General features: G+C 65.4%; 92 protein-coding genes. 56 read left to right on the top strand and 36 right to left on the bottom strand.

The features are described 5' to 3' along the window. Nucleotides 1–71: 71 nt before the first annotated feature. From AAGA11_04485 to AAGA11_04495, 3 genes are all read right to left on the bottom strand, one after another. Nucleotides 72–2,090, bottom strand: coding sequence for a tandem-95 repeat protein (locus AAGA11_04485; GenBank protein MEM9602094.1), 2,019 nt, complete (start codon nucleotides 2,088–2,090; stop codon nucleotides 72–74). A gap of 196 nt (nucleotides 2,091–2,286) precedes the next feature. Next, nucleotides 2,287–2,604 (bottom strand): hypothetical protein, encoded by a 318-nt coding sequence (locus AAGA11_04490; protein ID MEM9602095.1) that lies wholly within the window; start codon nucleotides 2,602–2,604, stop codon nucleotides 2,287–2,289. After that, entirely contained in the window at nucleotides 2,601–3,164 is a 564-nt protein-coding gene (locus AAGA11_04495) for an EndoU domain-containing protein (GenBank protein ID MEM9602096.1), read from the bottom strand. The genes AAGA11_04490 and AAGA11_04495 overlap by 4 nt, the downstream gene beginning before the upstream one ends. Before the next feature lie 111 nt (nucleotides 3,165–3,275). Here AAGA11_04495 and AAGA11_04500 point away from each other — a divergent pair, with 111 nt between their 5' ends. Beyond that, entirely contained in the window at nucleotides 3,276–4,457 is a 1,182-nt protein-coding gene (locus AAGA11_04500; GenBank protein ID MEM9602097.1) for an MFS transporter, read from the top strand. Between the two features lie 103 nt (nucleotides 4,458–4,560). Continuing rightward, nucleotides 4,561–4,902, top strand: coding sequence for a hypothetical protein (locus AAGA11_04505; GenBank protein ID MEM9602098.1), 342 nt, complete (start codon nucleotides 4,561–4,563; stop codon nucleotides 4,900–4,902). Nucleotides 4,903–4,914: 12 nt separating this feature from the next. Here the strand turns inward: AAGA11_04505 and AAGA11_04510 are convergent, their stop codons facing one another. Continuing rightward, nucleotides 4,915–6,003, bottom strand: coding sequence for a PA0069 family radical SAM protein (locus tag AAGA11_04510; GenBank protein ID MEM9602099.1), 1,089 nt, complete (start codon nucleotides 6,001–6,003; stop codon nucleotides 4,915–4,917). A 59-nt stretch (nucleotides 6,004–6,062) separates the two neighbouring features. Between AAGA11_04510 and AAGA11_04515 the strand changes: the two genes are divergently transcribed. Then, nucleotides 6,063–6,371 (top strand): DnaJ family domain-containing protein, encoded by a 309-nt coding sequence (locus AAGA11_04515; GenBank protein MEM9602100.1) that lies wholly within the window; start codon nucleotides 6,063–6,065, stop codon nucleotides 6,369–6,371. Between the two features lie 232 nt (nucleotides 6,372–6,603). After that, a complete protein-coding gene (locus tag AAGA11_04520) occupies nucleotides 6,604–7,242 on the top strand; it encodes a hypothetical protein (protein MEM9602101.1) in 639 nt (212 codons plus the stop codon). 21 nt (nucleotides 7,243–7,263) lie between these two features. Here AAGA11_04520 and AAGA11_04525 read toward each other — a convergent pair whose 3' ends face one another. Beyond that, a complete protein-coding gene (locus tag AAGA11_04525) occupies nucleotides 7,264–7,455 on the bottom strand; it encodes a Trm112 family protein (GenBank protein ID MEM9602102.1) in 192 nt (63 codons plus the stop codon). 273 nt (nucleotides 7,456–7,728) lie between these two features. On the opposite strand from AAGA11_04525, the gene AAGA11_04530 reads away from it, so the two are divergent. From AAGA11_04530 to AAGA11_04545, 4 genes are all read left to right on the top strand, one after another. Continuing rightward, nucleotides 7,729–8,592, top strand: coding sequence for a 5-bromo-4-chloroindolyl phosphate hydrolysis family protein (locus AAGA11_04530; GenBank protein ID MEM9602103.1), 864 nt, complete (start codon nucleotides 7,729–7,731; stop codon nucleotides 8,590–8,592). A gap of 94 nt (nucleotides 8,593–8,686) precedes the next feature. Continuing rightward, nucleotides 8,687–9,865, top strand: coding sequence for a toxic anion resistance protein (locus tag AAGA11_04535; protein MEM9602104.1), 1,179 nt, complete (start codon nucleotides 8,687–8,689; stop codon nucleotides 9,863–9,865). After that, nucleotides 9,862–10,941 (top strand): SPFH domain-containing protein, encoded by a 1,080-nt coding sequence (locus AAGA11_04540; protein MEM9602105.1) that lies wholly within the window; start codon nucleotides 9,862–9,864, stop codon nucleotides 10,939–10,941. The genes AAGA11_04535 and AAGA11_04540 overlap by 4 nt, the downstream gene beginning before the upstream one ends. A 10-nt stretch (nucleotides 10,942–10,951) precedes the next feature. Beyond that, nucleotides 10,952–12,103 carry a primosomal protein N' (replication factor Y) - superfamily II helicase gene (locus tag AAGA11_04545; protein ID MEM9602106.1) on the top strand — a complete coding sequence of 384 codons (1,152 nt, stop codon included), beginning with the start codon at nucleotides 10,952–10,954 and terminating at the stop codon, nucleotides 12,101–12,103. Here the strand turns inward: AAGA11_04545 and AAGA11_04550 are convergent. Next, nucleotides 12,085–12,801 carry a TetR/AcrR family transcriptional regulator gene (locus tag AAGA11_04550; GenBank protein MEM9602107.1) on the bottom strand — a complete coding sequence of 239 codons (717 nt, stop codon included), beginning with the start codon at nucleotides 12,799–12,801 and terminating at the stop codon, nucleotides 12,085–12,087. The genes AAGA11_04545 and AAGA11_04550 overlap by 19 nt on opposite strands. Nucleotides 12,802–13,077: 276 nt before the next feature. On the opposite strand from AAGA11_04550, the gene AAGA11_04555 reads away from it, so the two are divergent. Beyond that, on the top strand, nucleotides 13,078–14,637 hold the full coding sequence (locus AAGA11_04555) for a trimethylamine methyltransferase family protein (GenBank protein MEM9602108.1): 1,560 nt from the start codon (nucleotides 13,078–13,080) through the stop codon (nucleotides 14,635–14,637). A gap of 166 nt (nucleotides 14,638–14,803) precedes the next feature. Further along, nucleotides 14,804–15,814 carry a GlxA family transcriptional regulator gene (locus tag AAGA11_04560; GenBank protein MEM9602109.1) on the top strand — a complete coding sequence of 337 codons (1,011 nt, stop codon included), beginning with the start codon at nucleotides 14,804–14,806 and terminating at the stop codon, nucleotides 15,812–15,814. A 12-nt stretch (nucleotides 15,815–15,826) separates the two neighbouring features. On the opposite strand, the gene AAGA11_04565 is transcribed toward AAGA11_04560, so the two are convergent. Next, a complete protein-coding gene (locus AAGA11_04565; protein ID MEM9602110.1) occupies nucleotides 15,827–16,711 on the bottom strand; it encodes a LysR family transcriptional regulator in 885 nt (294 codons plus the stop codon). Between the two features lie 96 nt (nucleotides 16,712–16,807). Here AAGA11_04565 and leuC point away from each other — a divergent pair, with 96 nt between their 5' ends. From leuC to AAGA11_04615, 10 genes are all read left to right on the top strand, one after another. Beyond that, nucleotides 16,808–18,208: a 3-isopropylmalate dehydratase large subunit gene (gene leuC / locus AAGA11_04570; GenBank protein ID MEM9602111.1), complete on the top strand. Its 1,401-nt coding sequence runs from the start codon at nucleotides 16,808–16,810 to the stop codon at nucleotides 18,206–18,208. A gap of 19 nt (nucleotides 18,209–18,227) precedes the next feature. Beyond that, complete coding sequence (leuD, locus tag AAGA11_04575) at nucleotides 18,228–18,869, top strand: 3-isopropylmalate dehydratase small subunit (GenBank protein ID MEM9602112.1); 642 nt, start codon at nucleotides 18,228–18,230, stop codon at nucleotides 18,867–18,869. 53 nt (nucleotides 18,870–18,922) lie between these two features. Beyond that, on the top strand, nucleotides 18,923–19,582 hold the full coding sequence (locus AAGA11_04580; protein MEM9602113.1) for a glutathione S-transferase N-terminal domain-containing protein: 660 nt from the start codon (nucleotides 18,923–18,925) through the stop codon (nucleotides 19,580–19,582). Between the two features lie 64 nt (nucleotides 19,583–19,646). Next, a complete protein-coding gene (locus tag AAGA11_04585; GenBank protein ID MEM9602114.1) occupies nucleotides 19,647–20,336 on the top strand; it encodes a fumarylacetoacetate hydrolase family protein in 690 nt (229 codons plus the stop codon). Nucleotides 20,337–20,460: 124 nt separating this feature from the next. Next, entirely contained in the window at nucleotides 20,461–20,775 is a 315-nt protein-coding gene (locus tag AAGA11_04590) for a YbjQ family protein (protein MEM9602115.1), read from the top strand. Nucleotides 20,776–20,778: 3 nt separating this feature from the next. Next, complete coding sequence (locus tag AAGA11_04595; GenBank protein ID MEM9602116.1) at nucleotides 20,779–21,228, top strand: heavy metal-binding domain-containing protein; 450 nt, start codon at nucleotides 20,779–20,781, stop codon at nucleotides 21,226–21,228. Continuing rightward, nucleotides 21,229–22,059, top strand: a complete 831-nt coding sequence (locus tag AAGA11_04600) for a M48 family metallopeptidase (protein MEM9602117.1) — start codon at nucleotides 21,229–21,231, stop codon at nucleotides 22,057–22,059. A gap of 28 nt (nucleotides 22,060–22,087) precedes the next feature. Continuing rightward, nucleotides 22,088–23,872: an acyl-CoA dehydrogenase gene (locus AAGA11_04605; GenBank protein ID MEM9602118.1), complete on the top strand. Its 1,785-nt coding sequence runs from the start codon at nucleotides 22,088–22,090 to the stop codon at nucleotides 23,870–23,872. A 42-nt stretch (nucleotides 23,873–23,914) separates the two neighbouring features. Continuing rightward, on the top strand, nucleotides 23,915–24,910 hold the full coding sequence (locus AAGA11_04610; protein MEM9602119.1) for a hypothetical protein: 996 nt from the start codon (nucleotides 23,915–23,917) through the stop codon (nucleotides 24,908–24,910). A 115-nt stretch (nucleotides 24,911–25,025) separates the two neighbouring features. Then, the gene (locus tag AAGA11_04615) at nucleotides 25,026–25,505 is read left to right on the top strand and encodes a D-Ala-D-Ala carboxypeptidase family metallohydrolase (protein ID MEM9602120.1); all 480 of its coding nucleotides are present in this window, start codon (nucleotides 25,026–25,028) and stop codon (nucleotides 25,503–25,505) included. A 115-nt stretch (nucleotides 25,506–25,620) separates the two neighbouring features. Here AAGA11_04615 and AAGA11_04620 read toward each other — a convergent pair whose 3' ends face one another. Together AAGA11_04620 and AAGA11_04625 are read right to left on the bottom strand one after the other, a co-directional pair. Further along, nucleotides 25,621–26,790: a M20 family metallopeptidase gene (locus tag AAGA11_04620; protein MEM9602121.1), complete on the bottom strand. Its 1,170-nt coding sequence runs from the start codon at nucleotides 26,788–26,790 to the stop codon at nucleotides 25,621–25,623. A gap of 39 nt (nucleotides 26,791–26,829) precedes the next feature. After that, complete coding sequence (locus tag AAGA11_04625) at nucleotides 26,830–27,552, bottom strand: DUF4344 domain-containing metallopeptidase (GenBank protein MEM9602122.1); 723 nt, start codon at nucleotides 27,550–27,552, stop codon at nucleotides 26,830–26,832. A gap of 165 nt (nucleotides 27,553–27,717) precedes the next feature. Between AAGA11_04625 and AAGA11_04630 the strand changes: the two genes are divergently transcribed. Both AAGA11_04630 and AAGA11_04635 read left to right on the top strand, forming a co-directional pair. Continuing rightward, entirely contained in the window at nucleotides 27,718–29,106 is a 1,389-nt protein-coding gene (locus AAGA11_04630) for a dipeptidase (GenBank protein MEM9602123.1), read from the top strand. Nucleotides 29,107–29,128: 22 nt separating this feature from the next. Continuing rightward, nucleotides 29,129–30,079: a hypothetical protein gene (locus AAGA11_04635; GenBank protein MEM9602124.1), complete on the top strand. Its 951-nt coding sequence runs from the start codon at nucleotides 29,129–29,131 to the stop codon at nucleotides 30,077–30,079. Between the two features lie 29 nt (nucleotides 30,080–30,108). Here the strand turns inward: AAGA11_04635 and AAGA11_04640 are convergent, their stop codons facing one another. Then, complete coding sequence (locus AAGA11_04640) at nucleotides 30,109–30,477, bottom strand: H-NS histone family protein (protein ID MEM9602125.1); 369 nt, start codon at nucleotides 30,475–30,477, stop codon at nucleotides 30,109–30,111. A 283-nt stretch (nucleotides 30,478–30,760) separates the two neighbouring features. On the opposite strand from AAGA11_04640, the gene AAGA11_04645 reads away from it, so the two are divergent. Next, a complete protein-coding gene (locus AAGA11_04645) occupies nucleotides 30,761–32,392 on the top strand; it encodes a 3-(methylthio)propionyl-CoA ligase (protein MEM9602126.1) in 1,632 nt (543 codons plus the stop codon). Between the two features lie 21 nt (nucleotides 32,393–32,413). Here AAGA11_04645 and AAGA11_04650 read toward each other — a convergent pair whose 3' ends face one another. After that, nucleotides 32,414–33,706: an FAD-binding oxidoreductase gene (locus AAGA11_04650; protein ID MEM9602127.1), complete on the bottom strand. Its 1,293-nt coding sequence runs from the start codon at nucleotides 33,704–33,706 to the stop codon at nucleotides 32,414–32,416. Between the two features lie 131 nt (nucleotides 33,707–33,837). On the opposite strand from AAGA11_04650, the gene AAGA11_04655 reads away from it, so the two are divergent. Continuing rightward, entirely contained in the window at nucleotides 33,838–34,929 is a 1,092-nt protein-coding gene (locus tag AAGA11_04655; protein ID MEM9602128.1) for a molybdopterin-dependent oxidoreductase, read from the top strand. Nucleotides 34,930–35,049: 120 nt separating this feature from the next. Then, nucleotides 35,050–36,267, top strand: a complete 1,218-nt coding sequence (locus AAGA11_04660; protein MEM9602129.1) for an MFS transporter — start codon at nucleotides 35,050–35,052, stop codon at nucleotides 36,265–36,267. A gap of 31 nt (nucleotides 36,268–36,298) precedes the next feature. On the opposite strand, the gene AAGA11_04665 is transcribed toward AAGA11_04660, so the two are convergent. Then, nucleotides 36,299–37,333, bottom strand: a complete 1,035-nt coding sequence (locus AAGA11_04665) for an NADP-dependent oxidoreductase (protein ID MEM9602130.1) — start codon at nucleotides 37,331–37,333, stop codon at nucleotides 36,299–36,301. Between the two features lie 18 nt (nucleotides 37,334–37,351). Continuing rightward, nucleotides 37,352–37,798, bottom strand: a complete 447-nt coding sequence (locus AAGA11_04670) for a MarR family transcriptional regulator (GenBank protein ID MEM9602131.1) — start codon at nucleotides 37,796–37,798, stop codon at nucleotides 37,352–37,354. Nucleotides 37,799–37,861: 63 nt separating this feature from the next. Here AAGA11_04670 and AAGA11_04675 point away from each other — a divergent pair, with 63 nt between their 5' ends. Beyond that, on the top strand, nucleotides 37,862–38,986 hold the full coding sequence (locus AAGA11_04675) for a PLP-dependent aminotransferase family protein (GenBank protein MEM9602132.1): 1,125 nt from the start codon (nucleotides 37,862–37,864) through the stop codon (nucleotides 38,984–38,986). A gap of 50 nt (nucleotides 38,987–39,036) precedes the next feature. On the opposite strand, the gene AAGA11_04680 is transcribed toward AAGA11_04675, so the two are convergent. The 3 genes from AAGA11_04680 to AAGA11_04690 form a co-directional block, all read right to left on the bottom strand. Next, nucleotides 39,037–39,279: a hypothetical protein gene (locus AAGA11_04680; GenBank protein ID MEM9602133.1), complete on the bottom strand. Its 243-nt coding sequence runs from the start codon at nucleotides 39,277–39,279 to the stop codon at nucleotides 39,037–39,039. 161 nt (nucleotides 39,280–39,440) lie between these two features. Further along, the gene (locus AAGA11_04685; protein ID MEM9602134.1) at nucleotides 39,441–40,379 is read right to left on the bottom strand and encodes an FAD-binding protein; all 939 of its coding nucleotides are present in this window, start codon (nucleotides 40,377–40,379) and stop codon (nucleotides 39,441–39,443) included. A 10-nt stretch (nucleotides 40,380–40,389) separates the two neighbouring features. Beyond that, a complete protein-coding gene (locus AAGA11_04690) occupies nucleotides 40,390–41,139 on the bottom strand; it encodes an electron transfer flavoprotein subunit beta/FixA family protein (GenBank protein ID MEM9602135.1) in 750 nt (249 codons plus the stop codon). A gap of 366 nt (nucleotides 41,140–41,505) precedes the next feature. Here AAGA11_04690 and AAGA11_04695 point away from each other — a divergent pair, with 366 nt between their 5' ends. The 4 genes from AAGA11_04695 (at nucleotide 41,506) to AAGA11_04710 (ending at nucleotide 44,693) form a co-directional block, all read left to right on the top strand. Next, the gene (locus tag AAGA11_04695) at nucleotides 41,506–42,009 is read left to right on the top strand and encodes a GNAT family N-acetyltransferase (protein MEM9602136.1); all 504 of its coding nucleotides are present in this window, start codon (nucleotides 41,506–41,508) and stop codon (nucleotides 42,007–42,009) included. 114 nt (nucleotides 42,010–42,123) lie between these two features. After that, nucleotides 42,124–43,182: a glycine betaine ABC transporter substrate-binding protein gene (locus tag AAGA11_04700; protein ID MEM9602137.1), complete on the top strand. Its 1,059-nt coding sequence runs from the start codon at nucleotides 42,124–42,126 to the stop codon at nucleotides 43,180–43,182. Between the two features lie 39 nt (nucleotides 43,183–43,221). Further along, nucleotides 43,222–43,992, top strand: a complete 771-nt coding sequence (locus tag AAGA11_04705) for an SDR family oxidoreductase (GenBank protein ID MEM9602138.1) — start codon at nucleotides 43,222–43,224, stop codon at nucleotides 43,990–43,992. A 50-nt stretch (nucleotides 43,993–44,042) separates the two neighbouring features. Continuing rightward, complete coding sequence (locus AAGA11_04710) at nucleotides 44,043–44,693, top strand: hypothetical protein (GenBank protein ID MEM9602139.1); 651 nt, start codon at nucleotides 44,043–44,045, stop codon at nucleotides 44,691–44,693. Here AAGA11_04710 and argG read toward each other — a convergent pair. The 7 genes from argG to AAGA11_04745 all read right to left on the bottom strand — a co-directional run bounded on the left by argG (nucleotide 44,679) and on the right by AAGA11_04745 (nucleotide 51,256). Beyond that, entirely contained in the window at nucleotides 44,679–46,010 is a 1,332-nt protein-coding gene (argG, locus tag AAGA11_04715) for an argininosuccinate synthase (protein ID MEM9602140.1), read from the bottom strand. The genes AAGA11_04710 and argG overlap by 15 nt on opposite strands. A gap of 144 nt (nucleotides 46,011–46,154) precedes the next feature. Then, the gene (locus AAGA11_04720; protein MEM9602141.1) at nucleotides 46,155–46,835 is read right to left on the bottom strand and encodes a CheB methylesterase domain-containing protein; all 681 of its coding nucleotides are present in this window, start codon (nucleotides 46,833–46,835) and stop codon (nucleotides 46,155–46,157) included. Nucleotides 46,836–46,860: 25 nt separating this feature from the next. Beyond that, nucleotides 46,861–47,445 carry a chemoreceptor glutamine deamidase CheD gene (locus AAGA11_04725; GenBank protein MEM9602142.1) on the bottom strand — a complete coding sequence of 195 codons (585 nt, stop codon included), beginning with the start codon at nucleotides 47,443–47,445 and terminating at the stop codon, nucleotides 46,861–46,863. Continuing rightward, nucleotides 47,442–48,284, bottom strand: coding sequence for a protein-glutamate O-methyltransferase CheR (locus AAGA11_04730; GenBank protein MEM9602143.1), 843 nt, complete (start codon nucleotides 48,282–48,284; stop codon nucleotides 47,442–47,444). Before AAGA11_04730 ends, AAGA11_04725 begins: the two co-directional genes overlap by 4 nt. A 115-nt stretch (nucleotides 48,285–48,399) precedes the next feature. Further along, on the bottom strand, nucleotides 48,400–48,675 hold the full coding sequence (locus AAGA11_04735) for an STAS domain-containing protein (GenBank protein ID MEM9602144.1): 276 nt from the start codon (nucleotides 48,673–48,675) through the stop codon (nucleotides 48,400–48,402). Continuing rightward, nucleotides 48,672–49,187: a chemotaxis protein CheW gene (locus tag AAGA11_04740; protein ID MEM9602145.1), complete on the bottom strand. Its 516-nt coding sequence runs from the start codon at nucleotides 49,185–49,187 to the stop codon at nucleotides 48,672–48,674. The genes AAGA11_04735 and AAGA11_04740 overlap by 4 nt, the downstream gene beginning before the upstream one ends. Before the next feature lie 23 nt (nucleotides 49,188–49,210). Further along, nucleotides 49,211–51,256, bottom strand: a complete 2,046-nt coding sequence (locus AAGA11_04745; protein MEM9602146.1) for a chemotaxis protein CheA — start codon at nucleotides 51,254–51,256, stop codon at nucleotides 49,211–49,213. 453 nt (nucleotides 51,257–51,709) lie between these two features. Between AAGA11_04745 and AAGA11_04750 the strand changes: the two genes are divergently transcribed. Then, nucleotides 51,710–52,561: an HDOD domain-containing protein gene (locus tag AAGA11_04750; protein MEM9602147.1), complete on the top strand. Its 852-nt coding sequence runs from the start codon at nucleotides 51,710–51,712 to the stop codon at nucleotides 52,559–52,561. Nucleotides 52,562–52,662: 101 nt separating this feature from the next. Here the strand turns inward: AAGA11_04750 and AAGA11_04755 are convergent, their stop codons facing one another. Both AAGA11_04755 and AAGA11_04760 read right to left on the bottom strand, forming a co-directional pair. Next, nucleotides 52,663–53,127, bottom strand: a complete 465-nt coding sequence (locus AAGA11_04755; GenBank protein ID MEM9602148.1) for a hypothetical protein — start codon at nucleotides 53,125–53,127, stop codon at nucleotides 52,663–52,665. A gap of 6 nt (nucleotides 53,128–53,133) precedes the next feature. Continuing rightward, the gene (locus tag AAGA11_04760) at nucleotides 53,134–53,496 is read right to left on the bottom strand and encodes a response regulator (GenBank protein MEM9602149.1); all 363 of its coding nucleotides are present in this window, start codon (nucleotides 53,494–53,496) and stop codon (nucleotides 53,134–53,136) included. Nucleotides 53,497–53,752: 256 nt separating this feature from the next. Between AAGA11_04760 and AAGA11_04765 the strand changes: the two genes are divergently transcribed. Further along, nucleotides 53,753–56,116, top strand: coding sequence for a methyl-accepting chemotaxis protein (locus tag AAGA11_04765; GenBank protein ID MEM9602150.1), 2,364 nt, complete (start codon nucleotides 53,753–53,755; stop codon nucleotides 56,114–56,116). 59 nt (nucleotides 56,117–56,175) lie between these two features. On the opposite strand, the gene AAGA11_04770 is transcribed toward AAGA11_04765, so the two are convergent. Then, nucleotides 56,176–56,871, bottom strand: a complete 696-nt coding sequence (locus AAGA11_04770) for a FadR/GntR family transcriptional regulator (protein MEM9602151.1) — start codon at nucleotides 56,869–56,871, stop codon at nucleotides 56,176–56,178. 235 nt (nucleotides 56,872–57,106) lie between these two features. On the opposite strand from AAGA11_04770, the gene AAGA11_04775 reads away from it, so the two are divergent. The 14 genes from AAGA11_04775 to AAGA11_04840 all read left to right on the top strand — a co-directional run bounded on the left by AAGA11_04775 (nucleotide 57,107) and on the right by AAGA11_04840 (nucleotide 73,238). After that, nucleotides 57,107–58,585 (top strand): glutamine synthetase family protein, encoded by a 1,479-nt coding sequence (locus AAGA11_04775; GenBank protein MEM9602152.1) that lies wholly within the window; start codon nucleotides 57,107–57,109, stop codon nucleotides 58,583–58,585. A 120-nt stretch (nucleotides 58,586–58,705) separates the two neighbouring features. Further along, on the top strand, nucleotides 58,706–59,641 hold the full coding sequence (locus tag AAGA11_04780) for a glutamine amidotransferase (protein MEM9602153.1): 936 nt from the start codon (nucleotides 58,706–58,708) through the stop codon (nucleotides 59,639–59,641). Next, nucleotides 59,629–60,498 (top strand): GXGXG motif-containing protein, encoded by an 870-nt coding sequence (locus AAGA11_04785; GenBank protein MEM9602154.1) that lies wholly within the window; start codon nucleotides 59,629–59,631, stop codon nucleotides 60,496–60,498. Before AAGA11_04780 ends, AAGA11_04785 begins: the two co-directional genes overlap by 13 nt. Nucleotides 60,499–60,552: 54 nt before the next feature. Beyond that, nucleotides 60,553–61,920, top strand: a complete 1,368-nt coding sequence (locus tag AAGA11_04790) for an FMN-binding glutamate synthase family protein (GenBank protein MEM9602155.1) — start codon at nucleotides 60,553–60,555, stop codon at nucleotides 61,918–61,920. A 45-nt stretch (nucleotides 61,921–61,965) separates the two neighbouring features. Then, complete coding sequence (locus AAGA11_04795) at nucleotides 61,966–62,376, top strand: hypothetical protein (protein ID MEM9602156.1); 411 nt, start codon at nucleotides 61,966–61,968, stop codon at nucleotides 62,374–62,376. An 8-nt stretch (nucleotides 62,377–62,384) separates the two neighbouring features. Continuing rightward, entirely contained in the window at nucleotides 62,385–63,224 is an 840-nt protein-coding gene (locus AAGA11_04800; GenBank protein MEM9602157.1) for a carbon-nitrogen hydrolase family protein, read from the top strand. After that, the gene (locus AAGA11_04805; GenBank protein MEM9602158.1) at nucleotides 63,221–63,823 is read left to right on the top strand and encodes a hypothetical protein; all 603 of its coding nucleotides are present in this window, start codon (nucleotides 63,221–63,223) and stop codon (nucleotides 63,821–63,823) included. The genes AAGA11_04800 and AAGA11_04805 overlap by 4 nt, the downstream gene beginning before the upstream one ends. Before the next feature lie 129 nt (nucleotides 63,824–63,952). Next, nucleotides 63,953–64,891: an ABC transporter substrate-binding protein gene (locus tag AAGA11_04810; protein MEM9602159.1), complete on the top strand. Its 939-nt coding sequence runs from the start codon at nucleotides 63,953–63,955 to the stop codon at nucleotides 64,889–64,891. Nucleotides 64,892–65,091: 200 nt separating this feature from the next. Next, entirely contained in the window at nucleotides 65,092–66,126 is a 1,035-nt protein-coding gene (locus tag AAGA11_04815) for a betaine/proline/choline family ABC transporter ATP-binding protein (GenBank protein ID MEM9602160.1), read from the top strand. Beyond that, on the top strand, nucleotides 66,126–68,087 hold the full coding sequence (locus AAGA11_04820; GenBank protein ID MEM9602161.1) for an ABC transporter permease subunit: 1,962 nt from the start codon (nucleotides 66,126–66,128) through the stop codon (nucleotides 68,085–68,087). The genes AAGA11_04815 and AAGA11_04820 overlap by 1 nt, the downstream gene beginning before the upstream one ends. Nucleotides 68,088–68,095: 8 nt before the next feature. Further along, nucleotides 68,096–70,483 (top strand): DUF1989 domain-containing protein, encoded by a 2,388-nt coding sequence (locus tag AAGA11_04825; GenBank protein ID MEM9602162.1) that lies wholly within the window; start codon nucleotides 68,096–68,098, stop codon nucleotides 70,481–70,483. Between the two features lie 306 nt (nucleotides 70,484–70,789). Continuing rightward, on the top strand, nucleotides 70,790–71,518 hold the full coding sequence (locus tag AAGA11_04830; GenBank protein ID MEM9602163.1) for a type 1 glutamine amidotransferase: 729 nt from the start codon (nucleotides 70,790–70,792) through the stop codon (nucleotides 71,516–71,518). Nucleotides 71,519–71,669: 151 nt separating this feature from the next. Continuing rightward, the gene (locus tag AAGA11_04835) at nucleotides 71,670–73,043 is read left to right on the top strand and encodes an ammonium transporter (GenBank protein ID MEM9602164.1); all 1,374 of its coding nucleotides are present in this window, start codon (nucleotides 71,670–71,672) and stop codon (nucleotides 73,041–73,043) included. A 24-nt stretch (nucleotides 73,044–73,067) separates the two neighbouring features. Then, a complete protein-coding gene (locus tag AAGA11_04840; GenBank protein ID MEM9602165.1) occupies nucleotides 73,068–73,238 on the top strand; it encodes a hypothetical protein in 171 nt (56 codons plus the stop codon). 106 nt (nucleotides 73,239–73,344) lie between these two features. Here AAGA11_04840 and AAGA11_04845 read toward each other — a convergent pair whose 3' ends face one another. Next, complete coding sequence (locus AAGA11_04845) at nucleotides 73,345–74,685, bottom strand: NAD(P)/FAD-dependent oxidoreductase (protein MEM9602166.1); 1,341 nt, start codon at nucleotides 74,683–74,685, stop codon at nucleotides 73,345–73,347. Nucleotides 74,686–74,901: 216 nt separating this feature from the next. Here AAGA11_04845 and AAGA11_04850 point away from each other — a divergent pair, with 216 nt between their 5' ends. The 5 genes from AAGA11_04850 (at nucleotide 74,902) to glnT (ending at nucleotide 79,907) form a co-directional block, all read left to right on the top strand. Further along, nucleotides 74,902–75,516: a cupin domain-containing protein gene (locus tag AAGA11_04850; GenBank protein ID MEM9602167.1), complete on the top strand. Its 615-nt coding sequence runs from the start codon at nucleotides 74,902–74,904 to the stop codon at nucleotides 75,514–75,516. A 95-nt stretch (nucleotides 75,517–75,611) separates the two neighbouring features. Continuing rightward, entirely contained in the window at nucleotides 75,612–76,499 is an 888-nt protein-coding gene (locus AAGA11_04855; GenBank protein MEM9602168.1) for a glutamine amidotransferase family protein, read from the top strand. After that, entirely contained in the window at nucleotides 76,496–77,167 is a 672-nt protein-coding gene (locus AAGA11_04860; GenBank protein ID MEM9602169.1) for a protein glxC, read from the top strand. The genes AAGA11_04855 and AAGA11_04860 overlap by 4 nt, the downstream gene beginning before the upstream one ends. Before the next feature lie 10 nt (nucleotides 77,168–77,177). Then, nucleotides 77,178–78,494, top strand: a complete 1,317-nt coding sequence (locus tag AAGA11_04865) for an FMN-binding glutamate synthase family protein (GenBank protein MEM9602170.1) — start codon at nucleotides 77,178–77,180, stop codon at nucleotides 78,492–78,494. Between the two features lie 99 nt (nucleotides 78,495–78,593). Beyond that, on the top strand, nucleotides 78,594–79,907 hold the full coding sequence (glnT, locus tag AAGA11_04870) for a type III glutamate--ammonia ligase (protein ID MEM9602171.1): 1,314 nt from the start codon (nucleotides 78,594–78,596) through the stop codon (nucleotides 79,905–79,907). A gap of 63 nt (nucleotides 79,908–79,970) precedes the next feature. Here glnT and AAGA11_04875 read toward each other — a convergent pair whose 3' ends face one another. From AAGA11_04875 to AAGA11_04900, 6 genes are all read right to left on the bottom strand, one after another. Beyond that, the gene (locus AAGA11_04875; protein MEM9602172.1) at nucleotides 79,971–80,444 is read right to left on the bottom strand and encodes a hypothetical protein; all 474 of its coding nucleotides are present in this window, start codon (nucleotides 80,442–80,444) and stop codon (nucleotides 79,971–79,973) included. Between the two features lie 136 nt (nucleotides 80,445–80,580). Then, nucleotides 80,581–81,489: an ABC transporter permease gene (locus tag AAGA11_04880; protein MEM9602173.1), complete on the bottom strand. Its 909-nt coding sequence runs from the start codon at nucleotides 81,487–81,489 to the stop codon at nucleotides 80,581–80,583. Between the two features lie 3 nt (nucleotides 81,490–81,492). After that, on the bottom strand, nucleotides 81,493–82,746 hold the full coding sequence (locus tag AAGA11_04885; protein ID MEM9602174.1) for an ABC transporter permease: 1,254 nt from the start codon (nucleotides 82,744–82,746) through the stop codon (nucleotides 81,493–81,495). A gap of 64 nt (nucleotides 82,747–82,810) precedes the next feature. Beyond that, a complete protein-coding gene (locus AAGA11_04890; protein MEM9602175.1) occupies nucleotides 82,811–83,887 on the bottom strand; it encodes an ABC transporter substrate-binding protein in 1,077 nt (358 codons plus the stop codon). A gap of 88 nt (nucleotides 83,888–83,975) precedes the next feature. Next, nucleotides 83,976–85,070 carry an ABC transporter ATP-binding protein gene (locus AAGA11_04895; GenBank protein ID MEM9602176.1) on the bottom strand — a complete coding sequence of 365 codons (1,095 nt, stop codon included), beginning with the start codon at nucleotides 85,068–85,070 and terminating at the stop codon, nucleotides 83,976–83,978. A 97-nt stretch (nucleotides 85,071–85,167) separates the two neighbouring features. Next, nucleotides 85,168–87,069, bottom strand: coding sequence for an ATP-binding cassette domain-containing protein (locus AAGA11_04900; GenBank protein MEM9602177.1), 1,902 nt, complete (start codon nucleotides 87,067–87,069; stop codon nucleotides 85,168–85,170). A 69-nt stretch (nucleotides 87,070–87,138) separates the two neighbouring features. Between AAGA11_04900 and tsaA the strand changes: the two genes are divergently transcribed. The 4 genes from tsaA (at nucleotide 87,139) to AAGA11_04920 (ending at nucleotide 90,746) form a co-directional block, all read left to right on the top strand. Next, nucleotides 87,139–87,873 (top strand): tRNA (N6-threonylcarbamoyladenosine(37)-N6)-methyltransferase TrmO, encoded by a 735-nt coding sequence (tsaA, locus tag AAGA11_04905; GenBank protein ID MEM9602178.1) that lies wholly within the window; start codon nucleotides 87,139–87,141, stop codon nucleotides 87,871–87,873. Between the two features lie 119 nt (nucleotides 87,874–87,992). Next, nucleotides 87,993–88,649 carry a DUF2959 family protein gene (locus AAGA11_04910; GenBank protein MEM9602179.1) on the top strand — a complete coding sequence of 219 codons (657 nt, stop codon included), beginning with the start codon at nucleotides 87,993–87,995 and terminating at the stop codon, nucleotides 88,647–88,649. A gap of 12 nt (nucleotides 88,650–88,661) precedes the next feature. Continuing rightward, complete coding sequence (gene djlA, locus AAGA11_04915; protein MEM9602180.1) at nucleotides 88,662–89,510, top strand: co-chaperone DjlA; 849 nt, start codon at nucleotides 88,662–88,664, stop codon at nucleotides 89,508–89,510. Nucleotides 89,511–89,561: 51 nt separating this feature from the next. Next, nucleotides 89,562–90,746, top strand: a complete 1,185-nt coding sequence (locus tag AAGA11_04920; GenBank protein MEM9602181.1) for an AAA family ATPase — start codon at nucleotides 89,562–89,564, stop codon at nucleotides 90,744–90,746. Between the two features lie 31 nt (nucleotides 90,747–90,777). Here the strand turns inward: AAGA11_04920 and AAGA11_04925 are convergent, their stop codons facing one another. Further along, the gene (locus AAGA11_04925; GenBank protein ID MEM9602182.1) at nucleotides 90,778–91,599 is read right to left on the bottom strand and encodes an alpha/beta hydrolase; all 822 of its coding nucleotides are present in this window, start codon (nucleotides 91,597–91,599) and stop codon (nucleotides 90,778–90,780) included. Between the two features lie 95 nt (nucleotides 91,600–91,694). On the opposite strand from AAGA11_04925, the gene AAGA11_04930 reads away from it, so the two are divergent. After that, nucleotides 91,695–92,789 carry an AI-2E family transporter gene (locus tag AAGA11_04930; GenBank protein MEM9602183.1) on the top strand — a complete coding sequence of 365 codons (1,095 nt, stop codon included), beginning with the start codon at nucleotides 91,695–91,697 and terminating at the stop codon, nucleotides 92,787–92,789. A gap of 2 nt (nucleotides 92,790–92,791) precedes the next feature. Here AAGA11_04930 and AAGA11_04935 read toward each other — a convergent pair whose 3' ends face one another. Together AAGA11_04935 and cysZ are read right to left on the bottom strand one after the other, a co-directional pair. Continuing rightward, on the bottom strand, nucleotides 92,792–93,619 hold the full coding sequence (locus AAGA11_04935; GenBank protein ID MEM9602184.1) for a peptidoglycan DD-metalloendopeptidase family protein: 828 nt from the start codon (nucleotides 93,617–93,619) through the stop codon (nucleotides 92,792–92,794). Further along, nucleotides 93,616–94,434 carry a sulfate transporter CysZ gene (gene cysZ / locus AAGA11_04940; protein MEM9602185.1) on the bottom strand — a complete coding sequence of 273 codons (819 nt, stop codon included), beginning with the start codon at nucleotides 94,432–94,434 and terminating at the stop codon, nucleotides 93,616–93,618. The genes AAGA11_04935 and cysZ overlap by 4 nt, the downstream gene beginning before the upstream one ends. Nucleotides 94,435–94,536 lie beyond the last annotated feature (102 nt).

Consider the following 94,536-nt stretch of genomic DNA (forward strand, 5'->3'; position numbering starts at 1 on the left):
ATGAGTTTTGTGGCGCGCAGGCCGCGGTTTGACCAATTGCACGCGAACGGACCCGGCGCGCGCAAGCGCGATCAGGGCGGCGGCGGGTTGACGGTGACGACCACGGTGGCTGCTGCGGTGCCGCCGCGGCCGTCGTCGACGCTGTAGCCGACGTTGAAGGTGCTGAGCACGGCGACGGTCGGTGCGGTGACGCTGACGAGTCCGGCGGCGTTGACCGTGGCGCTCGGCAGGCCGCCGGCGCTGGTGATCGTGTAGCTGAGCGTGTCGCCGTCGGGGTCGGTCGCGTTGTCGGCGACGCTGACCGCGCCGCTGGCACCGCTGGCGAGCGTGATGGCGTCGTCAGTGGCGGTGGGCGGCTGGTTCGGCGGCGGGTTCACCGTGATCACCACGGTGGCCGTGTCCGTGCCACCGCGGCCATCGGACACCTCGTACACCAGCGTCGAAGCGCCGACCCGCCCGACACCGGAACTGAAGACGACCGCGTTGCCCTCGACGCGGGCGCTGCCAAAGGTCGGTCCGGAGACGATGCGGTTTACAAGCAGGCTGTCGCCGTCGGGATCGTCGTCATTCGCGAGCACATCGAGTGACGTCGACTGGCCGGTCACCACGTCGAAACGGTCGTCAACGGCCACCGGGACCCGGTTGATGCCGTCGATGCGCACGGTGAACTCGACGCGGGTCGACTGTGCGGGCAAGGCACCGCTCAGCGCCTGGTCCGTCACTGTCACCGACAGGGTCACCGTGCCGTCGCGGACCGGCTGAATCAGCAGACCCAGTTGCCCGGCCGCGGTGATGCCGCCCCCGACGCGGACCGTGGCGACTGAACTGTCGCTGCTCGACACGCGCGCTTGCAAGGCGCTGGCCGGCGTTTCCTGATCCGAAACTGTCAGTGTCAGCTCGCGCACCGGCACGCTCGTCGGGTTGCCGCTGTAGGTGAACCGTTGCCCTCCCGGGTTGGACGCCGTCGGTGCGTCGTTGACTTCGGCGACGTCGACGCGCACCTCTGTGCTGGCCGTTTCGCCAGCGGGATCCGAGATGGTGACGATGAAACTGTCGCTGCCGATGAAATCGAGGTTGGGCGTGTAGCGCAGCGTGCCGTCGTTGTTGGTGACGACGGTGCCGTTGGCCGGGTCGGTCACGGAGCGGATCGACAGTGAGTCCGATTCGTCGGTCGCGCGCGACAGCACGTCGATGCCCACCGCGGTGTTCTCACGCCCCTGCACCGTGATCACCGCGGGCAAGCTCGGCGGGTTGTTTTGGCCGGTGACGAGGATGCTCACGGTCGTCACCGCGGACGTCAGTTCGCCGTCGGTGGCCCGGTAGCTGAAGGTGTGGCGCCCGCCTGGACCGACGGTGCCGTCTGAGCGGAAGCTGAAGCCGCCCAAGGGGTTCAAGGCGAACCCCGGATAGGGTGTTTCGACGAGTTCGGCGTGCAGGCAATCGGGCCCAGTGTTGCTGGCGCTGCCAGCGTCGAAATCGTCGGTGTCGTTAGCGAGCACGCCGTCGCCGGAAACCACGTTGCAGGCCTCGTCGTAGCGTTGGTCGGTGCGTTCGAGCGTGCCGTTGTAGACCACTTGGTAGGCCGTGTCAGCTTGTGCGATCGGCGCGGTGTTGACCGCCACCATGCACAGGTCGACTTCGCGCACGTCTTCGGCGCCGGTCTGGTCCTGGACTTCAATGAGGTAGCGCTGCGCCACGGACCGCGTGAGTGCCGGGATCGAGGCGACGAACTCGTTCGGGTTGGTGGCGTCCTGCGCGAAGGCAACGGAGCATTGCTCGGCCGTGATGTAACCGACGCAGGCTGCCGCAAGGTCGGCGGCGCTCTCGGCCGGCAGGAACTGTTCGGCGCAGGCGCCCGCGACGGACGGCCCCGATCCGGTCAGGGTGAAGCGGGCTGACACCGTGTCGTCGTCGCTGACCGGGATACGGGCGGTGTCGCCTTCGGTGTACACGCGCACGGGTTGATCCAGCTGGATCTCGGGCGTGGTGTTGGTCTGCTTGCCGGTGCCGTCGACCCACGAGCAGGCCTGGAGCGTGACGGTGAGCAACAGCACCGTCCACGTGCGCGGGTCCACCAACCGTTCAATCATGCGCTCTCCCCCGGAGCTTGCCAGCACCCCGGCTGTGCGCTGAGCAGCCGTCCAGCCCGGGCGTGACCAGTGTAAACCGTCACGCACGCGCAGGGGATACCGTGGCGTTGCGGCATACAGATGTGTAACGCAAGGCGATTCAAACGGCGAACTCCGCCGTGCCGGGTTGCTTCAGTTGCGCCACACTGGCGCGTTGTCACGGCGGCGCTGCAGTGAAATCGCGCCAGCGGCGCAGCGCGCGCGCCAGGGTGGCGGTAGAGAGCTGCCGCACAGCGGCGTCCTCGTGTGCCAGCGGGGTGATCGTCGCCCGCGCGCCGCTGAGCTGAAGTTCGTGGGCGTTTCCGGTGAACACGGCATCCCGGCCCGTGTCCAGTGCGGCGAGGATCGCGTCAGTGTGGTGCTCGCTGCCCTGGCAGTCGGTTTCCAGGAACGTGGCGAGTGCCGTGTCGGCACCGCCCGCACGCGGCTGGCCGGTTGCGTCACGGTAGAACGTGATGGCGTTGCGTTCGGTCACCGCTGATACACCGGAAAGGCGGTGTTGATATCACCGTCGCGCAAGGTGTAGCCCTGGACATCGAAGCCGAGGCCCGAGGGACCTCGCCAGGGTTGCGCCCGCGGATTCTCGCTGTTTTCGAAAGCGTGCAGGATGATCGACACGACCTCCTGTCGGCTCAGGTCGTCGGGGAAAAAGCTCGAGAACTTTTCCTTCCACCGGTCGCCGTCGCGCACCGCGATGGTCGCGGTGTAGACGCCGTGCCGGTTGGGGCCGTCGCGCACCGAGACCACGCGCGCACCCGCGGGGTCGCTGCCGCCCGGACGCGCGTGGTAACCGGTCGGCTTGCCGCTGCGGTTGATCTCGCCGTCGAACACGTGGTGCAGGTTGATCGCGGGTGCGGTGTCGGACCACTTCGACCCGGAGACGACGCTCGACGTGAGCGCCGGGCCGGTGGCTTGCACCTGTGTCTGCGTGCCCGAGTCGAGCAGCCTCACCAGCTTTTGCGCCTGGTCGGGGTTGACGCCGAGCGCCACCAGCACGAGCGCGCCGAGGCCGAGGGCCAGTTTCTTCAGTTGCATGGGACACGTCGCAAAGCGGAAGAGGGCGATGGTACCACCGCTGATTTGGACAGTGCGGTGCGGCGAGCGGTTACACTTTCGACACGCCCGCGTGTGCGAAGAGAGAGAGCCATGGCCCGTGCGCTGACCCGCACCGTGTTTACCTTGTCCGTCTGTCAGGGACTGATGACCAGCACCAACGCGCTGGTGGTGGCCTGTGCGGCCCTGGTGGGCGTGGCGCTGGCAGATGACCCCATGCTCGCCACCCTGCCGGCCGCGCTCAAGCACATTGCCACGATGGCGTGCGCTGCACCGGCGTCGTTCTTCATGGCGCGCTGGGGGCGCAAGCGTGGCTTTCTGCTCGCGGCGGTGCTGGGTGTGCTCGGCGGTGTGATTGCCTACATCGGCATTGTCGACCGGCATTTCTGGCTGTTCTGTCTCGGCACGGCGCTGTTCGGATTGCACAACGGTTTCGGCAATTTCTACCGGTTTGCGGCGGTCGAGTCCGTGGTCGCCGATGCCCGCAACCGCGCCATTTCCTATGTGTTGGCCGGCGGCATAGTGGCGGCTTTTCTCGGTCCGAATATCGCAGCCCTGACCCGAGAGTCCATCGCCGGCGCCGAGTTTGCAGGCAGCTTTCTGGTTGTCACCGTCACCTATTTGCTGATCGGACTGGCCGTGTCGACACTTGGACACGGCGGTCGTGCCAGCACCGAGAGCAGCCGGGGGGGGCGTCGATTCGCCGAACTCTGGCAAGCACCGGCGATGCGGCTGGCCGTGCTGTCGGCAACGGTGGGTTTTGCCATGATGGTTCTGCTCATGACCGCGACGCCGCTCGCCATGAAGGCGGCCGGGTTCGCGTTCACCGAGATTGCGTGGGTGATTCAGGCGCACGTCGTGGCGATGTTTCTGCCGTCGTTTTTCACCGGCCGGTTGACGGATCGATTCGGCGTGCACCGCGTGATCGCCGCGGGTGCCCTCATCGGCCTCGGCGGTGTGGTGACCGCGCTGACCGGGGAGGGCTTCTGGCAGTACTGGCTCGCGCTGGTGCTGCTCGGTGTCAGCTGGAACTTTCTGTACGTCGGCGGCACCAGCCTCCTGACCACCTGTTATGCACCGGAAGAGAAGGCCACCGTGCAGGGGGTCAATGACCTGATCGTGTTCAGTTCGGTCGCGTGTTGTGCGCTTGCGGCCGGTGCCTTGCACGTGTTGCTCGGCTGGCAAAGCATGCTCTGGCTCGCTGTGCCGGCCTACGTTTGCGTGCTCTGGGTGCTGTCACGCGCACAACCGGCCGCACGCCTGCAACCGTCCTGATCGTGCGCGCGCTGCAGCCGGTTGCCTCGCTGTACGGTTTTTGCTGCAAACGCGGCGTCAGGCCGCTAGAATTTGCGGGTTATAACCGGTGTTTGAGGACAACATGACCGCCGAAACTGACCAGGCCCTGTACCAGTCCGTGCAGCGGAACTACCTGTGGTTCACCTTGGGTTTCTTCATGCCGCTGTTCACCTTGTGGGGCGTCTACCTGTTGTTCACCACGCGCGCGGCTGCGAACGGCACCTGGCTGCAGTCGCACACCGACTTTCAGGTTCGGTTCATCACCGTGGTGACCGGCCTGCTGGCGCTCGGGTTGATCATGCACAGCTGGCAGGCGATCGGCCTGCTGGTCTTCATCGCGTTCTGGGCCTGGTACCTGTTTCGCCTGGCCCGTGGCTGGAGTGCCCTGGGCTACGGCGAGGAAGCCGACGCCGGCTGGATCTGATCCACCGGATTCTCAGCTGCCGAACAACGCGAGCTGCCGCATCGACTGCGGCGCGGTGAAGGCACGGCAGTTGAGCGCGGGCATCCGGCTGTTGTGCGCGATACCCGCCCGTTTGCAGGCGGCGTCGAAGCGGTCCTGAATCAACTGTGCACGCGGGCCTTCTCCGGTCTGGCGGTGGCCGAAGCGGGCGTCGTTCAGGCCGGTTTCACTGCTCGGCCGCACGGACCGAATCGCCTTGAGCACGCGCTCGGCGCGCAGCGGGTAGTGAGCGCGAAGCCATTCGGGGAACAGCGCGCGCAATTCGTGTGGCAGTCTCAGCAGGCCGTAGTGTGCGGCCATCGCCCCGGCGCGGGCGGCGCGCATCACGATCGACTCGATTTCCGATTCGTTGAGCGCCGGAATGACCGGCGACAGGCTCAATCGGGTGGGTATGCCGGCGTCGGCCAAGGTGGCCAGTGTGCGAAACCGCCGTGCCGGACTTGCGGTTCTTGGCTCCATGCGGCGCGAGAGCTCGGTGTCCTCCGTGGTGATGCTGATGGCGGCAGAGACCAGATTGTCGCGAGCGAGGTCCTGCAGCAGGTCGATATCGCGCTCGATCAGCGACGATTTGGTGATCAGGTAGACCGGGTGTCGCGTCTCCACCAACACGTGGAGAATCTGGCGGGTGACCTTGAGTGTGCGCTCGAGCGGTTGGTAGGCGTCGGTGTTCACGCCGAGGGCGAGCGGTGCCACCTGGTAGCGCGGGTTGGCCAGTTCGCGCTCGAGCACGCTCGCGGCATTGCGCTTGGCGTACAGCAGTTGCTCGAAGTCGAGCCCGGGGGAATGGCCGAGAAACGCGTGTGTTGGCCGCGCAAAGCAGTAGACGCAACCGTGCTCGCACCCCCGGTAAGGGTTGACCGAGCGGTCGAAATGGACATCAGGCGAGGCGTTGCGTGAGATGATGCGGCGGGCAGTCTCGTCGCGCCACCGGGTGGCGGTGGGGCGTGAGCGGTCGGTGAACCAGCCATCGTCGACGGCGTGGTGCGTGCGCGTCTCGTAACGCCCGTCGGGGTTGGAGAGTGCGCCCCGACCGGTGATGGGCTGGGAAGTGGCTCTGGACACGGTGGCGCTCCCAAATACTGTATGGATATCCAGTTTATCAGGTGGGGTCGGGCGACGGGATGTTTTTTCTGACGGAGCTTGCCGAACGCAAGATCGCGGAGGCCATCGAACGCGGCGACCCGGCAACCCTCGTCAACACCGGCTCGCCGCTCGATCTGGACACCGATCGGCACGTGCCGAGCGAGGTGCGGGCCCTCTACCGCGTGCTGAAACACGCCGGTGCGGTGCCCGCCGACGTCGCACGGCTGCGCGAGTTGGCCAGGTTGCGCCGTGTGCCGCCCGACGGTCTGCCCCCCGAGCAGCGGCGAGGACACCGGGCGCGCATCGCGGCCCTCATTGTCGCGCTGGACCGGCACCACAACCGCTGAGCAAAACGCCAGTGGTTGTGGCTCGCTGTCAGCCTACCGACACGTCCGGGATCTTCGCGGCCTGCGGCGTAACACCCACTTCACAACGGCACCGGCGAATGCGCTGCGGTTCGCACTGTGCCGCCGAACTGTGATCCGGCGCACACTATGATGTCTCCTCCCAATACTACTGTCGCGGCCACGGCAACTGGCGCGCACCGACGCGGCACACGCGTATTCAGCGGAGATCAACATGACACGGTTCCACAGCCTCGGATTGGCCAGCCTCTTACTCGCAAGCGCGGCAACGGCGGGCGAGCTGAACGTGAAGGTGGTGGACCGTCTCACCGGCTTTCCGGTCGAAGGGGCCTCAGTCTGTCTCGGCACGCAGCAGGACACGGCGCTGTTTGCCGGCGCGCGCACGGACGCTGACGGCGTGGCGCGCCTGCAGGCACCGGTGTGGGCGCACCGGCTGAGCATCTCGCGCGGCGGCTACGCGAACGTCGACATCGAGCAACCGGCTCGCCGCTTCGACCTGCAGCTGGAGCTCGACATGCAGCCCGGCCGCGCCGCGCCGACCTGTCTCGTGAACCCCAGCGCGCTCGCGCCGAGGGCCGGCATCGAGATCACCGGGGTGGACGTCCTGTTGTCCGACAGGGAGAGCGGTCGTGTGGAGATTCAGACGTACACGAGCGGCTACGCACCGACGCACGTGCGTGTGGCCAGCCGGGACGATTTCGCAGGCTCGAGCTGGCAGGTGATCACCAACGGGCGCTCGGTGCACTACGTGCGAAACCTCGATGAAGCCGTCTACGTTCAGGCGCGCCGTCGTGTCGGCGACGACCAGAACCACATCGAGAGTGTCTCGACCATCGTCAACGAAGCGCTCTGACGCGCGCGGTGCACCGGGCGCTCAGGTGTCCGGCAACTGGTCGATCTCGTCCAGGCTGAGGCTGCGCGCCTCGTTCGCGAGCAGTACCGGAATGCCGTCGCGCACCGGGTAGGCGAGGCCGCTTTGTCGGCACCACAGCTCCATCTCGTGCAACACCAGCGGCGCGCGTGACACCGGGCAGCGCAGGATCCCGAGAAGGCGTTTGTCGATCACGGCGAGGCACCGCAGTGTGGGGGCGGCTCAGTATGCCAGAGCGGCCCTGCAGGTGCCTTGCCGGTGCGCCCGGCGGCACTACGGTTCAGTAACGCCGACCGAAAGGGTGGGGTGGTATGATCTCGGCATTATCCTGAAGTGTGCCGAGCGGACCCGGCTTGGCACTGCCGGTGTGTCCATGCCAAACGCCTTGAAAGGCTTCGTCGGTCTGTTGCTGTTGTTCCTGACCTTCATGTTGGTGTCCTGTCCCGCGTTCATCTCCCCGGGTGGCGCGTGAGCCGAGCGCGACGCATCGGCGGCGCGGGACCGGCGGCGGCTCGCGGTAGACGGGTGGGCGCGAAGGGCCTGCTGCTCTACGCGTTGCCGGTGCCGTTGTTGTTTGCTGGCATGATCGCGCTCGCTCGCGGGCTGATCGTGCCGGCCGTTGCGCTCGGTACGGGGTTCGGCCTCTGCATGCTTGCTGCCAACCTGACCCGGCGCGGCATCCAGATCGAGTTGGCCGCCCAGCGACGGAAGATTGTCCGTCGCGCGAGCGTCGTGCCCTACAAGGCGTTCGGCGCGGCGGTGCTGTCGGCAGGGGTTTTCGGTGCTGCCTGGTGGGGCACGGGGTTCGGTGTCGTGCAGTCGCTGTTGTTTGCCGGCGTGGCGGCCATCGGGCACACCCTCCGCTACGGCGCTGACCCGCGTCGGAAGCTGTCCGATGCACCGGCTGTCGGCGTGACGGCAGAGGAAGTGCTGGATGTGATCGACGAGGCTGAAGCGCGCATCGAGTCGATCGAGAGCGTGGCGGCGTCGTTTCGCAACACCGATTTGCGTGAGCGGTTGCACCGTATTGCCGACGGCGCCCGCACGGTCCTCGACATCATCGAGGAAGACCCGCGCGATCTCCGACGGGCGCGCAAGTTTCTCAAGGTCTACCTCGACGGTGCACAACAGGTGACCGCCGGCTACGCCCGCGCGCAAGCCCTCGCGGCCGGCTCGGAGCTGGCGCTGTCGGACAACTTCCGACGTGTGCTGGAAACGATCGAGTCGGTGCTCGAGGAGCAGCGCAGCAAGCTGTTGGAGAACGACCTGCACGACCTCGACGTGAAAATTGAAGTGTTGCAGCTGCAACTGGAAAAAGAGGGCATCGCCTGACGCGCGCGCAGCGCGGCACGGTGCCGAAGCGAGCGGTGTGCCGTCCGCACCCCCCTCGACAACCCACGAACGCACAACAGGATGGAGTCATCTCATGGCTGAGCTCTCGACGGAAACCCAGGGCGCATTGGAACGCGCGTTGAAATCCACGGCTGCAACGGGACTGGACGTCCTCAACGAGCAGCCGATCAGCCTGTCGAATGCCAACGACGAACAACGTGCCGCCATCGACGCGCTGCGCCGCGAGATCGACATGGCCGACAGCAATTCGGTGTTGTTCTTCGGCAGCAAGGCGCAGGAGCAGCTGACCACGGTGTCGGACAGCATGCTCGAGGGCGTGCGCAACAAGGACCTCGGGGCAGCGGGGGATTCGCTCAACGACATGGTCGCCGTGCTGCGGGGTTTCGACGTGGACGGGCTCAAGCCGGACGCGTCGCCGGGGCTGATCGGTCGGTTCATCAACTGGATCCTCGGGCGCGGCAAGCCGATGGCGAAGTTCATCCAGCAGTACGAGACCGTGCGGCCGCAGATCGAGACCATCACGGATACGCTCGAATCACACAAGACGATGTTGTTGACGGACATTGCCTCGCTCGACCGTCTGTACGACGCAAACCTCGATTACTTCCACACGCTCGAGCTCTACATCGCCGCCGGCGAAGCCGAAATCGCCGAGTGTGACGAGGTGACCCTGCCGGCACTCAAGGCCGAGGTCGAGGCCAGTGCCGACGACGTGCTCAAGGCCCAGGAGCTGCGCGACTTGCACGCCCGGCGCGACGATCTCGAGCGGCGTGTGCACGACCTGAAGCTGACGCGCCAGGTTGCGATGCAGGCCCTGCCCAGCATTCGCATGGTGCAGGAGAACGACAAGGGCTTGATCACCAAGATCAATTCGACTCTGGTCAACACCGTGCCCTTGTGGCGCAATCAGCTCGCTCAGGCGGTCGCAATCTTCCGGTCGCAGAAGGTCACACGGGACGTCAAGGCCGCCACCGACCTGACCAACGACCTGCTCGAGAAAAACGCGGAGAACCTGCGCACTGGCAACCGCGAAGTGCGTGAGCAGATGGAACGCGGGGTGTTCGACATGGCGTCGGTCAAGAAGGCGCACGCTGACCTGCTCGCGAGCATCGAGGAGAGCCTGCAGATTGCCGACGAGGGCAAGCGCCGTCGTGCGGAGGCTGAAGTGGAGCTGGGTCGCCTCGAGTCAGAGTTGCGTGATGCCCTGACCAAGGCATCCTCAACGCCGGCGACCGCGGAGCCCGTGGCGTGAGTCTGTTCGACCGACTGTTCGGCGAGTTCGTCGATGTCATCGATTGGATCGATGACAGTCGGGACACCATGGTGTGGCGGTTCCCTCGGCACGGCAACGAGATCAAGTTCGGCGCCAAGCTCACGGTCCGGGAGGGGCAGACAGCGGTGTTCGTGAACGAGGGCCAGGTGGCGGATGTGCTCGGTCCGGGCATGTACGAGCTCGACACCAAGAACCTTCCGCTGCTCTCGACGCTGCAAGCCTGGCCGCACGGCTTCGAGAGCCCGTTCAAGGCCGAGGTGTACTTCTGCAACACGCGCCGGTTTACCGACCTCAAATGGGGAACGCGCAATCCCCTGATGATGCGTGACGCGGAGTTTGGCCCCGTGCGCCTGCGGGCCTTTGGCACGTACACCGTCCGCATCTCCGAACCGAGCCGGTTCCTGCGGGAAATCGTCGGCACCGACGGGGTCTTTTCCGTAGATGAAATCAGCGATCAGTTGCGCAACCTGATCGCCAGCGGCTTTGCCAGCGTGATCGCCTCCTCGGGCGTTCCAGCGCTGGATCTCGCCGCGCATTACCCGGAACTCGGTGGCTACCTGGGCGAGTCGCTCGCGGGGATGTTCGATGAGTACGGGCTTGACGTGCCGCACTTGACGGTCGAGAACATCTCGTTGCCGAGTGCGGTCGAGGCGGCGCTGGACAAACGCACCAGCATGGGCGTGGTGGGCGATCTGGGCCGTTACTTCGATTTTCAGTCGGCGACCGCGCTGGAGGCCGCTGCTGAAAACCCCGGTGGCGCGGCCGGCGCGGGCGTGGGCATCGGTGCCGGTATCGCCATGGGCAGACAACTCGTCGGCCACGGGCCCGCGGCCGTGCCGCCTCCGCTGCCGCGCGCCGCGTTCCACGTGGCGCGCGACGGACAGGCCACGGGACCCTTCGCGCTGGACAGCCTCAAGGCCATGGCCGACGCGGGCGAGCTCGACGCAGCGACCCTCGTGTGGTGCGACGGCATGCCCGCGTGGAAAGCGGCGGCCGACGTGCCTGCGGTGTCGGCGCTTGTTTCCTCGTCGAGTCCTCCACCGCTGCCGCAGTGACCGCAACCCGATGACCGCCAACCGGCAGGCCAGTGCACCTGCGGTCGTCGATGCGCCTGATCGGGGTACACGGTTTCCCTGTGAACAGTGTGGGGCGGTCTTGCGTTACGCTATCGGTACGCGCGCACTGGCGTGCGACTACTGCGGCTTCGAGAACGCGATCGCCACACCGGCACGGCCGATACTCGAGCACGATCTCGCCGATGCACTGCGCGAGCTCGATGTGCCCGTGGTCACCGACCGCAGTGCGACACACGTGCGCTGCGAGAGCTGTGGCGCACGCTTCGACCTCGCTCTCGACACGCATGCAGGCGAGTGTGTGTTCTGTGGGGAACCGGTGGTGCTCGACACCGCATCGGACCGCGCGTTCCAGCCCGAGTCGGTGCTGCCGATGACGGTGGACGAGGCGGCTGCGAAGCGGGCGTGCCAGGCCTGGCTTGGTGGGCTGTGGTTTGCTCCCTCGGCCTTGCAGCGCCTCGCCGAGACCGACCAGCGTTTCAGCGCCGTGTTCCTGCCGTACTGGACCTACGACAGCGAGACATCGACAGCGTACCGCGGGCAGCGCGGGGTGGCCTACACCGAGCGGCGGACGGTCTGGGTGACACGCAAGGGCCGTCGGGTTCGCCAGGTGCGCCGGGTGACCAAGGTCAAGTGGTACCCGGCCAGCGGTCAGGTGCGACGGCATTTCGATGACGTGCTGGTTGGCGCGAGCCGGACGCTGCCGCGCCAGATCACCGACCGCCTTGCGCCCTGGGACCTCGCTGCGCTGGTGCCCTACCAGCCGCACTGGCTCAGTGGATCGCAGAGTGAGGTCTACCAGGTTGCGCTCGACGAGGGTTTCGACATTGCCCAGCGCGTGATGCGCGGCGTTATCGAGGGTGACGTCAAGCGCGACATCGGCGGCGATTTTCAGCGGATCACCTCGCTGCAGACACGCCACAAGGGCGCCACTTTCAAACACCTGTTGTTGCCGGTCTGGATGGCGTCGTATCAGTTTGGCGGGTCGCGCTACCGCTTCTTGGTGAACGCGACCACGGCCAAGGTTGCCGGCGAGCGCCCGTGGAGTGTTGTGAAAATCGGCCTGGCCGTTGCGGTCGGGTGTGCGGCGGCGGCGGGTGGGGCGTGGTTAGCGTACGCCGAGGGCTACTGGCAGCTGGTCTGAGCGGGTGCCGCGCACGCTGCGCGCGTCCGCTGCTCCACGCGTGCACAGCGTTCGAGCAGGCTGGCTTTCAGGCCAGGCGCCGCCAGGCTGTGGATCAGGTGCCAGAACAGCAGCCGCGTGTCTGCGGTACCGGGCCCGGTGTCGACGTCCGCGTCAGCGTGGTCTGCGACCGACAACAAGGCCACCATCGCACGCCCGATCTGCCGACTGTCGCTCTGCACCTCGTCGAGCTCCCCGAGCAATCGGGCGTCGTCCACCCACTCGCAGAACCGACGTGTCAGTCGTTCACGCAAACGGCAATAGGTGTTTGCCGTGGCCGCACCCGGCTCACCGACCGCCCGGATGTGGGGCAGGTACCGGGCGGCGTGCCACAGCACCGAACGCGGTTCCGCCTCGCGCCACAGGCAGGCGGCTTCGAAGGCCGAAATCAGGCGGTCGGTGGGCGAGGTGTGGGGGCGGGTGGCGGTGCGCAGCACGTCGAGCAACCCGCTCAACTCACGGTTCGCCAGCGCCACGATCACGTGTTCGCGGCTTGGAAAGTGGCAGTACAGGGTGCCCTTGGCGCAGTCTGCGGCACGCGCCAGTCGCTCCATCTGGAAGCCCTCGACGCCTACGGCGTTGAGCAGGGAGGTGGCGTGCTCGAGAATCGCGTCGGCGCGCCGTGTGCGCTCGCGTTGCCTTCGATCAGTGGATGTCATCGGTTTCGCACGGTCCGTGTGCGGCTTGGGACCCCGCCCATGGTAGCAGCGTCCTCGGGACGCCTCGCCGTGGCGGGTCACGCGCCCTGCGGTCGCCGCGGCGAGTCCGGCCAACTGGCCGGTTCCGACCCGGCGACGGGGTGCCGGGTTCGGTCGTCGGAGCACACCTCGGGTTGTCTCTTTGCGACGCGCTTCGGCAGTGGCCAGTCGCAGACAGGCAACTCCGACCCGAACCGGCTCCGCATACTTCGCGGGTTCACCATCTGGAGCCAACACATGGCTGGGGATTCACCGCGTCGACGCCGTGGGGCGGGCCGGGCAGAGCGCAAGGCGCGTGCAAGTGCACAGGGGACGGCCACGGCACCGTACATCGTGCGCAAGGTGCCCGCGTACGAGGTGCTCGGCGAAGACGGGCTTGCACAGATCGAAGCCAACGCGGACGCGATCCTCGACGAAGTGGGCATCGAGTTTCGCGAATTTCCCGAGGCGCTCGAGCTGTTTCGCGCCGCGGGCGCACGGGTCGACGGCGAGCGCGTGCACTGCCCGCCCGGCTTGTGCCGGGAGATCATTCAGCGTTCGGCGCCGCGCACTTTCACCCAGTTTGCCCGTAACTCGGCGCGCAGTGTCCAGATCGGGGGTGACGCCACCGTCCTCGTCCCGGCCTACGGGCCACCGTTCGTGTCGGACCTCGACGGCGGTCGGCGGTACGGCACCATCGAGGACTTCCGCAACTTCGTCAAGCTCGCTTACATGGCACCGTCGCTCCACCACTCGGGTGGCACCGTGTGCGAACCGGTCGACCTGCCGGTCAACAAGCGGCACTTCGACATGCTGTACAGCCACATCCGCTACAGCGACAAGCCGTTCATGGGCTCGGTCACGGCACCCGAGCGCGCGCAGGACTCGGTCGACATGGCGAAAATCGCATTCGGCGACGCCTTCCTGGACCCCGACACCGCCGAGCCACGCTGTGTGCTGATCAACCTGATCAACGCGAACTCCCCGATGGTGTTTGACAACACCATGCTCGGCGCGGCCAAGGTGTACGCCGAGAATGGCCAGGCTTGCGTGGTGTCGCCGTTTATCCTGGCGGGCGCCATGTCTCCGGTGACCGTGGCCGGCACGGCCGCGCAGATCCTCGCCGAAGCACTCGCGGGCATGGCGTTCGTGCAGTTGGTCAAGCCCGGCGCACCCACCGTGTTCGGCACCTTTGCGAGTTCGATCAGCATGCAATCGGGTGCGCCGACCTTCGGCTCGCCGGAACCGTCGTTGGTGATGTACGTCGCCGCCGCGTTGGCCCGCCGGCTCGGCGTGCCGTTTCGCTCGGGCGGCGGTCTCTGTGCATCCAAGCTGCCAGATGCCCAGGCGGCCTACGAAGCCGCCAACACCCTGCAAACCGCGATGCTGGCCGGCGTCAATTTCATGCTGCACACCGCCGGCTGGCTCGAGGGTGGACTGGTCATGAGCTACGAAAAGTTCATGATGGACGCAGACCAGGCCGGCATGATTCAGAAGTTCCAGGCCGGCGTTGACCTCAGCGACAACGGCCAGGCCCTGGACGCCATCCGCGAAGTCGGCCCGGGCCAGCACTTTCTCGGCTGTGCCCACACTCAGGCCAATTTTCAGGCCGCGTTCTACAACTCGTCCATCGCCGACAACAACAGCTTCGAGCAGTGGCAGAGCGACGGCAGCCTCGACGCGGCGCAGCGGGCCAACGCCCGTTGGAAAGCCGCGCTCGCGGCCTACGAGCCGCCGCCGATCGACCCGGCCGTGGACGAGGCCCTGCTCGCCTTCATCGCGGAGCGAAAAGCCGCCTTCCCCGACGCGAACTACTGAGCTCGAGTCGCAATTGCAGGCGGTGCTGTTGCCTCGAGCCCGTCGGCGTGTAGCGGGCGCCGAAGTGTTGCTACACTCCGGCGAACGCCCGACACGCGCCCAGTTTGGTTTCAGCCGGTTCTGGCCAGCTGATCGCGTCGGTATCCGGTAACCGGAGCCTTTGCCTGTGTCCACAGAAACACTGCCCGCGCCGCGACGGTACGGCTTCCTGCTGGTGCCCAACTACACGTTGATGCCGTATGCCGTCGCGATCGACGCGTTGCGGGCGGCGAACCGGTGCGCAGCCAAGCCGCACTACCAGTGGCGCACCTTCGGGCTCACCTCGGCAGCTGTTGTCAGCAGCAGCGGGGTGACGGTGCAGCCCGACCAGGCCGCCGACCAGCCCTTCGATGTCGACGTGTTGCTGGTCTGTGGCGGTATGGAGGTGCAGCGGCAGAGCACGCCTGCGGTGCTTGCCCTGTTGCGTCGGTTTGCCGAGCGCAAGATGATCCTCGGTGGCGTGTGCACGGGTGCGTACCTGCTGGCAAAGGCCGGTCTGCTCGACGGTTACCGGTGCACCATCCACTGGGAGAACCTCGCCGGTTTGCGCGAGGAGTTCCCGAACCTGATCGCCTCGCCGAAAATCTTCGAGATCGATCGGGATCGCCAGTCCTGCGCCGGTGGCACCTCTTCCTTCGACATGGTGCTGCACGACATCCGCGAGCGGCACGGAGCCAAGCTTGCAAACGAAGTCTCGGAATTGCTGATCTGCGAGCGTGTTCGGCAGGACGAGGACCGCCAGCGCATGCCGCTCAAACACCGGATCGGCTCGGCTCAACCCAAGTTGACCGAAGCGGTTTCCCTGATGGAAGCCAACATCGAGGAGCCGATGACCCTGAGCGAGTTGTCGCACCACATCGGTCTGTCGCGTCGGCAACTTGAGCGCCTGTTCAAGAAGTACCTCGACGTCGTGCCGACACGGTACTACCTCGAATTGCGGCTCGAACGCGCACGCCAGCTGCTGTTGCAAACCAGCCTGCCGATCGTCGAAGTGGCGCTCGCGTGCGGCTTCATTTCCGCCCCCCATTTTTCGAAGTGCTACCGCGACGTGTACGGTATCCCGCCGCGCGACGAGCGTCGCCGTGCAGCCGGTCTCGGAGCCATCAGTCTGGGCAAGGTGGACGGCAACGCCGGCTGAAGGTGCCGTGGCTCAGTGGGTATTCTCGCTTCTCGATCTGCGCAGGAGTGCTGCGAAGTGCTCGGCTGCGCTGCCCAGTGTGCGGTGTTGGTGCACCACGAAACCCAGTGTGCGACTGGCCGTGAGCTGCGGTATGTCCAGGGTGCAGAGTTGTTCGTCGACCATGCTTTCGGGTACGAGTGTCCAGCCGAGGCCGGCCGCGGCGAGGACCTTGTTGGTCTCGAGGTAGTTGGTTTCCATGACGTGGGCGGCGCGCAGCGATTGGTCAGAGAGAATGCGGTCTGCGATGTGCCGTGTGACGGTGGTGCGCGCCGGGAGGATGGCCGTGTAGGCAGCGAGGTGCTCGGGCTGCGGTTGACTGACGTTTGCCAGCGGATGGTCCAGTGCGACCACGACGCGGAGTTGGTCTACCCACACGGGCTCGGTCACCACACCGGCAGGCGGCACCAGCGGCAGCGTCACGACAGCGAGTTCGATCGTGTTGTCGGCGACACGCGTCACCGCGTCTTCGGAATCCATCAGTTGCAGGTTCATGTCAACCGCAGGGTGGTCGGCGATGAATCGTCGCAACAGCGCGGGCAATCGGCGCAATCCGATATGGTGACTTGTGGCAATGTGCAAGTGGCCGGCAACCGTCTGGTTGAGGCTGTCGAGGTGGCTCTGGCAGCTTTCGAGCTCTGCCAGCACGGTCCGCGCGGTGGGCAGCAGGGTCCGCCCTGCGGGCGTGAGCAACGCACGTCGGTGAATCCGGTCAAACAGCTTGTGGCCTGTCGTGGCCTCGAGGGCACCGATGCGTTTGCTCACGGCCGGCTGGCTGACAAACAACTGTGCCGCAGCCGCGGAGAACGACCCGGTCTCCACGACGGCAATGAACGCACGTAGGTTTGCAATGTCCATCTATTACCAATAGCTATGCTTGAAATAAAAAAGATGAATTTGAATTATTGCAGAACCGGGCACAAAATGGGGTGATGACACCCGAGGAGACGATCGGTGGCGGGCAAAACACTGTATGACAAGGTCTGGGAGAGCCATGTGGTGCGCGAGGCCGATGGCACCGCGCTGCTCTACATTGACCGCCACCTGGTCCACGAGGTCACGTCGCCCCAGGCCTTTGAGGGCCTCAAGCTGGCGGGACGCCCGGTCTGGCGGAAGCGCTCGATACTCGCCGTGGTCGACCACAACGTCCCGACCACGGACCGCAACAATGGCATATCGGATCCGACCGCGCGCTTGCAGGTCGAGACCCTCGACGACAACGCGGCCGAGCAAGATCTCACGTATTTCGGTATTGGCGACGTGCGTCAGGGCATCGTGCACGTGATCGGCCCGGAGCAGGGTGCGACCCTGCCGGGCATGACCGTGGTGTGTGGCGATTCGCACACCTCGACGCACGGCGCCTTTGGCGCGCTCGCCTTCGGCATCGGCACGTCGGAGGTCGAGCACGTGCTTGCAACGCAGTGCCTGCCGCAACAGAAGTCCAAATCGCTGTTGGTGCGGGTCGATGGTGAGACCGCGCCGGGCGTGACCGCCAAAGACATCGTGCTGCACATCATCGGTGCGATCGGCACCGCCGGCGGCACGGGGTATACAATCGAGTTCGGCGGCAGTGCAATCCGTGCCCTTTCGATGGAGGGCCGCATGACGGTCTGCAACATGTCGATCGAGGCCGGCGCCCGTGCGGGCATGATCGCGGTTGACGACACCACCATCGACTACGTCATGGGCCGGCCCTTTGCGCCCAAGGGGGAGGTTGCCGAGCGTGCCATCGCAGCCTGGCGCGACCTGCGCTCCGACGACGACGCCGTGCACGACAAGGTGGTTGACATCCGGGCGGAAGACATCCAGCCGCAAGTCAGTTGGGGCACCTCGCCCGAGATGGTCGCGCCAGTCGACGGTCACGTGCCCGATCCGGCGGCCGAGTCGGACGAAACCCGTGCGGCGGGCATGCGCAAAGCGCTGGCGTACATGGACCTTGCGCCCGGCACCGCGATCACCGACATCCCCGTCGACCGCGTGTTCATTGGCTCCTGTACCAACTCCCGCATCGAGGACCTGCGTGCGGCTGCCAGCGTCATCAAGGGCCGCAAGGTGGCCCGGAGCGTCACCCAGGCGATGGTGGTGCCCGGGTCCGGTCTCGTGCGGGAGCAGGCCGAGGCCGAAGGGCTCCACCACATCTTCACCGCTGCGGGTTTCGAGTGGCGCCTGCCCGGTTGCTCCATGTGTCTGGCCATGAACCCGGACCGCCTTGAACCCGGTGAGCGGTGCGCGAGCACGTCCAATCGGAACTTCGAAGGCCGTCAGGGGGCGGGTGGGCGGACCCACCTGGTCAGCCCCGCGATGGCCGCCGCGGCCGCCATCGCCGGCCATTTCGTCGACGCGCGACAGTACTAGTCCTCACTGGGAGCACACCATGCGAGCTTTCACGACACTGAATGGGTTGGTCGCGCCGATAGACCTTCCCAACATCGACACCGATGCGATCATCCCGAAGCAATACCTGAAATCGATCAAGCGGTCGGGCTTCGGGCCGAACCTCTTCGACAATTGGCGCTACCTGGATGAAGGCGGGCCAGAGATCGACAACGACTCGCGTCGGCCCGACCCGGACTTTGTGCTCAACCGGACACGGTACCACGGGGCGGAAGTGTTGCTGGCGCGTGAGAACTTCGGCTGCGGCTCGTCGCGTGAGCACGCGGTCTGGGCGCTTGACCAGTACGGTTTCCGTGTGGTGATCGCGCCGAGTTTTGCCGACATCTTCTTCAACAACGCCTACAAAAGCGGCCTGTTGCCTGTGATCCTGGCGGAGGAAACCGTCGACCAGCTGTTCGCCGAGGTTGCAGCGGCCGAGGGCTACCGCCTCACCGTGGACCTCGAGGCCGAGCAGGTGACGACACCGGGCGGTGAGGTGTTCGGCTTCGAGACCGACCCGACGCGACGCGACAAACTGCTGCAGGGCCTCGATGAAATCGGTTTGACGCTGCAGCACGCAGACGAGATCCGTGCGTACGAGGCCACGCGTGCGCAGTCCGCGCCCTGGTTGTTCACCGGTTGAGGTGCCGGGCCGGTGCCTGACGCGCACCCGCTGCCGGCGTTGGAGGTCACAAGGTGTTGGAATTGCTGCACGGCAACAAACGCTACTCGTCGTGGTCCATGCGGGGCTACCTGGCACTCACCCACGCCGGGGTGACGTTCAGCGAGACCCCGGTCTGGCTCGACACCCCGGAGGGCGATGCCTTGCTTGCATCACGGTGTCCGAACGGCACAGTGCCGGCCTTGGTTGACGACGGTGTCACGGTTGCCGACAGCCTGGCGATCATCTCGTGGCTCGAGACGCGCTACGGCGCAACCTTCTGGCCCACGGATCCGGACGCGTATGCCCACGCCCTGAACGGTGTCATGGCGATGCACAGCGGGTACACGGCGCTGCGAGAGGCGATGGTGTGCAACCTCGGTCGTCGGTTGACGAACTTTGCCGTTCCCCCGGCGGCCGAGGCGGACCTCGAGCGCATCTTCGCCTGGATGTCGCACGGGTTGGCGACCTGTGCATCGCGCCACGCGTCGCCCTGGCTGTGCGGCGTCTATGGGGCAGCCGACATCTTCTACGCGCCGGTGCTCAGTCGCTGTCGCACCTACGGTGTGCGCCTGCCGGCAGACATCGATCCGTGGGCGCGTGCCATGGAGGCGCGCGACGATCTGCAAGCCTGGACACGAGACGCCCTGGCAGAGACCCAGCGGGTCGCGGCCAGCGAGCGCGTGTGTGACTGATGGACTACGCCTTGCGTCGGCACGCGTGTGACCGGATCGACGCGGGCTTTACCTGGAGCGCAGCATGAATTTCGTTATCCCGACACCCGAGGTTGCGCGGCTGCCCGTCGCCGGTTCCAAGGCTTTCTTTCCGATTCGACGCGTGTTCTGTATCGGCAAGAACTACACCGAGCATGTCCGCGAGATGGGCGGTGACCCGGCACGGGAAGAACCGCTGTTCTTCACCAAGCCGGCCGACGCGGTGGTCGGCCCCGGCGCATCAGTGCCCTACCCACCGGGTACCTCGGACTTGCATTACGAGGTCGAGCTGGTGGCGGCCCTCGGCGACAGCGTGCCCCCCGGTGCGTCCGAGACCGGTGTGCTCGCGTCGGTGTTGGCCTACGGCGTTGGCATCGATCTCACGCGGCGAGACCTGCAGGCCGAGGCCAAGAAACGCGGTCGTCCCTGGGACATGTCCAAAGCCTTTGATGCCAGCGCCTTGTGTTCCGAGTTGCACCTCGCCTCCGAGATCGGCCACCCCGGCCGGGGTGAGATCGGTTTGAGCTGCGACGGCGAAGTCTGCCAGCGTGATGACATAGCCAACATGGTCTGGTCGCTGCCGGATATGCTGCGCGAATTGGCCAAGCTCATCGAACTCAAGGCCGGTGACCTCGTCTACACCGGAACCCCCTCGGGCGTCGGCCCGGTCGAGCGCGGGCAGCGCCTTGAGGTGTGGGTGGACGGTGTCGATCGCGCCGGTTGGACCCTGAGCTGACGGCGGCCGCGGCGACGCGTCGGCCGCGCGGCCGCGCGCGCACTATCCTTGCTTTGCACCTGTGCGCTGGGCTGCCGTTGAGCGGGCCTGGCTAATACGTCTGCAAACAACAAGGACAACGCGCGTGATCATGACCAACATCGAGACCGTGCCCGGCAAGGCCGTGACCACCTGCTTCGGCGTGGTGTCCGGCAGCACCGTGCGGACCAAGCACGCTGGCCGCGACATCATGGCCGGACTCAAGAACATCTTCGGCGGCGAGTTGCGCGGCTACACCGAATTGCTGGGCGAGTCGCGCGACGAAGCGATCCGTCGCATGCAGCACCAAGCGGCGCAGCTTGGTGCGAACGCCATTGTCAACGTCCGTTTCTCCACCAGCTCGGTCGCGGCCGGTGCCGCGGAGATCTACGTCTACGGCACCGCCGTGACCGTGGAGTAGGGCATGACGCAGCTGATCATTTTCGTGGTGCTGATGGCGCTCGGTTTCGGCTTTGGGCGCTACGCCGAATCGCGCCATTACCGCTCGATCGCCGAGCGCGAGCGTCTGCTGGCAAGGCTGCCGACCGTCAGCGGTGACACGCCAGGCGTGCCGTTCGGGTCGGTCGAGCGAACCCAGTTGGTCGCTGGCAGCGTGGTCATCTCGGTCGACTACTTCAAGCGTGTCGTCGCCACCTTGCGTGCCCTGTTTGGTGGCACGGTGCAATCCTACGAGTCGCTGGTTGACCGCGCACGACGCGAGGCCGTCTTGCGCTTGAAGGAGCAGTGCCCGGGTGCCTCGCAAATCGTCAACCTGCGGATCGAGACGTCGTCTATCCACACCGGCCGTGGCAACGGGATCGGCTCGGTCGAGGTGCTGGCCTACGGCACGGCGATCTACGCGGAAGGCGTCTGAATGGCCTACCGTGGCGGTCGTGAGCCGATTGGTGAGGACAACGTCAACGTCAGTCACCAGTCGCCGCTGCAGGAGTTCGTCGTGCTGCTCGGTGCGGCGCTGCTGTTTCTCGCGGTGGCCTACGGCATCCTCGGTCTGTTGATCGATCGCGCAGTGGATTGGGTCGAGCCCGAAACGGAACGCAGCCTGTTTGCGCATTTTGGTGAGGCCTTCTCGAACGAGACGGCGTCAGAGGCCGAGCGCGTCTTGCAGTCGCTCGTCAATGATTTGCAAGCGTGTCTCGACCCGGGGTACCGCATCGACGTGACCCTCTCCGACAACCCGATGGCCAACGCCTTCGCGTTGCCGGGTGGGCGCATGATTGTCACGCGTGGCCTGCTTGAGCAGGTGGCATCGGAGAACGGTCTCGCGTTTGTCCTGGCGCATGAACTCGGGCACTTTGCGAACCGTGACCACCTGCGTGGCCTTGGACGCGGCATTGTGTTGACCGTGATGAGCTCCGTGGTCCTCGGCTCGGACTCCTCGCTCAACGCGGTGTTTTCACCGGCCTCGATGGCGGGGCAGGCGCGGTTTTCCCGGGCGCGAGAAAGCGCTGCTGACGCCTCGGCGCTCGCGGCCGTCCACTGCCACTACGGCCACGTCGGTGGGGCGCTCGAGTTCTTCGAAACCCTGCGCGATGCCGCGCCGAGCGAGCGCAACTTTCTCGAGCCGATGCACTATTTTGCCAGTCACCCGGACGTCGCCACGCGCATCGACGACGCCAATGCGCTGATTGCGGACCGCGCGCGTCCGCTCGGACCGGTGACGCCACTGCCATTGCCGTTACAATAGCGCGCATTGTTCCTGGAGAGACGCATCAATGACCTACCGTGCACCGCTTGACACCATTCGCTGGGCACTCGCGACGGCGGGCTTCGCCGAGGTTCAGCAGCAGAGCCCCTTTGCTGAGACGACGGATGACCTGGTCGACGCCGTGCTCGATGAGGCAGCCAAGTTCGCCGAGGGCGTGCTGGCGCCAATCAACCATGCCGGCGACAAGCAGGGTGCGCGCTGGGATGACGGCTCGGTCACCACGCCCGATGGCTGGAAAGAGGCCTACACGCAATTCTACGAGTCCGGGTGGATGCAGCTCTCTGCGAGTCCGGAGTTCGGAGGGCAGGGCTTGCCATATGCGGTTGGCGCCTGTGTGAACGAAATGTGGAAATCGGCGAACATGGCCTTCAGTCTGTGTCCGCTGCTGAGCCACGGTGCCATCGAGGCGCTCGAGCAACACGGATCCGCTGCACTCAAGGCGCAGTTTCTCGAAAAGATGATCGAGGGCCGGTGGACCGGCACGATGAACCTGACCGAACCGCAGGCGGGTACCGACCTCGCGGCGCTCCGCAGCCGCGCCGTGCCGGAAGGCGATCACTACCGCATTTCCGGTCAGAAGATCTTCATCACGTACGGTGAACACGACCTCGTCGAGAACATCTGCCACCTGGTGCTTGCGCGCCTCCCTGACGCCCCTGACGGGGTCCGAGGCATCTCGTTGTTTCTGGTGCCGAAGTTCTTGCTTGATGCGGACGGCAACCCGGGTGAGCGCAACGACCTGCGCTGCGTGTCGATCGAGCACAAGCTCGGTATCCACGGCAGCCCCACCTGCGTGATGAGCTACGGCGACAACGACGGCGCCGTGGGCTACCTCATCGGTCGCGAGAACGAGGGCCTGGCGTGCATGTTCACGATGATGAACGCTGCACGGCACGCGGTGGGCATGGAGGGTTATTCGCTGTCCGAGCGCGCCTACCAGCACGCACTGGTCTATGCGCGCGACCGCGTGCAGGGCAAGGCGATGCTCGCGGGCGCTGAGGGCTCGCGCGGCATCATCAACCACCCCGACGTACGCAGGATGCTCATGGACATGCGCTCGCGCACGGAGGCGATGCGGATGCTGGGGCTCGAGGCGGCTTGTGCCTACGACCTCGCCCGCCACGCGGATGCCCCTGAGGTGCGCGCGGCCTCGGACACCCGCGGTGCGTTGCTGACTCCGGTGGTCAAGGGGTGGTGTACCGAGACAGCGCAGCGGGTGACCTACGACGGTGTGCAGATCCACGGCGGCATGGGGTTCATCGAGGAGACCGGCGCAGCGCAGTTCTACCGCGACGCGCGCATCACCACAATCTACGAAGGCACCACCGGTATTCAGGCGAACGACCTGATTGGCCGGAAGTTTACCCGCGACGGCGGCGCCGCCTACCTGGCGCTGCTCGACGAAGTCGAGGCGCAGTCGGTTGCCCTCACGAGTGCGTCTGACACCGAGCTGGCGCAGCTTGGCCAGCAGCTCCGGGAAGCCTGTGACGAGGTGTCTGACTTGGCAAAATGGATGCTGTCCGAGGACCGGGCGATGCACCACGCCCCCGCAGCCGCGGTGCCTTTCATGATGGCCACCGGCGTGTTGCTCGGGGGTTGGATGCACGCACGGTCTGCCGAGCGCGCCACGGCGGCTCTCGGCGAGCCCGGTGCTGACACCGCGTTCCTCTCGACACGCATTGCGCTGGCACGCTACTACGGCGCCGCCGTGCTGTCCGACGTTTTCGGCCTGGTGCAAACCGCTCGAGGCGCGGGCGAATCCGTCGCGCTGCTAGACGAGGCTGCGATGTAGGCGCGCTGGCGCCCCGCACGCGGTCGACGCCAACACCGGACCATGAAGTTCAGTCGACGGGCGCAGGCCGCTGCGCGGTGCGTGCGCTACGCGTGTTACCTCGGGGCGTTGGCGGTGGGCCTGATTGCGTTTGCCCCGCGTGTGGGTGTCTTCTCGCAGAGCCGAGTCGATGCCACTGAAAACGGCTACATCCGGTCAGGCTGGCTGAACCAATGGCAACTTGATGAGACCAGTGGGCTGGTCGGGTCGCTGATCGAGCCGGGCCGCTTCTGGTTCATCAACGACGACGGTGTGCCACGGGTGTACGCCAAGGACGCAACCGGGCAATCACAGGGCGCAGTGTTGTTGTCGGGGTCGTGGAACCGGGATTGGGAGTCGCTTGCGGCAGCGCGTTGGCAGGGCGAGCCCTGGCTGATTGTGGCCGACGTCGGCGACAACTACGGTCGATACCCCAGCCTGTGGCTGTACCTCGTGCGCGAGCCTCGGCTGGCCGATCCGGGGGGGCGGCCGACGGATGTGGTGGCGACGCCCCGCGTTGTCGAGGTTGTGCTCGACGATGGGCCTCGCGACATCGAAGCGGTTGCGGTCGATGCCGACCACGCCCAGGTGCTCCTGATCAGCAAGCGTGACCCCACACCGCATGTTTACGGCGTGCCCCTGTCTTCGGTGTTCGACGCGTCGGCCGGGTCCCCGACCACGGTGCGTGCCAGCCGACTTGGGACATTGTATCTGCCGACGCGACGCGATTCGCTGTGGGATTGGTTCGATTTCAAACTGCGTGTTCACGGACGTGGGCCCACCGGTTTCGACGTCAGCCCCGATGGCCGACACGCCGCGGTGCTCAGTCACCGCGCGGCGTGGCTGTACACGCGTGTGGATGGCGAAGACTGGGTGTCAGCCTTGGCAAGGCCGCCCCAGCCACTTGGCGAGCATGGACTGTTGCAGTCGGAATCGATCGGATTCACCCACGATGGCAAAGCCATCCTGCTGACGTCAGAAGGGCGATACGCTCCCCTGTTGCGGCGTTCGCTGAAGTGACACTGGCGGCCTGTCAGGCCCGCTGTACAGGTCCGACATGCCCGATTTGAATCAAGACGCAACTTGGACTTTTCTGGCAAAATGTCGGTGCTCGGTTCGACAAGGACGCTGCACTGTGCAACTCAGTGAACACTTCATCCTGGAAGAATTCGAATTCAGCCAAGTTGCGGTTCGGCGTGGATTCGACAACCGGATTCCGGATATCAAACTGCCCAACCTGCGCCACCTCGTCCACTCGGTGTTGCAGCCGCTTCGAGACCGCATCGGCAGGCCTGTGGTCGTGACCAGCGGGTACCGCAGCCCGCGGCTCAACCGCGAGGTGGCCGGATCGCGAAATTCCGCACACATCCAGGGCCTGGCGGCGGATATCTGGGTGTGCAGCATGGGTCCCTATGAGCTCACCGACTGCATCGCCAGGTCGGATTTGCCGTTCGACGTGGTGGTGCACGAGTTCGGGCGGTGGACGCACGTGCAGGCGCCCCGGCCCGGCGACGTCCCCAAACGGCATGTCATGACCTCGCACAAGCTCGGCAACAACCACACCCGCCTGACGGACGGCAACCTGCCGGTGGGGGAGAGTCGGCAGCTCGCCTGAAACGCGGTCACGCGATCGGACACCCACAGGGCATGGGCCGATGTTTTGGTACTTTTTTACCAAACTGTGGCGGCCCGGGCCCCGCTGCTTGCGCCAGCCAAACCGCAGCCAATCCTCAGTCGTATTCGCCGCGTACGAAGCGCATGGCCGTTTCAGCAAGCACGGCACTGCCAACCGGCAGCGCGTCTTCGTTGACGTCGAATTCCGGATGGTGGTGGTAGCGGGTCACGCCGTCTGCGGTCTTCGTCCCGAGGATCATCATCGCGCCTCGGCTCGCCCGGGTCATGTAGGCGAAATCCTCCGCGCCCATCATGAGCTTGCCCGTTTCGACACGGTTGGCGCCGAGCTCGTCGGTTGCCGCCCGGCGCAACCAGTCGACGACCGTCGGGTCGTTCCAGAGGCTCGGGTAGCCGCGCTCGATGCGAAGGTCGTAATCGCCACCGAGGGTTTTGGCCACCGACAAAGCCTGTTCGACTTCCGTCAGGAGCTGTTCGCGCACGTCGTCGTCGACGCTGCGCAAGGTGATGTCGAGTTCAATTGCGTCGGGTATCACGTTGGACGCACTGCCGCCCGCCACGCGGCCGACCGTGACAACCGCCGGGCGAGTGGGGTCGACCCACCGCGAGACGATGCCGTGCAGCGCCGTGAGCACCGGCGCGAGCAGGAAGACCGGATCGCGCGCGTAGTGAGGTGCGGCGCCGTGACCGCCGGTGCCGCGGACGGTCGCGTACGCCGTATCGACGTTGGCGAGCATGAAGCCTTCGGTCAATGACACCGTGCCGGCATCGAGCGTGCTGTCCACGTGCAAGGCGATGACCGCATCGAGGTCGTCGACTGCACCGTCTTCGATCATGCGCGGTGCCCCGCTCACGCCGTCGTCGTCGGCGGCCTCTTCAGAGGGCTGGAAAAGGAGACGAATTTCACCGGGGACGGTTTTTTCTGCCAACAGCTCGGCGACGCCGAGCAGCATGGCGGTGTGGGCATCGTGCCCGCACGCGTGCATTTTGCCGTCCACCTGGGAACGGTACGGTGTGTCGCGCGCCTCCAGAATCGGCAGCGCGTCCATGTCCGCGCGAATGCCGATGCGCGGCCCGTTGCCGCGGCCGATGCGGGCGACGATGCCGGTGCGTCCAACGCCGGTCTGGTGCTCGATGCCGAGTGCCGTGAGCCGTTCGGAGACAAGCGCCGCCGTCTTGTGCTCCTGAAAGCTCAGTTCCGGCTGTTGGTGGATTTGCCGGCGAAGGGCTGTGAGCTGGTCGCCGATGGCGCGCGCTTCTTCAAGCATGGGTACCGTGCCTCGAGTCGGGAGTGGGAAGGTGTGCGTTCAGTCTGAACGGTACTGCGCATCCAGTGCTTGCCAGGCTTCGACACAGCCTTGTGCTGCGTCCGGGGCCTCGGTCAGCCCCGGGTACAGGTTGGCAAAGTGCGCTATGTTGCTGCCGAACACCAGGCAGTTGAGTTGTTTCTCGCGTGTGCGAAACAACGCGTGCCGGTGCCAGTAGTCGCTCAAAGGGCCGTCCAGCTTTTGCGAGGCCCGGCCGAACGCGTGCACGTTCTCGAGCCACTGCTCGCCGCCGTTCGGGAACGACGTGACCATCAACCAGGTGGAGAACGCCTCGGCGATGTCGTCGTTGTCGACATCGTAATCCCCGGTGATGGCGTGGCCCAGCAGGTGATACAGGGTGTACTCGACAACGTCGAAGCCGCGCTTCAGGGCATCGGAGCGCTCTACTTCGAATTCGGCTTGCGCTCTGACAGCGGCGGCCAGGTAGTCTGCGGGCAACTCGATCGACCGCGCCTCGACATCGTAGCGGGGCAGGCCGTCGCCGCCGACCCGAATGCGGAGAGCCTCCGGCCACGCGGCTGGCGTGTCGGTTGCCGAGGCGGCGTCCTGCACGATGCCGCTCTGCTTCAGCGCGTCGAGCAGCAGCGTGTGTTCGGCGTCGTCGGGCGGCAACCAGATCACCGGCACGGCGGCCAGTGCACTGGCGATCGGAAGGGCGAGGGCGAGCAGCAGGGTGGTCAGGTATCGGGCCGGTCGTGTCATGGGCGCAGCGAGTGGACGGGTTTGTCCCATGGTAACAACCGGCCCGCGCCGCGGCGACACCGCGGGCCTGCGCCGGTGCGGACACGCCCGTGGGGCCGCAGCACAACGCCCGGTTGGGGCTATTATGTTGGAGAGTAGCCAATCACCGTGCCCGGGGAAACGCGCGTGTCCCACATCGACCCAGTTCTGGACCACATCGATGCCGAGTTGCCTGTGGCGCTCGAGCGACTCAAGGCGCTGCTGCGGATCAAGAGCATCTCGACCGACTCGGCCTTTCGGGACGACTGCCGTGCTGCGGCCGACTGGTTGGTGGCGTCGCTCAACGAGATGGGTTTCGAGGCGAGTCGCCGCGACACGCCCGGGCACCCGATGGTCGTCGCGCACCGGCATGGCGCCAACGAGAACGTGCCGCACCTCCTGTTCTACGGCCACTACGATGTGCAACCTGTCGACCCGCTCGACCTGTGGCACTCGGACCCCTTCGATCCACAGATCGAGCAGACCGCCGGCGGCAGTGTGATTCGGGCGCGTGGCGCTGCGGACGACAAAGGGCAGTTGATGACCTTTGTCGAAGCCTGTCGGGCCTACCTCGCGGTGCACGGCGAACTGCCGGTGCGACTGACCGTGTTCTTCGAGGGTGAGGAGGAGAGCGGCTCGCCGTCCCTGGTGCCGTTTCTCGAGGCCAACAAGGACGAACTCACGGCCGACCTCGCGTTGGTGTGCGACACCGGCATGTGGGACGCGGACACACCCGCGGTGACAACCATGTTGCGTGGCATGGTCAGCGCCGAGATCACCGTGAACGCCGCGGACATCGACCTGCACTCTGGCATGTTCGGCGGCCCCGCGGCGAACCCCATCAAGCTCCTCAGCAAAGCGATTGCGGCGTTGCACGACGACACGGGGCGCGTCACCTTGCCAGGGTTCTACGACGGCGTGGCCGACATCGACCCCGACATCGCGGCTCAGTGGCGGGCCTTGAACCACGACGAAGCCGCCTTCCTTGGCGCAGTGGGCCTCGCTGAGCCGGCCGGCGAGCGCGGTTACTCGGCACTCGAGCAGATCTGGGCGCGGCCCACGCTCGAGGTGAACGGGATCTGGGGCGGCTACACAGGTGAGGGCTTCAAGACCGTGCTGCCGGCGCAAGCGCACGCCAAGGTCAGCTGCCGGCTGGTCGGTCTTCAGGATCCAGCGAAGATCGCCGAAGCGTTGTCGGCACACTTTCGCGCGGCGGTGCCTGGCGATTGCTCGGTCGATATCGTGCGCCACTCGGGCGCGGGCGCCACCGTCATGCCGGTCACCTCGGACGCGTTCACCCGTGCTCGCGACGCCCTGACAGCCGAGTGGCCGAACCCGGCGGTGTTCGCCGGCTGTGGTGGGTCTATCCCGGTGGTCGGCCACTTTCGCAGCGTGCTCGGCATGGACAGTCTGTTGACCGGATTCGGGCTGGACGACGATGCCATCCACTCGCCCAACGAGAAATACAGCGTCACCAGTTTCCACAAGGGCGCCCGCAGTTGGGCGCGCATCCTGTGTGCACTCGCGCCCGACTGACCGGCTAGCGTGGGCCGCGGTGATGGAGCACCGGTGGTTGCTGGCAGGTGTCATGTGGGTGACCGCAGTCGGGTTGTCGTGGGCTGAGCCGGGGAGTTGTCTGCCCGGCAAGGGCTGCCGAGACGAGCCCAACTGGCTCGACCGCAGCCACTCCGCGCTCAGCGACCGAACGGAGCGCCTGGCGGTTTCACTCGACCGCTTCTTCGGCCTGGATGACAGCGCAGAGGAGGCGGCGCGCAGCTTCGTGCGCCTGCGCGGCAGTGTGGGCTACGACCACCTCGACGGCGGCGACGCGAAGCTGTCGGTGAAGGGGCAGTGGCACCTGCCGCGCACCGACGAACGCATCGGCCTGGTGTTCTCGGATGGCGAGGAGGGCGATGAGCTCGACGCCCGCACCGACACCGACCGTGCTGTCGGTCTGCAGTTCGAGCAACGTCGCGACCGGCGCCTCGGCCGGTTCGGTCTGCGTTTGACCCTGCGCTCGCGCGCCAAGCTGCGCACCGAGCTCCGTTACCGCATCAGCTCCCTGCCAGCACCCAACGCGGTGCGCCTCGGTGGTCTGGCCTCGCTGTGGTGGCAGGACGGGCGGGGCGTGGGCGTCACCTTCGGTGGCACGGTGGAGAAGTCGCTCAACAGCCGAAATCTGGTGCGCTACAGTGCCCGCGTCGAACGCGCCGAAGATTTCGAGGGCGTGCAATGGGAGCAGACGGTCGCGCTGAGCTCGCAACTGTCGCTGCGCGACGCCTCTGTCGCCTTCCTGCGGTTCACCGGCGAAACCGAACCCGTGGCGTTTACGCGCTCGGTCGCGCTCGGCCTGCTCTACCGCCGGCAGGTGTTCAGGCAGTGGATGTTCATGGAGATCGAACCGGTGTTCGACTGGCGCCGCCCGGACCACGATGAGCCCCGGGAGTTGGCCCCGAGTATCGTGCTTCGCATCGAGTGGCAGCTCGGCGACCCACCGGTGCTCTGGTAGGTCGACCCCGCGTCGCCTGGGCGAGGCCGTCAGGCTTTCTTGATCGCGATCTTTTCGATCTTGCCGCCGGCCTTGAGATAGGCCTCCACCCACTTCGGCTTGCGCCCGCGTCCGGTCCAGGTTTCGTCGGCGTTTTTCGGGTTGCGGTATTTCGGCGCCACCTTGGCGCGTGTGGCGGTTTTCTTCGTGGCGGCCTTGCGGCCGCGTTTGGGTTTCGCCGCGCCGCCGACCACGTCGCTGAAGTCGATGCCCTGGGCTTTCGCCATAGCTTGCAATTTGGCGACCGCCTTGGCGCGCTTCTTGTCGTCCTTGGCGCGCTTGGTCAACTGTGCATCGATGTCCTTGAGGTAGGCCTCGAGGACGTCTGTCGAGAGTTTGCTGAAATTCGGTTTTCTCATGAAAAGCACCTGGCAGAGGGTGTCGCATCGGGACGGGAGTACCCGGCCTGGCACCGGGTTTCACCGCGTGAATTGTATCGCAAGCGATGCACACTGTGGTCGGGTGCGTCGCCAGGGTGCGGTCTGTGCCTGCGGGCACCTGCGGTGGTTTCGCCGCCGGTTTGCCCGCGTCGATCCGCGCCGTTGGCAGCCGTGTTCGGCCGCCCGGCGTTTCGGTGCAGTTCAGGGCGAGGGTTGGTAGGATTGCGGCCCGAGACCTTCCCCACGGCGCCGGAGACGAGAGATGACAATCGGAATGATGCAGGACCACCCGCTGATCGTGTCGTCCATCCTGGATTTCGCCGAGCGGTGGTACCCCGATGTCGAGATCGTGTCCCGCACGGTCGCAGGCGACATGCACCGCTACACCTACCGTGACGCCGCGCGTCGATCCCGCACGCTCGCCAACGCGCTCGCGGCACTGGGCATCGGGTCCGGCGACAAGGTCGGCACATTGGCTTGGAACGGCTACCGGCACCTCGAGTGCTACTACGCGATCGCAGGCATGGGCGCCGTTCTGCACACGGTGAACCCGCGCCTGTTCCCCGAGCAGGTGGTGTACATCGTCAACCACGGCGAGGACAAGGCGCTGTTCCTCGACACGAGCTTTCTGCCGCTGGTCGAGTCGATCCGCGATCAACTCACCACGGTGGAGCACATCGTGCTGATGTGCACGCGTGCGGAGATGCCGGACACCGTGCTCGATGGCGTGCTCTGCTACGAGGACCTGCTCGACGCAGCCGACGACGACTTCGCCTGGCCGGACCTTGACGAACGCACCGCCTCGGCCCTGTGTTACACCTCGGGCACGACGGGCAACCCCAAGGGGGTGTTGTATTCGCACCGGTCGATGGTGCTGCACGCGCTGGCCGAGGTGTCGCCAAACTCCATCGGCTTCGGCGCGACCGACACCGCGCTGATCGTGGTGCCGCAGTTCCACGTGTTTGCCTGGGGTACCACCTTCGCGGCGCTCATGAGCGGCACCAAGATCGTCTACCCCGGGCCACACATGGATGGCGAGTCGGTCACCCGTCTGCTCAACGACGAGGCCTGCACGGTGTCGTTGGCTGTGCCGACGATCTGGATGATGCTGATGGCTGCGCTCAAGGCGTCCGGCGAGAAACTGCCGCACCTCCAGCGCGTGGTCATCGGCGGCTCCGCGTGTCCGGAAGCGATGATTCGCACCTTCGAAGACGACTACGGCGTGACTGTGCTGCACGCCTGGGGCATGACCGAAACCGGGCCGCTCGGCAGCCTCTGCCATCTCGAGCCCAAGCACGGCGAACTCGACGCAACAGCGCAAATGGCCATTCGGTGCAAGCAGGGCAAACCTGTCTACGGCATCGACCTGCGCATCGTCGACGAGTCCGGCGCGCCACTGCCGCACGACGGTGAGGCCTTCGGTCAACTGCAGGTGCGGGGCCACTGGGTCACGTCGGGCTACTACATGCGCGACGACGACGATTCGGTGACCGCAGACGGGTGGTTCAACACGGGCGACGTTGCAACCATCGACCCGGACGGCTACATGCAGATCACCGACCGCACCAAGGACGTGATCAAATCCGGTGGCGAATGGATCAGCTCGATTGATCTCGAGAACATTGCGGTCGGGCACGCCGGCATCGCCGAGGCTGCGGTGATTGCCGTGCCCCACCCGAAATGGGACGAGCGCCCCCTCGTTGTCGCGGTGCGCAAACCCGGCGTCGAGGTCAGCCGTGACGAGTTGCTCGCGCACATCGGTGGCGCTGTCGCGCGCTGGCAGATTCCGGACGACGTGGTGTTCGTCGACGCCTTGCCCCACGGTGCCACGGGCAAGCTGAACAAACTCGCCCTGCGTGAGCAGTTCCAGTCCTACACCTTGCCTACTGCGTAGTGGCAGCGGGGCTGATGAGCCTCAGCGGCCGCGGCGCGCCCGGTCCCAGACATCGCGCACGCGAAACCACGCGTCCGCAGCCGGCATGAACCAGGGCGACCCGCGGTGCCAGGGCCGGCCGGCGAAGCGCGTGTGTGAAAACGCCGTGTCACCGTCGGGGTCGCCGAGGATTTGCAAGGCGGCCTTGTGCCCGAGGTAGGGCGCCATGGTGTTGCCGTTCCCCGAGTAGCCCATCGCGAGGTGCAGGCCGTTCTCCTGCCCGACGTGCGGCAGCTGCGCGAAACTGAAGCCGGTGAAACCGCGCCAGCTGTGGGTCAGCGGGGTGTTCGCCAGTTCCGGGAACACGTCCGCGATCAGGCGGCTCAACTGCGATTGCGCGAGGGCCTCGGAGACCGGGAACAGCGCCGCCCGACCGCCGAACACGAGCCGTTGACCGTCGGGTGATGGTCGAAAATAGCAGTGCCGGACGCGCGACTCGACGTACACCCGCTGCGCCGGCATCAGCGCACGCACACGGTTCTCGCCGAGCACGTCCGTCGCGACGATGAAGCTCGGCACCGGCACGATTCGGCGGCGCAGGTCGGGGGTGGCGGGCCCGGTGTAGCCGTTTGTTGCGATCAACACGGCACCGCACGTCACCGTACCTCGGGCGGTGTGCACACGGTTGACGGGGCCGGTTGCGATGCCCTGAACCTCGGTGTCACCGACGATGGTCGCGCCGGCGCGGCGTGCCGCCTCGAGCAGGGCGCGCGTGTACTTCGCCGGGTTGATGGCGCCGTGGGTCGGGAAGACCGTGCCGCCGCTGTACAGCTCCGAGCCGATTTCGGTGTGTTGCTGGTCACGCGGCACCGTGTAGGCCGCCAGTGGGATGCGTTTGCGCAGCGCGTCGAGGTCGCGTGCGCCTCGGTCGTACTCTGCGGCCGTCCAGTTGCCGCGAAATCGACCGCAGGCGACCCAGTCGCAGTTGATGTCCTCCGATTCGATCAACCGGGTGAAGAAATCCATGGAGTCGATGTGGGCTTCGTGCAGCAGCCGCGTGGCAAGGTCACGCCCGTACTGCGCGTCGAGTTCTGACGGGTGCAGGCGGTGACCGCCGCCCACCTGCCCACCGTTGCGCGAACTCGCGCCGATTCCCGGTGCACCGCGGTCGAGCACCAGCACCGACCGTCCGGCGCGGGCCAGCGTTCGGGCGGCACTCAGTCCCGTGAGGCCGGCGCCGACAACGACGACATCCGCCTCGTCGGGCACGGCCGGTTGATCGGGCGGGGTGGTGGGGGTGCCGGCGTCCTCCCACCAGAGCGGGGTGTGCTGCATGGCCGTGTTCGTGCTCGTGCGCGTGGCGACGCGGACACTCTAGCCGAGATGCGGTGTGCGTGCCGGCGCGTTGTGACCGGACCCCTGCTGTGTGACCATGCGGTCCGTCAGCTCCACCGCGGTGCCCGTCCATGCACGATCCCTTCAACCCGCCGTCTCGATCGCATCAGCACGGTGACTTCTCGCGCATGGAGACCCGCCTCGCACACCGCAACCACGGTTTGTTGCTCGAGCTGCTCGCGCACGACGTGACGCCGGTGGGTGCGCACTACTTGCTGACCCACTTCGACGTGCCCTATGTTGCCTCGGCTGACGACTGGCGACTGCACATCGAGGGCCTGGTGTCGCGTCCGGCGGCCTTCGACCTCGCCGCACTGCAGGCGCGACCGTACTGCGAGGAGGTGGTTACCCTCGAGTGTGCGGGCAACGGCCGCGCGCACATCGAACCTCGCTGGCAAAGCCAACCCTGGCACGATGAGGCCGTGGGCACGGGCCGCTGGGGGGGCACCCTGCTCGCGCCGATGCTCGACGAGCTCGGCCTGCACGACAGTGTGCAGGAGGTGGTTTTCGAGGGCGTCGACTGGGGTGTCGACGGGGGTGTGGAGCACGTGTTTGCGCGAAGCCTCACGCCCGCACAGATTCGCGACAGCCAGGCGATGCTCGCCTGGCAGATGAACGGGCAGCCACTGCTGCCACAACACGGTTTTCCGCTGCGCCTGGTGGTGCCGGGCTGGTACGGCATGGCCTCGGTCAAGTGGTTGAGCCGCATCCGCTGCATCGATTCGGGTTTCGAGGGCTACCAACAACGCCAGACCTACCGATACCGACACGCCGCCGGCGACCCCGGCGAACCGGTTCAGATGTTACGGGTGCGCTCGCTCATGGTGCCGCCGGGTCGACCGGACTGGTACAGCCGCGAACGCGTGGCACGGGCCGGCGAGCACCGGCTTCAAGGACGTGCGTGGTCCGGAGCGGGTGTGCCCATTGAACGGGTTGAAGTGGCGGTCGACGGTGTTTGGCAGGATGCGGAAATCGGCAAACCGGTCGGCCGCTTTGCCTGGTCAGGCTGGCACGCGCACTGGCGGGCCGTGCCCGGGCAGACCACGCTCGTGTGCCGGGCCACCGATGCCGAAGGCCGGTGCCAGCCGCTCGAGCCGGTCTGGGACGCGGCCGGTTTCGGCAATAACGCCTGCCAACGGGTGTCGGTCTGGGTGCGCGAGTGACCGGACTGCGGCACACCCCACGGTTTTTTTGAGGTTTGTGCCACGCTTGGCATAAAAGGCCGATAATCCTGTTTATACTCTCTGGCACCTTGAGTCTGTCGGCGCGCGCCGGCGTTTGTCATGCAACTCCCGGTGTCCTTCTTCGCCCTGATGGTCTCGGTTGCCCTGTTGCAGCTGAGCTCCGGTGGCATCTCACCCCTCGACGCCCTCAGTGGTCTGCAGTCCGGTTTTTCGTCCACGCAGGTCGGGTTGCTCGGTTCGGCGCATTTCATCGGCTTCTTTGCAGGCTGCTGGTGGGCGCCACGCCTGATGGGCGCGGTCGGCCACGCGCGGGCCTTCGCGACGTGCGCGGCCTGCGGGGCGATTGGCGCAATTGCCCACCCGTTGTGGATCGACCCGGCGTTCTGGGCGGTCCTGCGCGTCATGACCGGCTTGTGCATTGCCGGTTGCTACACCGTCATCGAGGCCTGGTTGCACGCCTCGGTGGACAACGAGACACGCGGCCGGGCTCTGGGCAGCTACCGCTTTGTCGACCTCACCATGTCGATGCTGGCGCAGTTGCTGATTGGTGTGCTGCCGGCGGCGAGCTACGTGTCCTACAACCTGCTCGCGATCCTTTGCTGCGCGGCATTGTTCCCGCTGATGGTCTCGCGCGCACGCGCACCGGCCACGCCCGAGGCGCCACGCCTGCGGCCGCTGGCCGCGTTCCGGTTGTCACCGCTCGGCGTCGCCGGTGTGGTCGTGGCCGGTGTGACCACGGCGTCGTTTCGCATGGTCGGTCCGGTGTACGGACAGCAGGTCGGGCTGGGTGCCGGGGAGACGGGTCTCTTTCTCGCCGCCTTCGTGTTGGGTGGCGCGGCGGCGCAGTTTCCGGTGGGCTGGCTTGCCGACCTCTACGACCGCCGCTGGGTGTTGATCTGGCTGTCGGTGGCCGCGCTTGTGGCCTGTGCGCTGACGGTGGTGTTCGGCACGCGCAACGTGGTGTGGGTGTTCGGCACGGCCGCGTTTTTCGGCTTGGTGACCTTCCCGATCTTCTCTGTCGCCAGCGCCCACGCCAACGACTTCGCGGCGGCCGAATCGTTGATCGAGCTCAGCGCGTCGCTGATGTTCTGGTACGGCATCGGTGCGATCGCGAGTCCGTTGATCGCCTCGGTGCTGATCGACAGCTACGGGCCGTCGGCGCTCTTTGCGTTCATCAGCGTGGCCCACATCGGGCTCGCACTCTACGGCCTGAAACGCATGTTGGCGCGGCCGACCGCCCCGGAGCGCACGCCCTACCGCTACCTGCCGCGCACCAGTTTCACACTGGGTCGGTTGTTCAAACGCCGTTCACCGTGACCGTGCAACCGGGCCCCGACAGGGCCGGGGTTCACTCGGCGATCCGCACGAGTTGCTTGCCGAAATTTGCGCCGCCGAGCAAACCGATGAAGGCCTCGGGCGCCGACGCCAGGCCCTCTGAGACGCTCTCGCGGTAGACGATGTCGCCGCTGCCGACGGCCGGCCCGACGTCGCGCAGGAAGTCACCGAAGCGGGCGTAGTGATCGGTGATGATGAACCCGCGCACGCTCAGTCGGTTGACCAGAACCGTGCGCCAAAGCTGTGGCACGGAGAAACTGTCCAACATGGGGTCGCCAGTCTCGCCGACACGGCCGTTGTACCAGCTGATCATGCCGCAGACCGGAATGCGGGCACCGACGTTCAGACGCGGCAGGACCGCGCGCAAGCTTTTGCCGCCGACGTTCTCATAGTAGATGTCAACGCCGTCCGGGCAGGCGCCCTTGAGCGCCTCGCTGAGTGAGCGGGTGTCAGTGAGTGCACGGTGGTCGACGCAGGCGTCGAAACCGAGCGTGTCGACAGCGTAGGCGCACTTGTCGGTGCCGCCGGCGATGCCTACCACGCGCAGCCCGGCACGCTTGCCGAGTTGTCCGACCAGCGCCCCGACGGCCCCCGTGGCCGCCGACACCACCAGCGTCTGGCCTGGCTCAGGCTGGCCGTGTTCGAGTAGCCCGATCCACGCGGTGAAGCCCGGCATGCCGAGGACACCCAGCGCCGTTTGGGGTGGCGCGAGCGCGGGGTCGAGCTTGCGAATGGCTTGCTCGCTGGCTGTGCCGTGGGTCTGCCAACCGAGCCTGCCTTCGACGATGTCGCCGGCCTCGAAGCGGGACGAGCGCGACTCGATCACCCGTGCCACGGTGCCACCCTCCATTACACCGCCCAGGGGTACCGGATCGGCGTAGGACTTTGCGTCGTCCATACGGCCCCGCATGTACGGGTCGAGCGACAGCCACATCACTTCACAGAGAACGTGCCCGTCCTCGAGCGTGGGCGCCGGAGCGTCCTCGAGCCGGAAGTCGGTCGGGGTTGGACGGCCTTCGGGTCGAGAGGCGAGAACGATTCGCTGCATCGGGGTCTTCCGTTGGGGTCAGGGTGTCGCCGCGCCGGTGTCTTGCGCAGCCAGCGCCAGTGTGGTGTCCAGCCACGCGGCGGCGGCGTCGTGGCCGACCAGCGCGAAAGCGCGCTGAAGCATAGCACTCTGTACCGCGCTCAGATCTGCCGCCAAGGCAGCACCGGTCGGGGTCAGGCTGAGCTTTCGAATCCGCTTGTCGTCGGCGTCAGGTTCGGAGTGCACCAGCCCGTCCTGCACAAGCCGCCGCAGCGGGCCAGCCAGGGCCTGCTTCGAGATGCTCAGGGTGTCGAGCAAACCGCCGACGGTGATGCCGGGTTGCCTGCCGACAAAATGGACGATCCGGTGGTGTGCACGCCCGAGCCCGCGTGCCGCGAGCACGCGATCGGGTTCGGCCGTGAATGCACGGTAGGCAAAGTAGAGCGCTTCGATCGACTCGGTGTGTGTTGAATTCGGGTCAATCATATTGACATTTCCAGGCGGCTAGGCCACTGTTTACGTCAATGCAATTGACATAAATATAATGCCATGCCACTCGCCGCTCGCTTGAACAGGTTGGTGTCGTCTCCGGTGCGCGACCTGCTCGCCCGGACGGCCCGGTCCGACATGGTGTCGTTCGCCGGTGGGCTCCCGGCACCCGACAGTTTTCCGGACGTTGGATCGCTGTCAGTGCCGTTGACCGCGCTGCAGTATGGGCCCTCGGAAGGGGATTGGCCATTGCGCGAGCAGGTGGCCACACTGGTGACAGCGCGGGGGCTTGCGTGTGCGCCCGAGCAGGTGCTGATTCTGTCGGGGTCGCAGCAGGGCATTGATCTCGTCGCCAAGGCCACCGTCGAGGTGGGCAGCCGGGTCGGCGTGGAGTCTCCCACCTACCTTGCCGCCTTGCAGGTGTTTTCGCTGTTTGGTGCGGACTACCGACCCTTTCCGGTCGGCGGTGAGCCGCCAGAATGCGACCTTCTCTACATCAACCCGACCTTCCAGAACCCGACCGGGCATTGCTACAGCACGGCCGAGCGCGCGCGGGTGCGCGCGGCGGCTGAGCGGCACGGCGCCGTGTTGTTCGAGGACGATCCTTACCACGATCTCTGCTTCGACCCGGTCGACCAGTGCCCGATTGCGGCGGGTTTCAACGGCAGCTGGGTCTACCAGGGCACTTTCTCCAAGTCGCTTGCGCCGGGTTTGCGCCTGGGGTACCTCGTTGCGTCTCCCGATCTTGCCGCGCCACTTGTTCAACTCAAACAGGCGGCGGACTTGCACACCAACCGGGTTGCTCAGCACTGGGTGCTGTCCTTGCTGCAGGCACCGGACGCCGACGCGCGACTCGCGGCGTTGCGCGCGCGCTACCGCCAACGCCGTGACCACTTCCACGCGGTGCTGTCAGAGCACTTCAGTGACCTCGCGTCCTGGGGTGTGCCGTCGGGTGGGCTGTTTTTCTGGCTGCGCTTGCACGCCGAGGGCCTGGACCTCGGCGACGTGCTGTCCGAGGCGTTGGCTGAGGGCGTCGCCTTCATGCCGGGCGTGCACTTCTACACGGCGGAGGACGGCACGGCGGCATCGCCCACCCTGCGGTTGAATTTCTCGAACGCGTCAGAGAGCGAGGTCACTGTCGGGCTTCGCACGCTGGCGAACCTGTTGCGGCGGTCGCGTGAGTGAGGTCAGTGTGCCGGGCGCGGGTGGTGGGGGGGTTGTTTGGCGCGGGTGTGTCAGGCGATCAGCCGATTGTCGTTCACGCTCGCGAGCAAGACCCGTCGCGCGGCTGACTTCTGCCGGGCACCGTGTCGGTAACAGCCGAGCCCGGCAATGCCCAGCAGGGCGCAGAGTTCCGGGTAGGCGCCAGTGAACAGGCCATAAGCGGCGACGTGGACGGCGACAAAGCCGATCGCCACGAGGCAGCGACCGTGGTTGAGTTCGCGCAGCGCGTCGAGTTGTACCGGCGTGTTGTCCATGGCCGGAGGGTATGGCGATCGCCGCCAGCCGCCTGTGACCCAGTGCACAGTTCGACGCGTTTTTTCTACCTGCGCAAAAAAAACGCCGGCGAATGCCGGCGTTTTGCGTGTCGCCGCAGCATCGGCTGCCGCAGCAACGGCTGCCGCAGCGACGGCTGCGGTCAGCCCTTGTCGAGCTCGGCGGACAGCTGCGGGACAGCGTCGAACAGGTCCATGACCAGGCCGTAGTCCGAGACCTGGAAGATCGGCGCTTCCTCGTCGTTGTTGATCGCAACGATCGTCTTGGAGTCCTTCATGCCCGCGAGGTGCTGTATGGCACCTGAGATACCGATTGCAATATACAGGTCCGGCGCAACCACCTTGCCGGTCTGACCGACCTGGTAATCGTTGGGGACAAAGCCGGCGTCCACGGCCGCTCGCGAGGCGCCGACGGCGGCGTTGAGCTTGCCCGCGAGTTCGTCCAGCATCGCGAAGTTGTCGCCGTTCTGCATGCCGCGTCCGCCGGACACGATCACTTTCGCCGAGGTCAGCTCCGGGCGGTCGGACTGGGTGAGGTCCTGGCCCTCGAAACTCGCGAGGCCTGCGTCGCCGGTGGCGGCAACCGCGTCGACCGGCGCCGAGCCACCGGATTCGTCGCAAGCGGCGAACTTGGTGGTGCGGACGGTGATCACCTTGGTGGCGTCGTTGCTCTTGATCACGCTCAGCACGTTGCCGGCGTAGATCGGGCGCTCGAAGGTGTCGGCATCGACCACATCGGAGATGTCCGAGATCGCCATCACGTCGAGCTGTGCGGCGACCCGCGGCATGAGGTTCTTGCCGTTGGTGGTGGCCGGCGCAACGATGTGACTGTAGTCGCCGGCGAGCGAGGTCACCAGCGGCGAGACATTCTCGGCGATCTGGTTCGCGTACTCTGCGCTGTCGGCGAGTTTCACGCTGCGCACCCCGGGCAGGGCGGCAGCCGCGTCGGCCACGGCGCTGCAACCGGTGCCGGCGACCAGGATGTCGATCTCACCGCCGATCTTCTGCGCCGCGGTCAGGGTGTTGAGGGTGGCGCCTTTGAGTTCGGCGTTGTCGTGTTCTGCAATGATAAGCGTGCTCATCGGGAGTCCCTCAAATGACCTGGGCTTCGTTTTTCAGTTTGTCGACCAGTTCGGCGACCGAGGCGACCTTGACGCCGGCGGCGCGCGGCGGCGGCTCGCTCACCGATACCAGGGTCTGGCGGGGCGCGGTGTCGACACCGAGGTCGGCCAGCGGCTTCTTGTCGAGCGGCTTCTTCTTCGCCTTCATGATGTTCGGCAGCGACGCGTAGCGCGGCTCGTTCAGGCGCAGGTCCGACGTCAGCACGCAGGGCATCTTGAGCGTGAGGCGCTCGAGGCCGCCGTCGATCTCCCGGGTGATGTTCGCCTGCTCGCCGTCGATCTCGACCTTAGACACGTTGGTGCCCTGAGCCCAGCCGAGGACCGCGGAAAGCATTTGACCAGCCTGGTTGCTGTCACCGTCGATCGCCTGCTTGCCCATGATCACGAGGCCGGGCTGCTCCTCGTCCACGAGGTGCTTGAGCACCTTCGCCACGCCCAGTGGCTCGATGTCGTCGTCGGTCACCACGTGAACGGCACGGTCGGCGCCCATGGCCAACGCGGTGCGGAGGGTTTCCTCGCACTTTGCCGCCCCGATCGAGACCGCGACGATCTCCTCGGCCTTGCCGGCCTCGCGCAGGCGGATGGCTTCTTCCACCGCAATCTCGTCAAACGGGTTCATCGCCATCTTCACGTTGTCGAGATTGACGCCGGTGCCGTCGGCTTTCACGCGCGCCTTGACGTAGGGATCGAGCACGCGTTTGCACGTGACGAGTATTTTCATGTTGGTTTACCTCAGGCCGCTCTGACGCGGAGCTGTGACGGATGATGCGCGGAGTCGGGCCCGATACCCGACCAGCGGAAACCCCCAATTATAACGACACGGACGTGGTCGAGGCACGTGTGAGCGGCACCTTCTGCCCCCAATTCGTCGTGTCGCGCGTGCGCTGTGTGAAATTTCGTGCACAGCGTGTGCGACCCGGTGAATGTGGTTGCATGGCGGGTGGCCTGCGCGGCCCGCACACGACGTCGACGGGCGGCCGGCGGGACGGCCGCTCGCACTGGCCAAAACCGTGTGATTTCGGTAGTTTATGTGCACGAGGCGCGTACCATCGCGCACCGGCAACCCCACCGCAACAGCGAGACCCCCGTGAGCACCGCCACCAAAACCCGGGCCAAAGTGACCTTGCGCAAAGCGTCGCCAGACGACCTCATGTTCATCAACGGTATCATCGAGACCGCCGTGATGAGCTGGCAACTGCCCGAGCGCGTCAAACGGCTCACCTTGCCCAACTACCGGTACGCGGCCGAGCATTTCGATGCGATGACGCTGTTCCTCGCCACCGGCAAGGACAGCGCCGATGTACTGGGGGTGCTCGCGATCTGCCCCGCGGTCGAAGCCGAGGTGCCCGGCGGCCGGCCAGCCACCCGCATCCACGGCGTGTACGTGGATCCGATCAATCACCGCGAAGGCATCGGCAAGAAACTCGTCGCTCACGCGGTGAAGGCGGCCAGGAAGGCCGGGGTTGACGGTGTGGTCGTGACGGCCCAACCCGACGCCTTCGCCTTCTTCGAGGCGGTGGGCTTCGAGCGCTGCGAGGCACCACCGAGCGAAGACGCGGACTTTCGCAACGCCTACTGGAAAGCCCTCTAGGCCCTGAGCGCGCCACCGCGCACGCTCGAACACCCTTGTTGAACGCTGGCACCGGGCGCCCGGTTTCGGCACAGAGTCCGCATGGTGGGCAACAGGTGTCGACAAGGATGTCACGTGCTCAAGGAACGACTGCGCGCAGCGGGCCCCTGGTTGCTATGCGCGCTGTGGGTCGGCGGTGCGATCGCCGCTGCGGTGCACCACACGCTGCCCGAGCGCTCCGGCTGGAGCAACGACCCCGCCGTGGTGGCTGGGCCGGGCGCCGGCGGCGACTTCGTGTTGGTGCTGAACAACTGGTCGAGTCAGGCGGTGTTCACCCACGTGGTGGGTCAGTTGCTGGAGCGCCGTGGACAGCCGGTCGAATTCATCGAATCCGATGCGGTGCTGCAGTTCGATCTGCTGGCGGACGGCGACGCGCATTTTCAGGTTGAGGTCTGGCACAACCGCATGGCGTCGGACCTCGAGCGAGCGATGGACCGGGGCGTGATTGACGCCGGTGCGCACCAACTGCGTTTCCGCGACGGGTGGTGGGTGTCCGACGCGACCCTGGCGCGTTGCCCGGACGCCGGGGACTGGGCCGGGTTGTCAGCCTGCATGCGGGGCGACACGGCCTCGGGTGCAGCGGGTTTGGGCGAGTTCGTTGCCCCGCCGGAGGCCTTTGGTCGCGACTACCGCACGCTTATTTCGGTGCTGGGAATGCCGGTGGTGCAGACCGCTGCCGCCGACATGGCCAGCCTCAAGGCGACCTGGGCGGCCTTTGATACCCCGGCTGTCGAGTCGGAAACTGACGCCGCAACCGAACCCGACGCGGTCCGCGCGGTGTACAACTGGTCGCCCAACACCGAGGGCGGTCCGATCAACGGGCGTTTCGTGGCCTTCCCACCGCCCGAGATGGCGTGTTTTCGCGACCCGGATTGGGGCCCAAACCCGAACGTCACCGGGGACTGCGGTGACCCGCCCTTTTACGCCGTGAGCAAGGCGGCCTGGTCCGGCGTGCTCGACGCCTTTCCCGACATCTGGCCCGTGCTCCAGGCGGTCCGCTTTGACACGACCGACTACCGCCAGGTGGTCGCCTGGATGGCGGCCCCGGGAGCGGTTCCGGCCGAGGTTGCCACGCGCTGGCTCGAGGTGAACGCCGATCGGGCCGAACGCTGGCTCGGTCAACCGTTATCATGAGCGCTCTGTCTCTGGACGCACCGAAGCGGGAATGCACTTATGGCCTCCACAGCCTCCAAAATCGCGCTGGTTACCGGCGCCGGCACCGGCATCGGTGCGGCGACGGCACTGGCCCTGGCGGGTGCCGGGTACACCGTGTTCGGGGTGGGGCGCCGTCCCGAGCCGCTTGAGCGCACGGTCGCCGACGGCGTGGCCGCCGGCATCGACCCGGCGCGCTTGTGCGCTGTGCCGACGGACGTTGGCGACGAAGCGGCCGTCGACGCATTGTTCGAACAGATTGAATCCCGGTGTGGCCGCCTGGATGTGTTGTTCAACAACGCCGGCGTCGGTGCGCCGCCTGTTTCGATCGACGAACTGTCGGTGGCGGACTGGCGCCGGGTTGTGGACGTCAACCTGACCGGCGTGTTCCTGTGCGCGCGCGCGGCCTTCGCGTTGATGAAACGGCAATCACCCGGCGGTGGTCGGATCATCAACAACGGGTCGATTTCGGCCACAGCGCCGCGGCCCTTTTCGGCGCCGTACACGGCGACCAAACACGCGGTGACCGGCTTGACCAAGAGTCTGGCCCTGGATGGCCGTCCGCACCGGATTGCCTGCGGCCAGCTCGACATCGGCAACGCCGCCAGTGAGATGACCGAACCGATGCTGACCGGCGTGCTGCAGGCGCACGGTGAAGTGGCCGCCGAGCCCCGCATGGACGTGCAGCACGTGGCGGATGCCGTGGTCCAGATGGCCGGCTTGCCGCTGGAGTCCAACGTGCTGTTCATGACCCTGATGGCGACCAACATGCCCTTCGTGGGCCGCGGCTGATCTGTCCCGGCGCTGCTACGCTCAGGGTCCGGGAACCGAGTCTGCAGCGCATGGACCGATCACAGAACCGAGGTGCCGCGGGGTGCGTGCTGGGCGCCATGCTGTTGTTGACCGGTTGTGCGACCAGCCCGCCCAGCCGGGTTGACGACCTGTGTCGGATTTTTCACGAGAAACCCGATTGGCACGCGGCGGCGGTGGCAGCGCAACGCGCGCACGGTGCCCCGGTCGCGTTGCAGATGGCCGTGATCCAGCAGGAGAGCAATTTCCGGCACGACGTGCGGGCGCCGCGCAAACGCGTGTTTTTCGGGTTGCTGCCGGGGCGTCGGATCAGCTCTGCGTTTGGCTATTCGCAGGCGCTTGATGGTACCTGGCTCGCCTACGTCGACGACACTGGCGTTCGGGGCGCGCGGCGCGACCATTTCGACGACGCGGTCGATTTCGTCTCCTGGTACCTCGATCAGTCACGCCGTCGCAACGGGGTGCCGTTTTCCGACACTGTCGGCCACTACTTCAACTACCACGAAGGCTGGGGTGGCTACGCACGCAAGACCTACAACGACAAGGCCTGGCTGAAGCGCGTGGCGCAGAAGGTGGCCAATCGCCGCGCGCAGTACGCGCGGCAACTGGCCCAGTGCGAGCTGCCGCCCCCCGGGTTCTGGCAACGGCTGTTCAGCGGTGGGTCGCGATCAGTCCTGGGTTAGCCAGGGTGTTGCACGGTCGCCCTGCGTGAGGGTGCCCGCAGCGCGGTAGATGGCAAGCTTGTCACGGCTGTCGCCGATGTCGAGGTTGCGCATCGTCAGCTGGCCGATTCGGTCGCGCGGCGTGAAGGCCCCGTCCTCATTGCGTTCCATGGTCAGTCGCTCGGCGGCGTAGCTGAGGTTAGGGCTCTCGGTGTTCAGCAAGCTGAAGTCGTTGCCGCGGCGCAGTTCGAGGGTGACTTTGCCGGTGATGGCCGACGCCACCCAGCGTGTGCCCGCCTCGCGCAACATCATCGCCTGCGAATCGAACCACCGGCCCTGGTACAACAGGCGGCCGAGCCGCAAGCCGTTGATCCGGTACTGCTCGATGGTGTCTTCGTTGTGGATCCCGCTCAGCAGGCGCTCGTAGGCGATGTGCAGCAGCGCCATGCCCGGCGCCTCGTAAATGCCGCGGCTCTTGGCCTCGATGATGCGGTTCTCGATCTGATCGGACATGCCGAGCCCGTGCCGACCGCCGATGCGATTGGCTTCCTCCATCAGGGCAACCACGTCGGTGAACGCCTGGCCGTTCAGGGCGGTGGGCACGCCGGCGTCGAACTCGACCGACACGGTTTCGGGCGCGATCTCGCAGTCTGCGCGCCAGAACGGTACGCCCATGATCGGGTCGACGGTGCTGATGCCGTTCTCGAGGAACTCGAGGTCTTTGGCTTCGTGCGTTGCGCCGAGCAGATTGGAATCCGTGGAGTACGCCTTCTCCTGCGACATCCGGTAGGGGAAACCGTGTTCGCTCATGTACGCGGACATTTCCGCGCGACCGCCCAACTGCGCGATGAACGCGTCGTCGAGCCAGGGCTTGTACACACGCAGGGCCGGGTTCACCAGCAGGCCGTAGCGGTAGAAACGCTCGATGTCATTGCCCTTGTAGGTGCTGCCATCGCCCCAGATGTTGACGCCGTCGTCGCGCATGGCCTGCACCAGCATCGTGCCGGTGACGGCGCGGCCGATGGGCGTGGTGTTGAAGTAGGTCAAGCCGCCAGTGGTCACGTGGAACGCGCCGCACTGGATTGCCGCGATGCCCTCGTTGACAAGTTGCGGGCGGCAGTCGACGAGCCGGGCGATTTCGGCGCCGTACGCGGACGCCTTGGCCGGGATCGCGTCGTAGTCGTCCTCGTCGGGTTGGCCGAGGTGGGCCGTGTAGCAGCAGGGCTGGGCACCGTGACCGCGCATCCAGTGGACTGCAGCGCTGGTGTCCAGGCCGCCCGAAAACGCCACGCCGACGCGCTCGCCGACGGGCAGTGACTGGAGGATGGTCTGCGACATGGTGGAAATCCGAAAACCTCGAATATTATCACCGCGGCGAGAACGTCGTCTGGTTCCCACCGGGCAAACGCCGTTTGGCTGGTGTGCCGCGGAGCCGGACACGTCGATCACCTGCAGCCAGCAGGGCGAACGTGTGAAGGCGGTTCAGCGGCGAGCGGCGGGTGTGAGCAAGGCGGCCAGTGCGCGGCCGAGGGTGTCCAACGGCAGCACCGCGTGCGGGGCGCCGAGTTCGACCGCTGCGCCGGGCATGCCCCAGACCACACTGCTGTGCCGGTCCTGCGCGAGGCAGAGGCCGCCGGCGTTGCGCGCCGCGAGCAGACCGGCTGCGCCGTCTCGGCCCATGCCGGTCATCAGCACCGAGACGGTGCGCACCCGGCCGAGTTGTGCGACCGACTGGAACATGACGTTGACCGAGGGGCGGTGCCCGTTGACCGGTTCACTGTCGTGCGTCGTGGCGACCAGGCGCCCGGCGACCAGACCCGCGCGCAGGTGCCGGTCACCGGGGGCGAGGTAACAGTGTCCGGGTTCGATCGGCTGATCGCGATCGGCAATGCGGACCTCCATATCGAGCCGCGTGTTCAGCCGCTTGACGAGGCGCGCGAGAAAGCGCGCGGGCATGTGTTGGGAGATCAACACCGCATGGTGTTCGACGCGCACCTGCGACAGCAGCGACAAGAGGGCCTCCGGCCCGCCTGTGGAGGCGCCGATGGCCACCAGTGTCGACACCGTGTCAGAGCACGATCGCAGCGCTTGCAGTTGCGCGCGCAAGGTGTCCGGTATCGGCTGCTCGGCCAACTGCGCGGCCAGCGACGGTCGCGCGATCACGTCACTGCGTTCGCGTCTCGCTCGCTCAGTCATCAAGTGAGCCGTGCTTTGTCGCCATCTCACGGTACATCGGTGCCACCCGTTTGACCCGTGCAATGCCGGAAACGGGCTGGTAAACCACTTTGCGCGGGCACTGCAGACCGAGGTCCGACGCGAGCACGTGGAGCCCTGCGGCCTGGCAGTAGCCCTCGGCGAAGGCGATGTTGCGCTCGCCAACCCCGTCACCGATGCCCTGGTCCTGCATGTTGCCGCCACCGAACAACTTGACCTCCATGCGGTCTCGCTCGGCGCCGCACTGCTCGAGGTAGTGAATCAGCGTGTCCATCGCAACCTGGCCGTAGCGGTGGTCACCTCGCGGGTTGAAGCCCGATGCGCACCCCGCGGGCAGCATGAAGTGGTTCATGCCGCCGATGCCGGCGACCGGGTCACGGATGCACGCCGCGACACAGGAGCCGAGCAGCGTCACGATCTGGATCGGTTCGGCTGTGCCGAAGAGTTGCCCCGGGAACACCTTGGCGATCTTCTCCTGCGTCGACGGGTGGCGGTAGAGGTGGGCCTGGCCAAATTCGCGTGGGCTGTTCTCGGCCGGCAACTCGAATGCGGCGTTCATGGCACGCGTCTGAACACGGTGTTGTCGACCCGCTCGTAGTACTCTCGGGTGCAGGGCACCACCTCGGAGTGGCCGAGGTAGAGAAAACCGCCAGGCTGCTGCACGCTGGCGAACCGTCGTATGAGCTGGCCCTGCAACTCACGGCTGAAGTAGATCAGCGCGTTGCGACAGAAGATGACATCCACGGGCCCGGCGAAGGGCCAGTGGCCGAAGAGGTTGAGTGTGCTGCACAACAGCAGTTTGCGCAGCTCGGGGGCGGCGACAAAGCCGTCCGCGGATTCCGTGAACCACTTGTACCGCAGCACGTCAGTGAGGCCGCGGGAATCGGTCATGCTGAAGGCGCCGGCTCGGGTCAGCTCGACCATGTCGGAGTTGATGTCGGTGCTCAACACGCGCAGATTGGCGATCTGGTCGAGTTTCTTTTCCGCCAGGGCGGTGGCGATGGAGTAGGGTTCCTGACCAGAGGAACACGCTGACGACCAGATGCGGATCTTCTTCTGCGGCTTGTCGGGGTTGTATAACGCCGGAATGGCGTGCGTCACCAGGTGGTCGAAGTGGTGTGGCTCACGGAAGAAGTAGGTCAGGTTGGTCGTAACCTTATTGACGAAGAAGACGCGCTCGTAGCGCTCGTTGGCACGCGCGTAGTCAGCGTAGGCCTCGAAGCAGGGCATGTTCAGTTCGCGCACGCGCCGACAGAAGCGCGAGTAGAGCATGGCGCGCTGTTGCTCTTCGAGGTTGATGCCGGCCCAGTCGTGTGCCAGCCGTTTGAACTGCGCAAACTCGGCGTTTGTCAGTTCGGCTGGCAGGTTGGGCGCAATGAGGCGTGCTGATGCGTTCACGTATCCTTACATCGGTTGAGCGGTGGCAATCGCCGGCGGCGCCGTGGGTGCCAACGGCCGTGTCTCACGGGTTGGTGCGAGACACGGTAAACACACCGTGTCGCGGCACGAGGTGTCAGGCCGCCGGCAAGCCGAGCACGTCGCTCGCGCCCATGCACTGCGCGGATTCGAGCAACACCGGGCTGGTCGCCGACCAACTGAACTCACGGTCCTCCTGACGCAGGTGGTGTGCGAGCACCACGAGTGCCTGCATGCCCGCAGTGTCGACCTTCTTGATCTCGGATCCGTCGAACTCCATGGCATCGGCGCTCTGGTAATAGGCGTCGAGCTCGGGCAGGAAATCGTCCATTTCCTTGGCGCGCACTTCGGCGGGGAATTTGTGAGCACTCATGCTGCAACTCCGTTTTGCGTGTCGTCCTCCCAGAGGCAGGTGGCGACCACCTTCTCCAGTTCGATGATGATGACCATCTTGTCTTCGGCCTTGCCCAGACCGCTGATGAGGTCTGCGGACACACTGCCGACCACGTCATCGCCGTTCTGGATGTCGACCGCGCGCAGGTTGTGCACATCGGCCACTTCGTCGACCAGCAGACCGACGAAGCGGTCCACGCCGTGGTTGTGGCTGTTGACGATGATCACGGCAGTGGTGTCATCCTGGTCACGGCCGTCGACGTAAAAGCGCATGCGCGCGTCGATGACCGGCACGATCGAGCCGCGCAAGTTGATCACGCCCAGCACTGTGGTCGTCGTGCTCGGGATGGGCGTCACCGCGCTCCAGCTCTTGATCTCCTTGACCTTCAGGATGTCGATGCCGTATTCGACGCCATCGAGCAGGAAAGTCAGGTACTGGTCCGTGATGCTTTCCGGTGACTTTTCGACCGGATCCATGGGTTCGAGTGACATGATTTTGTCCTGTTGAGTCAGCGTCAGGCGGCTTCAGACCGAATGGCGTTTTGCGAAAGGGCAGGGGGATCGAGGATCAACGCGACGGAGCCGTCGTTCATGATCGTGGCACCGGCAAAACCGGGGACCGAATGGAAGTTCTCCTCGAGTGCCTTGATCACCACCTGTTGCTGTCCGACCACGTGGTCGATCACCAACCCCAACATCTCACCGAGCGACTCGACGATCACCACGAGCTTGTTCTTGTGCGTGGTGGTGGGCGGCAGGTTGAATTTTTTCTGCAGGTTGATCAAGGGCAGGTAGTCGCCCCGGAACTTCACAACCTCTTCGCCACCGGGCAACCGCTTGACCTCGTCGTCGCTGAGTTCGAGCGTCTCGACGATGCTGAGGATCGGCAACACGTAGATCTGGTCGGACACGCGGACAAGTTGGCCGTCGAGGATCGCGAGCGTCAGCGGCAGGTGGATGGTGACCACCGTGCCCTCGCCAGGGTTGGAGGCGATGGTGACGTGCCCGCCGAGGTCGGCGATGTTGCGTTTCACCACGTCCATGCCGACACCGCGACCGGAGACGTCGCTCACGGCAGCCGCGGTCGAGAAGCCGGGCGCGAAGATCAGCATGTCGATCTGCTCGTCCGTGAGCTCGTCGGTTTCGGCGACGATGCCGCGCTCGAGTGCCTTGCGGTACACCACGTCGCGGTTGATGCCGCGGCCGTCGTCGCCGATGGAGATCACCACGTTGCCACCCTGGTGACGGGCTTCGAGGGTCAGTGTGCCGGTCGGGTCCTTGCCTGCGTCCTTGCGGTCCTCGGGCGACTCCAGACCGTGGTCGAGTGAGTTGCGAACAAGGTGCACCAACGGGTCCATGATGCCTTCAAGCACGGTCTTGTCGAGCTCGGTGTTGGCACCGTTGATCTGCAGGTCGACCGCCTTGTTCAGTTTCTTGGACAGGTCGCGGATCAGGCGCGGCAAGCGGTTGAAGCCGTACGACACCGGCAGCATGCGCACGCGCATCACGCTCTCCTGCAGCTCGCGGATGTTGCGCTCCTGCTGCGCAAACTGCTCGGCGAGCTGCTCGTAGTCGTCGACGCTGGGTTCGCTGGTGATGCGGCGGAGCATGGACTGCGTGATCACGAGCTCGCCGACCATGTTCATGATCTGATCGATTTTCTCGGTTGCGATGCGAATCGTCTGCGATTCGGCGTTGGCTTTTTGTGCCGGCTTGTCCTGCTCCTTCTTCTTCGCGGGTTCGGGCTTGGCAGCGGCCTCGGGCTTGGCCGCCGCGGCGGTGGGCTCAGGCGTCGGTTCGGGTGAGGCCTCCGCTTGCGGCGGTTCGGCCTCGGCCTGTGTGCGGTCCTCCACGGTGACCGTGCAATCGAGGGACGCCCACTCAAAGATCTGTTCGATGTCGTCGGCAGTCGCGGTCGACTCGAGCTCGACCTCCCACTTGAGGTAGCACAGGGTCGGTTCCTCGAGCGGCCAGCTCGGGATCTCGTCGGTCAGCAGGGTGACCTTGGCCTCACCGAGGCGCAGCAGTTCCTTGAGCAGGAACAGCGGCTCGTTGCCGCGCTGCATGATCTCGGCTTTCGGCGCAAATTCGACGAACCAGCTGCGCATCGCGGGCTCCGCGCTGCTTTCTGCGTCGGCGTCGGGCTTGGCCTCGGCGCCGCCGCCACCGCCGTTGATTTGTTCGACTCGGTGTTCGAGTTGGGCCTTGAGCCGCTCGAAGTTCTCCGACGTGCTGCCCTCGCCGTCGCCCTGCAGCAGGTCGTTCAGGCAGTCTTGCGCGTTGAGCAGGATATCGACGTCTTCGTCGTTGACGGCGAGCTTGCCGTCGCGCATGAAGTCGAGCAGGGTCTCCATGTGGTGTGTGAGCTCGGCGAGCGCCGTGAACCCGAGCGTGGCGCCACCGCCCTTGATCGAGTGGGCTGCGCGGAACACCTCGTTGACCAGGTCCGGGTCGTCTTCGCCGTTGCCCATCCGGAGCAGCCCGTTCTCCAAGAGTTCGAGGTTCTCACGGCACTCGTCAAGAAAAATGCTCTTGAGGTTTTCAAGATCCAGATCGTCCACGAAAATTCCTTCCTGTTGAACGAGAGGGCGCTGACGTCAACCCTGTTTAGCGATTGCAGCCCCACGGCACTTGGCGTCCTGCCAACCGCCATGTGTGGGCCTGCTCTTACCCGAAATCTAGCGACCGAAACGCGGTGCGATTGAGCGTGCGAGCGGGCTGTGATCGATTCCTGAACCGGTGAACACAGCGACGTGCTGCGGTGACGGTCTCGGCGGACGCGTCAACGGATTTCCGGCACTGACACGGCTGCTGCGGACGCTGAAACGCGCCCCGTGTCCGGGCTGGACCCGGCCTTGCAGTCGCGGGGGAATCCGCTGTGGTGCTGACGGCTCGTGACACAGAATCGGTGCGGGTGGCAACCCCACTCGGCAAGAAAGTTGATGCTTCCCTGACAGGCCCAACACCCTTGTCGTGCCGCTTTGCAGTCGCTCTCCATCCCAACCGGCCCCGTCGTGACAGAACGCCTCGCGTTTGATGAGGTGGTTGCGCTCGCCGACCGCACCCTGCGGGTACCCGCTGTCCTCAACGCAGTGTTCAACCGGTCGGCTGCAGACGATTGCGAGCTGGACGAGCTCATCGCCTTGCTCGGCGCCGACCCGGTGTTTGCAGCGCAGGTGCTCAGGCTCGCCAACTGCCCCCTCTACTACCGCGGCAGCACGCTGACCGCCATCGACCAGGCGGTGGTGCGTCTGGGCCGCCGCGTGATCCACGACATGGCGGCAGCGCTGATCTGTGTGAACGCAGTCGAGAAAATGCCCTCCGACACGGTGCGCATGGCGGACTTCCTTTTCCAGTCATTGCACGCCGCGCACACCGCCGCGAATCTCTCAGACCACGGCATCTGCGAGCCGTCGCCGGCTTACACGGCCGCGCTGTTTTCGGGCATCGGCACCATGGTGCTCGTGCACGCTCGCCCCGCGGACATGCGGGCGGTGCTGAACTGGAGTCTGGAAGTGGACGTGCCGTTGTCGGACACCGTCGACACCGCCTTCGGTTTCGGGCTGTACGATCTCAGCGCCGCGATTGGCCGGCTGTGGGAGCTGCCGGAGCCGGTCGTGGAGGCGATGACCCACGCGGGTGACCGCGACGGTGCCACGGGCCGTGGCGGTGTCGCCGAGTGTGTCAACGCTGCGACGCGGCTGGTTGAAGCCTGCGGGGGTGAGTCGGTTGCCGAGGACGTGATCCCGTTGATCCTGGACATCCTCGCTGGCAGCACGTTGAGCCGCATCCAGTCGGACGATGTGATCACCGAACTCGATGCCGCCAAGCAGAGCGCACACGCGGTGTTGCGGGGCTTGATGTGAGGCGGGGAGAGGGCAGCCACGCCGTGTGCCTGGCTGCGGGTGAGAGCGTTGCGGCGCCCGCACCTTGCCGGTCTGCCGACTGAGACAGGCTGCCGTGCGATTCAGGTTGCGGAGATGAAGTGCACCAGGCCCGAGCCGTAACGGCCCACGTCGATGGTGTAGGTGGTGCTCTTGCTGTCACTCAACTCTGCGTAGGACGGATCGTTCGCCGGCTTGACCTCCGTCAGGCGCAGGTGGTCCGTGTCGTCGTCCATGTACAACGCCGAGAAAATGTTCATTACCTCGTAGAGGTTGGCGGTAGCAGCCTCGGTCAGCTCCTTCTCCGCGACCATGTCCTCGGCTGCGCCCGGTGGCACCATCGACAGCGCGGCACCCAGCGCAGCGGCCACCGGCAAGTCACACAGCGCGTAGGCGACTGTTTCATCCTGGCGGTTCACGAACACCGCGAAGTGGCTGGCGCCGGCGAGGTCCAGCGACCCTTCTTCCTTGGCGCTGACGCCGTTGCCCACGATCATGTCGAGCGTTTCGTTGAGGCGCGGGGAGGCGGGCAGGTTGTAATTCGGCATGGTCCGTTATCCAAATACAGGGCGGAGCGCTTTCTCGAACGACTCCACGTTGAAAGGCTTACTGATGAGAAACTGTGCACCCGCCTCGCGGGCAATCTCGCGCATCTCGGCAGTCGATTCGGTGGTGATGAAACCGAATTTCGTTGTCACGCCCGATTCGCGTACCTTCTTGAGAAACTCGAGGCCGTTCATCACGGGCATGTTCCAGTCCGACAAAATGAGATCGGGTTTCGCCGATTCCACCTTCTCGAAAGCAATTTGGCCGTTCTCTGCCTCCGTGATATCGAGGCCATCAAAACCGGCTTGTTTCAGAGTTCGCTTGATCAGCATCCTCATAGAGGTGCTGTCGTCAACTACAAGCACTAACACGTCGAGTCTCCATGACAAACATGAGTTACGTGTCGGCAAGAATCCGGCCGTCTTTAGGGTGTGAACGTGCACCACGTCGATGCCACCAGCGTGCAGACGTCTACGCGTCATGTGAATTCAATGGCTTGATGCAGGCGCGCTGAATCGGGACGCCAGGACAGTGAGTCGCCAGAGGCGAGATTACCTAAAGGACAGGTGCGTGGTGGACGCTACACGCCACTGTACTTGTGACATTTCAGGGAATGAGACTCTCGCCATGAAGATGAATATGCGCAGGCTGTTGATGGTGTCGATGTTGGGAGCGGGATTGCTTCCGCTGCTGGCGACAACCGCCTTTATCAAGAGCGAAACACGGTCCGAAATCACACGGCAGTCGTTCAGCAGCCTCGAGGGCATGCTGGCGGGGCGCGCTGCGCACCTCAAGGCCTTGTTCGAGAAAGTGACCGACCACGCCGTGGTGCTGGCGGACGACGGCACCGTCATGAACGCAACCGCGCTGCTCACGCAGCAGTGGGACGGTTTTGCCAACCCTGACCAGTACAGTGACGCCGAGTTTGCCGAGATGCAGACCGAGCTGCAGAAGTACTACACCGAGCAGTTCGCGGCCGAGTACGAGACGCGCAACGGCGAGGCGACACAGCTCAGCATTCCCGAAGACCCGCAGACGGTCATTGCGCAATACCAGTTCATTGCCAACAACCCGAACCCGCTCGGCGAAAAGCACCTGATGGGCAAACCGAACATCAGCGGCTACTTTGCGAACTCGCATGCCTTCATCCACGGCAAGTTGGCGGACTTTCTCGACCGCTTCGGCTACTACGATATTTTCATCGTCGAGCCCGAGAACGGCCGGGTGGTTTACTCGGTTTACAAGGAGCTCGACTACGCAACCAAGCTCTTCAACGGGCCCTACCGCGACACCGGACTCGCCGAGGCGGCGCGTCGCGCATTGACCTTGCAACAGGGTGAGGTGGCCTGGACCGACTTCGGCACCTATTACCCGTCCTACGACGCGCCCGCCATGTTTGTCGGCTCCCCGATTTACAACCCCGCCAAGAAGTTGATCGGTGCGCTGGTCTTTCAGATGCCGGTCGAGCCGATCAACGCGATCCTCGCCGCACCGACCGGTCTCGGCGAAGGTGGCCGGATCCTCGCGGTGGGCCCGGACAACCTGATGCGTTCCCAGGACCGCCTGGTCGAGGACAACACCATCATTGCGAGCAAGTTGAAGTCCGACGGCGTCGACCTTGCGATCGACGGCAACGAGGGTTCGTTCATCGAAGAGGTCGACGGCGAATCGGCGCTGCTGGCTTACATGCCGGCCTCGGTGCCGCAGTTGGATTGGGCGCTGCTGGCAAAGATGCCGTATGCGGAGGCGTTTGCCGTCATGGACCGGTTGCTCTACGAAACCGTCGCGGCCATGGTACTTGCTGCCCTGTTCGTTGGTTTCTGGGCCTTCATGATCGGCCGCGTGATCTACCAACGCCTCGGTGGCGATCCAGTGGAGATCCTGAGCTTTGCCCAGGCGCTCAGCGCCGGGGACCTGCGCTCGCGGCCGCAGGACCAGGACCGTATCGGGGCCTATTCCGAGCTCGTCGCGATGCGCGAGAAGATGAGCGACATCATCAGCGACGCCAAGTCGATCACGGTTGACGTCAACCAGGGCATGGGCAGCTTGCGCGAAGGCAACCGCGGGCTCTCGTCCCGCACCGAACAGCAGGCTGCAAACCTCGAGCAGACTGCAGCCAGTACCGAGGAAATCACCAGCGCAGTGCGGCAGAACGCCGAGAACGCCAAGGCGGCGAACGAGTTGGCGATGTCGACGCGCGAGCGTGCCAGCGCGGGTGGCAAGATCGCCGAACGTGCGGTCGGTGCCATGCACGAGATCAGCAAGTCGAGCGAGCAGATCGCCGCGATCATCGGCGTGATCGACGAGATCGCCTTCCAGACCAACCTGCTCGCGCTCAACGCGGCCGTCGAGGCGGCCCGTGCGGGCGAGCAGGGCCGCGGCTTCGCGGTGGTCGCGAGCGAGGTGCGCCAACTCGCGGGCCGCAGTGCCTCGGCCGCACGCGAGATCAAGGACCTGATCGAGAGCAGCGTCGCGAAAGTCAAGGACGGCACCGACCTCGTTGAAACCTCGGGCAAGGAATTGACCGACATCGTCGACCTCGTTGCCGAGCTCACCAGCGTCATGGGACAGATCACGCAGGCCAGTGAAGAACAGGCGCTCGGCATCGATCAGATCAACGACGCGCTGATCCACATGGACTCCAGTACCCAGCAGAACGCGGCGCTGGTCGAACAGGCCGCCGTGACCGCGGAATCCATGAACGGCAAGGCCGGCGAGCTCAAGGAGACGGTGGATTTCTTCAAGGTTGACCAGCGTCACAACGTGATTCGGGCCAAAGCCAACGCCCGCAGCTTTGCGGGTAGCTCGGGCTCGAAGGTGGTCGGAGCGGGCAGCGTCCCGTTGGCCGTGAGCGGCGGCGTCGAATCCAGCGAAGCCAAGCCGGTGGCGGCCGTGCCTGCCAAGTTGCCGGCGCCCGCGACGGCAAAGCCGCGGGGCGGGGACGACGACCTGGGCGACGCCGCCGAGGATGCGGTCTGGGAGCAGTTCTAGCGCGCAACCCGCCGGGACGCAGACAAGAAGGGGCCAAACCGGCCCCTTTTTTGTGCGTGTCAGACGCCGGCGATCGAGAGCAGCGAGTCTCGTGCTGAGCTGATGTGGTCGCGCATCCGACGTGTGGCGGTATCGGGGTCGCGCTTGCGAATCGCGTTGACGATCGCTCGGTGCTGGATGTTGTAGGTGCGGATCTGTTCGGGGTTCAGGGTCAGGGTCAACACCTGGGACCAGCCCTGTTGGGTGCGCGCCTCGGAGAGAAAGCGCGTCATCCACGAGAACAAGCGGTTACCCGCGATCTCGGCGAGTGCGAGGTGGAAAGCGCCGTCGACGCGACCGAAGGCCGTGGGGTCGCGCTCGAGTTGCTCCATCGCGCTGAGCATGGTGTCCAGGCGCTGCAGGTCCTCGTCGTTCGCGTGCAGCACCGCGAGGCGGCAGATGTGCGGCTCCATGGCGATGCGTGCCTCGACCATCTCCATCGGGCGCAGCGTGGAGATCAGCTCCATGGAGTCCTGGTTCTTGCGAAACACCACGTAGGTGCCGCTGCCTTGGCGCCGTTCGACGTAACCGGCCGTTTCGAGGTCGCGCAGTCCCTCGCGCAGGGTGCCGCGCGCCACACCGAACTGGTCGGACAGCGAGCGCTCTGCCGGCAGGCGCTCACCGACAGCGAATTCGCCGGCGTCGATACGGTCGCGCAGGGCGAGATAGACGTCGGTCTTGGTCGAGATGGTTTTGCGGCTCGCGCTGGTGTCCATGGTCGTGGCCCGTCGGCGTGTCGGCGCACTATAGCCCAAAACTGTACCAAACAAGAGAAACTGGTTGCGATTGGACTATCTGGTTATTTACTCTCCGGTCGGAGCCTTGCACCATAGTGCAGGCTGCGAGACCGGCATTCCCAAGGCGGTCAGTGCGGTGCGGTTCGGCCCACTCCCCCGTTGATAGCGTGTTCTGCCGGCGAGTCTTTTTCGATTTCCACGCAGGAGAGTCTACATGGCGACTGATTTGGAAGGCTTTGTCTCGGCAGATGGCCGCGACGAATTGGTTCGTGAGGTCCGGGCGAAGATCGATGCCCTGGGCATCGAGTACCTGTATCTGCAGTTTGTTTCCGTCACCGGGCGCATTTGCGGCAAGGGCATTCCGGCGGACCACTGGGAGTCAGTGGCCCAGAAAGGTTTCCAATTGGTCTACGGTGCAACCGTCAACCTGTTCACCAACCGAGGCGGCGACTACCTCGGCTACGGCCCCGAAGCCGCCGAGCTCGTCGGCATCCCCGAACCCGAGACCTTCTGTCAGCTGCCCTGGGACAAGCGCGTCGCGCGACTCTACTGCACGCTGTTCCGCAACCGTGAGGAGAAGGAGAACCCGGGCGGTTTCCTGACGTCCGACTGCCGCGGCAACCTGCGTCGTATCCACGACCAGTTCCAGGCGGACCACAACGGCCTGGCGCTGCGCTGCGGCACCGAGCCCGAGATGATGTGGCTCAAAAAGGGCGAGGACGGCAAGCCGAACGGTGGCTTCTCGAACCCGTTCTGCTACCACATCGATCAGTTCGAGAGCCTGCGCCCGGTCTACATGAAGGTCATGGAGTACGCGCGCTTCATGGGCCTCGACATGATCCAGGGCGACCACGAGGACGCACCCGGCCAGCTCGAGCTCAACTGGCAGTTCGACGACGTGCTGCGCAACGCCGACCGGCTGACCACCTACCGACAGATCTGTGCCCAGGTGGCGCGCGAGTTCAACCTGATCGCGTGTTTCATGACCAAGCCCTTCATGGGTGTCTCGGCGTCGGGCTGTCACCACAACATCTCGCTCTGGTTCGGCGGCGAGGACCGACTGCACAAGACCGGCAACGACCCGGACAACCTGCCGGGCATGGCCAACAACTACCTGTACCGGCACGGTGGCGACAACACGTTCATGCCGGACACCGATGACCCGCAGATGCCGGGCAAGCTCGGGCTGCAGGCCATCGGCGGTATCGTGGCCCACCTCGGCGCGTTGACGTCGATCGGTTCGTCCACGGTCAACTCCTACCGGCGTCTCTGGGACACCGGCTTCTGGGCGCCGATCTTCGCCGACTGGGGTTTTCAGAACCGCACCACCGGCTTGCGTGTATCGGCACCGGGTCGCTTCGAGTACCGGTCGGTCGATTCGATGGTCAACCCGTACCTCATGGGCGCAGGCATCCTCAAGGCGTGCGATGACGGGCTTGTCAATCAACTCGACCCGGGTCAGCCTGAAGAGCGCAACATCTACGAGGCGATGGAAGCCGGCAAGGACGTCAAGAAGCTGCCGATGAGCCTCGGCGATGCGCTTCAGGAGCTGCGCAACGACCCGGTGATTCAGTCGGCGATGCCGGGTGAAATGTTCCGTTTGTACGACGAGTACAAGCAGGACGAGTGGGAGCGCTTCATGCACACCGTGACCGATTGGGACCAGGAAACCTACATGGATTGCCTGCCTTGATCCGCCGGGCCGCCGGGTTCGGCGGCCCCCCGAATGCAGCCAACAGACGCCACCCGCGGCGTGGGTGGCACACGTGCGGCTTGTCTGGACCGACCGGCCGCGCGCCAACGAGGAAAGAGTATGTGTGGGATTGCTGGCCTCATCCACCGAGGCAAAAGCTCCAACGTCGGTGGGGAGATGACCTCCATGTTGCAGGCGTTGAAGCACCGCGGACCGGACTCGACCGGCTTTGCGGTGTACGGGGAATCGACCCCGGGCGACTACGTGATGCGGTTCAAGGTGGCCGAGGCCGAAGACATGGCGTCGGGCTACGAGATCAGCGGCCTGATCGCCGACCGCATCGCGCAGGTCGAAGGGCGCTTGGCCGAGCACGGTGCGAGCATCAAGTCGCGCGAGACCGCCACGCCCTACGCGATGCGCTATGTCATTTCCCACTCCGGTGACACCGAGGCGCTGGCGCGCTACATCGAGGACGTCGACGGCGCGGAGATCCTGTCGCTCGGCAACTCGCTCGAGCTGATCAAGGACCTCGGCGACGCGACGGTCGTCTCGGATCAATACAAGCTTGGCGATTTTGCGGGTACCCACAGCATCGGGCACACCCGCATGGCGACCGAATCGGACGTCGACATCCGTTCGGCACACCCGTACTGGGCGTTTCCGTACAACGACGTCTCGGTGGTGCACAACGGGCAGATCACCAACTACTGGCTCAAGCGCCGTGAGATGGAGCGCAAGGGCCACCGGTTCATGTCCAACTGCGACAGCGAACTGCTCGCGGTCTACACGGCGGACAACCTGGCCAACGGTGTCAGCCTGGAAGACAGCCTGCGCACGTCGATCGAGGAAATCGACGGGGTGTTCACCTACCTCGTGGCGACCTCGGATGCGCTCGGCATGGCCAAGGACACCATGGCGGCCAAGCCGCTGGTGCTGTACGAGTCAGACGACATGATCGCGATGGCGTCCGAGGAGGTGGCAATCCGCGCCATTCTGCCTCAGGAAATCGACACCTACGACCCCTACGACGAGGAGGTGCGGGTATGGCAGGCATGAACGAGACGGAACTGCGCGCCCTGAGCCAGGAAGAGCGCGCCGAAGCGCTGGGCATGATGTCCGAGCAACTGACCGGGCGTTCGATGCAGGCGTTTTTCGAGCCCGCGGAGGACGAGAATTTTCTCTACCCCTGGGCGCCGGTGGTCGACACGGCGAAGCGGGCCGAGATCGACGCTGACGGGCTGAGTGCAACCGAGGTCAATCTCAAGATTCGCGAGCTGATGCAGGACGGCGTCGGCACGGTCCGGATCACCAACCCACGCGGCATGCACAGCCTCGGGGTTGGCATCCTGAGCAAGCTCAACCTCGAGTTCGAAGGCTCGCTTGGCTACTTCGCCGTCGGTTTGATCGACGGGCCGAACGTGCGGATCACGGGCCGGGTCGGCTGGTCCTGTGGCGAGAACATGATGGCCGGCACCGTGGTCATCGAGAAAAACGCCGGTTCCACCTTTGGCGCGGCCATCCGCGGCGGCGACCTCGTCTGCCGCGGCTCGGTCGGCTCGCGCACGGGCATAGATCAGAAGGGCGGCACCATCATCGTCGGTGGTGACACCGGGGCACTCACCGGTTTCATGATGCAGCGCGGCCGCATGGTGTTCTGTGGCAACGCCGGCAAGAACCTCGGTGACTCCATGTACGACGGCACGATTTTCGTCGGCGGCACGATTCAAAGCCTCGGCGTGGACGCGGTTGAGGAGCCGCTGACGGACCTCGACAAGGCGTGGTTGACCCGCAAGTTGGGTCAGTACGATCTGTTGCCCGGCGAGGGTGTGGAGCACTTCAAGAAGATTGTCGCCGGTCGTCAGTTGTGGAACTACGACAACCTCGAACCGAGCGAAAAGAAACTCATTCTCTAGGGAGAACACACTGTGGAATCACCCGAGTACTACGAAGATTCGGATGCGCCGGAAATCACGCGGGCGAAAGAGCGGGCGCCGAAGGCCAAGCTCGAGCGCGATGTCAACCGCCTCGGCGAGAGCTTTGTTTTTCCGCCGCGCGTCATAGACGACATCCACATCAAGTCCGAACTGGGCCGGTACCGCATGCGCGGTTTCTCCCTGTTCAAGAAGATCCCGCACTGGGACGACCTGACTTTCCTGCCCGGCACGCTCACGCGGTTCGTGATCGAGGGCTACCGCGAGAAGTGCCTGACCAAGACCGTGATCGGGCCGCGCGCGAAGCGCCCGCTGGAGCTCGACATCCCGATCTACATTACCGGCATGAGCTTCGGCGCGCTGAGCTTTGAAGCCAAGACCGCGCTTGCTCGCGGTGCCAGCATGGCCGGCACCGCGACCTGTTCGGGCGAGGGCGGCATGATCCCCGACGAGCGGCGTTATTCGACCAAGTGGTTCTACCAGTGCATCCAGTCGCGCTACGGCTTCAACCCGAACCACCTCGTGCTGGCCGACGGCTGCGAGTTCTTCATCGGCCAAGGGTGCAAGGTCGGTCTTGGCGGGCACCTGATGGGGCAAAAAGTCACCGATCAGGTGGCCGAGATGCGGTCCTTGCCCGCAGGCATCGACCAGCGCTCGCCTGCGCGGCACCCCGACTGGCTCGGGCCTGACGACCTCGCGCTGAAGATCCAGGAGATCCGTGAGGCAACGGACTGGCAAATCCCGATACAGCTCAAGCTCGGTGCGGCGCGGGTCTACGACGACGTGCGCATGGCCGCCAAATGCGACCCGGATTCGATCTACATCGACGGCATGGAGGGCGGCACCGGTGCCGGCCCGCACCTCGCCACCGAAGACACGGGTGTGCCTGGCATGGCGGCGATCCGCCAGGCGCGCAAGGCGATCGACGACATCGGCAAGCGCGGTGAGATCTCGCTGGTCTACGCCGGTGGCATCCGCAACGGTGCCGACGTCGCCAAGGCGATTGCGCTCGGTGCTGACGCCATTGCCATCGGCCACTCGGCGATGATGGCCTTGAACTGCAACAAGGACATCCCCGAGGCCAACTTCCAGGAAGAGATGGGCGTGGAGCCCGGCTACTGTTACCACTGCCATTCGGGCCGCTGCCCGGTCGGCGTGGCGACGCAGGACCCGACTCTGCGCAAGCGCCTCAACCCGGACGAGGCTGCGGAGCGGGTGTACAACTTCCTGCACACGCTCACCATCGAGGCGCAGCTGTTCGCGCGGGCGTGCGGCAAGACCAACATCCATTCGCTCGAGCCTGAAGACCTCGCGGCACTGACCATGGAGGCGTCGGCCATTGCGGGCGTGCCCCTGGCCGGCACCAACCACACCGTGGGTGTCGAGGACTACCACCACCTTTAATCGACCGGCGAGGCCCGCCCGGGCCTCGTTCTGGCGGAGACAGCAATGGCTGGAACAAGTTACAAGGGCTCGGAAATCACCGACGTCGACCAGTTCATCAAGGGCGATGGTCTCGAGAGTGCGCGCGAGCAGGAGATCGGCCAACACATCGGTTACCGGTACGATGTCAACCTCGTGCCGGACTACGACCGGCTGACACCTTTCCTCGCGAAGTACATGGAGGTCATGGGTTGGGACGACCTGAACTGGCTCGAAGACGTGCACATGGGCTACGAGGACGGCCACCCGGCGGTGTTCGACCGGAACATCAACGGCTGGGTCAGGGTGCCGGACAAGATCAATCTGCCCGACAACCAACAGGACAGAGACATGATCGCGCGTGAACTCCTGATCAAGTTCCAGATGTCCGAACGCCACCCGCTCACGCAGCTTCGTCTGGCCTACACCAAGTTTTGAGTGTTCCCGTGACGCGTGTAGCGTGCTTGCAAGTCGCGCCGCAGCCGACCTTCGAGTCGGCGACCCAGGCGGCGCTGGCGCGGTTCGAAGAGGCGGTCGGCCAGGGTGCCGAGGCGCTTTTCCTGCCCGAGTACGCGGCGGGGTTCCGGGTGGATGCGGGGCGCTTCGCACCGCCGTCGGCCGAGGAGGGCACCAACCCCTACGTCGCTGCGATGCGAAGCGCAGCGCGTGAACACGGTGTGTGGGCGCACGCCGGGTCATTCGCGACGCCGGCACCGTCCGGCAAGGTCCGCAACCGCTCCGTGGTGATCGACCCGGAGGGTGAGATCGTCGCGCGGTACGACAAGGTCCACCTGTTTGATATCCAGTTGTCCGAACGCGAGGTGTACCGCGAATCGGATGTCGTCGCCGCCGGTGACGCGGCCTGCGTGGTCGACGCGGGCTGGTGCACGCTCGGGTGTTCAATCTGCTATGACGTGCGCTTTCCGGGCCTGTACGAGGCGATGGCGGTTGACGGCGCTACGGTGATGGCGATCCCGGCGGCCTTCACGCGTGCCACCGGTGCCGTGCACTGGCACGCGCTGTGTCGCGCCCGTGCGATCGAGAACGGTGCCTGGGTGATCGCAGCGTGTTCGGTCGGCGACATCGACGGGGGGGGCGGGTGCTACGGTCACTCGCTGATCATCGACCCGTGGGGAACAATCGTCGCTGATGGCGGCGACTCGCCAGGTGTGATCACCGCTGACATCGATATGGCGGCCGCGGTCGAAGCGCGAAACCGTATTCCGAGGCTCACACACGTTCGGCCGTTCCGGGTACAGCACCACAAGACGGGGTCGGTGGTATGACCCTGACGAAGGTGCACGACCGTGACCCCGCGCAGCGGGCGCCTTCTGCGCTCGGCTTCCTGCGCTGGCAGTGCCGCGTGCGCCAGATGCGCATGCGCGACCACGGCGGCAAACCGGACGACAGCATGATGCCGGTGTTGTCGGTGCGCGCGGACGACGGCTCACTCGACGCCCTGGGTCAGGTGATGACGGTGTTGAACCGCTTGCCTGAGCACTCGATGGTGCCGGAGATGCAACACATCAGCCGCAAAACCTTCGACCCCGCCAAACGCCGGGAAGATGCGCTGCGGTTGCTGTGTTCGACCTACTACCAGAAGGCCCAACAGTTTTCCGACATGGTCACAGCGAGCTTCGGGCCGGAGTCGGAGGGGGCCGTGCGCATCCAGCGTGCCCGCTTCGTCACGCTGACGTTCGACAAGTACGCGCAGCGGGTCGATCTGCGTTGCAAGGTCTGGCGACTCACGCAGCGCAACTACTACTGGCAGGCGACCTACTGGCACAACGGGCTGTTCAACCCCGGTGCGCCCTCGGACGCCATCGTGCTCGGCTTCGAGCCGGATTGGTCGAGCAGTGTCGCGGAGCCACCGTTCCATGTTTAACGTCACGTTGCGTGTGTGCCCGGTGTACACGCGTCGCGTACACAACCCCGGTGGGTGCACGTCCCGTGTACACGCCGGACCCGAGCGGGTTGCAAGATCAGCCCCTCAACCATCCCCGGAGGAAAGAGAATGAAACTCAGACCACTGATGCTTGCCGCCGCGCTGACGGCGTCGCCCATGGCCATGCAGGCCATGGAGTCATCTGACCCGATCATCATCCCGACCCACAACTGGTCCAGCCAGATCGTGATGAGCCACGTCGTCGGCCAGATCTACGAGTCGATGGGGTACAACGTCGAGTTCGTGTCCACCGACAGCCAGGCTGTTTACGAGTCGGTGCGCCTCGGTGACGTGACGCTGGAGCTGGAAGTCTGGGAGGGCGCCTTCGGTGTGTCCTTCAACGAGGCGCTGGCCAAGGGCGGCATCGAAGACGCCGGTGACCACAACGCGGTGACCCGTGAGGACTGGTGGTACCCGATGTGGACCAAGGACCACTGCCCGGGTCTGCCGTCGTGGGAAGCGTTGAACGCGTGTGCGGAGAAGTTCGCGACACCGGAAACCGGTGACAAGGGCCGTTTCCTCGGCGGGCCGGTCGACTGGCTCAAGCACGATGCTGAGCGCGTCGAAGCCCTCGGCATGAACTTTGTCGTGGTGAACGCCGGTTCGGCATCCGCACTTTGGGCCGAGGTCGCTGCGGCCGAGAAGCGCAACGCGCCGGTCGTGATCTTCAACTGGACGCCGAACTTCGTTGAAGCTGTGTGGCCGGGTGAGTTCGTCGAGTTCCCGACCTACTTCGAAGGCTGCAAGGAAGACCCGTCGCTCGGGCCCAACCCCAACGCGACCTACGATTGCGGCAACCCGCCCAACGGCTACCTGAAGAAGGCGGCCTGGAGCGGCATGGCGGAGAAGTGGCCTAAAGCGCGTGCCGTGCTTGGTAAAATTGACTTCACCAACCCGCAGATCGCCGAGATGGCGAAGCTCGTTGACGTCGACGAAATGGAGCCTGAAGACGCGGCTACCGCGTGGCTTGAAGCCAACGAAGACACCTGGAAGTCCTGGACGGAGTGATGCTCTGCCAGACGGGCTGATCCACCGGCGTGCGTGCGCGGTGCCACTGGCGACCGCGCGGGTGTGCCTCGGCCCGGGCCTGTGCGCCGTGCGCACGTCGACTCCGGCGTGGCACGGCGATAGGCTGGTGTCGCGGACCGGCTCGTCGGCCACCCGCGATGCACGCGAATGACACCGCCTGAAGCGCCGCCCGAGGGGCCCTGAACATGTCTGAAACCGTGATTTCCTGCAGCAATGTCTGGAAGCTTTACGGGCCCCAGCCAGCTGCCTACCTCGCGAGCCTTGACGGCGGCGACCCGGGGTTCGAGGTGGTTCGGGACAACGGCTACATCTCGGCGGTGCGGAACGTCTCAGTCGACATTCAGAAAGGTGAGATGCTCGTCATCATGGGCCTTTCCGGGTCGGGCAAGTCCACCCTGGTGCGGTGTTTATCGCGGCTTGTCGACATCACCGGCGGGCACATCGAGGTCGAGGGTGCGGACCTCATGGCGCTGAGTGAATCCGAGCTGATCGACCTGCGCCGAAACGCGATGGGTATGGTGTTCCAGAGCTTCGGCCTGTTGCCCCACCGAACCGTGCTGGACAACGTCGCCTTCCCGCTCGAAATGCGCGGGCAGGACAGGCACGCGCGCCGTGCACGCGCGCTCGAGGTGATCGAGCTGGTGGGCCTGCAGGGCCGCGAGGACTATTTCCCCCGCGAGCTCTCGGGCGGCCAACAGCAGCGCGTTGGTATCGCGCGCAGCCTGGCCATCGAACCCGATATCTGGTTTCTCGACGAACCCTTTTCCGCGCTCGATCCGCTGATCCGGCGTGAAATGCAGGACGAGTTCCTGCGCCTGCAGGACATGCTCGGCAAGACGATCGTGTTTATCACCCACGACTTCGACGAAGCGCTGCGTCTGGCCGACCGCATCGCAATCATGAAGGACGGGGCGATCGAGCAGATCGACAAGCCGGGCAACATCGTCATGAACCCGGCCACCGAATACGTGGCCAAGTTCACTGAAGACATCGACAAGGCCCGCGTGGTGCACGCCGGCGATCTGATGCGCAGCGTGGCCGACGGTCCGGTGCCTGACGGCGACGGCATCGCCGCGTCAGCGACGGTGCACGCGCTCGCGCGTCGGCTGGTCGACGACCCGCGCGCCGAGTTGCCGGTGGTCGACGCGTCCGGCACCTGTGTCGGGGTGATGCAGCGCGAGGACGCGCTGAACGTGTTGCTCGGGGCGCGCTGATGACCGCGCCGGTCGAGCCGTCTCCGCCCGATCGATCGCAGCCGAACCGGGTGTGGTGGGGTATTGCCGCGCTGGCGCTCGCGCTGGTGCTGGCGAAACCGCTCGCGCCGGACTGGCTGATCCGCCCGCCAGAGTGGCTGGTGTGGCCCTTCGCCGACTGGATCAACGCCGTGTTCGCCTTCGTGCGCGACGACCTCGGCTTGATCCACGTGACCCGCGCCTTTGCCGACGGCGTCCAGTGGTTGCTCGACGTCACGGCAAACCTGCTGTACGGCAAACGGCGCTGGCCGCGCCTTGAGGATCCGATCCCGTGGACGGTGGTCGCGGCAACGGCCTTCATGGTCGGCTACGCGCTGCGGGGGTGGGCACTCGGCCTGTTGAGCGGCGGCACCTTTGTCTGGATTGCGCTGCTCGGCCAGTGGAAGTGGGCGATGGAGACCTTGTCTGTGATCATCGTCGCCGCACCCATCGCGGTGTTGTTCGGCCTCGTGCTCGGCGTTCTGGCCTGGCGCAGCCGGCGGTTCGAGACCGTGCTGAACCCGATCCTCAACGTCACTCAATCGCTGCCGCACTTCGCGTACATGATTCCCGTCGTGGTGTTCATCGGCGTCGGCCCAAAGGCCGGCGCGATCGTGACCATCATATTCGCCATGCCGCCGATGATCCGGATGACCCTGCTCGGGTTGAAAAAAGTGCCGCCCGAGATTGTCGAGAGCGGGCACATGTGCGGTGCGACCCGGTGGCAGTTGCTGCGGCATGTGCGGATTCCGTCGGCGCGCACTGACATCCTCGTCGGCGTGAACCAGGTGATCATGCAGAGCCTCGCGATGGTTGTCCTCGCGAGTTTCATCGGCATGCCGGGGCTCGGCCAGAAACTCCTGCAACTGCTGCAGGCGTTGAAAATGGGTCGGTCGGTCGAGATTGGCATCACCATCGTGCTGTTGGCCGTGGTGCTTGACCGGTGCTCGAAAGCCTGGGCCGAACGGCAACCCGTGCATTTCGAAAAGGGCACCCCCTGGGCGGCGCGCAACACGTTCGTGCTTGTCTGGGCGGGACTCGTCGCAGCGTGCTGGGTGCTGGCGGAGTTCTGGCCGTTGGCGCAGGAAGTCAAGCGCACGCAGGCGTTCACCATCTCAAAGCAGCTGGACCTCGTGCTCGACGGTTTCATTCGCCTCGTTGACCCAGTCACGCTGGCCATCCGCGCCTTCCTGATCAAGGATGTCCTGATCCCCATGCGGGACGCCTACCTCTGGCTTCCGTTCACCGCGGTGATTGCCTTTGTTGCAGCCATGGGATGGCGCATCGGCGGCCGCGCCAGCGCTGTGTTGGTGTCGGCCTTTGTCGTTTTCATCGCGATGAGTGGTTGGTGGGACCGTGCCATGATCACCGCCTACATGGTGAGCTTCGCGGTACTGCTGGCCGCACTGCTCGGGTTGCCGCTCGGCATGTGGGCCGCCGGCAACGAACGACGCGCCGCGGTTGGCCTGTTGATATGCGACACCGCACAAACCTTTCCGAGTTTCATCTACCTGATTCCGGTGGTGATGCTGTTCGGGGTCAACGATGTCGCCGCGATCGGGGCCGTGGTGGTGTTTGCGATGGTGCCGCTGGCGCGCTACACCATCGAGGGCTTGCGCGGTGTGCCCGACACCCTGATCGAAGCGGCAGACATGTCTGGCGCGAACAAACGGCAAACACTGTGGAAGGTACGCTTGCCGATGGCGCTGCCGACCATGATGGTTGGCATCAATCAGAGCATCATGTTTTCGCTCTTCATGGTCATCATCGCCGCGTTCATTGGCACTCAGGATCTCGGCCAGGAGATGCAGCGTGCGTTGTCGTCCACCGACGTTGGCAAGGGCCTGGTGTTGGGCCTCTGCGTGGCGTTCATGGGCCTGGCGGCGGACCACTTGGCCATGCGCTGGGCGGCCGACAAGCGGCGTGCCCTGGGCCTGGAGTGAGGTAGGTCATGCGACTGGAACAACCGCGAGAACACAGCGGCGTCCGCGAGCCCGGGCTGCTGGTGTTGCCGACCGGGGTGGAGCGCCACCCGGTACCCGGTGGTGGAACCCGTGCGGTGCAGCTCGAAGCCGGTGATGTGATCACGCTGGTCGACACCGAGGGTTTGCAGCCGATTGAATTCAGCTTCTTCAGTCCGGATGGGCGCTCCGACATCGGCATGCTGGGCGCCGCCAGTGCAGGCGTGCCGAACGGGATTCAGCGGGCGCTGGCTGCTGGCGACGCCAGCGGCGCACGGGTGCGACGAGCGCTCGAACGGGCGGGTTTCGACCTGGCCAACGCCGACGCCGCGCGGGTGTTTGGCGAAGGCTCGCGGGCCGGTGACGTTGCCGAGTTCACGGCGGGTTGCGATGGCCTGTTGATCGTGTGCGCGGTGGGGGATGCCATGTTGCCACACGAGCAAACCCCCCCGACCGACGTCGTGCTCTACGTCACTCGCAGTCGCGTGCGACAGTACAAGGGCGGGGAGGATGGCGAACCCCTGACGGCGCCGACGCCACTGGCCGATCCGTTGCACGATGCGAACATTCAGCCTGGCCAGGCGCACGCCTACGAAGTGCGTGCGGGTCAGTACTTCCAGATACTCGATGTGCAGGGGCGTGAGTGCTCTGATTTCCAGGCCTTCGCCCTGCGGGACCTCGACCGCGGGCTCGAACGTGAGATCGACCCGACGGCCACGCGGTCTTTCAGCGGCCTGGGGTACCCCGCGCCGGGCTTGTACTCAAAGTACTGGACAGTCGATCAGACCCAACTCGTCGAGCTCGTCGCTGACACCTGCGGCCGACACGACACCTTCGGCCTGGCGTGCACGTCGCGCTACTACGACGACCTCGGGTACCCGGGGCACATCAACTGCACCGACAACATGAACCGCGAGTTGGCTGCCTGGCAGATCCGACCGCGCGGGGGCTGGCCGGCGATCAATTTTTTCTTCAACACGATGCTCGACGACGCCAACGCGCTCGGCATGGACGACCCCTGGTCACGACCAGGCGAATACGTGTTGCTGCGGGCGGTGACCGATCTGCTGTGCGTTTCCACTGCGTGTCCGTGCGACATCGATCCGGCGAACGGCTGGAACCCCACGGATATTCAGGTGCGGGTGTACAGCAAGAACGAGGACTTCAAACGCTCGATCGCTTTCAGAAAGAGCGCAGAGGCAGATATGGAAGAGACCCGCGAGACCGGTTTTCACGCGAGCTTTGCCGCGTACACGCGTGACTTCACCGAATACAACGGCTTTTGGCTGGCCAACCAGATGTCCAACGCCGGTGCGATCGCGGAGTACTGGGCCTGCCGCGAGAAAGCGGTTGTGATGGACCTGTCTCCGCTTCGCAAATACGAAGTGACTGGCCCGGATGCCGAGGCATTAATGCAACTGTGTGTCACCCGTAACATGAAAAAGCTGAGCGTTGGCCAAGTCGTTTACACAGCCATGTGTTACGAGCACGGTGGCATGATCGATGACGGCACGGTGTTTCGCCTCGCGGACACCAACTTCCGTTGGATCGGGGGTTGCGACAGTTCCGGTGAGTGGTTGCGCGAGCAAGCGGCGAAGCACCAGCTCGACGTCTGGGTGCGCAACTCGACGAACCAGTTGGCGAACATTGCCGTGCAAGGTCCGTTGTCGCGGGACATCCTCGCCGAGGTGTTCTGGACGCCGCCTGCGCAATCCACCGTGGAGGAACTCGCGTGGTTCCGCTTCACCATAGCGCGCGTGGGCGACATGCACGGGGTGCCCGTGGTGGTGAGCCGCACGGGGTACACCGGCGAGTTGGGATACGAGGTGTTCTGCCATCCGCGCGACGCGGCGGCCGTGTTCGAGGCGATTCGCAAGGTCGGTGAGCCCCGTGGCATGCTGCCCTGCGGCCTCGCGGCGCTCGATATGCTGCGCATCGAAGCGGGGCTGATCTTCGCCAACTACGAGTTTTCGGACCAGACCGATCCGTTTGAAGCGGGTATCGGGTTCACGGTGCCGTTGAAATCCAAGGGAGACCCCTTCATCGGTCGCGAGGCTCTCGAGCGACGCAAGACGAACCCGCAAAAGGTGCTTGTCGGTCTGGAGATTGACAGCGGCACGGTGCCTGCCAATGGCGATTGCGTGCGGTTGGGGCGAGCGCAGGTGGGCGAAATCACCTCAGCGATGAGGTCACCGATCCTCGGCAAGACCATCGCCATGGCGCGGGTCGATGTCACGCACGCGGCGCCCGGTACAGCGCTTGAAGTCGGTCAACTCGACGGGTTGCAAAAACGGCTCGGTTGCCGCGTCGTGCGGCTCTCGCACTTCGATCCCGAAAAGCAACGCGTTCGGGGCCACTACACAGCCGAGAGCGCCTGAGTTCTGACACCGGGATGTTGTAACGACGGAATGGTAATACAGGCCAGGGTCATTTTTGCGCAGTCTCAACCGAGACTCGGTGTCATCGTGCCATGCGCCGCGACACGGTGACACAGCCGTGCTGAGCCATGCTTGTATGGTACGTGGTCCAATACTGCACCAAAAAAGGGAAGCGTATTGCCTGTGTTTGGGGGCAGTTGTATTGTTTTGGCGTTGCGGTGCAAACAGCTGAGCAGTTGCGATGCCATGCCTGTCATCCCACCGAAACCGTGAACGTCCCGAGGGACTGCCACTCAGTGAGCGTCGATGGACATAGTGTGTTTTCAACACCACGACGATGAACACGCCGGGTACTTTCGTACCCTGCTGGCGAGAGACGGTCACAAGCTCGACACCGTGATGCTGCACCGCGGCGAACGCATCCCCGAGGTCGCGGCCTTCGACGCCCTGTGGGTGCTCGGCGGGCCGATGGATGTGTGGCAAACCGATCAACACCCTTGGCTGAGGGCCGAAGTCGACGCGATCCAACGTGCCGTTGTTGACCGCGGCATGCCGTACCTCGGGCTGTGCCTCGGCCACCAGTTGCTGGCGCTTGCGTTGGGCGGCAAGGTGGGACCGGGCACGCCCGAAATCGGTGTGCTACCGGTCGAGCTCACGCCCGCTGGGCGCGGCGATGCGTTCACCGCGGGGTCGCCAGCGCACTTTCACGCGCTGCAATGGCACAGCGCCGAGGTGACGGTGGCACCGTCTGGCGTGTCGATTCTCGCCGTGAGCCCGGTTTGCGCGGTGCAGGCGATGCAGTTCGGCAACACCGCGTTTTCCTGCCAGTTCCACCTTGAAGCCGAAGCGGACACCGTCGCAACCTGGGCCGCGGTACCGGCGTACCGTGACGCCTTGCACGCGGCGCTCGGTGCCGACGGTGCAGGGCAGCTGGCCGCGTCGTGCGATGCGCACCTCGCCGACATGAACACCTTGTGCGAGCAGTTGTACGCCAACTGGCTCGCGTGCGCCGAGCGCGCGGTGGCGCGGGCGTGAACCGCCTGATGCGCGGCAGCGATGTGCCAGACCACGCCGTGACGACAGGCGGCGTTTGCGCACACGGCCGATCGCCTTCAGCCACACCGATTCACCCCACTTGGACAGCCGACGTGCTGCCAACATCACCAACAACAACGAGGAGTGCTTAATGGAAGAGGAAATTGCCAAACTCGCGGCGGAGGTCGCGGCCCTGCAGTCGAGCAGCGGGGGGACAAACACCGCGCTCGCAGAGACCTACTACTACCTCTCGATCCCGCTGATGGTGCTCATCCACGTGGGCTTTCTCGCCTACGAAATGGGAGCGTCACGGACCAAGAACGTGTTGGCGTCCGGCATCAAGAACATCCTGGCCTTCGCCTTTCTCGTGCCGACCTTCTTCCTGTTCGGCTTCTGGGTGTACTGGGCCTTCCCGACCGGATTCAGCCTCACGGCGGGCGGCATGGAAATCAGCGGCTCGGAATACGCAGCGTACTTCCTGCCGTGGTCGGAGGGCATGGGCCCGAACACAGCCGACGATTCCAGCGGTGTGTTCTGGGGTGCATTCACGCTGTTTGCTGCGACCACCGCCTCGATAATGTCGGGCGCGGTCATCGAACGGATCAAACTGGTGGGCTTCATCATCCTGGCCATTGTGCTTGGCGCGTTTGCCTGGGTGTTGGCGGCGGCCTGGGGCTGGCATTCCGACGGTTGGCTGGTCACCGAATTCGGCTACCACGACTTCGGCGCGGCCGGTGTGGTGCACATGGTGGCGGGTTTCTTTGCGCTCGGTGTGCTGATCAACCTCGGGCCCCGCATCGGCAAGTTCACCAACGGCCAGGCGAATCACATCGCGGGCCACAGCATGCCGCTGACCCTGATCGGCCTGATGACGATCATCGTCGGCTTCTGGGGCTTCCTGATGGCCTGCGCCATCTTTCCGGGTGAGGCCTGGTCGTGGGATTCGGTGGCGTTCGGCACCATCTACGGCACACCGGTCACGCTGTCTGCGCTCGCCTTCAACATCCTCATGGGCTTCGCGGGCGGCATCATCGGCGCCTGGGTGGTCACGCGCGACCCGTTCTGGATGATGTCAGGCGCGCTCGGCGGCATCATCTCCTGTGCAGCGGGCCTCGACCTCTGGTGGCCGCCAATGGCGTTTGCAATCGGTTTTGTCGGCGCGTGCTTCATGCCGGCGTCGGCGCGCTTCTTCGAGAAGATGGGCCTCGATGACGCGGTTGGCGCGGTCACTGTCCACGGCACGTTGGGCGCCTGGGGCGTGCTGGCGGTTGGCATCTTTGCGTCCGGCTACCCGGCGCTGCCCGGTGAGGGTGTCGCCCTGACGTCGTTGACCGGCCAGATCGTCGGCCTGATCGTCATGTTTGCCTGCGGCTTCATTCCGGGTTACGTGCTCTCGCTGCTGCTCAACATGTTCGGCATGTTGCGCGTGCCTGAACACGCCGAGATCGATGGCCTCGACATCACCAAGGTGCCGGCAGTCGCTTACCCGGAAGGGCCGAGCGCGACGTCTGCCGGCAACAGCTGATTCACGAACAGAAGGAGATAACCCATGGGTTCACCTGTTGAAGCAACCTGGACCGGCTTTGAAGGCGCCATGTACACCGGTGCCGGCTCGGGCATGGAAGGGGTCTGGGCGTTCATCGCGCTCGGGCTGTGCGTGCTTGCGATCGTGCTCGGTGCCGCGCACGAGTCCAGTTCCTACCACAACGGCAAGGGCTGAACGCAGACGGTCTGAGCGCCGTCATCAAAAAAGGGCCTGAACACGCGGTTCAGGCCCTTTTGTTTTTCAGACACCCGGGCGCACCGCGGTGCGCCTGCGAGTCCACTCAGTTTTCGAGGTAACTTTCCATTGAGTCGTCCAGCGCATCCTTCCACGGGGTGTGGTGGAGCGGCGCCACGGTGCCGGTGATCACCGATTTGTAGGCGTTGTTTCGGAAGGTCATGATGTCTTCCTTCTTGTGCTTCTTCCACTGGAAGAACGCTTCGTTTGCGCCGTCGACATCGAAACTCGGGTAGTCGGTGTCGGCAATCAGTTCCTTGACGTAGTCGCCTTGGTAGACGATGCAACCGTAGTCGTCTTCGAGCGCGTCTTCGGCCGCGACACGGTCGACCACGTCCTGTTCACGCGCTGCCGCATCCGGGACCTCGATGCGGTCCATGATGATGTCACGTGCGTACCAGGCCTGTGCATCGAACATGTTGAAGGTGTACCACTGGTCCTGCATGCCGAGGTAGAAGAGTTTCGGGTTCGGGTTGAACACCACGCCCTTGTAGAGATCCGCCGACGCGAGACGGTTGGCGGTCTTGAGGGTGAGCTCAGGGTCCATGAAGGGAAAGTGGTGCAGGTAACCCGTGCAGAGGATGATCGCGTCAACCTCGGCTGTGCTGCCGTCCTTGAAGGCGCAGGTGTTGCCCGAGACCGAGGTCAACAGCGGGACCTCGGTCCAGTTGTCTGGCCATTTGTACCCCATCGGTGCCGTACGGTGACTGACCGTGACAGACTTGCATCCGTACTTCCAGCACTGCGAGCCGATGTCTTCGGCCGAGTAGCTGGTGCCGATGATCAGAAGATCCTTGTTCTTGAACTCGACCGCGTCGCGAAAATCGTGGGCGTGCAACACGCGGCCGTTGAACCGGTCGAGGCCATCGAAATCCGGCACATTGGGCGTGGAGAAATGCCCACTGGCCACGACGACATTGTCGAAGGTCTCGGTGTACTCGTTGTCGTTGACGAGGTCGTGCGCGCGGACGGAGAACCGACCACTGGCGTTGTCGTAGGTGACCTGGCGTACCGGCGTGCGAAAGCGGATCCAGTCGCGCACGTTGGCCTGCTGCACGCGGCCCTGAATGTAGTCAAAGAGGACGGCGCGTGGCGGGTAGCTGGCGATCTGCTTGCCGAAATGCGCCTCGAAGCTGTAGTCGGCAAACTCCAGGCCTTCCTTTGGGCCGTTTGACCACAGGTAGCGGTACATCGAGCCGTGCACCGGCTCACCGTACTCGTCGAGGCCCGTGCGCCAGGTGTAGTTCCAGAGGCCACCCCAGTCCGACTGCTTCTCGAAGCACACAACCTCGGGGATCTCTGCACCGGCTGCCGCGGCGGATTGAAACGCTCTGAGTTGGGCCAAACCGGAGGGTCCGGCGCCAATCACTGCCACTCGTTTGCCCATCTACTCACTCTCCTTCAGGGTTGGTTGGAATGACACACTTGTATCGCAACTTATCGGCATCGTGACACGTAGAGCACGGGTCGCCGTATCGCACAATCGCCTCCTTTTGCAGCGACGCCGCACCGCGCGACGATCGCGGCGCGGCGTCCGCCGGTGTGGCGGCCGTCGGTCGCGCGGTGTAGGTTGTGCACTCGTCTGGAGGACGGTAGGCGCAACATGCAGTCGCAAAACGAGGACGCAGCCGGTGACAAGGACGCGGTCTCGCCACTCGAGAAAGCCATCGGCAAACAGGTACACGAGTACCGTTCCGCGCTCGGCATGACACTGGCAGCGCTCTCGCGCACCACCGGGTTGTCGACCGGGATGCTCTCGAAGATCGAAAACGGCCAGACATCGCCGTCGCTTGCGACCTTGCGCGCCTTGGCAGCAGCGTTGAACGTGCCGGTTACCGCGCTGTTCAGGCGCTTCGAAGAACAACGCGACGCAAGCTACGTGCGTGCGGGCGAGGGCTTGCCGATCGAGCGACGCGGTACGCGCGCCGGGCACGAGTACCGCCTGCTTGGCCACAGTGTGGGTGACAAGACCTTGGTCGAGCCGTTTCTGATCACCCTGCGCGAAGGCAGCGAGGTCTTCCCGTTGTTTCAGCACGCCGGGCAGGAGTTCATCTACATGCTCAGTGGCGAAGTGGTCTACCGCTACGGCGAGAAGCTCTACCACCTTCGCCCGGGTGACTCGCTCTTCTTCGACGCTGACGCACCGCACGGCCCCGAGACGCTGATTGCCCTGCCGGCGGAGTTTCTGGCGTTCATCGTGCGAGATGACGGTAACTGATTTTCCTCGTATGAAAAATCATCCACTCACGGTTGACGCTGTCCTGGCCCGGACGTACCCTTTCATGCTGATGTAGCTGCAGATACGAGAACCACATGTGCGGGATAGTCGGGCTGTACGCCAAGCGTGACACCATATCGGAGCGCCTCGGTACCTTGCTGGCAGAGATGCTGGTGCAGATGGGTGACCGCGGACCGGACAGCGCGGGTGTCGCGCTCTACCGCGGTGCCGGGCAGGGCAAAAAACTGTCGGCTCGCGTCGCCGATGACGCGCAACGCGCTGCGCTGGTCGAGACTGCGCGTGAGCAGATCGGCTGCTCGGCGCAGGTGCTCGGCGCACACGTGCTGCTGACCGGCGAGGTCGGCCCGCAGACCGTGGCGTGGCTTGCACAGCACTGCCCGCAGGCCGATGTCATGAGCGTCGGCGAGCGCATCGAAATCTACAAGGAGGCGATGCACCCGGACGACTTCGTCTCGCGCTACGACCTGGGCGCCGTGCGCGGCAGCCACGCGTTGGGCCACACCCGCATGGCCACCGAAAGCGCGGTCACCACCCAGGGATCTCATCCGTTTTCCACCGGGCAGGACCTGTGTTTGGTGCACAACGGCTCGCTGTCGAACCACAACCGCTTGCGGGCCCAGCTCGAACGAGCAGGGTTGCAGTTCAAGACCGAGAACGATTCCGAAGTGGCTGCGGGTTACCTCGCCCACCGCCTGAGTGAGGGCGATTCCCTGGCCGATGCGCTGTCGGCTGCGCTCGAAGACCTCGACGGCTTCTACACCTTTGCCATTGGTACACGCGAGGGCTTCGCGGTGCTGCGTGACCCCATAGCCTGCAAGCCGGCGGTGCTCGCCGAGACCGATGACTGGGTTGCGATGGCGTCCGAGTACCGGGCCATTGCCCGTTTGCCCGGGGCAACGGAGGCGCGTGTCTGGGAACCCGAACCCGGCCAGATCTACACCTGGGAGCGAGAAGCGGCATGACCACATTCGATCTCAACGACGGTGTGCGTGCACTCAATGCGCACTTGCATGGCGAGGTGACCGGTGAGCTCAGCGCAGTCAACCCGGCTGGTCGCCACGCCGTCGCGGTTGGTGCGACCGGGGCTCACTCGGTGTCGATCGACGGCAACGTCGGCTATTACTGCGGTGGCATGAACCAGCTCGCCGACATCGAAGTGCGCGGTAACGCGGGGCCCGGGCTGGCGGAAAACATCATGTCCGGTCGGGTGCACGTGCGCGGCGACGCCTCACAGTACTGTGCCGCCACCGGCCACGGCGGGCTGGTGGTGGTCGACGGCAACGCGTCTTCGCGCTGCGGTATCTCGATGAAGGGCGTCAACGTCGTGGTGCGTGGCAACGTTGGCCACATGAGCGCATTCATGGCGCAGAAGGGATGTCTTGTGGTGTGTGGCGATGCCGGGGACGCGCTTGGTGACTCGCTCTACGAGGCGCGCCTCTACGTGCGCGGCAGCGTGGCGAGCCTCGGCGCCGATTGCGTGCAGAAGCCCATGGAGGCAGAGCACCTCGACGAGCTTGGTGCCTTGCTGCACGAGGCGGGTGTGACCGGTGTCGATCCTGCCGAATTCACGCGCTACGGCTCGGCGCGCAAGCTCTACCACTTCGACATCGACAACGCGTCGGACTACTGAGGAAGCAGGCATGGTGGACCACAGTTGGATGCGCGAGTCGGCGACCTTCAGTCGCCCGGTGATCGCCGAGATCGAGCGCGCCGCACGCACCGGCATCTACGACATCCGCGGTTTTGGCGCCAAGCGCCGGGTGCCCTGTTTCGACGACCTGGTGTTCCTCGGTGCCAGCATGTCGCGCTACCCGCTCGAAGGCTATCGTGAACGCTGCGACACGCGTGTCACCCTCGGGGACCGTTTCGCGTCGAAGCCCATTACCCTCGACATTCCGATCACGATCGCCGGCATGAGTTTCGGTGCGCTCTCGGCTCAGGCCAAGGAAGCGCTTGGCCGGGGTGCCTCGCTCATGGGCACCAGCACCACCACCGGCGATGGCGGTATGACACCGGAAGAGCGGGGGCAAAGCAAATACCTGGTGTACCAGTACCTGCCGTCCCGCTATGGCATGAACCCGGAGGATCTGCGCAAGGCCGACGCCATCGAGATCGTCGTCGGTCAGGGGGCCAAGCCGGGTGGCGGCGGCATGCTTCTCGGACAGAAGATCTCGGATCGGGTCGCAGGCATGCGGGACCTGCCTGCGGGAATTGACCAGCGCAGTGCCTGTCGGCACCCGGACTGGACCGGCCCCGACGACCTCGAGATCAAGATCCAGGAGCTGCGCGAGATCACCGATTGGCAAACGCCGATCTACGTCAAGGTCGGCGCAGCGCGCACCTTTTACGATGTCACGCTGGCGGTCAAATCCGGCGCCGATGTGGTTGTCGTCGACGGCATGCAGGGCGGCACGGCGGCCACGCAAGACGTGTTTATCGAGCACGTCGGTGTTCCGACCCTGCCAGCGGTGCGTCAGGCCGTCGAGGCGCTCGATGCACTCGGCATGCACCGCAAGGTCCAGCTTATCGTCTCCGGGGGCATTCGCAGCGGAGCTGACGTCGCCAAGGCCTTGGCGATGGGCGCGGACGCCGTTTCCATTGGCACCGCCGCGCTGATTGCACTGGGTGACAACAACGCGCAGTATGAAGCCGAATACAACAAGCTCGGCACCAGCGCCGGTTTCTACGACGATTACCAGGATGGGCGCGACCCTGCCGGCATTTGCACCCAGGACCCGGAACTTGCAGCGCGCCTGGACCCGGAAGTCGCTGGCAGGCGATTGGCCAACTACCTGAACGTGTTGAATCTCGAGGCGCAGACCATTGCGCGTGCGTGCGGCAAGTCGCATGTGCACAACCTCGAGCGCGAAGACCTGGCGGCGCTGAGCATCGAGGCGGCAGCGATGGCGGGTGTGCCCCTCGCCGGCACCGACTGGGTGCCGGGTTCACGCTTGTGAAAAAATTCGAGATGTCGGCGGTGTTGTACCGACGGTGTCGCGTCTGTCAACCCCGGGTGCTGCAAGGCAAACGCACACCCCCATTGCGAGGATGACCCCATGGCAACCGATCTCAGCAAAGAAGCCAAAAGCCGCGGTATTCAGTACTTCCTGATCAGCTTCGTCGACCTGTTCGGCAACCTCCGCGCCAAGCTCGTGCCCGCCCGTGCCATTGGCGACATGCAAAAGGAGGGGGCCGGGTTTGCCGGCTTTGCCGCGTGGTTGGACATGACACCTGCGCACCCCGATATGTTCGGCGTGCCCGACCCGGACAGCCTCATCCAGTTGCCCTGGCAACCGGAAATCGGCTGGTTGGCGAGCGACCTCTACATGAACGGCGAACCGGTCGCGGCGTCCCCGCGTGTTGCGCTCAAAGCGCAACTCGAGGCCGCGAAGAAACAGGGTCTGCGCATGAAGACCGGCGTCGAGTGCGAGTACTTTCTGGTCTCGCCCGACGGCACGGCACTCTCGGACCCCGACGACACACAAAGCAAGCCGTGTTACGACCAGCAGGCCTTGATGCGCCGCTACCCGGTTATCCGGGAAATCTGCGACGCGATGATCGCGCTCGGTTGGGGTCCGTACCAGAACGACCACGAGGACGCGAACGGGCAGTTCGAGATGAACTGGGACTACGACGATGCGCTGCGCACTGCTGACCGGCATGTCTTCTTCAAGTACATGGTCAAGACCCTGGCCGAAAACCACGGTCTGCGCGCCACCTTCATGCCTAAGCCTTTTGCCGATCTGACCGGCAACGGCTGCCACGCCCACGTGTCACTGTGGGATAAGGGTGGAAAAAAGAACCTCTTTCTCGACAAGAAGGACGCGCGCGGCCTGGGGCTGTCGAAGACCGCCTACGCGTTTCTCGGCGGCATCGTGCAGAACGCCGAGGCGCTCTGTGCGCTGTTCAACCCGACCGTCAACAGCTACAAGCGCATCAACGGGGCGGTGACGCGCTCGGGCGCCACCTGGTCGCCCAACACCGTGACCTATTCCGGCAACAACCGCACCCACATGATCCGCGTGCCGGATGACGGCCGTTTCGAGTTGCGCCTGATGGACGGTGCCGCCAACCCCTACCTCATGCAGGCGGGCTTTCTGGCCGCTGGTCTCGACGGTCTTGCCAACGAGCTTAACCCAGGCGAGCCGCAGCAAAACGACATGTACGCCGAACCGCAGAAGGCGCGGGGTGCCAAGCGCTTGCCGTTGAACCTGCTCGACGCGTTGCGGGCGCTCGACAAGAGCAAACGGCTGCGCGCGGGCCTCGGCGACGAGTTGGTCGACGCCTTCGTCAAGCTCAAGATGCAGGAATGGCACGCCTACTGTGCGCACCTCAGTGACTGGGAGCGGGCCAACACGCTCGACTGCTGATCGGCCGCCCGCGCCGCCGCAGACCGTGCCGCCCTGACTGGGCGGCGTGGCCTGCCGCAACCGTTAGCGGATACGCAGTTCCAACGAGCCCGATTCCGACAGGCTCAGGATGCGGTAGTGGGGGTCCTGCACGGCGTCGAGTGGCCACACTTCGGCGATCAGGTGACTGGCGTCAGCCGGCACCGTGATGTTCAGCGACTCGCTGAGCGCGACCTGGGTGCGCTGGACCGGGCACTGTGTGTAGTCGATGCGGTAGGGTGATTCGGCGTTGGTGGTGTGGTCGAAGCGGTGACACAACGAGTAGAAGACCGGCACGCCTGGCGACGCCAGCGTCACACGCAGGTGCACAGGCTGCCCGTGCACGAGGGCACTGGCGGCGGGCACGGTCGCGGCCCCGCCGGTGGACAGCGCAAAGTCGAGGTCGTTGCGATCGGACTTCGGTAACCACACGGCGCCGATCAGCACAGCCACCGTGGCGACGGTCAGCAGCACATCGCGGGGCGGGGTATGCGCGGCTTGGGAAGCAAACAGGTTCACACGGCTCCTTCCTGGACAGGTGTGCCAACTGCATCCATGCAGTTGTTGCCAAGCACGACGCAGGAAACGCGCCACGCACACCGCAGCGTCGCGCCCGGGTGAGACGGGCGACGCCGAGGGTGCGGTTGATGTGGATCTAGCTGGCTGAGAGGCCGCGCAAGCGTTCCGAGCGACGGCGCAACAGCTCGAGTGTGGCGAGCAGCGCGACCGAGATGATCACCAGTACCGTCGCCACCGCGAGGATGGTTGGGCTGATCTGTTCGCGGATGCCGGAGAACATCTGGCGCGGAATGGTCCGTTGTTCGGCAGCGGCCATCTGGATGACCACGACCACCTCGTCGAAACTTGTGATGAACGCGAACAGTGCGCCGGAGATCACCCCCGGCAGAATCAACGGCATCTGCACCTTGAAGAAGGTCGTCACCGGGTTGGCGCCCATGCTCTGCGCGGCACGCACGAGGCTCTGATCGAAACCCACCAGGGTCGCCGTGACCGTGATGATGACAAAGGGAATGCCGAGCACCGCGTGGGCGAGAATGAGCCCGGTGTAGGTGTAGGCAAGGTTGAACTGGCTGAACGCGTAGAAGGCGCCTGCCGCGGTGATCACCAGGGGCACGATCATCGGCGAGATCAGCAGCGCCATGATGCCGTTCTTGAACGGCATCTCGGACCGGCTCAGGCCGACCGCGGCCAGCGTGCCGAGGGCGGTCGAGATCAGCGTCGACAGGGTGCCGATGTAGAAGCTGTTCTTCATTGAGCGCACCCACTGCGAGTTCGCCCAGGCGTCAGCCCACCAACCCTCGGTGGCATCGGGGTTGGCCATGCCGTTCTGCAGGATGTCGAGATACCACCGCGTGGAGAAGGCCTCGGGGTTCAGGCTCAGCATGCCCGGCGTGAAACTGAAATACGGCTCCACGTTGAAGCTCAACGGCATCACGATCAGGATCGGCGTGATCAGGAACAGAAAAATCAGGCCGCAGATCACCCGGAAGGTGTAGTACCAGATGCGTTCACCGAGGCCGGCGTAGGGAGGCAATCCGCTCATCGGTCAACCCAGTTTCATGTTGTCGATGCCGACGATGCGGTCGTAGACCCAGTAGAGGATCAACACCACGCCCAACAACACCGTCCCGAGGGCCGCGGCCAGGTTCCAGTTCAGCGATCGCCGCATGTGGAAATCGATGAAATTGGAGATCATCTGCCCGTCTTGCCCGCCGACCAGGGCCGGCGTGATGTAGTAGCCAATCGCGACGATAAACACCAGGATCGCGCCGGCGCCGATGCCGGGGACGGTCTGAGGCGCGTAGACACGCCAGAACGCAGTCCAGTTGGTGGCGCCGAGGCTCTTTGCCGCCCGCACGTAGGACGGTGGGATGCCTTTCATCACCGAGTAGAGCGGCAACACCATGAACGGCAACAGAATGTGCGTCATCGCGATCAGGGTGCCGAGCTTGTTGTAGATCATCGAGAAGCGGGCCTCGTCCGCCGCAACACCGAAGAACACGAACAGATCGTTCAGCACCCCCTGTGATTGCAGCATGGCGATCCAGGCTGTGGTGCGCACCAGGATCGAAGTCCAGAAGGGCAGTAGCACCAGGATCATCAGCAGGTTGGACGTGCGGTTGGGCAGGGTGGCGAGCAGGTAGGCGATCGGGTAGCCCAATAGCAGGCAATATACCGTCACCTGCAAGGAAATTTCGAGGGTGCGCAGGAACAACTTCACGTGGATGCGACGCTGCTCGGGCTGCATCACGATCGAGCCGTCGGCGAGTTGTTTGCGGTCGAGTGCGTTGGCGTAGTAACCGACCGTGAAGGTGCGCGATGCCGCTTTCATCGCTTGCCACACTTCGATGTCGGCCCACTTTTTCTTGACGGCGACGAGGCTGTCCTTGAACGGCGCCTCGAGTCTTGCCGCGCGCCGCGCCGAGGACGTGAACAGCGAGCGGGCACCGCTGAGCTCTCGGTTCACGCGGGTGGCGACCTTGCCTATGGTCTTTTTCTTGCGCGTCTCGACAAGGTCCTGTACCAGGGCTGCATATTGCGCCTCGGTCGGTTCGGTCGACCCGTCCCAGTCGGCGAGCGCCGCCGTCGTGTTCGGCATCTCGGTCGCGAACAGGTCGTCGTGAAAGCCTTTGGCCAGAAACCAGCCAATCGGCGATATGAAGAACACCGCCAGGAAGATCAGCAGCGGTGACACCAGCAGGAACGCGTCCAACTTGCGCCGAAACATCGCGCGCGCCAAGCGCGCCTTCAACGGGGTGCCGTCGGCAGCGAGTACAGGCGAAGGGGCGGTGTCGCTCATGGGATCCCTGGGCAGTGGATGGGAGCCGGGCAAGTGCCCGGCCCCATCGGTCAGCTCGTCGAGCTTAGAGCGCGAGCCACGCGTTGAAACGCTCGTTCAACTCGTCCTGGTTGTCTGCCCAGAACTCGAAGTCGTTGACCAGCGCATTCGCGAGGTTGGCTTCGGCGGTCGGCATGTGCGGTGCCATCTCGGTCTTGCCGTCGTTGTAGAGACCAACGAGGGCACCGGAGGACTTGCGTGCCGGACCGTAGGCGATCCAGGTAGCCTGATCCGCCAGGCGCTGGGTGTCGGTCGAGAACGCGATGAAGTCCATGGTGGCTTCCATGTTCGGCGCACCCTTGGGGATGACCCACAGGTCGAAGTCGAGGATCTGACCGTCCCAGTTCACTTCGAAGGGCTGACCTTCGCCCGCTGCCGCGTTGAAGATGCGGCCGTTGTAGGCGGTGGTCATGACCACTTCGCCGTCGGCCAGCAGCTGGGGCGGCTGTGCACCGGCTTCCCACCAGACCACTTCGCTCTTGATCGAGTCAAGCTTGGCAAAAGCGCGGTCGACACCTTCGGGCGTTGAGAGCAGGTCGTAGACTTCAGCCGCGGGCACGCCGTCGGCCATCAAGGCCATTTCGAGGTTGGCCTTCGGGTTTTTGCGGATGCCGCGCTTGCCCGGGAATTTCTCCAGGTCGAAGAAATCGGCAATGCCTTCAACGCCGGACGTCTTGCTCGTGTCGTAGGCGAAGATGGTTGACCAGACGATGTTCGACACCGCGCACTCGGGCAGAGCGCCTGCGATGAAGTCATCGGCCGCTGATGTGCCGTCCGGCGCTGCCGGCAGAACGGAGTGGTCGATCGGCTCGAGCAGGCCTTCGTCACAGCCGCGGACCGCGTCGGAGTATTCAACGTCGACGACGTTCCACTTGACGTTGCCGGCTTCGACCTGCGACTTCACTTCAGACAGACCACCGTTGTAGTCCTCGGAGATGATGGTGTTGCCGGTCTTGGCCATCCAGGGCTTGTGGTAGGCCTCGACCTGCGACTTGGTGTAGGCACCACCCCAGGACACGACCGTGATGGTGTCGGCGGCCTGCGCTGCGGTGGCCGCAGTGATCGCTGTCGCGACGCCAAAGGCGAGTTGTTTCAGTTTCATGGTAATTTCCATCCGTTTTCTGCCCTCGGTAGGTGTGTGACGAGCAGGTCCCCGGGGCTCGGACACGGCTCGGTTTATAGCGATGTCGCTAAATCAGATCGAGCGCGCGGCAGTCCTCGCGCTCCCAGGTCAGGTGAACGGTCTCGCCGACGTTGAGTCGAGCGTGACCCGCCGCGTTCGGCACCTTGACGATGAACTCGTTGTGTCCGTGCACGTCCATGCGGCAGCGTATGTGGTCGCCGAGGTAGATCAGTTCGAGTACGCGCGCACTGACCGCGTCCGGCGTGCTCTCACTGCCGATGCTGACGCGTTCGGGCCGGATCGACAGCAGGCTGCGCTCACCGACGCCGCCGCAGTTGACCGCCAGGGCCTTGCAGGTGGCGCCGTCGTCGAACTGCACGGTTGCGGTGTCGTCGTCGATCGCGATGATCTGCCCGCCGAGCTTGTTGTTCTCGCCGATGAACTGCGCACAAAAGGAGTTCTCGGGGCGCTCGTAGAGGGTTTCGGGATCGGCGAGCTGCTGAATGACGCCGTCGTTGAAAACGGCAATCCGGTCTGACATCGTCAGGGCTTCGGACTGATCGTGCGTCACGTAGACGACTGTCACGCCGAGGTTTTCGTGGATGTGCTTGATCTCGTACTGCATCTGCTCGCGCAGTTGCTTGTCGAGTGCGCCGAGTGGCTCGTCCATCAGCACGAGTTCGGGGTCGAACACAAGCGCGCGCGCAACTGCGATGCGCTGCTGCTGACCACCGGACAGCTGCGCCGGGCGGCGGTTGCCGAACGGACCCATCTGCACCATGTCGAGCGCGCGTTTGACCTTGGTCTCGATCTCGGACTTCGACTGGCCGCGCACCTGCAGTGGGAAGGCGAGGTTTTCGTTCACTGACATGTGCGGAAACAGCGCGTAGTTCTGAAACACCATCCCGATGCCGCGCTTGTGCGGCGGGATGTTGTTGATACCGCGCCCACCGAGTTTGATCTCGCCGTGGGTCGCGGTTTCGAAACCCGCGAGCATCATCAGACAGGTGGTTTTGCCGGAGCCCGAGGGTCCGAGCATCGTGAGGAACTCGCCCCGTCCGATCGCGAGGTTCAAATCCTTAACGACAAGGGTCTCGCCGTCGTAACTCTTCTGGACACGTTCGAACTCGACGAATGTGTCGCCGCTTGGGCCTGAGGTCATGTACGCGGGACGCTCTTTCGGAAGTGTGGTCTTCGCACCGGCGCGGGGTCTGACTGCCGGTCAATGGCCCGATTCGAGCACACATGCACGGTTTGAATCAAGGGTCGGCCACCGATTGGTTCAGCGATTCCAACGCGTCCTGCTCGGTCAACCACTTCTGTTCCAATTCGGCGATCTCGGCTTTCAGTGCGGTGTCCCGGGCACCGAGTTCGGCGACCTGACTGCTGTCACCGGTGCTGTACAGGGCCGGGTCGGCCAACGCCCGCTGGACCTCGGCCCGCTCCGATTGTACGGCTTCCAAACGCCGCTCGATGTCGGCGATGCGTTTGGTTAACGGTTGCAGTGCAGCGCGCCGGCGAGCCGCCTCGCGCCGCTCCTCGCGCCGGGAGCCGGCCGCCGGGTGTGCCGTCGCCGTGCGTGGGTTGGCCCGTTGGCCAAGCCACTGCGCGAAGGCGTCGAGGTCGTCGAGCCAGGGCGCGCACCGCCCCGCGTCCACCAGCAGGAAGTCGTCGCAGCAGCTGCGCAAGAGGTGGCGGTCATGGGAAATCAGCACGACCGCACCGGCGAAGTCCTGCAGCGCCAGCGCGAGTGACTCGCGGGCCATCAGGTCGAGGTGGTTGGTCGGTTCGTCGAGCAGCAGCAGGTTGGGCGCGCGGTAGATCACGCAGGCCAACGCCAGTCTCGCGCGCTCCCCGCCGGAAAACGGCGCGACCGGCCCGAGCGCGCTGTCCTGGCCGAAGCCGAAGCGGCCGAGGTAGTTGCGGATGTCGGCCTCGCGTGCCGCGGGGTCGAGCCGGGCGATGTGCTGCACCGGCGTCTGGTCGTCGCGCAGTTGCTCGAGCTGGTGCTGGGCAAAGTAGCCGATGTCGCAGTGCATGTGCTGCTCGCGGGTGCCTGCACTGAGCTGCACGGTGTCGACGCCGGCGAGTGCCTTGATCAACGTGGACTTGCCCGCCCCGTTGGCCCCGATCAGGCCAAGGCGATCGCCAGACCCGATCCGCAGCGTGAGGTCCGACAGCGTCGTGGCGTCCGCGTACCCCACACTGGCGTCGTGCAGGCTGAGCAGGTGTTCGGGCAGCTTGACTGGCGTGTCGAACGCGAAGTTGAAACCGCTGCTGACCTGCGCGGCGGCGATGTCCGGCAGCTTGGCCAGCGCCTTGAGCCGGCTCTGCGCCTGGCGCGCCTTGGTGGCCTTGGCACGAAAGCGGTCGACGAAAGCCTGCATGTGGGCACGCTGCCGCGCCTGGCGCTCGCGCGCGTGCGCCAACTGGGCGTCCTGCTCGGCGCGTTGGCGTTCGCACTCGCTGTAGTTGCCGGTGTAGAGGCGGAGGCTGCCTTGCTGCAGGTGGGCGACGCGGTCGACCGTGGCGTCGAGGAACTCGCGGTCGTGCGAAATCAACACGAGCGCACCCGCGTAGCGTTGCAGCCACCGTTCGAGAAAGACGATGGCGTCGAGGTCGAGGTGGTTCGTGGGTTCGTCCAGCAACAGCAGGTCGGAGGGGCACATCAGCGCGCGGGCGAGGTTCAGCCGCACGCGCCAGCCGCCGGAAAAATCCGCCACCGCGCGGTCGCTGTCCGCCGGTTCGAAGCCGAGCCCACTGAGCAACTGCGCGGCGCGGGCCTCGGCATCCCAGGCGTTGTGGGCGTCGAGTTGCGCGTGCCAGTGTGCCTGTGCCGCGTCGTCGCCTGCCGCCACGGCGTCGGCCAGGCGCGCCTGCACCTGACGCAGGTTCGCATCGCCGTCGAGGGTGAAGTCCAGCGCGCTGCGCTGCACGGCGGGGGTGTCCTGCGCCACGTGTGCGATCACCCAGTCGGGCGGTATGCTGAGCGACCCGGAATCCGCTTCGTGAGCGCCCAGCATGGTGGCCAACAACGTGCTCTTGCCCGACCCGTTCTCACCGGTGAGCCCCATGCGCTGGCCGGCATACAGCTCGAATGTCGCCGCGTGGATGAGTTCGCGCGGACCGCGTCGGATGCACAGGTTGTCAGCGCGGATCATGGTGGAGCGGGGTGTCGTCCGGGCGGGGAATGCCGCAAGCATACGGACTGGTTTGCGCCCGGTCGAGGCGTGCACCGCGGCACCTGGGCCAACGGCGGTGGTGCCGTGTCGCTGACCGTCGTCGGGGTGGTGGAGTCGCCGTTCCCGAGCAAATTCGCGGTGCCGAGGCAGAGCGGGTTTTCCGAGCGCGTCACGTCGTTCATCCGCATTGAGCCCGACTGGCGCGACGCACTCCACGGCCTCGACGGCATCAGCCACCTCTGGGTGCTGTTCCAGTTTCACCAGATCGGGTCGGCGCGCGCGGCGACCCGGGCGCGGCCACCGCGGCTCGGCGGCAACCGCCGCCTCGGGGTGTTCGCGACCCGCGCCACCCACCGCCCGAACGGCATTGGCCTGTCGGTGGTTCGCATCGCGTCGCTCGAGCCCGCCGGCGTGCATGTCTGCGGGCTGGACGCGGTCGACGGTACCCCGGTGTTGGACCTCAAACCCTACCTGCCGTGGGCGGATGCACCGGCCGGCGCGCACAACGCAGTGTCCCCCGCCCCCCCCGACACCCGCCGTGTCCGGTTTGTGGACGACGCCCTGGACCGGCTCCATCGCCTCGACCCGGTCGCCGCCGCAGGCCGCCGCGCGCTGCTCGAAGACGTGTTGCGCTTCGAGGCCCGCCCGGCTTACCAGCGTCAGGCCGAGCGCGTCTACGCCACCGAGATTGCCGGCCTGCGCGTGCGCTGGCGCTACCCCGAGGCGGGTGTGGTCGAGGTGGTCGCAATCGAGGACGCGGACCCGCGGACGGCATCCGTCTGACCGGCTGGCCCGTGCAGAGGTGGCCAGCTGGCAACCCGGCGCGCCCGCTGCGCTCTGATACCATGAACTGTTTGGGTCGCTCACCGACGCCGCGCGGCCCAGTGTCTTCGGAGACTGTGATGAACGCGAGAGCCAGCCGGGTCTGGGTGTTGGCCGTAATGGCACTGAGCCTGGTCACCGGGTGTGCGACGACCTACTACAGTGTGTGGGAGACGCTGGGCTACCAGAAGCGCGATATCCTCAAGACCCGCGTTGAGCGGGCGCGCGACAGCCAACAGCAGGCCTTTGACCGCTTCGAGGCGGTTGCGCGTGCCTCGGCACCGCTGGCGAGTGCACTCGACGGCACGGTCGACACCGCCGGGCAAGTCCAGAGCCTGCGTGTCGCCTACCGCAACGCGGCGCGGACCGCCTCGACCGTGCGCGCCCACATCGACCAGGTGGACGATGTCAGCCAGGCGCTGTTCAGTGAATGGGAGGCAGAGCTGATCAACACCGCGAGTTCGACACAGCGCTCCAATGACCACCAGGAGCTGGCCGAAACGCGTCAGGCCTACAACAGCCTGATCGGCGCGATGCGCGGTGCCGAGGCCGGCATCGCGCCTGTGCTCAGCACGGTCGAGGACAGCATGCGCGGGCTCGACGCCGTCGACGGCGAGTTGACGGCATCCCAGGTCTCGGGCTTTCTGTCCTTGCAGGGTGACCTTGAACGCCTGACCGGGGACCTGCAGCGCTCGATAGACGCCGCCACGCGCTTCGCCGAGCGCCTCGAGCGCTAGCGAGTCGGCGGCGTGTTTCTTTGGAACATCGTCGGCGCACTGGTCGGGTACCAGTTTTCGGGCAGCTGGATCGGGGCGGTGGTCGGTTGGTTTCTCACGTCCCTCATCGCCCGATCCGTTGTCGGCAAGCCGACCGGGACCGCGCGGGCAGGTGTCGGCGCGGGGCAGGGGTGGCGTCCCGGCGTGGGTCGTGCTCGGCCGGGTGAGAGCCGGCAGCGCGTGTTCCTCGAGACGGTGTTCCAGCTCATGGGTCGGCTCGCCAAGGCCGACGGGCGCATCTCCGAACGGGAAGTGGCCCACACCGAGGCGTTCATGGCACAGCTGGGCATGTCGGCCGAGCGGCGGCGGGAAGCGATCTCGCTGTTCAAGCAGGGGGCCGATCCGCAGTTTGATGTCGATGTGGCGCTCGAGCGCTTTCAGCGCGCGGTGGGCCGCTCGCCGCACTTGCGCCAGCTGTTGTTGGTGTACCTGATGGACGTCGCGTTGGCCGACGGCGAGTTCAAAGGCCCGGAGGAGCAGTTGCTGCGGCGCATCGGCGCCGACCTCGGATTCTCGGCCTTCGCGCTCGAGCAGCTCATTGCCATGACCCGCGGACAGGATCACTTCGGTTCGCGAGCCGGCGGCGCTGGGGGCGGAGCGCGGGGCGTGTCCGGTTTGGATGCGGCCTACCAGGCGCTCGGTGTGAAGCCCGACGACAGCGACAGTGTGGTCAAACGGGCCTACCGGAAACTGATCAGCGAATTCCACCCCGATAAATTGATCGGTCAGGGGGTGCCCGAGGACATGGTGCAGGCCGCCACCGAACGCTCGCAGGAGATTCAGCGGGCCTACGATGTGATCAAGGATGCGCGCGGGCTCTGAGGGCGAGCCCGATCGACGGCGCGGCCCGGCTCGATACGGCACGGGCCGCCCGTGATCACGACGCTGGCTTTTGCCAACTACCGCTCGCTGCGCCAGCTGGTGTTGCCTCTGGCGCCCTTGACGGTGGTGACGGGCGCGAACGGCACGGGCAAATCGAACGTCTACCGTGGCCTGCGTCTGCTCGCCAGTGCCGCGTCAGGCGGCCACCGGAACGGCTTGATTGCCGGTCTCGCCAACGAGGGCGGCTTGCAATCGGTGTTGTTCGCCGGCCCGGAGCAGGGCGGTGCGGCCTTGCACAAACGGGGGCTGCCGGTGCAGGGCACGGTGCGACGCGATCCGGTTCGGGTGAAGCTCGGTTTCGCGACAGCCGCCACGGAGCACACGCTGGGCTACGCGCTGGAGCTCGGTGTGCCGGTGCCGGGTGCGCTCGGGCCGACGGCGTTCGCGCTCGACCCGGAGATCAAATACGAATCGGTGTTTCACGGGCCGCTGTTGCGGCCTGCCGGCACCCTGGTTGAGCGCACCGGGCCGATGGCCCGCGCGCGTCAGGGCCGGCGCTGGCAGGTGGTGGCGCCGTCGCTGTCCGGCCACGACAGTGTCCTCGACAGCGCGACCGACGGCGGGTTGGCGGAGCTCGACGGCGTGCGACGTACCCTGCGGTCCTGGCGCTTCTACGACCACCTGCGCACCGACCGGGACGCACCGGCGCGCGCGGCGCACATCGGCACCCGCACCCCGGTGCTGTCGGATTCCGGCTCGGACCTCGCAGCGGCGTTGCAAACGGTCATCGAGATCGGCGACGCCGAGGCCCTGCACGACGCGGTGGACGACGCGTTCCCGGGTGCGAGCGTCAGCGTCACGGTCGATCGCGGCCTGTTCAACCTCGTCTTGCAGCGCAGGGGTCTGCTGCGTCCGCTCGCCGCGGCTGAGCTGTCCGACGGCACCTTGCGGTACCTCATGCTGCTCGCCGCGCTGCTCAGCCCGCGCCCGCCGTCCCTGCTGGTGCTGAACGAGCCCGAGACCAGTTTGCACCCCGATCTCATGGCGCCGCTCGCTCGTCTGATCAGCCAGTGCCCGGTTCAGGTGCTTGTTGTCACCCACGCGGCGGCGCTGGTGCGGGCGCTCGAGGCCCGCGCCGACGGCACCGTCTTGCAGTTGGTCACCGAACAGGGCGAGACCTGCGTGCACGGGCTACACGACCTCGACGCCCCGCCCTGGCGGTGGCCGGGAGGCTGATTCGGCCGCGGTGCGCCGCGCTTCGGTGTGCTCAGTCGAGGTGTTGCAGCAGTGTCGCGAGCATCGCGCTGTCGGGCTGCATCAGGCCGTCGATCACGTTGAAATGGTGGGCACCCGCCACGGCGTGGTGGTCTGCGTGTGCAAGTTGGCCAGCCCAGATCAACGGCAGCAGCTGTGCCTGGCGGCGGAACTCCGGCAATTCGTCCGCACCGACCCAGGCGTGCAACCGGGTGTGGGCCCGCGGCTCCTGCAACGCCGGGCTCTCCGCGCGCGCGGTGGGCACCGACAACTGCAGCGTGGGGTTCAGGGGGGTGTGGATCAGCGGACGCAGGTCGTGCAGGCCGCTGATCGACAGCGCCGCGGCGATGCGCGCGGCAGTCGCCTCGGGCAGCGCAACGTTGCGGCACAACAGCCGGGAAACCAGGTGGCCGCCAGCCGAGTGGCCGCTGAGCAGCACGGTGCCCTCGATCCGCTCGGCCGCCAGGGCCAAGGCGTTCGCCACATCGGCGGTGATCGACGCGATCGAGACGTTGGGGCACAGGCGGTAAGATGGCACAGCCACCGCCAGGCCGCGTTCGAGGGCGCCTTGAGCACAGTGCGACCAAACCGACTTGTCGGTCCGTATCCAGTAGCCGCCGTGCACGTGGAACAGCAGCCCGCGCGGCGCCGTGCCCGCCGGCCAGAACAGGTCCAGCCGTTGGCGCGGGTGGTCTCCGTAGGGGATGTCGAGCTCGGTGCGCCCGCGGTCCGGCCACGCCGCTCTGAACGCGGCGGCGTCGTGGGTCCAGCGGTCGAAGAACGCAGCACTGCCCGGCACGGCGGCGCTGTTGTCGTAGGCGGTGTCCCAGTCCATGTTGTCGGTGTCTCGGAGTTCGGCAAAGTATCGCGCATCGTGGCAAAGTGTGGGCTCAATCGTACGGCGATCCGCAGACACCCGACCCCGATTCGATGAAACAGGAAACCATCAACAAGGTCGTGCTCGCCCTCGTGGCCGCACTCATCTCGGCGCTGTTCCTGACCATGATCGCCGACTTCCTCATGGTCATCTTCATGGCGGGCCTGTTTGCCGCGGTGTTTCACCCGTTCTACCTGCGCGCCCGCAGACGACTGGCCGGGCGGGAGGCCCTGGCCTCGCTCGCCACGGTGCTGGTGGCGTTGTGTTTCGTGTTCGTTCCGATTCTCCTGGTCGGCTCGGCGGCGGTCGGGCAGGCGGTGCTCCTGCAGGACAATTTCGCGGCGCTGATCCGCTGGGTTGCCGAGCCGGGCGCGGTGTCACGGGTGCTCGAGTACCTGCCGTTCTACGAGGCCCTGTTGCCGTTTCGCGAGGTCGTGATCTCGCAGCTCACCGATGTGCTCGGGTCGGCGAGCAAGAAGGCCGTCGAGCTGCTGCAGTCGGTCACGATCGGCACCGTGAACATGGTGCTGCAGCTCGTCATTGCGGTGTACGCGATGTTCTTCCTGCTGATCGACGGCGACAAGCTGCTCAAGCGCATCCTGTATTACCTGCCGCTCGACGACCACGACGAGCAGTTGCTGCTCAACCGCTTCACCTCGGTCACCCGGGCGACGATCAAGGGCACCGTGGTCATCGGCGTTCTGCAAGGCGGACTCGCGGGCATCGCCTTCGCGCTGGTCGGCTTGCCGAGCGCGCTGTTCTGGTCGATTGCGATGATGCTGCTCTCGGTCGTACCGGGCATCGGCACCGCGCTGGTGTGGGTGCCGGCGACCCTCTACCTGTTGGCCACGGGCGAGGTGATTTCCGGCATCGGCCTCGGCCTCTTCTGTGCGGTGGTCGTGGGCAGCCTGGACAACGTGCTGCGGCCGAAACTGGTGGGCAACGACACCGAGTTGCACGAGCTGATGATCTTTTTCAGCACCATGGGCGGGCTTGCCATGTTCGGCTTCCTCGGCTTCATCATCGGTCCGATCGTCGGCGCCCTGTTCGTGACCGTCTGGCACATCTACGGTGTCGAGTTCAAGGCCTGGTTGCCCGCCACGGGCTTTCGCACGCAGAGCGACATCGACGACGCCAAGGCCGACTGAACTCAGTCCGGCACAGGCAGAAACAGCGCCGGGTCGATCCAGGTGCCGTTCAGCCCCACCGACCAGTGCAGGTGCGGGCCAGTCGAGCGTCCAGTCGACCCGACTTCGCCAAGTTTCGCGCCCTGTTCGACCTGGTCTCCGACGGCGACATCGATCTTGCTCATGTGCGCATACAGGCTGATCAACCCCTGACCGTGGTCGAGGTAGACCATGTTGCCCGAGAAGAAAAAGTCGCCCAGTTCAATCACGGTGCCGGCGGCGGGTGCGACGATCGGCGTGCCGCTGGGGGCGGCGATGTCCAAGCCGCTGTGCGGGTTTCTGGCTTTGCCATTGAAGAACCTCTTCACGCCAAAGTCGCCGGTGCGCGGCCCCGCCAATGGCGTGATGAAATCGAAGCCGAGCAACTCGTCGGTCCAACGTGTCTTCGCTGCGACTTTCCTGCCACGCTCTGAGCGAATGCGCTTGAGGTCGTCTTCGTTGGGGTCGACTTTTCGCGTGTTTGTGATCGTGATGTGTTGCTCTTCGTAGGCTTTGTCAGCAACGCTGAACGGCTCCACCTTACCGTTGACGCTGATGTCGTGGCGGCCGGTTCGGGCATCCAGTGGGATACCGACATAGGCATACCAGCCGTCTTCGTGCCGGATCGTGAAGACCCGTGCACCCTCGTAGCGCACCTCGGGGCGCGCCGCCTGCTCGCCGAGCGGTATCACCGCCACCCCGCCCGGGGTGTGCTGCGCCCGCGGGGCGGCCCAGGCGCTGACCGACAGCAGGCCGCTGAGGGCCAGTGCGACCAGGCCCGTGGACTGGCGAGAAAGGGACCGAATGCTCATGTCTGGGACTCCATGTGTTCAGGGGCGCCGGTGTCGAGGGGTGTGTCGAGCTGCTCCACCCACAGGGCCGTCGCCCCGGCCACCGCCGCTGGCATGGCGATCAGGTTCACCAGCGGAATGGTCTGGGCAAGTGTAGCCACCCCGCCGAAACCCAGCGCGGTCGCGCGGTGGCGCCGAAGCCGTTGGCGAACCGCTTTGAAGCGGTGCCCGTGGTTGGCCATCGGGTAGTCGACGTACTCGAGGCTGACCAGCCAGGCGCTGAAGCCCAGCCAGGCGACCGAGGCGAGGAGGTTGAGGCCCGGGATGAACGTCAGTGCGAGCAACGGCAGCAACCAGCCAGCCAAGTAGAGCAGCTTGCCGAGTTCGCCGAGCACGGTGGCCGGTGCAGACGCGACAAAGGTCCACCAGTCCACCGGTGCATCGGCAGGGGCACTGCCGCGCAGGTGTGCTTCGACACGCTCGGCGAGCAGGCCGTTGAACGGGGCTGCAATGACGTTGGCAAGCAGCGCGAACACGTAGAATATGGCGATCAGCACGCCGATGCCGAAGAGCAGCCAGAGCAGGCCCTGAACCACCGGGACCAGCCACGCCAGCGCCTCGATGCCCGCCAGCCATTGCATCCACTGGCTGCCGGTCAGCCAGCCCAGGGCGCTGTCCACCTGGCGCGTCAGCCAACCCACCAACAACACGAACAACACCGTGTTGGCCGCCAACGGCAGCGCCACGAAGCGGCGCAGGCCGGGCTGGGCGATCAGGCCGATCCCACGTTTGTAATACCGTGCACCGCCGGCCGCGGCGGAAAGACCGCTCAACACCCTGTGTCTCCTGTGTTGGGGGTTGCCACCGCGGCAGGTGTGTTACCGGTCGCGAGCGGGTAGAATACGAGGGCCGAGCGCCACCGCTGCCCGCTTGGCTCG

This window comes from Pseudomonadota bacterium (assembly GCA_039196715.1).
Classification (GTDB): Bacteria; Pseudomonadota; Gammaproteobacteria; order CALCKW01; family CALCKW01; genus CALCKW01.

What these genes read in the sequence shown, in the direction of transcription:
- AAGA11_04485 (MEM9602094.1), bottom strand. Translation starts at nt 2,090, where the DNA reads ATGATTGAACGGTTGGTGGACCCGCGCACGTGGACGGTGCTGTTGCTC.
- AAGA11_04495 (MEM9602096.1), bottom strand. Translation starts at nt 3,164, where the DNA reads ATGCAACTGAAGAAACTGGCCCTCGGCCTCGGCGCGCTCGTGCTGGTG.
- AAGA11_04500 (MEM9602097.1), top strand. Translation starts at nt 3,276, where the DNA reads ATGGCCCGTGCGCTGACCCGCACCGTGTTTACCTTGTCCGTCTGTCAG.
- AAGA11_04505 (MEM9602098.1), top strand. Translation starts at nt 4,561, where the DNA reads ATGACCGCCGAAACTGACCAGGCCCTGTACCAGTCCGTGCAGCGGAAC.
- AAGA11_04515 (MEM9602100.1), top strand. Translation starts at nt 6,063, where the DNA reads ATGTTTTTTCTGACGGAGCTTGCCGAACGCAAGATCGCGGAGGCCATC.
- AAGA11_04520 (MEM9602101.1), top strand. Translation starts at nt 6,604, where the DNA reads ATGACACGGTTCCACAGCCTCGGATTGGCCAGCCTCTTACTCGCAAGC.
- AAGA11_04535 (MEM9602104.1), top strand. Translation starts at nt 8,687, where the DNA reads ATGGCTGAGCTCTCGACGGAAACCCAGGGCGCATTGGAACGCGCGTTG.
- AAGA11_04545 (MEM9602106.1), top strand. Translation starts at nt 10,952, where the DNA reads ATGACCGCCAACCGGCAGGCCAGTGCACCTGCGGTCGTCGATGCGCCT.
- AAGA11_04550 (MEM9602107.1), bottom strand. Translation starts at nt 12,801, where the DNA reads ATGACATCCACTGATCGAAGGCAACGCGAGCGCACACGGCGCGCCGAC.
- AAGA11_04555 (MEM9602108.1), top strand. Translation starts at nt 13,078, where the DNA reads ATGGCTGGGGATTCACCGCGTCGACGCCGTGGGGCGGGCCGGGCAGAG.
- AAGA11_04565 (MEM9602110.1), bottom strand. Translation starts at nt 16,711, where the DNA reads ATGGACATTGCAAACCTACGTGCGTTCATTGCCGTCGTGGAGACCGGG.
- leuD (MEM9602112.1), top strand. Translation starts at nt 18,228, where the DNA reads ATGCGAGCTTTCACGACACTGAATGGGTTGGTCGCGCCGATAGACCTT.
- AAGA11_04585 (MEM9602114.1), top strand. Translation starts at nt 19,647, where the DNA reads ATGAATTTCGTTATCCCGACACCCGAGGTTGCGCGGCTGCCCGTCGCC.
- AAGA11_04595 (MEM9602116.1), top strand. Translation starts at nt 20,779, where the DNA reads ATGACGCAGCTGATCATTTTCGTGGTGCTGATGGCGCTCGGTTTCGGC.
- AAGA11_04600 (MEM9602117.1), top strand. Translation starts at nt 21,229, where the DNA reads ATGGCCTACCGTGGCGGTCGTGAGCCGATTGGTGAGGACAACGTCAAC.
- AAGA11_04605 (MEM9602118.1), top strand. Translation starts at nt 22,088, where the DNA reads ATGACCTACCGTGCACCGCTTGACACCATTCGCTGGGCACTCGCGACG.
- AAGA11_04610 (MEM9602119.1), top strand. Translation starts at nt 23,915, where the DNA reads ATGAAGTTCAGTCGACGGGCGCAGGCCGCTGCGCGGTGCGTGCGCTAC.
- AAGA11_04620 (MEM9602121.1), bottom strand. Translation starts at nt 26,790, where the DNA reads ATGCTTGAAGAAGCGCGCGCCATCGGCGACCAGCTCACAGCCCTTCGC.
- AAGA11_04625 (MEM9602122.1), bottom strand. Translation starts at nt 27,552, where the DNA reads ATGACACGACCGGCCCGATACCTGACCACCCTGCTGCTCGCCCTCGCC.
- AAGA11_04635 (MEM9602124.1), top strand. Translation starts at nt 29,129, where the DNA reads ATGGAGCACCGGTGGTTGCTGGCAGGTGTCATGTGGGTGACCGCAGTC.
- AAGA11_04640 (MEM9602125.1), bottom strand. Translation starts at nt 30,477, where the DNA reads ATGAGAAAACCGAATTTCAGCAAACTCTCGACAGACGTCCTCGAGGCC.
- AAGA11_04645 (MEM9602126.1), top strand. Translation starts at nt 30,761, where the DNA reads ATGACAATCGGAATGATGCAGGACCACCCGCTGATCGTGTCGTCCATC.
- AAGA11_04650 (MEM9602127.1), bottom strand. Translation starts at nt 33,706, where the DNA reads ATGCAGCACACCCCGCTCTGGTGGGAGGACGCCGGCACCCCCACCACC.
- AAGA11_04655 (MEM9602128.1), top strand. Translation starts at nt 33,838, where the DNA reads ATGCACGATCCCTTCAACCCGCCGTCTCGATCGCATCAGCACGGTGAC.
- AAGA11_04660 (MEM9602129.1), top strand. Translation starts at nt 35,050, where the DNA reads ATGCAACTCCCGGTGTCCTTCTTCGCCCTGATGGTCTCGGTTGCCCTG.
- AAGA11_04665 (MEM9602130.1), bottom strand. Translation starts at nt 37,333, where the DNA reads ATGCAGCGAATCGTTCTCGCCTCTCGACCCGAAGGCCGTCCAACCCCG.
- AAGA11_04670 (MEM9602131.1), bottom strand. Translation starts at nt 37,798, where the DNA reads ATGATTGACCCGAATTCAACACACACCGAGTCGATCGAAGCGCTCTAC.
- AAGA11_04675 (MEM9602132.1), top strand. Translation starts at nt 37,862, where the DNA reads ATGCCACTCGCCGCTCGCTTGAACAGGTTGGTGTCGTCTCCGGTGCGC.
- AAGA11_04680 (MEM9602133.1), bottom strand. Translation starts at nt 39,279, where the DNA reads ATGGACAACACGCCGGTACAACTCGACGCGCTGCGCGAACTCAACCAC.
- AAGA11_04685 (MEM9602134.1), bottom strand. Translation starts at nt 40,379, where the DNA reads ATGAGCACGCTTATCATTGCAGAACACGACAACGCCGAACTCAAAGGC.
- AAGA11_04690 (MEM9602135.1), bottom strand. Translation starts at nt 41,139, where the DNA reads ATGAAAATACTCGTCACGTGCAAACGCGTGCTCGATCCCTACGTCAAG.
- AAGA11_04705 (MEM9602138.1), top strand. Translation starts at nt 43,222, where the DNA reads ATGGCCTCCACAGCCTCCAAAATCGCGCTGGTTACCGGCGCCGGCACC.
- AAGA11_04710 (MEM9602139.1), top strand. Translation starts at nt 44,043, where the DNA reads ATGGACCGATCACAGAACCGAGGTGCCGCGGGGTGCGTGCTGGGCGCC.
- argG (MEM9602140.1), bottom strand. Translation starts at nt 46,010, where the DNA reads ATGTCGCAGACCATCCTCCAGTCACTGCCCGTCGGCGAGCGCGTCGGC.
- AAGA11_04725 (MEM9602142.1), bottom strand. Translation starts at nt 47,445, where the DNA reads ATGAACGCCGCATTCGAGTTGCCGGCCGAGAACAGCCCACGCGAATTT.
- AAGA11_04735 (MEM9602144.1), bottom strand. Translation starts at nt 48,675, where the DNA reads ATGAGTGCTCACAAATTCCCCGCCGAAGTGCGCGCCAAGGAAATGGAC.
- AAGA11_04740 (MEM9602145.1), bottom strand. Translation starts at nt 49,187, where the DNA reads ATGTCACTCGAACCCATGGATCCGGTCGAAAAGTCACCGGAAAGCATC.
- AAGA11_04755 (MEM9602148.1), bottom strand. Translation starts at nt 53,127, where the DNA reads ATGCCGAATTACAACCTGCCCGCCTCCCCGCGCCTCAACGAAACGCTC.
- AAGA11_04765 (MEM9602150.1), top strand. Translation starts at nt 53,753, where the DNA reads ATGAAGATGAATATGCGCAGGCTGTTGATGGTGTCGATGTTGGGAGCG.
- AAGA11_04770 (MEM9602151.1), bottom strand. Translation starts at nt 56,871, where the DNA reads ATGGACACCAGCGCGAGCCGCAAAACCATCTCGACCAAGACCGACGTC.
- AAGA11_04775 (MEM9602152.1), top strand. Translation starts at nt 57,107, where the DNA reads ATGGCGACTGATTTGGAAGGCTTTGTCTCGGCAGATGGCCGCGACGAA.
- AAGA11_04780 (MEM9602153.1), top strand. Translation starts at nt 58,706, where the DNA reads ATGTGTGGGATTGCTGGCCTCATCCACCGAGGCAAAAGCTCCAACGTC.
- AAGA11_04785 (MEM9602154.1), top strand. Translation starts at nt 59,629, where the DNA reads ATGGCAGGCATGAACGAGACGGAACTGCGCGCCCTGAGCCAGGAAGAG.
- AAGA11_04795 (MEM9602156.1), top strand. Translation starts at nt 61,966, where the DNA reads ATGGCTGGAACAAGTTACAAGGGCTCGGAAATCACCGACGTCGACCAG.
- AAGA11_04805 (MEM9602158.1), top strand. Translation starts at nt 63,221, where the DNA reads ATGACCCTGACGAAGGTGCACGACCGTGACCCCGCGCAGCGGGCGCCT.
- AAGA11_04810 (MEM9602159.1), top strand. Translation starts at nt 63,953, where the DNA reads ATGAAACTCAGACCACTGATGCTTGCCGCCGCGCTGACGGCGTCGCCC.
- AAGA11_04820 (MEM9602161.1), top strand. Translation starts at nt 66,126, where the DNA reads ATGACCGCGCCGGTCGAGCCGTCTCCGCCCGATCGATCGCAGCCGAAC.
- AAGA11_04825 (MEM9602162.1), top strand. Translation starts at nt 68,096, where the DNA reads ATGCGACTGGAACAACCGCGAGAACACAGCGGCGTCCGCGAGCCCGGG.
- AAGA11_04830 (MEM9602163.1), top strand. Translation starts at nt 70,790, where the DNA reads ATGGACATAGTGTGTTTTCAACACCACGACGATGAACACGCCGGGTAC.
- AAGA11_04835 (MEM9602164.1), top strand. Translation starts at nt 71,670, where the DNA reads ATGGAAGAGGAAATTGCCAAACTCGCGGCGGAGGTCGCGGCCCTGCAG.
- AAGA11_04840 (MEM9602165.1), top strand. Translation starts at nt 73,068, where the DNA reads ATGGGTTCACCTGTTGAAGCAACCTGGACCGGCTTTGAAGGCGCCATG.
- AAGA11_04845 (MEM9602166.1), bottom strand. Translation starts at nt 74,685, where the DNA reads ATGGGCAAACGAGTGGCAGTGATTGGCGCCGGACCCTCCGGTTTGGCC.
- AAGA11_04850 (MEM9602167.1), top strand. Translation starts at nt 74,902, where the DNA reads ATGCAGTCGCAAAACGAGGACGCAGCCGGTGACAAGGACGCGGTCTCG.
- AAGA11_04855 (MEM9602168.1), top strand. Translation starts at nt 75,612, where the DNA reads ATGTGCGGGATAGTCGGGCTGTACGCCAAGCGTGACACCATATCGGAG.
- AAGA11_04860 (MEM9602169.1), top strand. Translation starts at nt 76,496, where the DNA reads ATGACCACATTCGATCTCAACGACGGTGTGCGTGCACTCAATGCGCAC.
- AAGA11_04865 (MEM9602170.1), top strand. Translation starts at nt 77,178, where the DNA reads ATGGTGGACCACAGTTGGATGCGCGAGTCGGCGACCTTCAGTCGCCCG.
- glnT (MEM9602171.1), top strand. Translation starts at nt 78,594, where the DNA reads ATGGCAACCGATCTCAGCAAAGAAGCCAAAAGCCGCGGTATTCAGTAC.
- AAGA11_04880 (MEM9602173.1), bottom strand. Translation starts at nt 81,489, where the DNA reads ATGAGCGGATTGCCTCCCTACGCCGGCCTCGGTGAACGCATCTGGTAC.
- AAGA11_04885 (MEM9602174.1), bottom strand. Translation starts at nt 82,746, where the DNA reads ATGAGCGACACCGCCCCTTCGCCTGTACTCGCTGCCGACGGCACCCCG.
- AAGA11_04890 (MEM9602175.1), bottom strand. Translation starts at nt 83,887, where the DNA reads ATGAAACTGAAACAACTCGCCTTTGGCGTCGCGACAGCGATCACTGCG.
- AAGA11_04895 (MEM9602176.1), bottom strand. Translation starts at nt 85,070, where the DNA reads ATGACCTCAGGCCCAAGCGGCGACACATTCGTCGAGTTCGAACGTGTC.
- AAGA11_04900 (MEM9602177.1), bottom strand. Translation starts at nt 87,069, where the DNA reads ATGATCCGCGCTGACAACCTGTGCATCCGACGCGGTCCGCGCGAACTC.
- AAGA11_04910 (MEM9602179.1), top strand. Translation starts at nt 87,993, where the DNA reads ATGAACGCGAGAGCCAGCCGGGTCTGGGTGTTGGCCGTAATGGCACTG.
- AAGA11_04925 (MEM9602182.1), bottom strand. Translation starts at nt 91,599, where the DNA reads ATGGACTGGGACACCGCCTACGACAACAGCGCCGCCGTGCCGGGCAGT.
- AAGA11_04930 (MEM9602183.1), top strand. Translation starts at nt 91,695, where the DNA reads ATGAAACAGGAAACCATCAACAAGGTCGTGCTCGCCCTCGTGGCCGCA.
- AAGA11_04935 (MEM9602184.1), bottom strand. Translation starts at nt 93,619, where the DNA reads ATGAGCATTCGGTCCCTTTCTCGCCAGTCCACGGGCCTGGTCGCACTG.